Annotated in this window: 120 protein-coding genes, 2 tRNA genes and 1 other RNA gene (2 of these 123 running past the window's edge); 75 read left to right on the top strand and 48 right to left on the bottom strand. The window is 31.4% G+C overall.

Going from position 1 to position 115,343, the window contains the following annotated elements; all coding sequences use genetic code 11:
* The 7 genes from purL to AS157_RS03085 form a co-directional block, all read left to right on the top strand.
* A protein-coding gene (gene purL / locus AS157_RS03115; RefSeq protein ID WP_077289714.1) for a phosphoribosylformylglycinamidine synthase subunit PurL crosses the window boundary here: on the top strand, positions 1 to 490 show its 3' portion. The gene continues 1,289 nt to the left of window position 1, outside the view; only the last 490 of its 1,779 coding nucleotides appear in the window; the start codon falls outside the window, past its left edge; the stop codon is at positions 488 to 490.
* A gap of 524 nt (positions 491 to 1,014) precedes the next feature.
* The gene (locus AS157_RS03110; RefSeq protein WP_077289715.1) at positions 1,015 to 2,634 is read left to right on the top strand and encodes a phosphoenolpyruvate carboxykinase (ATP); all 1,620 of its coding nucleotides are present in this window, start codon (positions 1,015 to 1,017) and stop codon (positions 2,632 to 2,634) included.
* Positions 2,635 to 2,675: 41 nt separating this feature from the next.
* Positions 2,676 to 3,428, top strand: coding sequence for a protease complex subunit PrcB family protein (locus AS157_RS03105; protein ID WP_231450366.1), 753 nt, complete (start codon positions 2,676 to 2,678; stop codon positions 3,426 to 3,428).
* Between the two features lie 11 nt (positions 3,429 to 3,439).
* Entirely contained in the window at positions 3,440 to 4,318 is an 879-nt protein-coding gene (locus AS157_RS03100) for a pseudouridine-5'-phosphate glycosidase (protein WP_231450389.1), read from the top strand.
* Between the two features lie 99 nt (positions 4,319 to 4,417).
* Entirely contained in the window at positions 4,418 to 4,969 is a 552-nt protein-coding gene (yfcE, locus tag AS157_RS03095; protein ID WP_077289717.1) for a phosphodiesterase, read from the top strand.
* Entirely contained in the window at positions 4,966 to 5,559 is a 594-nt protein-coding gene (locus AS157_RS03090; protein WP_077289718.1) for an IMPACT family protein, read from the top strand. Before yfcE ends, AS157_RS03090 begins: the two co-directional genes overlap by 4 nt.
* A gap of 3 nt (positions 5,560 to 5,562) precedes the next feature.
* The gene (locus tag AS157_RS03085) at positions 5,563 to 6,756 is read left to right on the top strand and encodes a pyridoxal phosphate-dependent aminotransferase (RefSeq protein WP_077289719.1); all 1,194 of its coding nucleotides are present in this window, start codon (positions 5,563 to 5,565) and stop codon (positions 6,754 to 6,756) included.
* A 12-nt stretch (positions 6,757 to 6,768) separates the two neighbouring features.
* Here AS157_RS03085 and purB read toward each other — a convergent pair whose 3' ends face one another.
* Entirely contained in the window at positions 6,769 to 8,046 is a 1,278-nt protein-coding gene (gene purB / locus AS157_RS03080; protein WP_077289720.1) for an adenylosuccinate lyase, read from the bottom strand.
* Between the two features lie 143 nt (positions 8,047 to 8,189).
* Here purB and AS157_RS03075 point away from each other — a divergent pair, with 143 nt between their 5' ends.
* From AS157_RS03075 to AS157_RS03055, 5 genes are all read left to right on the top strand, one after another.
* On the top strand, positions 8,190 to 8,480 hold the full coding sequence (locus tag AS157_RS03075; RefSeq protein ID WP_231450368.1) for an ArsR/SmtB family transcription factor: 291 nt from the start codon (positions 8,190 to 8,192) through the stop codon (positions 8,478 to 8,480).
* Positions 8,473 to 9,348, top strand: coding sequence for a cation diffusion facilitator family transporter (locus AS157_RS03070; protein ID WP_077289721.1), 876 nt, complete (start codon positions 8,473 to 8,475; stop codon positions 9,346 to 9,348). Before AS157_RS03075 ends, AS157_RS03070 begins: the two co-directional genes overlap by 8 nt.
* A gap of 26 nt (positions 9,349 to 9,374) precedes the next feature.
* Positions 9,375 to 9,451: transfer RNA gene (locus AS157_RS03065), tRNA-Pro, on the top strand.
* 67 nt (positions 9,452 to 9,518) lie between these two features.
* A complete protein-coding gene (queD, locus tag AS157_RS03060) occupies positions 9,519 to 9,887 on the top strand; it encodes a 6-carboxytetrahydropterin synthase QueD (RefSeq protein WP_197023252.1) in 369 nt (122 codons plus the stop codon).
* The gene (locus tag AS157_RS03055; protein WP_077289723.1) at positions 9,880 to 10,998 is read left to right on the top strand and encodes a MalY/PatB family protein; all 1,119 of its coding nucleotides are present in this window, start codon (positions 9,880 to 9,882) and stop codon (positions 10,996 to 10,998) included. Before queD ends, AS157_RS03055 begins: the two co-directional genes overlap by 8 nt.
* On the opposite strand, the gene AS157_RS03050 is transcribed toward AS157_RS03055, so the two are convergent.
* The 14 genes from AS157_RS03050 to rnpB form a co-directional block, all read right to left on the bottom strand.
* Positions 10,988 to 12,469: a TrkH family potassium uptake protein gene (locus AS157_RS03050; RefSeq protein WP_077289724.1), complete on the bottom strand. Its 1,482-nt coding sequence runs from the start codon at positions 12,467 to 12,469 to the stop codon at positions 10,988 to 10,990. The two genes, AS157_RS03055 and AS157_RS03050, sit on opposite strands and share 11 nt — an antisense overlap.
* 1 nt (position 12,470) lies before the next feature.
* A complete protein-coding gene (locus AS157_RS03045; protein ID WP_077287760.1) occupies positions 12,471 to 13,130 on the bottom strand; it encodes a potassium channel family protein in 660 nt (219 codons plus the stop codon).
* A complete protein-coding gene (locus tag AS157_RS03040; protein WP_075666286.1) occupies positions 13,127 to 13,552 on the bottom strand; it encodes a potassium channel family protein in 426 nt (141 codons plus the stop codon). Before AS157_RS03040 ends, AS157_RS03045 begins: the two co-directional genes overlap by 4 nt.
* Complete coding sequence (locus AS157_RS03035) at positions 13,539 to 14,129, bottom strand: response regulator (RefSeq protein WP_077289725.1); 591 nt, start codon at positions 14,127 to 14,129, stop codon at positions 13,539 to 13,541. Before AS157_RS03035 ends, AS157_RS03040 begins: the two co-directional genes overlap by 14 nt.
* 49 nt (positions 14,130 to 14,178) lie before the next feature.
* Entirely contained in the window at positions 14,179 to 14,925 is a 747-nt protein-coding gene (gene tpiA, locus AS157_RS03030; protein ID WP_284730378.1) for a triose-phosphate isomerase, read from the bottom strand.
* Entirely contained in the window at positions 14,922 to 16,130 is a 1,209-nt protein-coding gene (locus tag AS157_RS03025; protein ID WP_077289727.1) for a phosphoglycerate kinase, read from the bottom strand. The genes tpiA and AS157_RS03025 overlap by 4 nt, the downstream gene beginning before the upstream one ends.
* A 66-nt stretch (positions 16,131 to 16,196) precedes the next feature.
* Positions 16,197 to 17,195, bottom strand: a complete 999-nt coding sequence (gene gap / locus AS157_RS03020) for a type I glyceraldehyde-3-phosphate dehydrogenase (protein WP_077289728.1) — start codon at positions 17,193 to 17,195, stop codon at positions 16,197 to 16,199.
* A 92-nt stretch (positions 17,196 to 17,287) separates the two neighbouring features.
* The gene (locus AS157_RS03015; RefSeq protein WP_077289729.1) at positions 17,288 to 18,004 is read right to left on the bottom strand and encodes a hypothetical protein; all 717 of its coding nucleotides are present in this window, start codon (positions 18,002 to 18,004) and stop codon (positions 17,288 to 17,290) included.
* Between the two features lie 12 nt (positions 18,005 to 18,016).
* Positions 18,017 to 19,336, bottom strand: a complete 1,320-nt coding sequence (locus AS157_RS03010) for a hypothetical protein (RefSeq protein WP_214494958.1) — start codon at positions 19,334 to 19,336, stop codon at positions 18,017 to 18,019.
* Positions 19,337 to 19,349: 13 nt separating this feature from the next.
* Positions 19,350 to 20,654, bottom strand: coding sequence for a flagellar protein export ATPase FliI (fliI, locus tag AS157_RS03005; protein ID WP_077289731.1), 1,305 nt, complete (start codon positions 20,652 to 20,654; stop codon positions 19,350 to 19,352).
* 122 nt (positions 20,655 to 20,776) lie between these two features.
* On the bottom strand, positions 20,777 to 21,124 hold the full coding sequence (locus AS157_RS03000; RefSeq protein WP_250880017.1) for a hypothetical protein: 348 nt from the start codon (positions 21,122 to 21,124) through the stop codon (positions 20,777 to 20,779).
* Between the two features lie 40 nt (positions 21,125 to 21,164).
* Positions 21,165 to 22,385: an acetate kinase gene (gene ackA, locus AS157_RS02995; protein WP_077289733.1), complete on the bottom strand. Its 1,221-nt coding sequence runs from the start codon at positions 22,383 to 22,385 to the stop codon at positions 21,165 to 21,167.
* 22 nt (positions 22,386 to 22,407) lie between these two features.
* Positions 22,408 to 23,343, bottom strand: a complete 936-nt coding sequence (gene fba, locus AS157_RS02990; protein WP_077289734.1) for a class II fructose-1,6-bisphosphate aldolase — start codon at positions 23,341 to 23,343, stop codon at positions 22,408 to 22,410.
* A gap of 43 nt (positions 23,344 to 23,386) precedes the next feature.
* Positions 23,387 to 23,708: RNase P RNA component class A (gene rnpB, locus AS157_RS02985), an RNA gene on the bottom strand.
* A gap of 39 nt (positions 23,709 to 23,747) precedes the next feature.
* Here rnpB and AS157_RS02980 point away from each other — a divergent pair.
* From AS157_RS02980 to fliY, 27 genes are all read left to right on the top strand, one after another.
* Entirely contained in the window at positions 23,748 to 24,230 is a 483-nt protein-coding gene (locus AS157_RS02980) for a DUF4894 domain-containing protein (RefSeq protein WP_231450370.1), read from the top strand.
* A gap of 5 nt (positions 24,231 to 24,235) precedes the next feature.
* Positions 24,236 to 25,501 (top strand): cell division protein FtsA, encoded by a 1,266-nt coding sequence (gene ftsA / locus AS157_RS02975; RefSeq protein ID WP_077289735.1) that lies wholly within the window; start codon positions 24,236 to 24,238, stop codon positions 25,499 to 25,501.
* Positions 25,502 to 25,503: 2 nt separating this feature from the next.
* Positions 25,504 to 26,559, top strand: coding sequence for a cell division protein FtsZ (ftsZ, locus tag AS157_RS02970; RefSeq protein ID WP_077289736.1), 1,056 nt, complete (start codon positions 25,504 to 25,506; stop codon positions 26,557 to 26,559).
* Positions 26,540 to 28,237, top strand: a complete 1,698-nt coding sequence (locus AS157_RS02965) for a GspE/PulE family protein (RefSeq protein WP_077289737.1) — start codon at positions 26,540 to 26,542, stop codon at positions 28,235 to 28,237. Before ftsZ ends, AS157_RS02965 begins: the two co-directional genes overlap by 20 nt.
* Entirely contained in the window at positions 28,227 to 29,369 is a 1,143-nt protein-coding gene (locus tag AS157_RS02960) for a hypothetical protein (protein WP_077289738.1), read from the top strand. Before AS157_RS02965 ends, AS157_RS02960 begins: the two co-directional genes overlap by 11 nt.
* Before the next feature lie 45 nt (positions 29,370 to 29,414).
* Complete coding sequence (frr, locus tag AS157_RS02955; protein WP_075666299.1) at positions 29,415 to 29,972, top strand: ribosome recycling factor; 558 nt, start codon at positions 29,415 to 29,417, stop codon at positions 29,970 to 29,972.
* Position 29,973: 1 nt separating this feature from the next.
* Complete coding sequence (gene uppS / locus AS157_RS02950) at positions 29,974 to 30,651, top strand: polyprenyl diphosphate synthase (RefSeq protein WP_077289739.1); 678 nt, start codon at positions 29,974 to 29,976, stop codon at positions 30,649 to 30,651.
* Entirely contained in the window at positions 30,648 to 31,469 is an 822-nt protein-coding gene (locus AS157_RS02945) for a phosphatidate cytidylyltransferase (protein WP_077289740.1), read from the top strand. Before uppS ends, AS157_RS02945 begins: the two co-directional genes overlap by 4 nt.
* A gap of 12 nt (positions 31,470 to 31,481) precedes the next feature.
* On the top strand, positions 31,482 to 34,061 hold the full coding sequence (gene alaS, locus AS157_RS02940) for an alanine--tRNA ligase (RefSeq protein ID WP_077289741.1): 2,580 nt from the start codon (positions 31,482 to 31,484) through the stop codon (positions 34,059 to 34,061).
* A gap of 1 nt (position 34,062) precedes the next feature.
* Entirely contained in the window at positions 34,063 to 35,076 is a 1,014-nt protein-coding gene (locus AS157_RS02935) for a rod shape-determining protein (RefSeq protein ID WP_075666303.1), read from the top strand.
* Positions 35,073 to 35,687 carry a hypothetical protein gene (locus tag AS157_RS02930; protein WP_077289742.1) on the top strand — a complete coding sequence of 205 codons (615 nt, stop codon included), beginning with the start codon at positions 35,073 to 35,075 and terminating at the stop codon, positions 35,685 to 35,687. The genes AS157_RS02935 and AS157_RS02930 overlap by 4 nt, the downstream gene beginning before the upstream one ends.
* Before the next feature lies 1 nt (position 35,688).
* Positions 35,689 to 36,282 carry a diguanylate cyclase domain-containing protein gene (locus AS157_RS02925; protein ID WP_075666305.1) on the top strand — a complete coding sequence of 198 codons (594 nt, stop codon included), beginning with the start codon at positions 35,689 to 35,691 and terminating at the stop codon, positions 36,280 to 36,282.
* Between the two features lie 9 nt (positions 36,283 to 36,291).
* Positions 36,292 to 37,542 carry a UDP-N-acetylglucosamine 1-carboxyvinyltransferase gene (murA, locus tag AS157_RS02920; RefSeq protein ID WP_077289743.1) on the top strand — a complete coding sequence of 417 codons (1,251 nt, stop codon included), beginning with the start codon at positions 36,292 to 36,294 and terminating at the stop codon, positions 37,540 to 37,542.
* A gap of 1 nt (position 37,543) precedes the next feature.
* Positions 37,544 to 39,337 carry a polysaccharide biosynthesis protein gene (locus AS157_RS02915; protein ID WP_231450373.1) on the top strand — a complete coding sequence of 598 codons (1,794 nt, stop codon included), beginning with the start codon at positions 37,544 to 37,546 and terminating at the stop codon, positions 39,335 to 39,337.
* On the top strand, positions 39,334 to 39,843 hold the full coding sequence (locus AS157_RS02910) for a hypothetical protein (protein WP_077289744.1): 510 nt from the start codon (positions 39,334 to 39,336) through the stop codon (positions 39,841 to 39,843). Before AS157_RS02915 ends, AS157_RS02910 begins: the two co-directional genes overlap by 4 nt.
* A 15-nt stretch (positions 39,844 to 39,858) precedes the next feature.
* Entirely contained in the window at positions 39,859 to 40,146 is a 288-nt protein-coding gene (locus tag AS157_RS02905) for a hypothetical protein (RefSeq protein ID WP_077289745.1), read from the top strand.
* Positions 40,147 to 40,197: 51 nt separating this feature from the next.
* The gene (gene fusA / locus AS157_RS02900) at positions 40,198 to 42,255 is read left to right on the top strand and encodes an elongation factor G (RefSeq protein WP_077289746.1); all 2,058 of its coding nucleotides are present in this window, start codon (positions 40,198 to 40,200) and stop codon (positions 42,253 to 42,255) included.
* A 103-nt stretch (positions 42,256 to 42,358) separates the two neighbouring features.
* Positions 42,359 to 43,306, top strand: coding sequence for a hypothetical protein (locus AS157_RS02895; protein WP_077289747.1), 948 nt, complete (start codon positions 42,359 to 42,361; stop codon positions 43,304 to 43,306).
* Positions 43,303 to 45,528, top strand: coding sequence for a flagellar hook-length control protein FliK (fliK, locus tag AS157_RS02890; protein ID WP_077289748.1), 2,226 nt, complete (start codon positions 43,303 to 43,305; stop codon positions 45,526 to 45,528). Before AS157_RS02895 ends, fliK begins: the two co-directional genes overlap by 4 nt.
* Entirely contained in the window at positions 45,506 to 46,168 is a 663-nt protein-coding gene (locus tag AS157_RS02885) for a flagellar hook assembly protein FlgD (protein ID WP_250880016.1), read from the top strand. Before fliK ends, AS157_RS02885 begins: the two co-directional genes overlap by 23 nt.
* A gap of 5 nt (positions 46,169 to 46,173) precedes the next feature.
* Positions 46,174 to 48,291, top strand: a complete 2,118-nt coding sequence (locus AS157_RS02880; RefSeq protein ID WP_077289750.1) for a flagellar hook-basal body complex protein — start codon at positions 46,174 to 46,176, stop codon at positions 48,289 to 48,291.
* A 17-nt stretch (positions 48,292 to 48,308) separates the two neighbouring features.
* On the top strand, positions 48,309 to 48,521 hold the full coding sequence (locus AS157_RS02875; RefSeq protein WP_077289898.1) for a flagellar FlbD family protein: 213 nt from the start codon (positions 48,309 to 48,311) through the stop codon (positions 48,519 to 48,521).
* Positions 48,521 to 49,309 carry a motility protein A gene (locus AS157_RS02870; RefSeq protein WP_075666314.1) on the top strand — a complete coding sequence of 263 codons (789 nt, stop codon included), beginning with the start codon at positions 48,521 to 48,523 and terminating at the stop codon, positions 49,307 to 49,309. The genes AS157_RS02875 and AS157_RS02870 overlap by 1 nt, the downstream gene beginning before the upstream one ends.
* Positions 49,309 to 50,175 (top strand): flagellar motor protein MotB, encoded by an 867-nt coding sequence (locus tag AS157_RS02865; protein ID WP_077289751.1) that lies wholly within the window; start codon positions 49,309 to 49,311, stop codon positions 50,173 to 50,175. Before AS157_RS02870 ends, AS157_RS02865 begins: the two co-directional genes overlap by 1 nt.
* An 11-nt stretch (positions 50,176 to 50,186) precedes the next feature.
* Positions 50,187 to 50,711, top strand: coding sequence for a flagellar basal body-associated FliL family protein (locus tag AS157_RS02860; RefSeq protein WP_077289752.1), 525 nt, complete (start codon positions 50,187 to 50,189; stop codon positions 50,709 to 50,711).
* A gap of 13 nt (positions 50,712 to 50,724) precedes the next feature.
* Positions 50,725 to 51,714, top strand: a complete 990-nt coding sequence (fliM, locus tag AS157_RS02855) for a flagellar motor switch protein FliM (RefSeq protein WP_077289753.1) — start codon at positions 50,725 to 50,727, stop codon at positions 51,712 to 51,714.
* The gene (gene fliY / locus AS157_RS02850; RefSeq protein ID WP_077289899.1) at positions 51,714 to 52,820 is read left to right on the top strand and encodes a flagellar motor switch phosphatase FliY; all 1,107 of its coding nucleotides are present in this window, start codon (positions 51,714 to 51,716) and stop codon (positions 52,818 to 52,820) included. Before fliM ends, fliY begins: the two co-directional genes overlap by 1 nt.
* Positions 52,821 to 52,849: 29 nt before the next feature.
* On the opposite strand, the gene AS157_RS02845 is transcribed toward fliY, so the two are convergent.
* The 10 genes from AS157_RS02845 to AS157_RS02800 all read right to left on the bottom strand — a co-directional run bounded on the left by AS157_RS02845 (position 52,850) and on the right by AS157_RS02800 (position 61,112).
* Complete coding sequence (locus tag AS157_RS02845; protein ID WP_143609009.1) at positions 52,850 to 52,951, bottom strand: MetS family NSS transporter small subunit; 102 nt, start codon at positions 52,949 to 52,951, stop codon at positions 52,850 to 52,852.
* A gap of 14 nt (positions 52,952 to 52,965) precedes the next feature.
* The gene (locus AS157_RS02840; RefSeq protein ID WP_077289754.1) at positions 52,966 to 54,459 is read right to left on the bottom strand and encodes a sodium-dependent transporter; all 1,494 of its coding nucleotides are present in this window, start codon (positions 54,457 to 54,459) and stop codon (positions 52,966 to 52,968) included.
* Positions 54,460 to 54,664: 205 nt separating this feature from the next.
* Positions 54,665 to 55,690 carry an AAA family ATPase gene (locus AS157_RS02835; RefSeq protein ID WP_077289755.1) on the bottom strand — a complete coding sequence of 342 codons (1,026 nt, stop codon included), beginning with the start codon at positions 55,688 to 55,690 and terminating at the stop codon, positions 54,665 to 54,667.
* Positions 55,641 to 56,183, bottom strand: coding sequence for an SMC-Scp complex subunit ScpB (gene scpB, locus AS157_RS02830; protein WP_077289756.1), 543 nt, complete (start codon positions 56,181 to 56,183; stop codon positions 55,641 to 55,643). The genes AS157_RS02835 and scpB overlap by 50 nt, the downstream gene beginning before the upstream one ends.
* A gap of 1 nt (position 56,184) precedes the next feature.
* Positions 56,185 to 56,835, bottom strand: coding sequence for a segregation and condensation protein A (locus AS157_RS02825; protein ID WP_077289757.1), 651 nt, complete (start codon positions 56,833 to 56,835; stop codon positions 56,185 to 56,187).
* The gene (locus AS157_RS02820) at positions 56,835 to 57,437 is read right to left on the bottom strand and encodes a CBS domain-containing protein (RefSeq protein ID WP_077289758.1); all 603 of its coding nucleotides are present in this window, start codon (positions 57,435 to 57,437) and stop codon (positions 56,835 to 56,837) included. The genes AS157_RS02825 and AS157_RS02820 overlap by 1 nt, the downstream gene beginning before the upstream one ends.
* Before the next feature lie 15 nt (positions 57,438 to 57,452).
* On the bottom strand, positions 57,453 to 58,394 hold the full coding sequence (locus AS157_RS02815) for a hypothetical protein (RefSeq protein WP_077289759.1): 942 nt from the start codon (positions 58,392 to 58,394) through the stop codon (positions 57,453 to 57,455).
* Entirely contained in the window at positions 58,354 to 59,526 is a 1,173-nt protein-coding gene (gene coaBC / locus AS157_RS02810) for a bifunctional phosphopantothenoylcysteine decarboxylase/phosphopantothenate--cysteine ligase CoaBC (protein ID WP_077289760.1), read from the bottom strand. Before coaBC ends, AS157_RS02815 begins: the two co-directional genes overlap by 41 nt.
* A gap of 1 nt (position 59,527) precedes the next feature.
* On the bottom strand, positions 59,528 to 60,322 hold the full coding sequence (gene panB / locus AS157_RS02805) for a 3-methyl-2-oxobutanoate hydroxymethyltransferase (RefSeq protein WP_077289761.1): 795 nt from the start codon (positions 60,320 to 60,322) through the stop codon (positions 59,528 to 59,530).
* A 49-nt stretch (positions 60,323 to 60,371) separates the two neighbouring features.
* Positions 60,372 to 61,112, bottom strand: coding sequence for an MBL fold metallo-hydrolase (locus AS157_RS02800; RefSeq protein WP_077287797.1), 741 nt, complete (start codon positions 61,110 to 61,112; stop codon positions 60,372 to 60,374).
* A gap of 62 nt (positions 61,113 to 61,174) precedes the next feature.
* On the opposite strand from AS157_RS02800, the gene AS157_RS02795 reads away from it, so the two are divergent.
* Positions 61,175 to 62,146, top strand: a complete 972-nt coding sequence (locus AS157_RS02795) for a polysaccharide pyruvyl transferase family protein (protein WP_231450375.1) — start codon at positions 61,175 to 61,177, stop codon at positions 62,144 to 62,146.
* Here the strand turns inward: AS157_RS02795 and AS157_RS02790 are convergent.
* The 7 genes from AS157_RS02790 to AS157_RS02760 are packed head-to-tail and all read right to left on the bottom strand — an operon-like array spanning position 62,136 to position 67,555.
* A complete protein-coding gene (locus AS157_RS02790; RefSeq protein ID WP_077289762.1) occupies positions 62,136 to 62,900 on the bottom strand; it encodes an ABC transporter ATP-binding protein in 765 nt (254 codons plus the stop codon). The two genes, AS157_RS02795 and AS157_RS02790, sit on opposite strands and share 11 nt — an antisense overlap.
* The gene (locus tag AS157_RS02785) at positions 62,884 to 63,420 is read right to left on the bottom strand and encodes a transglycosylase SLT domain-containing protein (protein WP_077289763.1); all 537 of its coding nucleotides are present in this window, start codon (positions 63,418 to 63,420) and stop codon (positions 62,884 to 62,886) included. The genes AS157_RS02790 and AS157_RS02785 overlap by 17 nt, the downstream gene beginning before the upstream one ends.
* A 10-nt stretch (positions 63,421 to 63,430) precedes the next feature.
* The gene (locus AS157_RS02780; protein ID WP_077287803.1) at positions 63,431 to 63,772 is read right to left on the bottom strand and encodes a divergent PAP2 family protein; all 342 of its coding nucleotides are present in this window, start codon (positions 63,770 to 63,772) and stop codon (positions 63,431 to 63,433) included.
* Positions 63,773 to 63,781: 9 nt separating this feature from the next.
* Positions 63,782 to 64,189, bottom strand: coding sequence for an ATP-binding protein (locus AS157_RS02775; protein ID WP_077287805.1), 408 nt, complete (start codon positions 64,187 to 64,189; stop codon positions 63,782 to 63,784).
* Complete coding sequence (locus AS157_RS02770) at positions 64,189 to 64,980, bottom strand: epoxyqueuosine reductase QueH (protein ID WP_077289764.1); 792 nt, start codon at positions 64,978 to 64,980, stop codon at positions 64,189 to 64,191. The genes AS157_RS02775 and AS157_RS02770 overlap by 1 nt, the downstream gene beginning before the upstream one ends.
* Complete coding sequence (gene dtd / locus AS157_RS02765; protein ID WP_077289765.1) at positions 64,980 to 65,429, bottom strand: D-aminoacyl-tRNA deacylase; 450 nt, start codon at positions 65,427 to 65,429, stop codon at positions 64,980 to 64,982. Before dtd ends, AS157_RS02770 begins: the two co-directional genes overlap by 1 nt.
* Positions 65,426 to 67,555, bottom strand: a complete 2,130-nt coding sequence (locus tag AS157_RS02760) for a RelA/SpoT family protein (protein WP_077289766.1) — start codon at positions 67,553 to 67,555, stop codon at positions 65,426 to 65,428. The genes dtd and AS157_RS02760 overlap by 4 nt, the downstream gene beginning before the upstream one ends.
* 114 nt (positions 67,556 to 67,669) lie before the next feature.
* Between AS157_RS02760 and AS157_RS02755 the strand changes: the two genes are divergently transcribed.
* Both AS157_RS02755 and AS157_RS02750 read left to right on the top strand, forming a co-directional pair.
* Positions 67,670 to 69,277, top strand: a complete 1,608-nt coding sequence (locus tag AS157_RS02755) for a hypothetical protein (RefSeq protein ID WP_077289767.1) — start codon at positions 67,670 to 67,672, stop codon at positions 69,275 to 69,277.
* Between the two features lie 17 nt (positions 69,278 to 69,294).
* Positions 69,295 to 71,316: a S8 family serine peptidase gene (locus AS157_RS02750; RefSeq protein ID WP_214494957.1), complete on the top strand. Its 2,022-nt coding sequence runs from the start codon at positions 69,295 to 69,297 to the stop codon at positions 71,314 to 71,316.
* A gap of 121 nt (positions 71,317 to 71,437) precedes the next feature.
* Here AS157_RS02750 and AS157_RS02745 read toward each other — a convergent pair whose 3' ends face one another.
* From AS157_RS02745 to thrC, 6 genes are read right to left on the bottom strand one after another with little or no spacing between them, the layout of a single operon-like run.
* Complete coding sequence (locus AS157_RS02745; protein ID WP_077289769.1) at positions 71,438 to 73,738, bottom strand: xanthine dehydrogenase family protein molybdopterin-binding subunit; 2,301 nt, start codon at positions 73,736 to 73,738, stop codon at positions 71,438 to 71,440.
* On the bottom strand, positions 73,735 to 74,181 hold the full coding sequence (locus AS157_RS02740; RefSeq protein WP_077289770.1) for a (2Fe-2S)-binding protein: 447 nt from the start codon (positions 74,179 to 74,181) through the stop codon (positions 73,735 to 73,737). Before AS157_RS02740 ends, AS157_RS02745 begins: the two co-directional genes overlap by 4 nt.
* Positions 74,178 to 74,945, bottom strand: coding sequence for an FAD binding domain-containing protein (locus AS157_RS02735; protein WP_077289771.1), 768 nt, complete (start codon positions 74,943 to 74,945; stop codon positions 74,178 to 74,180). Before AS157_RS02735 ends, AS157_RS02740 begins: the two co-directional genes overlap by 4 nt.
* Complete coding sequence (locus tag AS157_RS02730; protein ID WP_077289772.1) at positions 74,942 to 75,784, bottom strand: FAD binding domain-containing protein; 843 nt, start codon at positions 75,782 to 75,784, stop codon at positions 74,942 to 74,944. Before AS157_RS02730 ends, AS157_RS02735 begins: the two co-directional genes overlap by 4 nt.
* Positions 75,777 to 76,232, bottom strand: a complete 456-nt coding sequence (locus AS157_RS02725) for a (2Fe-2S)-binding protein (protein ID WP_077289773.1) — start codon at positions 76,230 to 76,232, stop codon at positions 75,777 to 75,779. The genes AS157_RS02730 and AS157_RS02725 overlap by 8 nt, the downstream gene beginning before the upstream one ends.
* Positions 76,229 to 77,446 carry a threonine synthase gene (thrC, locus tag AS157_RS02720; RefSeq protein ID WP_077289774.1) on the bottom strand — a complete coding sequence of 406 codons (1,218 nt, stop codon included), beginning with the start codon at positions 77,444 to 77,446 and terminating at the stop codon, positions 76,229 to 76,231. The genes AS157_RS02725 and thrC overlap by 4 nt, the downstream gene beginning before the upstream one ends.
* A gap of 147 nt (positions 77,447 to 77,593) precedes the next feature.
* On the opposite strand from thrC, the gene AS157_RS02715 reads away from it, so the two are divergent.
* From AS157_RS02715 to mnmE, 13 genes are all read left to right on the top strand, one after another.
* Positions 77,594 to 78,136 carry an HD domain-containing protein gene (locus AS157_RS02715; RefSeq protein WP_077287824.1) on the top strand — a complete coding sequence of 181 codons (543 nt, stop codon included), beginning with the start codon at positions 77,594 to 77,596 and terminating at the stop codon, positions 78,134 to 78,136.
* Entirely contained in the window at positions 78,133 to 78,537 is a 405-nt protein-coding gene (locus tag AS157_RS02710) for a hypothetical protein (RefSeq protein ID WP_077289775.1), read from the top strand. Before AS157_RS02715 ends, AS157_RS02710 begins: the two co-directional genes overlap by 4 nt.
* A gap of 12 nt (positions 78,538 to 78,549) precedes the next feature.
* A complete protein-coding gene (gene thrS / locus AS157_RS02705; protein WP_077289776.1) occupies positions 78,550 to 80,460 on the top strand; it encodes a threonine--tRNA ligase in 1,911 nt (636 codons plus the stop codon).
* Positions 80,461 to 80,464: 4 nt separating this feature from the next.
* Entirely contained in the window at positions 80,465 to 81,271 is an 807-nt protein-coding gene (locus AS157_RS02700) for an HD-GYP domain-containing protein (protein ID WP_077289777.1), read from the top strand.
* A gap of 41 nt (positions 81,272 to 81,312) precedes the next feature.
* Positions 81,313 to 81,717 (top strand): NfeD family protein, encoded by a 405-nt coding sequence (locus AS157_RS02695; protein WP_197023257.1) that lies wholly within the window; start codon positions 81,313 to 81,315, stop codon positions 81,715 to 81,717.
* Positions 81,717 to 82,631: an SPFH domain-containing protein gene (locus AS157_RS02690; RefSeq protein ID WP_077289779.1), complete on the top strand. Its 915-nt coding sequence runs from the start codon at positions 81,717 to 81,719 to the stop codon at positions 82,629 to 82,631. The genes AS157_RS02695 and AS157_RS02690 overlap by 1 nt, the downstream gene beginning before the upstream one ends.
* A complete protein-coding gene (locus AS157_RS02685; protein ID WP_077289780.1) occupies positions 82,624 to 83,103 on the top strand; it encodes a hypothetical protein in 480 nt (159 codons plus the stop codon). Before AS157_RS02690 ends, AS157_RS02685 begins: the two co-directional genes overlap by 8 nt.
* 14 nt (positions 83,104 to 83,117) lie before the next feature.
* Entirely contained in the window at positions 83,118 to 84,242 is a 1,125-nt protein-coding gene (locus AS157_RS02680) for a CD0519/CD1768 family membrane protein (RefSeq protein ID WP_077289781.1), read from the top strand.
* A gap of 114 nt (positions 84,243 to 84,356) precedes the next feature.
* Positions 84,357 to 85,517, top strand: coding sequence for a type III PLP-dependent enzyme (locus AS157_RS02675; RefSeq protein ID WP_077289782.1), 1,161 nt, complete (start codon positions 84,357 to 84,359; stop codon positions 85,515 to 85,517).
* Between the two features lie 19 nt (positions 85,518 to 85,536).
* Positions 85,537 to 85,621, top strand: a tRNA-Leu gene (locus AS157_RS02670).
* Positions 85,622 to 85,673: 52 nt separating this feature from the next.
* Positions 85,674 to 86,390: a WecB/TagA/CpsF family glycosyltransferase gene (locus AS157_RS02665; protein ID WP_077198578.1), complete on the top strand. Its 717-nt coding sequence runs from the start codon at positions 85,674 to 85,676 to the stop codon at positions 86,388 to 86,390.
* The gene (gene rsmG / locus AS157_RS02660; RefSeq protein WP_077289783.1) at positions 86,387 to 87,013 is read left to right on the top strand and encodes a 16S rRNA (guanine(527)-N(7))-methyltransferase RsmG; all 627 of its coding nucleotides are present in this window, start codon (positions 86,387 to 86,389) and stop codon (positions 87,011 to 87,013) included. Before AS157_RS02665 ends, rsmG begins: the two co-directional genes overlap by 4 nt.
* Positions 87,014 to 87,025: 12 nt before the next feature.
* Positions 87,026 to 88,351, top strand: coding sequence for a tRNA uridine-5-carboxymethylaminomethyl(34) synthesis GTPase MnmE (mnmE, locus tag AS157_RS02655; protein WP_077289784.1), 1,326 nt, complete (start codon positions 87,026 to 87,028; stop codon positions 88,349 to 88,351).
* 252 nt (positions 88,352 to 88,603) lie between these two features.
* On the opposite strand, the gene AS157_RS02650 is transcribed toward mnmE, so the two are convergent.
* Positions 88,604 to 89,278, bottom strand: a complete 675-nt coding sequence (locus tag AS157_RS02650; protein WP_077289785.1) for a TIGR00266 family protein — start codon at positions 89,276 to 89,278, stop codon at positions 88,604 to 88,606.
* Between the two features lie 62 nt (positions 89,279 to 89,340).
* Between AS157_RS02650 and AS157_RS02645 the strand changes: the two genes are divergently transcribed.
* Positions 89,341 to 90,117, top strand: coding sequence for a glucosaminidase domain-containing protein (locus AS157_RS02645; RefSeq protein ID WP_077289786.1), 777 nt, complete (start codon positions 89,341 to 89,343; stop codon positions 90,115 to 90,117).
* Here AS157_RS02645 and AS157_RS02640 read toward each other — a convergent pair.
* Positions 90,112 to 91,416 (bottom strand): nucleotide sugar dehydrogenase, encoded by a 1,305-nt coding sequence (locus AS157_RS02640; RefSeq protein ID WP_077289787.1) that lies wholly within the window; start codon positions 91,414 to 91,416, stop codon positions 90,112 to 90,114. The two genes, AS157_RS02645 and AS157_RS02640, sit on opposite strands and share 6 nt — an antisense overlap.
* Positions 91,417 to 91,659: 243 nt before the next feature.
* Between AS157_RS02640 and AS157_RS02635 the strand changes: the two genes are divergently transcribed.
* The 5 genes from AS157_RS02635 to AS157_RS02615 all read left to right on the top strand — a co-directional run bounded on the left by AS157_RS02635 (position 91,660) and on the right by AS157_RS02615 (position 96,110).
* Positions 91,660 to 92,274, top strand: coding sequence for a phosphatase PAP2 family protein (locus tag AS157_RS02635; protein WP_077289788.1), 615 nt, complete (start codon positions 91,660 to 91,662; stop codon positions 92,272 to 92,274).
* 66 nt (positions 92,275 to 92,340) lie between these two features.
* Positions 92,341 to 93,492 carry an MFS transporter gene (locus tag AS157_RS02630; RefSeq protein WP_077289789.1) on the top strand — a complete coding sequence of 384 codons (1,152 nt, stop codon included), beginning with the start codon at positions 92,341 to 92,343 and terminating at the stop codon, positions 93,490 to 93,492.
* Between the two features lie 20 nt (positions 93,493 to 93,512).
* Positions 93,513 to 94,412, top strand: a complete 900-nt coding sequence (locus AS157_RS02625; protein ID WP_077289790.1) for an alpha/beta hydrolase — start codon at positions 93,513 to 93,515, stop codon at positions 94,410 to 94,412.
* Positions 94,409 to 95,398, top strand: a complete 990-nt coding sequence (locus tag AS157_RS02620; RefSeq protein ID WP_077289791.1) for an alpha/beta fold hydrolase — start codon at positions 94,409 to 94,411, stop codon at positions 95,396 to 95,398. The genes AS157_RS02625 and AS157_RS02620 overlap by 4 nt, the downstream gene beginning before the upstream one ends.
* A 16-nt stretch (positions 95,399 to 95,414) precedes the next feature.
* Positions 95,415 to 96,110: a glycerophosphodiester phosphodiesterase family protein gene (locus tag AS157_RS02615; protein ID WP_077289901.1), complete on the top strand. Its 696-nt coding sequence runs from the start codon at positions 95,415 to 95,417 to the stop codon at positions 96,108 to 96,110.
* A 26-nt stretch (positions 96,111 to 96,136) separates the two neighbouring features.
* Here AS157_RS02615 and AS157_RS02610 read toward each other — a convergent pair whose 3' ends face one another.
* Positions 96,137 to 97,312 (bottom strand): glycine C-acetyltransferase, encoded by a 1,176-nt coding sequence (locus AS157_RS02610; protein WP_077289792.1) that lies wholly within the window; start codon positions 97,310 to 97,312, stop codon positions 96,137 to 96,139.
* A gap of 13 nt (positions 97,313 to 97,325) precedes the next feature.
* Positions 97,326 to 98,357: an L-threonine 3-dehydrogenase gene (tdh, locus tag AS157_RS02605; protein ID WP_077289793.1), complete on the bottom strand. Its 1,032-nt coding sequence runs from the start codon at positions 98,355 to 98,357 to the stop codon at positions 97,326 to 97,328.
* Between the two features lie 283 nt (positions 98,358 to 98,640).
* Here tdh and AS157_RS02600 point away from each other — a divergent pair, with 283 nt between their 5' ends.
* Entirely contained in the window at positions 98,641 to 99,999 is a 1,359-nt protein-coding gene (locus AS157_RS02600) for an MATE family efflux transporter (protein WP_231450379.1), read from the top strand.
* Between the two features lie 13 nt (positions 100,000 to 100,012).
* Entirely contained in the window at positions 100,013 to 100,861 is an 849-nt protein-coding gene (locus AS157_RS02595; protein ID WP_077289794.1) for a DUF4438 domain-containing protein, read from the top strand.
* Here the strand turns inward: AS157_RS02595 and AS157_RS02590 are convergent.
* The 6 genes from AS157_RS02590 to hydF form a co-directional block, all read right to left on the bottom strand.
* Positions 100,853 to 101,659 carry an ABC transporter ATP-binding protein gene (locus AS157_RS02590; protein WP_077289795.1) on the bottom strand — a complete coding sequence of 269 codons (807 nt, stop codon included), beginning with the start codon at positions 101,657 to 101,659 and terminating at the stop codon, positions 100,853 to 100,855. The two genes, AS157_RS02595 and AS157_RS02590, sit on opposite strands and share 9 nt — an antisense overlap.
* Entirely contained in the window at positions 101,646 to 102,191 is a 546-nt protein-coding gene (locus tag AS157_RS02585) for a hypothetical protein (protein WP_077289796.1), read from the bottom strand. The genes AS157_RS02590 and AS157_RS02585 overlap by 14 nt, the downstream gene beginning before the upstream one ends.
* A complete protein-coding gene (locus AS157_RS02580) occupies positions 102,178 to 102,540 on the bottom strand; it encodes a GntR family transcriptional regulator (protein ID WP_077289797.1) in 363 nt (120 codons plus the stop codon). The genes AS157_RS02585 and AS157_RS02580 overlap by 14 nt, the downstream gene beginning before the upstream one ends.
* A gap of 4 nt (positions 102,541 to 102,544) precedes the next feature.
* Entirely contained in the window at positions 102,545 to 103,531 is a 987-nt protein-coding gene (locus tag AS157_RS02575) for a DUF4097 family beta strand repeat-containing protein (RefSeq protein WP_077289798.1), read from the bottom strand.
* An 89-nt stretch (positions 103,532 to 103,620) separates the two neighbouring features.
* Positions 103,621 to 104,985, bottom strand: a complete 1,365-nt coding sequence (locus AS157_RS02570; protein ID WP_077289799.1) for an aspartate ammonia-lyase — start codon at positions 104,983 to 104,985, stop codon at positions 103,621 to 103,623.
* A gap of 4 nt (positions 104,986 to 104,989) precedes the next feature.
* Complete coding sequence (gene hydF, locus AS157_RS02565) at positions 104,990 to 106,180, bottom strand: [FeFe] hydrogenase H-cluster maturation GTPase HydF (protein WP_077289800.1); 1,191 nt, start codon at positions 106,178 to 106,180, stop codon at positions 104,990 to 104,992.
* Positions 106,181 to 106,315: 135 nt separating this feature from the next.
* Here hydF and AS157_RS02560 point away from each other — a divergent pair, with 135 nt between their 5' ends.
* The 12 genes in view from AS157_RS02560 to rapZ are tightly spaced (at most 14 nt apart) and all read left to right on the top strand, a layout consistent with a single transcriptional unit that may run on beyond the window.
* Positions 106,316 to 106,930 carry a hypothetical protein gene (locus tag AS157_RS02560; RefSeq protein WP_077289801.1) on the top strand — a complete coding sequence of 205 codons (615 nt, stop codon included), beginning with the start codon at positions 106,316 to 106,318 and terminating at the stop codon, positions 106,928 to 106,930.
* A gap of 1 nt (position 106,931) precedes the next feature.
* Positions 106,932 to 107,939: a polyprenyl synthetase family protein gene (locus AS157_RS02555; protein WP_077289802.1), complete on the top strand. Its 1,008-nt coding sequence runs from the start codon at positions 106,932 to 106,934 to the stop codon at positions 107,937 to 107,939.
* A 1-nt stretch (position 107,940) separates the two neighbouring features.
* Entirely contained in the window at positions 107,941 to 108,486 is a 546-nt protein-coding gene (locus AS157_RS02550; RefSeq protein WP_077289803.1) for a metal-dependent hydrolase, read from the top strand.
* Between the two features lie 4 nt (positions 108,487 to 108,490).
* Positions 108,491 to 109,105 (top strand): uridine kinase, encoded by a 615-nt coding sequence (gene udk, locus AS157_RS02545; RefSeq protein WP_077289804.1) that lies wholly within the window; start codon positions 108,491 to 108,493, stop codon positions 109,103 to 109,105.
* A 14-nt stretch (positions 109,106 to 109,119) separates the two neighbouring features.
* On the top strand, positions 109,120 to 110,625 hold the full coding sequence (locus tag AS157_RS02540) for an HD domain-containing protein (RefSeq protein ID WP_077289903.1): 1,506 nt from the start codon (positions 109,120 to 109,122) through the stop codon (positions 110,623 to 110,625).
* A 1-nt stretch (position 110,626) separates the two neighbouring features.
* Positions 110,627 to 111,367 carry a type III pantothenate kinase gene (locus tag AS157_RS02535; protein ID WP_077198598.1) on the top strand — a complete coding sequence of 247 codons (741 nt, stop codon included), beginning with the start codon at positions 110,627 to 110,629 and terminating at the stop codon, positions 111,365 to 111,367.
* Positions 111,348 to 112,697 carry a B12-binding domain-containing radical SAM protein gene (locus AS157_RS02530; protein WP_077289805.1) on the top strand — a complete coding sequence of 450 codons (1,350 nt, stop codon included), beginning with the start codon at positions 111,348 to 111,350 and terminating at the stop codon, positions 112,695 to 112,697. The genes AS157_RS02535 and AS157_RS02530 overlap by 20 nt, the downstream gene beginning before the upstream one ends.
* A complete protein-coding gene (locus tag AS157_RS02525) occupies positions 112,681 to 113,301 on the top strand; it encodes a site-2 protease family protein (protein WP_077289806.1) in 621 nt (206 codons plus the stop codon). The genes AS157_RS02530 and AS157_RS02525 overlap by 17 nt, the downstream gene beginning before the upstream one ends.
* Position 113,302: 1 nt before the next feature.
* Positions 113,303 to 113,548 carry a hypothetical protein gene (locus tag AS157_RS02520; protein WP_077198601.1) on the top strand — a complete coding sequence of 82 codons (246 nt, stop codon included), beginning with the start codon at positions 113,303 to 113,305 and terminating at the stop codon, positions 113,546 to 113,548.
* Positions 113,529 to 113,789, top strand: a complete 261-nt coding sequence (locus AS157_RS02515) for a cell division protein ZapA (protein WP_077198602.1) — start codon at positions 113,529 to 113,531, stop codon at positions 113,787 to 113,789. The genes AS157_RS02520 and AS157_RS02515 overlap by 20 nt, the downstream gene beginning before the upstream one ends.
* On the top strand, positions 113,770 to 114,561 hold the full coding sequence (gene murI, locus AS157_RS02510; protein ID WP_077287853.1) for a glutamate racemase: 792 nt from the start codon (positions 113,770 to 113,772) through the stop codon (positions 114,559 to 114,561). The genes AS157_RS02515 and murI overlap by 20 nt, the downstream gene beginning before the upstream one ends.
* Positions 114,518 to 115,343 carry the 5' portion of an RNase adapter RapZ gene (rapZ, locus tag AS157_RS02505; protein WP_077289807.1) on the top strand. 14 nt of this gene lie beyond the right edge of the window, so only the first 826 of its 840 coding nucleotides appear in the window; the start codon lies at positions 114,518 to 114,520; the stop codon falls past the right edge of the window. The genes murI and rapZ overlap by 44 nt, the downstream gene beginning before the upstream one ends.

Below are 115,343 nucleotides of genomic sequence, written 5' to 3'. Positions count from 1 at the left end.
TTTATCTGTAGGTGGAGAGCCACTTGGAATTACCGATTGTATAAATTACGGTGATCCAGATGTTGAGCCAGTCGGATTGGCGGCTATGATGAAAGGATTGAAAGATGCATGTGAGTTTTCAGGTGTAGGTGTGGCGAGTGGAAATGCTTCACTGTATAACACAAATAATGGAATTCCAATACCGGCTACTATGGTAATTGGAATGGTTGGAAAGGTAGAAAAAGTTATTAAGCCAAAAATGGGAGATTTATATCTAATTGGTTGGAAAGATTTTGAACTTGAAAGGGAGAAAATTCTTTGGAAAGAAATTAGAAATCAAGTTTTGAAAGGAAATTTTGTAATTTCATCTACAAAATTTGATAAAATTACATATTTAAAGGATTTAAAATTGAAGATCCCGCCACTAAATCACTCGCCTATCCATCAATTGATCTTGGTTATTGGGAAAGATGTAAAGAGTAACCTTCCTTTAAAGAAACTTACCCCCTAAATGTACTTATCCTAGGAAGTGGGACAAATAAAAAAATAATTTATTAATTTTTTCAAACAACATGGCTTTGGTACTCCACTGGAGCCATGTTGTTTAGCCTTTTTTATATCTTCCACTCTTTAACTATCTTTTGTCTTAATATGCGTTATATCACTTACAAATTTTTCCATAGTCTTTTACTTCTAAAGTTTCTTCAAATGTTGTTTTTTCAGATAATTTTTCTTTCGTATTTTTTCATAAAGTTTCATTTCTTTCATTCGGTAATATGTGCTTCTTAAATTCCTGCACTTTCTTTTCTAAAAAAACTCTTGTTGTTTTTATTTTACAACTTTGGGGATATTTTTTATTGTTTCATTTTTGGGTTCAAAGAAAAACTGGGGGTATTTTTTTAATTGGAGTGTTTATGTCCAAATATTAGAGTTTATTACATTTATCCTTTATTATATTAAACTATAATAGTTAAGTATTTAATTTTATATATATTTTTTTACTGTTATAATCTTTCCTGTGAAAGGGGAGATATGATGGCGACAAGAGAATATTTTAAGATTGATGAAATTTCAGTAAATAATCCTATTTTTTCACCAATGCGAATGACTATTGAGACTGCTTTTTACAGAAATAATGTAGAACTTGTTACTACTCCTAAAGAAGCATATAAACTTGCAAAAAATTCTCCAGGAACTATAGTGACTGGTTGGGAAGTTTACAATCCAGAAATGCTTGGACTTGAAAGAGGCACAAAAGTATTGTTATTTAATGATGGTGCGGTAACGGGTAGATATGCTGCAGGTCGAAGAATATTAGGTACAAGTGATGATAAAAAATATTTGGAAATTGTCCGTGAAGCGGTTTATAACACAAGATATAAAAAGATGTACCATGGGATATCATTTTCAGGACTTTCAGAGGAATTTATGGTAAAAAATCATATTTTAATACCTCAAGGTTATGAAATTTTACTTTATAATTGGTTGTTAAATTTTCAATATCCTTCTCAAGAATATGAGAGTATGTATAGGAAATCTTTTAGATATAACGAAGGAGATATATATGTTTTTGTGGATCCTGATTGGAAACACCCAGATTTCCCATTAGGGCTTGCAATTTTTGATTCAGAACACAATTGTTCTGCTATTCTTGGAATGAGATATTTTGGTGAGTTAAAAAAGGGAACCTTGACACTTGCATGGAGCATTGCAAATAGGAATGGATTTGTGTCTTGTCATGGTGGAATAAAAATATTAAAAAATGAAAAAACAGATTTTGTAGCCGCATTTTTTGGATTGTCTGGTTCTGGAAAGTCAACGCTTACTCATGCAAAACATTCAAAATACGATGTAACTGTTTTACACGATGATGCATTTATTATATCAACTAACTCTTTATCATCTATTGCACTTGAGCCATCTTATTTTGATAAGACAGCAGATTATCCGTCAAATTCAGAAGATAATAAATATTTATTATCTATACAGAATTGTGGCGTTACAAAAGATGAAAATGGTAATTTGATTCCCGTAATGGAAGATTTAAGAAATGGAAATGGAAGGGCAATAAAATCAAGGCTTTGGTCATCTAATAGGGTTGATAAGTTTGATAGCCCTATTAATGCAATCTTTTGGTTAATGAAGGATCCTACATTACCACCAATTGTAAAAATTGATTCTCCAAATATGGCATCGGCAATGGGTGCTTTGTTAACAACAAAAAGGACATCTGCAGAAAAGTTGGATAATGATGTTGATCCAAATGCATTGGTTTTTGAACCATATGCAAATCCATTTAGAACTTATCCGTTAAAAGAGGATTATGAAAAGTTTAAATTTGTATTTGAAAAAGGAGTTCAATGTTATATTTTGAATACCGGATACTTTATAAACAAAAAAGTGCCAAAACACATAACAATACAATTGATTGAAGATGTAGTGGAAAATAACATTGAATGGGTAAAATGGTTTGGGACTTTTTACTTTGCAAAGATTGATGGATTTCTTCCAAATATGGAGGATATGGAATATATTGAATCGTTGAAAAAATCGTTTTTAAAAAGAAAAGATTTCATTCTTTCAAAAAAAGGTACTAGGGATGAACTTCCAGAAGAGGTTTTAAGAGCAATTGAGCAAATTATAGGGCTGCTTTGAGCAGCCCTTTTTTGTGATATAATCAGTTTGGGGGTGAAAGTGTGAAAAAATATTTATTTTTTTTGTTTTTGTTATGTGTATCTACTTTCTTTTCTATCAATGTAATGGTGTACAAAGTTGATGCTGTTTTTCCAGACCAGATGTTTAATTTTGTTGGTACAAAGAGTAATATGATATATTATTTAAAATTATTTGATGATGGTGTACAAAAGGGGTATATAATAAAGGGTTGGTATTTTGTAGCAAAAAATTTTATTGAAAAAACCACTTTAAAGATCAAATTAAAAGATGAGACAATGTATATAGGAATAAAAAACAAAAAAGATGGAATTTATTCCGTAATTTCTTCATTCCTTTTAATTTGTCCTTCAAAGTCTAGAGTATATTTGGGAGATTATGAAATTGATAAAGTTGAAAAAAATACGGAGGTAGGAGCTGTTTTAATGCCAAGATTCGAAAAACAGGGAATTTATACTGGGATTGTTACTCAAAGATTTATACAGAAAGATTTGTTTGATAGTGATGATGAAATTTATGTTGTAATTTCAATGGGATTACAAAAAACAGGTGGTTATTCGCTCGTTCTTCAAGATTATGCTGTTAATGAAAATAAAGTATTGATTAATTTATATTTTAAAGAGCCAGAAAAGGGAAGTATTGTTACCCAAGCATTTTCGGTTCCATCATATAGCCTAAATCTTGGAGAGTTAAAAAGCGGAGAATATACGATAAAAGTAATTGTAAAGACTAAGAAAGGAGAAATTAATTTTTCAAAGAATATTAAAGTAAAATAGGAGGTGTGATTATTTTAGAAATTTCTCAAATAGTGAGTGAGGCGTTAAAAAACAACAAACCAGTGGTTGCGCTAGAAAGTACGGTTTTAGCCCATGGCCTTCCTTATCCTGAGAATTTGAAAGTTTTCAGAAGGTTGGAGGAATTGGTAAGGGATAATAACTGTGTTCCAGCAACTATCGGTGTATTAAAGGGAAAAGTAAAAATTGGAATGTCAGAAGAGGAAGTGGTTGAACTTATTGAGGATAATCCTATAAAGGTGGGTACTAGAGAGTTACCATATGCAGTTTCTTTGAAAAAATCTGCGGCAACTACTGTGAGTTCTACTGCAAAACTTGCAAGTTTAGCAAATATAAAGGTATTTGCCACAGGAGGCATTGGTGGTGTTCACAGGGGAGAATGGGATGTATCACAAGATATCATGGAACTTTCAAATACAAATATAATTGTTGTTTCAGCGGGATGTAAATCGATATTAGATATAAGGAGGACGTTGGAATTTTTAGAAACATTTCAAGTGTTAACTTTAGGGTATAAAACAGAATATTTTCCAATTTTTTATAATGGATTGTCTGATGAGAGGATTTACAAAGTTGAAAGCACAAAAGAAATTGCAAAAATTTTTGTAACGAAAGAAAGTCTTGGAATAAAAGGTGCAATTTTAGTAGCAAATCCTATACCTAAAGTATACGAAATAGACAACGATGAAATAGAAAGATATATAGAAATAATTGAAAAAGAAATGGAAAATGTAAAGGGGAAAGAAGTGACTCCTTATATTTTAAAACGATTGGTGGAATTATCCAATGGAAGAACTTTAGAATCAAATATAAAACTTTTAGAAAATAACGTTGAACTTGCTTGTAAAATTGCGCAAAGTTTAGAATGGTGAAGTATTTGGTTTTTAAATAATTTTAAAGACTTTTGAATAAAGTAATACAGGAGTGACCTTATTTTTTTGACCTGTTATATTTAAAGAAGGGGTGAAACTGTGAAAATTCTTGTAGTTTCTGATACACATGGTTCATTGGAAAATTGGAAAAAGATAAATATAGTACAAGAAGTGGATGAAATATTCCATTTGGGTGATATATTATATCATGGTCCTAGAAATCCTTTGCCCGAGGGATATGATCCAAAAAATCTAGCAGAGGAACTAAAAAATCACAAAATAAACTATATTAGAGGAAATTGTGATGCAGATGTAGATTTAAAAGTTTTGGGTGTCCAGGAAATGCCTAAGCAAAGTATAGAATATTTTGGAAAAGTACCTGTTTATTTATTTCATGGGGAAGTAATTGAAAATGATGGATTTGATTTAATTTCTTTTGCAAAGAAGCATAACGTAAAAGTAGTTTTGCATGGGCATACACATATTCCAAAAATAGAAGAAATTGATGGAATAATTGTTGCAAATCCTGGTAGTCTTTCATTACCAAAAGGTGGTTTTCCTCCTACGTATATGGTTATCGAAAAAAATAATGAAGTTGTAATAACCATATTTGATTTAAATGGTAAAGAGGTGCTAAAGAAAAAGTTATGAATAGTTATAGGACGATCTTTGGAAGGCATGAAAAAAAGATAAATATAAAAAGATCTATTTTTATTGCAACTATTTCCCATGCTGATGATTCAGAAGAAGCAAGAGAGTTTATAAGAGAAATTTCAAAATCATACAATGATGCAACTCATAATTGTCCTGCGTATAGAGTGATAGAGCATGAGCAGATAGTGGAGTTTTCTTCAGATAACGGGGAACCTTCAGGAACTGCAGGACGTCCTATTTTAGGAGTTTTGAGGAAATTTGATTTACTAAATGTGGTTGTAGTGGTTACTCGATATTTTGGTGGTGTAAAACTTGGAGTTAGGGGATTAATTGATGCATATTCAAGTGTTGTGGAGAAAGCTTTAACGGAAGTAAAGATAGTAAAAATGGTTCCAATAAAGGTTTATAGGATAAAAGTTGATTATAATAAATATGGAAAAGTAATGCAAGAGTTGCATTATTTAAATTTTGAAATAATAGGAACTGAATATTTTGGGAATTTTGCATATATCGATGTAAGAGGGAACGGAAATCTGAACGGGTATGAAATAGTAGAAGAGAAAACTATATTTGTTAAGGAGGAATGATTTATGTTGTCGAAAAGGGCAATTAGTGCTCCTGCAAGTCCGATTAGAAGGTTAGTACCATATGCAGATGATGCAAAAAAGAGAGGAATACATGTTTATCACTTAAACATTGGTCAACCGGATATTAAAACTCCAAAGCAATGGTATGAATATATTGAAAAGTACAAAAAAGATGTGGTTTCTTATACACATTCACAAGGTATAAGAGAGCTTAGAGAAAAATTTTCTGAATATTATAATTTATGGAACATAGCTGTGCAACCTGATGAGATAATGGTGACAAATGGTGGTAGTGAAGCAATAATGTTTGCACTCGGTGTTGTTTGTGATCCAGATGATGAAGTTATTGTTGTTGAACCTTTTTATGCAAATTATGCAGGTTTTGCCTCTTATTTAAATATAAGACTTGTGCCTGTAACTGCAAAGCCAGAGGAAGGCTATAGAATGCCTGATATAAAGGAATTTGAGAATGTAATTTCTCCGAAAACAAAGGCAATTTTATTTTCAAATCCATCAAACCCAACAGGTGTTGTTTATTCAAAAGAAGAATTAAAAACAATTGCAGAAGTTGCCAAAAAATACAATTTAGTGGTAATTTCAGATGAGGTTTATAGGGAATTTACCTTTGATGGTACACAGGCAATTTCAATGTTTAGTTTTGAAAATATAAAGAATAGACTAATTATTGTGGATAGTTTGTCGAAGAGATATAGTGCATGTGGTGCAAGAATTGGTACATTTCTTACCAAAAACAAAGAATTTTATAGAGCAGCTTTAAAATTTGCACAAGCAAGGTTATGTCCTGCTGAAACAACACAATATGGTGCATTAGGGCTTTTAGAAGCGGATGAAGAATATATGAAAGAGGTTATAAAAGAGTATAATATAAGAAGAGATATTGCATTTGAAGAAATGAGTAAGATACCTGATATAGTTGTTCACAAACCTCAAGGTGCGTTTTATCTTGCTGCTAAACTCCCAGTTGATGATTCGGAAGAATTTATAAAATGGATGCTCTCAAATTTTGAAGTAGATGGAAAAACTACTATGGTTGCACCTCTTTCAGGATTTTATGTAACACCAGGATTGGGAAAAAGTGAGATAAGAATAGCATATGTGTTGAGTGCAGAAAAGTTAAAAGATGCAATTAATATAATGGCAAAGGCGATAGAAGAATACAATAAAAGGTCCAAGTGATACTTGGACCTTTTATTGAAATCTTTTAAAAATTTTAGCAACATTTCTTAGGTAATATTTTGGATCAAATATTTCTTTAATTTCATCTTCAGTTAGGTTAAATTTTTTCTTGACGGCATCTTTAAAAGAAGTGTTATTTTCCCAACAATAAAGTGCTATTTCTTGAACTTTTTTGTACGCTTCTTCTCTAGTTAAGCCTTTTTCCACAAGTTTTAATAAAACCTTTTGCGAATAAACTAACCCATTTGTAATTTCTATGTTTTTTTGTATGTTTTCCGGATAAATTACTAGGTCTTCAATTAGTTTTTGTGTTTTTATAACCATATAGTATAATGTTGTTGTTAAATCTGGAAACATATATCTTTCAACAGATGAATGGGAAATATCTCTTTCATGCCACAAAACTATATTTTCAAGTGCCGCATTAACATAACTTCTTATTATTCTGGACATACCGGTGAGTCTTTCGCATAAAATTGGGTTTTTCTTATGCGGCATGGCAGAAGAGCCTCGTTGCCCTTTTTTAAACGGTTCTTGCACTTCTAATGTTTCTGTTTTTTGTAAATGTCTGATTTCAACTGCCATTCTTTCAATAGCGCTTGCTACTAATGCAAAAACTTCAATTAAAAATGCGTGAACATCTCTTGGAATTACTTGAGTTGCAACTTTTGTAGGTTTTAGAGAGAGGAAAGATAGGGCTAATTTTTCAATTTCCGGATCAATATTTGCATAATTTCCCACAGCACCTGAAAGTTTACCTATAGAAATTTCTTCCATGGCAAATTCCAATCTTTTTATATTTCTTTCGATTTCTGCATGCCAAGAGAGGAATTTTAATCCAAATGATGTAGGTTCGGCATGGACACCGTGCGTTCTACCAATAGTGACTAAATCTTTAAAGTTTAATGCCTTAGTTAGGAGTATTTCTGACAACTTTTTAAGTTCTTCTATAATTAACTTTGTTGCTCTAACAAGTGCAAGACTGTTTGCAGTATCTACTATGTCAGAGGAAGTGAGTCCAAAATGGAAAAATTTTGCTTCTTCTCCCATTTTTGACGTAGCTACTTTTATAAAGGCGATTACGTCGTGATCAACTACTTTCTCTACCTCTAAAATTTTCTCAACGTTTATGTAAGCATTTTTTTTGGCGTTTTCATACGTTCCTTTTGGTGCTATTTTCAATTCTTCATAGGCACGTATAACCGATAGTTCTACTTCCAACCATCTTTCATACTGACTTTTTAAAGACCAAAGAGATTTTAAAGGTTCAAGAGCATATCTTTCTACCATCTGTTACCCCCCCACATATCTTTTTACGTATAAAGTATATCATTAATTAGAACTTAATATGATAATTTTAAGTAAATCTTTACAGAAATCATCACTTGATGTATAATATATATGAACAATTATTCATATATAGAGGTGATGATATGATATATGAGTTGTCTGAATTCTTTAAAGTACTAAGTGATCAAACTAGGCTGAAAATTTTACTTGCACTTTCTGAAAAGGAATGTAATGTTACTGAACTTCAAAAAATAACTAATTCAACTCAATCAACTGTTTCGCATCAATTGAGAATTTTAAGGCAGACCAATCTTGTAAGGTACAAAAAGATTGGAAGGAATGTATACTATAGGTTATATGATGAACATATTGTTGTGATTATTAAGTATGCGATAGAGCATATACAAGAGTTTGGAGGGAGTAAAAATGCATAAACATAGTCACGATGTAGTAGAAAAAAAATTAGCTTTTTCTGTTGGGTTTAATTTAATTATCACAGTTTCGGAGGTAATTGGCGGTCTAATTTCAGGTAGTTTGGCACTTGTGTCAGATGCGTTGCATAATCTAAGTGACACAGGTGCGCTTTTAACGAGTTATTTTGCAAGGAAGATTTCCAAAAAACCAAGAGATAGAAAGTATACATATGGATATAAACGTTCAGAGTTAGTTGCATCGATTATTAATATAGTTGTTTTACTTTCCATTTCCTTTACAATTATATTAGAAGGTGTGAAAAAATTGGTATATCCCAGTGAAATAAATACATTAGTTATGTTAGTGATAGCATATATTGGATTATTTGGTAATCTTTTTACCGCAGCTTTGTTATTTGTACATAGAAAAGAAAATTTAAACTTAAAATCTGCGTTTTTGCATATTTTTAGTGATATGTTTTCTTCAATTGGTATTATTGTAACTGGCCATATAATGAAATATTATAACCTTTGGATACTTGATCCTATAATTACTTTTGTTATTGCAGGTTATATAATCTTTGAATCAATTCATATACTAAAAGAATCAATTCGCATAGTTATGCAGGGAATTCCTGAAGGAGTTGATTTAAATAGAGTAAAAAAATTATTGGAAGAATTCGATTTTGTCGAAAATGTACATCACTTACATATTTGGTCTTTGGATGGTCATACCCTTTATTTGGAAACTCATGTAAGGGTAAATGGAGAAGAATACGATAGATATCTAGGAGAAATGAAAGGGTTGTTAAAGAAGAATGGTTTTTTTCATTCTACAATTCAACTAGAATCTAAAGAGTGTAATGAAAATTGCATTGCAGATTTTTGATTGATATGTTAGAATAGTTACGGTGCCTGGGCGTAGTTCAGATGGCTAGAACGCCAGAATCGGGATCTGGAGGTCGTGGGTTCAAATCCCGCCGCCCAGACCAAATATGCCTCCTTTGTAAGGAGGCATTTTTTGTTAAAAATGATAAAATAAATGTTAGGGGTGATAGTTTGCTTCTTATTACAAAGGAATTTACATTTGATGCTGCACATAATTTGGTAAAGTATCATGGGAAATGTGAAAGATTGCATGGGCATACGTATAAATTGATAGTTACAGTAGCTGGCGAAAAAGACGAAGAAGGAATGGTGATTGATTTTATTGAATTGAAAAACATAGTAAAAGAAAATGTATTGAACATTTTGGATCATTCATATATTAATGATATTATTGAGCAACCAAGTGCGGAGAATATTGCAGAATGGATATGGGAAAGGTTGACAGAAAAGTTAAAGACAGATAGGTATTTTTTATATGAAGTAAAACTTTATGAGACACCTACATCTTATGTAACGTTAAGGAGGAATTTAGATGTTTAATAAGGTACCTGATAGAAGGGGAACTAATTCGTATAAATGGGATCTTAAAAGAGAAGATATAATACCTCTTTGGGTTGCTGATATGGATTTTGAAGTTTCAGAAGAAATAAAAGAGGCTATTTTGAAAAGGGTAAAGCATGGAGTTTTCGGATATACATTTAGACCTGATAGTTATTACAATGCTGTAATAACATGGTTTAAAGAATATCATGATTTTGAAATAAAAAAAGATTGGATTGTTGCTGTTCCAGGCGTTGTACCAGGTATTTCATTTGCAATACAGGCGTTTACGCTTCCGGGAGAAAAGGTTATTGTCCAGCCACCAGTATATAGACCATTCTATGAAGTGGTTGTAAATTCTGGTAGAAGAATTGTGTATAATAATTTAATTGAAAGAAATGGCTACTATGAAATGGATTTTGAGGATTTGGAGAGAAAAATAAATAAGGATGTTAGAATGTTAATATTATGCAGTCCACATAATCCCGTTGGAAGAGTTTGGAAGAAAGAAGAGTTAGAAATGTTAGGAGAAATCTGCTTGAAAAATGATATAATTGTAGTTTCTGATGAGATTCATGCAGATATTATTTTTAATAATAAACACAGGGTCTTTTTAAGTATAGATGAAAAATTCTATAATAATACAATTGTTCTTACTTCACCAAACAAAAGTTTTAATATTGCAGGGCTTCAGTCTGGAAATGCGATAATTCCAAATAAGCTTTTAAGGGATAGATTTGAAAGGATAATTGAATTACAGCATTTAGGACATTCCAATATTTTTTCCATTGTTGCGACGGAAGTTGCTTATACAAAGGGAAGACATTGGTTGGATAAATTATTAGATTATATTTATGAAAATGCTTTGTTTGTTAAAAAATTTTTTGAGAAAGAACTAAATATAGATGTTAATTTGCCTGAAGGAACATTTTTAATGTGGATTGATTTTAGAGGAATTCAAAATCCTCACCAAAAATTATTAAATGCAGGAGTATGGTTGAACGATGGGGCAGAATTTGGGCCAGGTGGTGAAGGATATCAACGTATGAATATTGCTACCTCCAGAGAAATTTTGAAAGAGGCGTTGAATAGGATCAAAACTATTTTTTAATGGTTTCTTTGAGATCCACGACAAGTTTTGCGATTGCGTATATGATTACTAAGAATTCTAGTCTTCCTGTAAACATTGCTATTGTTAATGTCCACATTGCACCAAGTGGCATTGTTGGTTTTGTTATGCCCACGGATAAACCTACACCATTCATTGCAGATGCAAATTCAAACATGGAACTTGTTAGGTCATAGCCATAAGTGGATAATATTATACTACCTATGAAAAATGTGAAAAAATACATAGAAAATACTAAAAATATTTCTTTTATATCGTCATTTGTAATGGTATTTTTATTTTGACCTTTCCATGCAAAAATTTTAGTAACACTTTTAGAAGGTAAAAGAAATTCTTTTATAGAATGTATTACCACTTTTATAGTTACCCAAATTCTGTACTGTTTTAGTCCACCGGCAGTTGAATCCATACCACCACCTGCCATCATTAGTGAGGTTAAAATAAACATTGCAAGCCCAAAGTTAACCCACATGGGATTAGTTAAATCGACAGTTGAAAAACCAGTACCAGTTATTGCAGATGCTGTTTGAAAGATTGATTCTCTAAATCCTTCTGAAAAACTGTTAAATATTTTTCCAAATCCATTTATGCTAATTAGAGTAGAGGTTAGGAAAACTGTTGAAAGCATAAGCCAGGGCTCTCCATTTTTGCTCAATGCTTTGAAATCTCCTTTCCATAGTACATAATGAACACCAAACCCCGTACCACCTAAAAACATTAAAATTATTATAATTATTTCTAAAGACAAATTATTATATTCACCTATACTGCCATTTCTAACAGAGAAACCACCCGTTGCAAGTGCTGTTAGGGAATGATTAAATGCGTCGAAAAGTGGCATTCCAAAGATATCTAATAGTATGGTACCTACTATAGCGTAAGAAACGTATATCAATGAAATTATTCTTGCTGATCTTTTTATATTGGGAGCAATATTATCGACTCTTCCTTCTGCGTGGTATAAACCAAACCCCTTAGGACCTATTACTGAGCCCATCATTATAAGCGCAAAGCCTGCTCCACCTATAAATTGCATAAAGCTTCTCCAAACTAAAATCATTTTTGAAACATTTGTGACATCTGTAAACATAGTCAATCCAGTTGTTGTAAAACCACTGGTAGATTCAAAAACAGCTTGTGAGAAGGTTAAATGTTCAATAATCATAAACGGAATGGAACCGATTAGTACAACTGAAAGCCATGTAAGTAGAACAATTACAGCACCTTCTCTAACAGTTACAGTTTGTGGAGAAGAAATATTTGATATTTTAAAAAGGGTATAACCCAAAATAAACGAGAAGAACGCAGGAAATGCAAATCCAAAGATATTTATCATTTCATTTGGATAGAAAAGTACCAAAAAAATGGGGAAAAGAATAATTATTGCATAGTACATTAATATTAAACCAACGTTGTATATAATGACCTTGTATTGTTCTGATTTTTTTGGCATTTTATTCCTCCGTTAATATATTTAATATTTCAGTTTGAGCAGTTGGAAGACCTACGATATAGAGCCTATCATTTGCTTTTATTTGAGTGTTACCATGTGGAATTATAACTTCTCCTTTTCTTAGAATTCCTCCCACTACACATTCGTGTGGAAGATTTAAATCTTTTAAGTATTTTCCAACAGCTTTAGAGGTTTCAGGGATATCTACTTTCAAAAATGATAGTTTTCCTTCTTCAATTGAAAGAAATTCTTCAAGTTCTTTTCCAAAAAGAAGATTTTCTACGGCCTTTTGCAGCATGGTAGTTGTACTTACAACTGCTGTGATTCCCAATTTTTCAAAAAGTTCTATATTGTCTGGATTGTTAACTAGAGTTACTATGTTTTTTACTCCGAATATTTTTCTGGCGTATTGAGTTATTATTAGGTTTTCTTTATCTTTGTTTGTTAAAACTACGATTATATCTTCTTCTTCTATATCAAGTTGTTCTAATAATTTCTTTTTTGTTGCATCTCCGTGTATTACCACTGCTTTTAAATCACGTGCAAAATCCTCACATACTTTTTGGTCTTTATTTACCAAATATGTTTTATATCCCTTACTTGAAAAGGATTTTGCCATAAAGTATGCTATTTTTTCGCCACCTATTATGACAACTTTCATAGCAAATCACCAACCAATATTCGCTTTAATTCACCAATTATAAGTAGAGTTGGAGAAATAATTTCAATATCGTATTCTTGAAATAAACTTACATTATCTGGATCATAGACCCTTGTAATTATTTTTTTTGCTCCAAAATAATATTTGCACATTAAAGAAATAAGAAAATTTGTATTGTCGTCGTGAGTAAGTACCAAGACATAGTCTGCTTTGTTTATTTTGGCATTTTCAAGTACGTCTTTTTCAGTGGCATCACCCACAATAGAAAATCCAGTGAAATCTGGTGATAAATTTTCAAATGAGCTTTCTTCCTTATCAATTACAACTACACTGTGTCCCATAGAAGATGCAATACTTGATACGTTACCGCCAACTTTACCACAGCCAATTATTACAAGATAAAGTTCGTCAATTTTTTTCATTGTTTTCCTCCTCATCAAGGGCTTTTGCGGCTTTTAGATGTTTTTCGGCAAGATTAATGTTTCCCCTTTTCTTTAGTAGTTCGTACATCAGATAATGTGGAATAGGCGAAGAAGGAAGTATGTAAAACATTTGTTTTATCATTTTTTCTGCTTTGTTTAATTCTCCTAATTCTAAATATTTATTTGCATTTCTTAATGCTTTATCAAATGAATCTTTTTGCTCCTCGATTAAACTTTTTACTTTTTTTGTTAATTCATCTTTTGTAAAAGGTTTTGAAAGAAAATCTACTTTGTCATATTTAAAAATTTCGGATAATATTTCTGGTTTTACATATGCAGATACAACTAAAATAGGACACTCGTATGCGTTGTTGCGTAATTCCCTAATTAATTCCAAGCCTGATTTTCCTGGAAGTTTTAAATCGGTGATAATAAGGTCGTACTTTACTTTATTTTCCACGATCTTTTTTAAAGCTTCCTCCACACTAATGAGTGAATCAATTTCATATTCATCTAAAAATTTCTCTATAAGCAATCTTACATTTCTTTCATCATCAATAATGAGTATTTTTCTCATTAGGTACCCTCCTAAAAAAAGAAACTAGGGGGAATCCCCCTAGCTTTTATTATATCACTATTTTCATTATTTTGCCAAGTTCTATGAAACTTTCCTTTAGACTTGCACCACCCACTAAACCACCATCAATATCTGGTTGTATTATTAATTTAAAGAAATTATTTGGTTTAATACTTCCACCGTACAATATTCTTATCTTTTCTGAGGCTTCATCACCGTACATTTCTTTAATCAAGTTTCTTATAAATTTGTGCACTTCTTGCGCTTGATGTGGAGTTGCAACTTTACCCGTACCAATTGCCCAAACTGGTTCATAGGCGATTATTACTTTTTCGATATCCTTAACTCCTTTTAGTCCTTTTTTTATTTGTGTTTCGATAACGGCAAATGTAAGATTATTTTCCCTTTCTTCTAATTTTTCGCCCACGCAGAAGATGGGATTTAAACCAACTTCTAGGGCTTTTAATATTTTTTTGTTGATTAATTCATCGGATTCTCTAAAGATATTTCTTCTTTCACTGTGACCTAAAATAACGTATTCTACACCAGCATCTTTAAGCATTTTCCAAGAAATTTCTCCTGTAAATGCACCTTCATCTTCAAAATACATATTCTGAGCTGCAAGTTTTATGTTTGAATCTTTTAATATTTCATATACAGCAGGAATTGATATAAATGTTGGTGCTATTATTACATCAAATTCTTTCATTTTTGCAAACCCATTTAGTAATATGGATGCAAAATGCATGGATTCAGAAGGAGTTTTATTCATTTTCCAATTACCTGCAAGAATCAATCTTCTATTTTTTTTTTATTAGCTATAGCTGCAATACCAGGTAGTTCTTTTCCTTCTAGGAATTCAAGAGATGCGCCACCTCCAGTTGAGACATGTGAGACTTTATCTTTTAATTTAAATTTAGCTATAGCTGCTGCACTATCACCACCACCAATAATTGTTGTTGCTCCTTTTTCAGTTTCATTTGCGATAGCAAGAGCTATTTCTTTTGTGCCGTTTTCAAAGTCTTCAATTTCAAACACTCCCATAGGTCCATTCCACACAATTGTTTTTGCATCTGCTATTTTTTCTTTAAAGAGGTTTATTGATTCTGGACCAATATCAAGGCCCATCCAACCTTCTGAAATGCCTTCATCAATCTTGAATATTTTCTTCTCAACACCACTTTCTATTTTTTGTGCGCATACGGCATCTACGGGTAATATAAATTCTACTCCTTTTTCTTTTGCAGAATCGAGAATTCTTTTTGCAAGATCTAATTTGTCTTCTTCAACCAATGAGGAACCAACATCTTTTCCAAGCGCCTTTAAGAAGGTAAACATCATTGCTCCACCGATTAAAATCTTGTCGGCTTTGTTTAATAGATTGGTGATAACACCTATTTTGTCTGAAACTTTTGCACCACCGAGAATTACTACGTATGGTTTTTCTGGATTTGATGTTGCTTTGGAAAGAAATTTTATTTCTTTTTCCATTAAAAATCCTGCTACACTTGGTATGTATTGAGCAATACCAACATTACTTGCATGTGCTCTATGTGCTGTTCCAAAGGCGTCATTTACGTGTATATCTGCAAGATCAGCCCATTTTTTGGCAAGTTCTGGATCATTTTTTGTTTCACCTTTATCAAAACGGGTATTTTCAAGAAGAATAATATCTCCAGGTTTTGCATTTTCAATCGCTTTATTTACAGGTTCACCGTATAATTCTGGAACAAACATTACTTCTTTATCTAGCAATTCACTGAGTCTTTGGGCAACAGGTTTAAGTGAAAATTCAGGTTTTCTTTCACCTTTTGGTCTTCCAAGATGTGACAAAAGAATAACTAATGCTCCATTTTCAATTGCATATTTTATTGTAGGTAGTGCTTCTACAATTCTTGTATCATCTGTTATGATTCCATCTTTTAAAGGGACATTAAAATCTACTCTCATAATTAATTTTTTTCCATTTAAATCTAAATCCTTGATTGTCATTTTTTCCATTGGTATTTCCCTCCTTTTTAACAATGGGGGCAGCTTTGCCCCCATTGGTATTAAAAATGGAATAGATTATAACATTTTTTCTACAAGTTCTAGTGTATCTACGACTCTACAAGTGTATCCGTACTCATTGTCGTACCAAGAGAAAATGTTTACCAATTTTCCATCCATTACTTTTGTAAGGGTAGAATCAAAGATTCCTGCATATCTTGTACCAACTATATCTCCACTTACTATTGGTTCAGTATTGTATCCTATAATACCTTTTAATTTGCCTTCTGTTGCTTTTCTTACAACTTCGTTTACTTCTTCTGCGGTAGTTTCTTTTTCAACTATTATACTTAAGTTTGTAAGTGAACCAACTGGTGTTGGTACCCTTATTGCCATACCATCGAGTTTTCCTTTCAATTCTGGAACAACCAAAGCAACGGCTTTTGCAGCGCCTGTTGTTGTAGGAATAATATTTATAGCAGCAGCTCTTGCCCTTCTTAAGTCTTTGTGTGGAAGATCAAGTATTCTCTGGTCATTTGTATATGAGTGAACTGTTATAAGATGACCTGTTACAATTTTAAATTCATCGTTAATTACTTTTGCAATAGCTGCTATAGAGTTTGTTGTACAAGATGCACATGAAATAATTGCATGCTCAGGTTTTAATTGTTCTTCATTACAGCCTAAAACTACTGTAATATCTTCACCTTTTGCAGGCGCGGTAATAACAACTTTTTTTGCACCTGCCTTGATGTGTTTTTCTGCTCCTTCTCTTTTTCTAAAGACACCTGTAGATTCGACTACAACGTCAATTCCTAAATCTTTCCATGGAAGATTTTCTGGATCTTTTTCAGCAAATATTTTAATTTCTTTACCATCAATAATAATGGAGTTTTCTGTTGCTTTTACTTCGTTAGGTAAAATCTTGTGTACCGAATCATATTTGAAAAGATGAGCTAATGTTTTTGCATCGGTTAAATCGTTAATGGCTACGACTTCAATGTCGCTATTGCGGCGTATGAGTTCCCTAAGTACTAACCTTCCAATTCTTCCAAATCCGTTAATGGCTATTTTCATGTTTTCCCCTCCTTTTTTCATGGTCCTCGTGAAAAATTTTACTATCTTTTTTTGACATCCAATCTACAAATTCAATAAAATTTTTGTTACAATTAGAATAAAAATTCTATTGTGTGGATATTTTCTGGGTTTACAAACATTACACCTACTGCCGTTTCAATTAAAAAACTATTAGATTCAAATTTAAGTATCTTTGCGTGTATTTTCGCGCCATCTCTTAATGTAAATACTATGTTGTATTTTGTATTTTCAGGGTAAATTATTAATTTAATTAAGCTGGTTGGAATGGATATAATACCTTTTTCTACGGTGAATGTGATTACATCACCAAGTCTTGAAGAAAAGTTTGCGCTAAATGTTCCTCCTGTTTTTAAAGTAATTTTTAATTTATCAGTTTTCCCTGGGATAATTGATGTATACTGTTTGTTTTCAGTATTTTTTTGTGTTTCTACAAAATTAGAGTATTTAATAGCATCTCTACTTGAAAACACAAATGTTCCGTTATTTGGTAGAAGTACAGTGCCTGAATTTCCATCAAACTTTGTGAGTTTTCCGGGAATATTGATCCATTCATTTTCGTTTGGTTCGATCCATGCGCCAGCTATTGGAGTAGCACTTTCATCGAAATATACTTCTTTTATTAAATCTGTGTACGATACAATTTGCCCTACAATGGATTTAATGCTTATAATATTTGAATTAATAGTTTGTATTTTTCCTTTTATTTGACTGCCATCTTTAAGAACTATAGTATCTGAAAGAGCTAATATTGTAATTAAGGTTAAAAGTGCAATAAAGTACTTTTTCATTGTTTTTCCTCCTCATATTTCAATTTTAAAAAGTACACTTAATTCTAAGATATTTTTTTGTTCATTTGAAGGAGCAAAATATGGTAAGCCATTTGCATCGTTTGCATCTACTTTTTTTAAAACGTTGAATATCTTTCCAATTTTGGAGTTAAATCCCAAACTAATTATATCAAATTTTTTGAGGACACTGAAATATAAAAATACACTTTTTTCCAGTTTGGGTTCATTAAGCAGATTAAAATTTGGATTAAATGTGTCTTTGTCTGTCCAAGGATTTATTGGTGATTTTGTTCCAGAGATTACCAGCTCAACTGCGGTGTTTAATTTTATTTTGTCTATGTATTCCGCTTCTACCATAAAAGCAAGATTATTTTCTCCATATTTGTATCCAATGTATATATCTTGATAATCTATAGGAAAGTTGTTAAGTTCCAACGTGTTGTAGTAAGTATAACCGTAGTAAAATGCATTACTTGATTCATCAACACTAGATGGTTGATATGTATATTTTGTTGCACCAGCATGAAAAAGCTTTAAGTTTATCTTTTTAAACATTAAAGTACTTCCAAAAGACCAAGCTATTTTGTCTACTGTATTGTGTTCTGGATTAAAAAACCTGTTTGCGTTAAAGTCATCTATTAAAATTTGTCCGTATAAGTTATAATACTTGCTTTTATATTTTGCAAACCCTCCCATTAAACTGTTATCGTTAAATGAATTACCATATATGCTATTTATTCTATAAATTTGTATGAAAAAGTTTGGTAAAGGATTGGAGAAATATTCAAAGTCAAATATTCTATGTACATATACTGCTGCTTCTTCAAACCCAAATGTAAAGTTATGGATTTTTATAGCGTAATATTTTAAATTAACGCCTTTGTCAATAAAACCATTTTTGTTGTATGTTACTAGTATATACCTTGACTCGTATAGAAAATTAGAATCTTCATATTTTATTGATACTTCAGGTTTTGAATGGCCGAGGGAGGATATGAATAGGGAATAAGGTGAATCTATCACATCGTAATTTTCGAAATTTCCGAATTTGATTTTTAGATTATTTTGAGTAATTACAATGCCAGCATTTTTTATTTTTATATAATAATCCCCATAAAATTGTGGATAAAATGGAAGAAATTTCCCGTCATTTGACAATTTCATAGATGCTATGAATGAAAAATTATTGTTCGTGTAGGAAAATTCAGGTATAAAGGTATTTGAAAAGTATTTTATTCCGTTGTATAGGGAATTTTCATATGTTAGAGAAAATTTTACGGCGAATAAAAAAGCGGGAAAAGAAATAATCAAAATAAACAAAAATTTTTTCATTAATTTTCCTCCCCTAAATTTTTTTGGCGATTGAAATCAAGTATTGTACCGTGTCTTCAAAGGACATACTCTCATCAATTGATTGTTTTAGAAATTTATTTATTTCCTCTATAAGTTCAATTGATTTGTCTATTTTAGGATTGGTACCTTTTTTATATGCACCAACATCTATTAAATCTTTTGCGTCGTAATATGTTGCAACTAAGTCCCTAAGTTTCATAGCGGCAATCTTGTGTTCTTTAGTAACAATGTCGTTCATTAATCTGCTTACACTCATTAATATGTCAATAGCTGGATAATGGGCTGATTCTGCAAGTTTTCTTGACAGTATTATATGACCATCTACAATTCCACGTACTGTATCGGAAATAGGTTCATTAAAATCATCTGCTTCTACAAGTACAGTGTAAATTCCTGTAATGCTTCCCTTATCGGAATTTCCCGCTCGTTCTAAAATTTTTGGAAGACCTGCAAAGACACTAGGTGGATAACCCCTAGTTGTTGGAGGTTCTCCAGTAGCAAGGCCCACTTCTCTTTGTGCCATTGCCCACCTTGTTAAAGAATCGACCATTAAAAGGACATTATATCCTTTATCTCTAAAGTATTCTGCAATAGCGGTTGCTGTTAGTAAAGCTTTAACTCTTAAAAGAGCAGGTTGATCTGAAGTTGAAACTATAACTATTGAGCGCTTTAATCCATCTTTTTTTAGATCTTTTTCTATGAATTCTCTTACTTCTCTTCCCCTTTCACCAATTAACGATATTACATTTATATCTGCTGAGGTGTTTCTGGCTATCATTCCAAGGAGTGTGCTTTTTCCCACACCACTCCCTGCGAATATTCCTATTCTTTGACCATATCCAAGGGTTAAAAAACCGTCAATTGCTCTTATTCCAACAGATATAGGTGTTGTTATTCTCTTTCTAATCAAAGGGTTTGGAGCTTCTCTTACAATGGGGATCTTTTCTTTTGAAAAGATCTTTTTACCATCCAGTGGTCTTCCAAGGGCATCTATAACTCTTCCAAGCAACTCTCCTGAAACTGGAACACTTACATGTTGTCCCGTTCTTAGTACTTGACACCCTTTTTTTAATCCAGAGATATCTTCAAGAGGCATCAGAATGACACCATTTTCATTGAATCCAACTACCTCCGCATATGCCTTTCTATATTCGGTAAGTATTTTGCATAGTTCCCCAAGAAAGGCATCAGGCCCTTTTGATTCAATTGTTAGTCCCACTATTTTGCTTACTGCACCTATTTTTTGATAGGGTTCAAATTCCAATAATTTCTTTTTTAAAAATTCAAATTTATCCATTTTTAAGAACCTCATCTATAATTTCGTTGATTAATTTCATTTGAAATTTTAGATCAGTATTGATATTTCCTATTTCGGTTTCTGCGATTACACCAAATTGTACTTTAGAATCTTCTATTATTTCAATCCCTAATTTTTAGTATGTTCTCGTCAAATTTTTGTATTAAAAAGTTTATTCTTTCGTTTAATTTGTTAATACTTTCATAAGTAGCCTTTTTTTGGGAGTTAATTAGATTTTCTTTTTCCTTTATCGATTCATCCAAAATTTTTTGTGCATCTTTTTTTGCTTTTTCAATTATTTCGTTTGCTTTTTTTTGCGCGTTTTCAATTATCTCATTTGCTTTTTTTTGTGCGTTTTTAATAATATCATCTTGTTGTTTTACTTCTTCTTTTTCTTTTTTTTCTTCTACATTTTTTTTGTTTATTACTTGAGGAGTGTCAATATACACGTATCTTTTTTTTATTATCATATTTAACACCTCTAATAAAGGGCTGGCGAATGCCAGCCAATTAATAATCAAGTTGTTTGAGACCTTTTTCAATTATTTCTTTTGTATCCCTTGCAATCATTAATTCTTCATTAGTGGGGACTACTAAAACTTTTGTTTTGGAATCAGGAGTTGAAATTATCGTTTCTTTACCTTTTACGTTGTTTTTCTCTTTATCAATTTTTATTCCTAGAAAACTTAGATAATTTTCGCAAATTTCTTCACGGGTAATTGGTGAATTTTCTCCTACCCCAGCAGTAAATGATATAGCATCTACGCCATTCATTGCCGCTGCGTATGCTCCAATGTATTTTGCGATTCTATATTCATATATGTCGAGTACTAATCTGCATAGTGGATCATTTTCAAGTGCTTTATCTTCTATGTCTCTCATATCAGAACTAAAGTTTTTGGACAATCCTAAAACTCCGCTTTTTTTATTTAATATTGTGTAGACTTCTTCGGCGGATAATCCTTCTTTCTCCATTAAGAATGTAACTATAGATGGATCAAGATCTCCAGAACGAGTTCCCATAACTAAACCTTCAAGAGGTGTGAATCCCATTGAAGTATCGATACTTTTTCCATTCTTAACTGCGGCAATAGAAGCACCGTTACCAAGGTGAACGGTTATGATTTTGGAATTGTTATAGTCGAGTCCCAACAATTCCGCAGTCCTTTTTGAAACATATCTATGACTTGTTCCGTGGAACCCATATCTTCTAACTTTGTATTTTTCATAATATCCATATGGTATTGCGTAGAGATAGGATTTTTTAGGCATTTTTGCATGGAATGCGGTATCGAAAACTCCTACATTTGGGATGCCAGGAAGCAATTTCATAATAGCTTTTATGCCCATAAGATTTGGTGGATTGTGTAAAGGTGCAAGGTATGAAAACTCCTCAATAGCATTTATAACTTCATCGGTTATTAATACAGAGCCAGAGAATTTTTCTCCTCCATGTACAACTCTGTGACCCACTGCATCGATTTCGTTAAAGTCTTTAATTGCCCCTATTTTTTCGTCTTTTAAAATTTCTAGTACGGCTTTGAGTGCTTCGTCGTGATTAACCATGGGTTTTTCTACAATAAATTTTTCTCCGTTTTTTTTGTGAACTATTCTACTTCCAGGAATACCAATTCTTTCGGCTATACCTTTGCAAAGTACATTTTCATCATCCATATCAAGAAGTTGGTATTTAATTGATGAACTGCCACTGTTTACAACGAGAACAACCATCTTGATTCCCCCTTTTAAAATTTTAAGCTTTCCCGGCTGCATTAAGGAATTCCAATCTTTCCATAACTACTTCTTTCACAAAGTCCATACCTTGTTTGAAATATTTTCGCGGATCAAATTCTTTTTCATTTTCAAGAAGGTGTTTTCTAAGACCGGCAAGAAATGCTATTCTAAGGTCTGTATCTGTATTTACTTTATTTATTCCTAGTTTAACACACTCTTTAATATCTTCTTGTGGAACACCTTTTGCACCACCCAGATTTGCCCCATATTTTTCTGCAAGTTCTACGAATTTTTTTGGTACACTGGATGCACCGTGTAACACCAATGGAATCTTAGTTAATTCTTTAACCTTTTTAAGTCTTTCAAAATCTAATTTTGCTTCCCCTTTAAATTTGAATGCACCGTGGCTTGTGCCAATGGCAGGAGCAAGAAAATCTACGCCTGTCTTTTCTACAAATATTTTCGCTTGTTCTGGATCTACTAGAACATTTTCTTCAGCCATAACATTGTCTTCAATTCCAGCTAATTGTCCTAATTCCGCTTCAACGGATACACCAGATGCGTGTGCCCATTTAACTACTTCTTTTGTAATTTCTAGATTTTTTTCGAAAACTTCGTGTGAAGCATCAATCATCACAGAAGAATACCCGGCTTTAATTGCAGCTGCAATATATTCTAAGTTTTTTCCGTGGTCAAGGTGAAGTGCAATTGGAATGTCTAGTGTTTCAGCGTAGTTTTTGACGGTTTCTACGAAAAACTTTGCTCCTCTTAAAGGATTACCATTTCCAGCGTATTTAATTGCCCCTTCACTTGTTTCTATTATTACGGGCGCCTTTTTTTCTGCAGCTCCTTGTAAAATAGCGATTAAAAACTCTAGGTTGTTAATATTAAAAGCGGGAACTGCGTAATAATTTTCACTTGCTTTTTCTAAAATTTCCTTTGTGTTTACATACATTTTTTCAACCTCCTTTTATATGAAAAATAAATTGTTTTTAGTATTTAGGAGTGGAGCGGTAAGCCGGATTCTGTTGCTGGAGGCATCTATCTTGGGAATTTGTTACCAAATTCCTCGAGCGGTCTACCCGGGCTAATGGGCGGGCCACCCAAGCCCTGCTTGACCTTGCTCCAGGTAGGGGTTGCCAAGCGTATGGATTACTCCATACCTGGTGAGCTCTTACCTCACCGTTCCACCCTTACCATATAGGTGGTCTTCTTCTCTATGGCCCTGTCCAGGGATTACTCCCTCCGGACGTTATCCGGTACCTTGCCCATGGAGTCCGGACTTTCCTCGGCAAGTGCCGCGCCTCCACGCTCCACTCCAGTTTGTCATATTTTCATAATTTTATGATAAAATAGTTTATGATGTTTGATAAAAAGATTATATTTTTGTGGAGCATATTATTTATCTTTCTTTTGCTTTTCTATTATCCAAAAGGTAATTTAAATTATGTTGAGGAGTCTAATAACGTCCCTAGGTTTATTTTACCATATGAAGATAATTTGTGGATAGTTTCCTCAAATGGTAAAATAATTGACATAGTAGATAATTATAAAGTATTTTCTTCTTTGCCTGTGATTGTGATTCCTATAGATGAAATAGATTATTTTAGAGGGAAGGTTAGTGAAAAATATTTGAAAAATATATCTTTTGGTATACCTAATTTTGTGTATGAAATAAATTTTGTTGAAAATTACATGGTATTAAACAATAATTCAAAAGTGTTTTTTAATGAGAATTTTGATTTTAAAGTTTATTTTGAAAAGTTGAAAATAGTGTATAAATATATTGAACCAAACGAGGTTTATTATTTTTCTAATGATAGGTTAATAAAGGCGAGGTGAAATATATGGGTAAATGGGATCCTGTAACTTCTATAGATATAGGTAATCATAGTATAAAAGGAGTTGTGGTTAATTATTCTAATGATGGAAAAGAAGTTATTGCATATTCAACCATTAAGTCCAAAGGAATTGAATCAGGAGAAATAAAGGATGTTGTTGCGCTTAATGAATCTATGAATGTTTTAATTGAAAATTTGGAGGAACAAATTGGAAAAAATTTAAAAGGAGATTTTTTGGTCTCTTCAAGTGTGGGGAATTTCAAGCTTCAAGAGATTAGGGAAGAGTTAATACTTACCGAAGCTGAAAGTTCTGTTGCCGTTAATGAGAAACATGTAGAAGAGTTGAAAAGTTTGATTTTAGAAACTATACTTGGGGATAATAATAATGTTTATCATTCATATATAAAGAAATATATTTTGGATGAAAAGAAAATAGTTTTTAATCCTGTTAACATGAATGCGAAAAAGTTAGAAGGTGTTTATTCATTTATAATTGGTGACAATATGCATAGAAGTATTGTAGATTATGCCACAAGGGATACAATAGGAGAGGCAGAATATTTCATATCTCCTATTTCAGCGGCAGAAGCTGTTTTGACTAGTTTTGAAAAGGATAGTGGAGTTGTACATGTGGATTTGGGACACTATTCAACTGTGGTTACCATATTCTTGAACAACGCACCTATAAAATTTGTGAGAATTCAAAAATCGATTAGACATGTTGTATTAGACATAGCGAGGGTTTTGAAGACATCTATAAGCGAAGCAGAGAGGCTTTTAAAGATTTATGGAATAGCTGTTTTTGAAAATATTGAACCAAGTGTTATAGAATACAAGGCGTTGGATAACAGAACGAATTTAGAGGTAAATAGAGAACTTCTTGCAAGAATAATTTATGCAAGATTAAGGGAAATTTTCTTGAATGTTAGAAAAATTTATAGAGATGCAATGTTAGATTATAAAGAATTTAAAGATTTGGGAATACCAGGTGGTGTGGTTTTAACTGGTGGAGGTGCTAAAATTTCTAGGATTACAGATGTGGCCTCCGATGTGTTGAAATGTTCTGTGAGAGTTGGAAGTTTTGTAAATACAGATGAATTTATCATTGAGGAGAATGAACAAATATTGTCTGATCCGCAATTTTCAGCGGTATTTGGAAATATTTTGCAATTTGAAAAAGAAGAGAGTTCAGAATTTATATCCGGTAAGAATAAAGCAAAAAGTTCTTTTGGATTTGGTGAATTTTTTAGAAAATTGTTTAAGGGGGAATAAATATGGCATTTAATGTAAAAAAAGAAGAGAGTTTTTCAAAAATAATGCCTGTTATAAAAGTTGTTGGTGTTGGAGGAGCAGGTTGTAATGCCGTGAATAGAATGGTTGAGTCTGGTATAGATGATGTGAAGTTTATTGCCGTTAATACAGATGCACAAGTTCTTGAAATAAGTAAAGCGGATGAAATTGTGCAAATTGGTGAAAAATTAACCAAGGGTTTGGGAGCTGGCGGTAATCCAAAAGTTGGTGAAGAGGCAGCACTTGAAGATAAAAAGAAGTTAGAAGAAATATTAAGGGGAACTGATATGCTTTTTATTACAGCAGGTTTTGGGGGCGGTACTGGTACTGGTGCAGCTCCAGTTATAGCAGAAATTGCTAAAAATTTGGGGATTTTAACCGTTGCAGTTGTTACTACACCGTTTTATTTTGAAGGTGACCCAAGGTGGAAAGCGGCAATGCAGGGAATTAGAAAAATACATCAACACGTAGATACATTAATAAAAATAAGTAATAATAAGTTATTGGAGGAGTTTTCTTCAGATATAACTTTTGTTGATGCTTTCAAAAAGGCAGATGAAACATTGTATCAAGGTATAAAAGGTATTTCCGAATTAATTACCAAAAGGGGCATTATAAATTTAGATTTTGCTGATATTGAATCTGTAATGAGGAATGCAGGAGCGGCAATGCTTGGAATAGGTGTTGGTAAAGGTGAAAATAGAGCTACAATTGCAGCGAGAAATGCGCTTGAAAGTAAATTAGTTGAACATCCTATTGAAAATGCAAATTCAATAATCTTAAATATAACAGCATCTAATAGTTTTAAATTACATGAGATGCAGGAAGCTGCTGTTATAATAAGACAAACATGCAGTGAGAATGCAGATCTCAAACTTGGTATAAATGTTGATCCTGAAATGCCTGAAGATGAAGTAAGAGTGACTTTGATTGCAACAGGTCTTGAGAGAGAAGAAGACTTTTTATACAGCCAAGAAGATATTCCTGCTTTGTTTAAATTTGGGTTGGAGGTAATGGGAAATGATGGAAAAAAAGTATAAACGATTGGGGGATATTTTAATTGATAGGGGGATAATTACAAAAGAAGATTTGGAGTATGCATTACAGATTCAAAAAAAGACAAGAAAACCAATTGGAGAGGTTTTAGTTGAATTGGGATTTTGTACTTGGAATCAGATAGTAAAGGCATTGTCTGAGCAGTATGAAGTACCTTATTTTGCTGAAAAGCCAAAAGTAGATCCAACATTGAATTTGAATATGAAGAGAGAATTAATGGAGGAATTGAGGGCAGTTCCAATAAAACTTGATGGAGATAAAATAATGGTTGTTACAGATAACGTTTATAACATTTCTTTGATAAAAAGAAGGTTGAAGTTTCTTTTTGGAAAAGAGATAGAAGTGTATCTTATGGCACCTGATATGTTTGAAGAAGTTTTAATGGAAGTTTCATCGGAAAAAAAGATGGAGTTTGAAGTTTCAGAATCATTATATGAAAATGAAGAAGTGGAAGAAGAGGAAGAAAATTTGGGTGAAATAGAAAATGAAGATACCCCCGTTGTTAGATTAGTAAACAATTTATTAACACATGCTATTGAATTAGATGCAAGCGATATTCATATAGAGCCTACTGGGAAGAGAAATGTTGTTGTTAGATATAGAATTGATGGAGTTTTAAAGAAAATAACGGAATATCCAAAAAGTAGTCATGGTTCTGTTGTGGCAAGGATAAAAATTCTATCAAAACTTGATATCACTGAAAGACGAATACCACAGGATGGTAAGTTTTTTATGAATTTAAATTCTGAACAGTATGACTTTAGGGTTTCCACAATGCCATCTGTTAATGGAGAAAAGGTTGTTATGAGAATTTTAAAAGTTTCTCAATCAAATAAAAAATTAGAAGAATTGGGTTATAGTGATTATAACTATGAAAGAATTAAGCAACTGATAACTCATCCATATGGAATTATATTGGTTACTGGTCCAACTGGTAGTGGAAAAAGTACTACATTGGTTGGAATAATTAATTCCCTTAACGATGAAGCTGTAAATATAGTTACAGCAGAAGATCCAGTAGAATATACTATTGAAGGTGTCACGCAATGTCAGGTAAATCCAGAAATAGGTCTTACATTTGCAAAGTATCTAAGGGCATTTTTAAGACAAGATCCAGATATCATAATGGTTGGTGAAATCAGGGATAAAGAAACTGCAAATTTGGCTGTTGAGGCATCACTAACTGGGCATTTAGTTTTATCAACGTTGCATACGAATACTGCAGCAGGTGCAATCGATAGGTTGTTGAATATGGGTATTGATCCAAGTCTTATCAGTTCTTCATTGATTGGAGTAATTGGTCAAAGATTGGTAAGAAGAGTTTGCAATAATTGTGCAAGAGAGGTATCCCTTGATGGAGAGTATGCAGAATTTGCTAGAAAGCTTTTTCCTGAGATACCTTTAAAACAAAAAGTAGCAGTGGGATGTGAAGCTTGTAATAATACTGGGTATAAAGGTAGAACCGCTATTAATGAAGTTTTAATAGTAAATGATGAATTAAAATATTTAATAAATAATAGGGTATCACTTTCAGAGATAACAAAGGCTGCCAAGCGTGGAGGGATGCGTACTTTATTTGAGGATGGTCTTTACAAAGTTTTGAATGGAGAAACAACTCTTGAGGAAATTATAAGGGTGACAGGTGGAATGTATGAGGAATGAGGAATATAAGAAAAAATTGGAGGAAAAGGAAAAGAAACTAAAGGAAGAAATTCAAGGTTATAGAAAAAGAAGTATTTATATACTTTTTATAAATATAATAGTTGTTCTCGTTATTTTTTTCTTATTCAAAAGTTTGAATGTGAAAAATCCAAATTTAGTGAATGGATTCCAGGTTATTATTAAACATAAAACTGAGTTTTTTTCCAACGAAGAGATTGATGCAAAAGTTTATCTTATAAATACAAGAAATACTTTGCAAAATTTTGTGATTAATAATTTCCGTTTTAAAATTTTAAAAGAAAATATCCCTATATATAATTTCTACTACGATTCAAGTGTAAATTCTAATGTTGATAAACTTTCAAGTGTCTTGGTTTTTGATCTAAAGCGAGAGGTCACTATTAAGAATTTGACTGCTGGAATTTATAAAATTGTAGTTAATTTAAACTTAAATGGAAAAGATATAGAAGTTGAAAATACCTTCAATGTCAAAGAAGAAATATTAAAAGAAATATATATGGATCCATTTTATATAGTTGGTGAAAAAATTTATCCACAGATTGTTATTGAAAATAAGACATCTACATCTGTGGAACTTAATGTAGAATCTTTAGAGTGGATTTTAGAAGGTAAATCATTTAAGGATGTAAATTTAGGAAAATACAAACTTTTTAGTGGTGAAAGACTTTTTTTGGAATCTTCAAAACCATTTTTAGCCGAAAAAACGGGAATATTTACTTTAAAGTGTAGCTTAGTTATTAACGGACAGCTAAATGAGATTTTAAATAAATTTTTAGTTGTAAATGAGGTAGAAAGAAATTTAGAAGATTTAAAATTAAGAATATATTCCGATGAATATTTGAAGAAAAACTCACCTGTGAAATTTTCTTTTGAGATAAATAATCTCAAAAATAAAGAAAGATATATTTTGATAAGAAAGGTAAATGTGTTGGTTCCAGAAGAAAATTATTCGTATGAAGTTAGTAATATGAAGGTTTTTTTAAACAAATATGGTGGGGTAACTTTATTTGAACTTCCTTTAATGTTTGAAAATAGTGGAAAGCACACGATAATTTTCAGATTAGTTTCCGACAATGAGATCTCGAAAGTTTTAACTTTAAATGTTCCGTGATATAATACATAAAGGAAAATAACAAATAATTTGGGAGGTGTTTTGATGAAAGAACCTATTATAAAGGAAACGGAAGAAAAGATGAAAAAAAGTGTGAATTCGATTGATGAAGAATTAAAAAAATTGAGAACAGGAAGACCATCTCCTGCACTTTTAGAAGAAATAAAAGTAGATTACTATGGAGTGCCTACTCCAATAAACCAGGTTGCAACGGTAAATGTAACAGAAGAACGTTCGTTGATTATTAAGCCTTGGGAGAAAAATTTACTTGGAGCTATAGAAAAGGCAATTCAAAGTAGTGATTTAGGATTAAATCCAATGAATGATGGTAATGTTGTTAGATTGGTATTTCCTACTCCAACCACAGAACAAAGACAGAAATGGGTAAAAAAAGCAAAAGACATAGTTGAACATGGGAAAATTGCCGTTAGGAATATAAGAAGAGATAGTATAAAGGTGTTAAAAGAAATGAAAAAAGATGGAGAAATTTCTGAGGATGATGAAAGAAGGTTAGAAAAGGAAATACAAAACTTAACTGACAAATATGTTGAAGAGTTGGATAAATTATTTGAGAAGAAAGAAAAGGAGATAATGGAGTTTTAATATGTTGCGGCATATAGCTTTTATAATGGATGGAAATGGAAGATGGGCGAAAAGACAAAATAAGCCTAGAATGTATGGTCATTACAAGGGAGCGTATAAAATCGAGGAAGTAGTAAGATGGTCTGCAAAACGTGGTGTAAAGTACACCACGTTTTATGCATTTTCAACGGAAAATTGGAAAAGACCGAAAAAAGAAGTAAATTTTATCTTTGGCCTTTTGCAGAGTAAAATTGCTGAATTTTACGAAAGAATGGATAAAGAAGGAGTAAAACTAGTCTTTTCAGGACGTCTAAAAGAATTGGGTGATAAGATATACAATGTTTGTAGAGAATACGAAGAAAAGACGAAGAATAATGAGAGAATAGTTGTAAATATGGCAATAAATTACGGAGGGAGAGCAGAGATAATAGATGCTGTTAATAGAATTTTAGAGAGTGGACTACAGAAAATAGATGAAAATATTTTTAATTCGTTTCTTTATAGACCTGAAATTCCTGATCCAGATTTGATAATTAGAACTTCTGGAGAAATGAGGTTAAGTAATTTTTTAACATGGGAAGCTGCGTACAGTGAACTTTATTTTACAAATGTTTTGTGGCCAGATTTTTCAGAAAAAGATTTGCAAGAGGCGATAGATGATTATTTCAAAAGGAATAGGAGATTTGGGGGGATAAAGTGAAAGAAGAAACCAAAGTTAGGCTTTTTTCCGCATTAGTTGTTGCGCCGGTTGTTGTTATATGCTTTGTTTCGTATCAAAGTTTGATAGGGCTAGTTTCCGCTATTGTTTTTTTGGCAAGTTCTGAGTTATATTTTTCAACATTGATGAAGTACAAAAAAACGGGAGTAATTGTATTGTATATTATCATTGTTTCCGCATTTCCCGTTTTGTTTGGTTTGTGGTTTATAAATTTTTCTATGGAATTGTTTAGTGTATTATTTATAATGGGTATTTTAGTAACATTAGTTTTGGTAAAGAATAAAGATATAGTTATGGAATATTTTGGTGTTTTTTCCATATCTATGATTTACATTTCATTTAATCTTTCTTTTTTTATTCCACTTTATAAATATTATGGTGCATCGCTGGCTTTACTAACATTAACTCTATCCTGGGCATATGATAGTTTTGCGTACTTTTTTGGTCTTGCTTTTGGGAAACACAAATTATCTAAAGTTTACAGTCCAAATAAAAGTTATGAAGGGCTTTTTGGAGGAATTTTTGGTACATTTATTTATGTTTTAATTTATTTTTATGTTATGAAAACCTTTTTTCAATGCAATACTAATATTAGTTATTTGTATTCTGTGCCTTTTGCTATAATTACAGGACTATTTGATACATTAGGAGATCTTTTTGAATCTGCTATAAAAAGGGCATATGGTTTAAAGCATATAGGAAAATTTATGCCTGGACATGGAGGAATGTTAGATAGAATAGATGGATTGTTATTTGTTGCTCCGATTATATTTATATTTTTGAAAATTTTTGTAGGTTAAGGAGGTAACTGTATGCAAAGCGAAGAGATAAGGCAGCTATTTTTAGAATTTTTTGAGAAAAAAGGTCATAAAATTTTACCTAGTGCTTCTTTGATTCCAGATGACCCACAATTAATGTTTACAGTTGCGGGTATGGTTCCTTTTAAACCTATTTTTTGGGGAAAGGTTGATCCTATTTATACACGTATAGCAACGTGTCAAAAATGTATAAGAACAACTGATATAGAGAATGTGGGAAGAACGCCAAGACATCATACTTTTTTTGAAATGCTTGGAAATTTTTCTTTTGGTGATTATTTTAAAAGAGAGGCAATTGAATGGGCTTGGGAATTTATAACACAAGTTTTAAAAATGCCAGAAGAGAAGTTGTGGATATCGGTGTATGAAAAAGATGATGAAGCATACGAAATTTGGAGAAATATAGGAATACCTTCGCAAAAAATTTTAAGGTTGGGAAAGGAAGATAATTTTTGGGGGCCTGCGGGACCTACAGGTCCTTGTGGACCGGACACTGAAATTTTTTACGATACAGGTATGGAAGTTGAAACTGTAGATGGCAAAGAACCAAATCCTGCAAATACAGAAGGGCGTTTTGTGGAGATATGGAATTTAGTTTTTACGGAATATTATCAAGATGAAAATGGAAATTTATTACCTTTGAAGAGGAGAAATATCGATACAGGTGCTGGGTTGGAAAGAATTGCTGCAATGATGCAAGGGGTATATTATAACTTTGATACTGATTTATTTTTACCTATTATAAATAGAATTTCTGATATTTTGAAAGTTGATTATGCAAAAGATCAGAAAAAGGACGTATCAATTCGTGTTATTGCTGATCATATTAGAGCTTTAATATTTTTAATTTCCGATGGTGTGTTTCCATCTAACGAAGGAAGAGGCTATGTTTTAAGAAGAATTTTACGGAGGGCTGCAAGGCATGGTAAGTTACTAGGAGCAGATAGGCCATTTTTGTACAATGTTGTAGATGCTGTGGTAGAAAAAATGGGAAAGATTTACCCGGAAATTGTGGAGAAATCTAATTTTGTTAAGAAAATTATTCATGGAGAAGAAGAGAGGTTTTTACAAAATTTGAATAAAGGACTTGAAATTGTAGAAAAAGTTGTCAGGGAATCTGGAGGAAAAATAGATGGAAAATCTGCTTTTAAATTATACGATACTTATGGATTTCCACTGGATATTTTAAAGGATCTCGCAAATGAAAATGGATATGTACTTGATGAAGAAGGTTTCAATAAATACATGGAGGAACAAAGAAAAAAGGCGAGAAATGCAGCAGGAGAAGTTGAATTTTCTGAAAGAACAGAATATGAGTCTTTGAATTTTCACACAGAATTTGTAGGATACGATACACTAGAGACAGATGTAAAAGTTTTAAAGATTAAGACAGATGATTTTGTCGATAGTGTTGAAAACGTAGAATGTGAGTTAGTTTTTGATGTTACTCCTTTTTATCCTGAAAAAGGTGGACAGGTTTCCGATAAAGGTGTAATTAGTTTTGAAAATGGTAATTTTGAGGTTAAACATGTATATTTACCCGTTGAAGGAATAATAGTTCATAAAGGAGTGTTAAAGGGAAGGGTAAAAGTTGGTGATAAAGGTGTTGCAAGGGTGGATATGGATAAAAGAAAAGCTACTGCAAGAAATCATACAGCAACGCATTTATTACACGCGGCGTTAAGAAAGATATTGGGGACTCATGTTAGACAAGCAGGTTCTTCGGTTGAACCTGAAAGATTGAGGTTTGATTTTACGCATTATGAAGCGTTAACAGAAAAGCAGATAAAAGAGGTTGAAAAACTTGTAAATGAAATAATTTTAGAAGCAATAGATGTGAAAACGGAAATTATGTCTTATGATGAGGCTGTTAGCAAAGGAGCGATGGCATTATTTGAAGAGAAGTATGGAGATAAAGTTAGAGTTGTAAAAGTAGCAGATTTTAGTGAAGAGTTGTGTGGAGGTACACATGTAAAAAATACAGGTGAAATAGGATTGTTTAAAATTATCAGTGAAGGTTCAGTTAGTGCTGGTGTGCGAAGAATTGAGGCAATAACTGGAATGGTTAGTTTGAGTTATTTAAAATCTCTGGAGAATAATTGGAAAAAGATTAAAAATTTACTTGAAGCAAATGACAGGGATGTATTTGTAAAAATTGAAAAATTAAAAACAGATATCAAGTCATTGGAATCAAAATTCAAAAAATTTCAGAAAAATATGGTTAATGTTGAGAAGTTGTTGGAAGAAGTTAATTTGGAAAGTAACATAAAGTATTTAGTTAAAGAATTTGAAGGATTGGAAGTTGAGACATTAAGGGAGATATCCGATAGGATAATTGATAAGGGTGTGGATCTTGTAGTATTTTTTAACAAACAAAAGGATAAGGTAGTGTTGATAGTAAAAAGAAGAAAAGACTTAAAAAAATTACATGCTGGTGAAATTGCAAAAACTTTATCTAAAGTTTTAGGTGGCGGTGGTGGTGGAAGACCAGATTTTGCCCAGGCAGGTGGCAAAGAAGTTTCAAAGATAAGTGATGCAAAGAAAAAATTAGTTGAAATTTTAAAGGAGTGTTAGTATGTTTAAAAGATATGATATGGGGATAGATTTGGGGACTGCTAATACATTAGTCTATGTAAGAGATAAAGGGATAGTAATAAATGAACCTTCGGTTGTTGCAATAAATGTAGAAAATGATGAAGTTTTAAAAGTTGGAAATGAAGCAAAAAATATGATTGGAAAAACTCCTTCATATATAAAAGCAATACGGCCATTGAAAGACGGAGTTATTGCTGATTACAATGTAGCACTTGCTATGCTTACTTATTTTATTAATAGAGCTCAAAATGGTTTTTCATTTTTCAGACCCATGGTTGTTGTTGGAGTACCTGTGGGAATTACTGAAGTTGAAAGTAGGGCAATACTTGAGGCAGGTAATGAAGCTGGTGCAAAACGAGTTTTTTTAATAGAAGAACCTATGGCTACAGCTATCGGTGCTAATTTGAATGTTGAGGAACCAACGGGCAATATGGTAGTGGACATAGGAGGAGGTACTACCGAAATTGCCGTTATTTCCTTGGGAAGTCTTGTTACTTGGACTTCAATTAGGGTTGCGGGAGATGAACTTGATGAGGCGATTATCCAATATGTAAGAGAAGTGTATAGAGTGATAATTGGTGAAAGAACAGCAGAAAGGGTTAAAATTGAGATTGGAAATGTATTTCCAGATAAGGAATATGATGAACTTGAAACGAGCATTACCGGAATAGATTTGTCAAGCGGACTTCCAAAAAGGCTTGTGTTAAGAGGTGGTGAAATAAGAGAAGCTTTGAAACCTATAATAATGCAAATTGTAGATTCTACAAAGGCAACTTTGGAAAAGACTCCTCCGGAATTAGTGGCGGATATTACAGAGAAAGGAATAGTAGTTGCAGGTGGAGGAGCACTACTTAGGGGTATTACTACGTTGATGAAGAAAGAGACGGGAATAGAGGCGTTTGTTGCAGATGAACCTATGACTTGCGTAGCACGTGGTGCAGGAATGGTACTTGATAAAGTTTCAATATTATCAAGATTGAGGAGAAATGAATGAAAAAAGTAGAAATTCTGATGTTATCTTTTTTATTACTTATCTTTATTTTTATTTTTAATTATATGTTTGAAGATAAAGTTTTGGAAAGTGTAAATGTATTTTTTGAAAAAACATCTTATCCGTTTTTTTTACTAAGAAAAGGTTTAAATACTTTATTTGATGATGATGTAAAATATAAAATGGTGTATTTTGGCATCGAAAAGGATGAATTAGTTCCCTTGAGTTTTTCTGAAAAGGGGATTTACTTTTTTGGGGTAGATGCTACTGGTGTGATATTAACAAATGATAAAAGGTTATTTGGGATAGTAAATACTACTGGTAATTTTGTTTTTGTAAAAAAATGGTGGTATGATAAATTTGAAGTTACGGTGGTAACGGATAAGTTTGAAATTGAAGCGTTGCTTGATAATGGAAATTTGGAATTTTTTGATAGTGTAGAAGTAAAAAATGGAGATATATATTATTCAAAGTATTTACCATATGGAGTTTATTTGCACAATTTAGGTGTTAGGTTGGGTTATATAAAAGATGGGAAGATATATTTAAATCTTACAAATTTCAATCTAAATACACACTTTTTTTTATTAGAAGATTATATTAGGAGGAGATAGAATGGGTGAATATGAAAAAATGACAAAAGAAGAATTGATAGTTAGAATTAGAGAGTTAGAAGATGAGTTATTATTACTCAAAACAAGACAAAACGAGCTTGAAAGCTTGCTTACTGAATATTCAGAGATTGTAAAGAAGCAATTTGAAGCCTTTGATGATTTTATAAAAGATTTGGGAACAAAGAGAATGATTGACCCGTTAACAAGGGTTTATTCGAAAGAACATATATTGAAATTAATAAGCTATTATCATCAAAAAGCATTTGAAGAAAACTTTGAATATGCTATTATTCTGATTAAGTTGAGAGGAATAAATGAAAAAGAAGATTTTGAAAAGGAACAAATTATTATTACCTTAGGTAAAGTTTTAAGAGAATCGGTTAGAGTTCCTTTAGATAGTATTGGAAGATATTCATATGATTCATTCTTGGTGCTATTGACCGAAATTTCAAAAGAAAATGCAAATGTTGTAAAGGATAGAATAGAAAGTTTGATGAATATTAAACTTCCAGAAGTGGAGTTTGACATAAAAATGGCTACATATCCTTACGATTCAACAAACCTTGAAGAACTATTAAATATTGTGAAAGAATGAGGGATTAAATTGGGATATTTTATGCTAGAAAAATCTGTATTAAATGGTGAAGTTGTTATTTCAGGTGCTAAGAATGCAGCGCTTCCTATTTTGGCGGCCACTATATTAATTGATGATGAAATAGAGTTACATAATGTGCCCGATTTGCTTGATATTAGAACGATGCTTGATATTCTAAAAGAGACGGGCAAAAATGTGTGTTTTGAAAATAACGTTGTTAGGATTTCGGGAGTTGCTAAGAATAAAGTGATCCCATATGATTTAGTAAGAAAAATGAGAGCTTCTTTTAACGTTTTAGGGCCTTTAGTGTTGAGATTAGGAGAGGGGCAGGTTTCATTACCAGGGGGGTGTGCAATAGGAGTTAGGCCAGTAGATTATCATATAATGGGGTTAAAAAAACTTGGTTTTAGTATAGAAATTGAACATGGAGAGGTTTTTGCAAAAAAAGGAAAAAGTGAAGGGGAAATTTTTATTACATTACCTTTTCCCAGTGTAGGTGCAACAGAACATTTAATGACAACTGCTGCATTATTAGATGGTGTAGAAGTTGTTATAGAAAACGCTGCAATGGAGCCAGAGATTGTTGATCTTCAGAAATTTTTGAACAAAATGGGAGCGAATGTAGTTGGTGCTGGAACGAGAAAAATTATAGTAAAAGGAGTTAAAAGACTTTCAGGTGGAACATATAGTGTAATGCCAGATAGAATAGAAGCGGGGACTTACGCTATATCTATAGCATCAACAGGTGGTGAAGGGGTTGTAAAAGGTATAATACCAGAACATTTAGAGATATTATGGGAAGTATTGGAAGAAACAGGTACAAATGTTGACATATTTGACTCATATGTTTATGTAAATGGTAAAAATAGGAAAAAGTCTATTAATATAAACATACAACCTTATCCAGGATTTCCCACTGATTTACAACCTCAAATTATGGTTTATTTATCTGTTGCAAATGGGACTAGTATGATAATGGAAAATGTATTTAAAAATAGGTTTCATCACGTAGATGAATTGGTTAGAATGGGGGCAAAGATAAGAATATTTGATGGAACGGCGATAGTAGAAGGCGTCAAAAAATTAAGTGGAGCCAAAGTCGAGGGAACCGATTTACGTGCAACTGCTGCACTTATCATTGCAGGATTCCTTGCCGAAGGAAAAACAGAAGTACATAATGATTTTCATGCGCTAAGAGGGTATGAAAATATAGCGTATAAATTTAAAAAATTGGGAGGAAATATTAAACACGTAATTTGAGGTGATCTTTTTGAATAGAAAAGTTTTGTTGTTTTTTGTAGACGTATTCTCTACTTTAATAGCTGGAATTTTAGCTCTTTTTATTAGATTTGGTTTTAATTTTTCTGAGATGAGAAAATACGATGAATCAATATACGTATACATTATAATTTCAGCGTTGGTATACATTTTTAATGGAAATTACAAAGTGGTGTGGAGATATGCAAACCAAAAGGATTTTTTGAAGCTTTTTAGAGCCTCTGTTATTTCTTATTTACTCGTTTTGTCATTTTTTCATTTTTATAAGGGAATAGTTTTACCAAGGTCAGTTGGGTTTGTAATGTTTTTATCTTCATTTATTTTATTAGTTGGTGTAAGACTTTTTTATCAATTTATAATAGAAATAAAAAAAAGTGTAGAAAACAAATACTTGATAATTGGAGCTGGAGATGTAGCTGTTTCAATTGCAGAAGAAATAATGAAATCTGGTATTGGTGATGTTGTTTGTTTTATAGATGACGATACAAATAAGATTGGCCGTACAATATTTGGAAGGAAGGTCTTTGGACCTCTTTCAAAAATTGATGAATATTTAAAGTTATTTTCGTACGATGAAATTATAATTGCTATACCAGAATTAAATAGTCAACGAATTAGTAGTATAATTGAAAAAATAGATCTAAAGAAAACAAAAGTAAAAGTTATTCCTTCTTTTGAAGAACTTTTTAAAGATAAAATCAGAATTGAAGATATTAGGGAAATTTCTTTGGAAGATATAATCGGTAGAAAACCTGTAAGGGTTGATTTGAGCAGAATAAGGGAGTATATAAAAGATAAAGTTGTTATGATAACAGGAGCTGGTGGAAGTATAGGCTCTGAGATTTGTAGACAAATAGCCTTTCAAGAACCAAATCGAATTATTCTTTTGGGTAGAGGAGAAAACAGTATTTATGAAATTAACGAGGAAATAAGAGAAAAATTTCCCAATTTGGAAGTTTCAAGGGTGATTGGGGATGTGGAAAATTCGAAGTGGATGAGGGAAGTATTTAAAAAGTATAGTCCCGATATTGTTTTTCATACGGCAGCTCATAAGCATGTTCCTTTAATGGAAGAAAATCCATATGAAGCTATTAGGGTAAATGTATTTGGTACCGTGAATTTGGTGGAACTTTCATGTGAATTTAATGTTGAAAGATTTGTATTTATTTCCACAGACAAAGCGGTTAATCCAACATCTTTTATGGGGTTGAGTAAAAGAATTTCAGAACTTTATGTTCTAGCAAAAAAATGCCCTGTAAAGTTTTCAATTGTCAGATTCGGTAATGTTATTGGGAGTCGTGGGAGTGTTTTATGGAAATTTAAAAAACAAATTGAAAATGGAAGAGCAGTTACGATAACTCATCCGGAAATGAAAAGGTATTTTATGAGTATTCCAGAAGCTGTTTCGCTAGTTTTACAATCAACTATTTTGAACGGAAATTTGTTTGTTTTGGATATGGGAAAGCAGATATATATTGAAAGCGTTGCAAAAAAATTGGCAAAGATTCTAGGGAGGGATGATATTGATATAATTTATACTGGAATTAGAGAAGGCGAAAAATTATACGAGGAATTATTTTATCCTTACGAGGTTCCGTTAAAAACAGGACATTCTAAGATATATTCTGTGAATTTTTCGGTTCCAATTTCAACTGAACAAATTAAAAATCTTTCTAAAGAGATAATGGAGAATTTGTTAGTAGGAAATATTGAGAAAGCTGTTGGCATTGCTAGAAGAATTGTTCCAGAATTTAAATTTAAAGGAGGATTAAAATGAAGTTTATAGATTCATTTGTATTTAAATATGTAAAAAAAGAAAAAAAGAATGATTTTTCCAAAATTTTAAACGAGATATCTAAATTTTCCGAACAGGGGATTGGTTTTTCTGTAGACTTAAACGAGAATATAGGACGTTTAAGATTAGAATTGTACGAAACAAATCAAGAAAAAGATTTGATTTTTTTCAAGGGTTTATTGTACACTAATATAGACAAAGTAGATTTTTCTAATTTGAGGGGATTTTCTGAAAAGATTGTATTACCATCTGGTTTAGTTTTAGATTATGCGATTTCCGAAGGTGCAAAGAGTGCCATTAAAGGGTTATTTTTAGACGGAGATGTAGCTTACGTAGTAGTTGACAGTAAAAAAACAGAAAAATTAACAAATAAAGCACTGGCAATTTTAGTGTTAGAATATTTGGTTAACAACGTTTTTGAAGTAAAATTTAACCAAGATGATTATGAAATAGAGATTGAAACTGAATTAACTGATTACTTTATATAAAAAAGAGGTTAAAACATGATAAGTGGTTTGATATTGTTATCAATAGGAGTGTTACTATTATTTTCTATATTTTTTTCTTTTTCATTTTCTCTAATATTTTATTTTGGTCTTTTTATTGGAGTATTTGGTTTTTATAGGATAATAAAGGAATTTCCAAAAGGAGTTGCAGCTATTATATTGGGGATTATAATTATACTGCATGGTTTAAGTTATATAAAATTGACATTTTTTGATTTCATTTTGGTACTAGTCAGTGCTGGGCTAATAGAAGTAGGCTTAGGATATATTGTAAAGAAAAGGTAACTAAAATGTGATATAATAAAGATTGCAATAAAAATAAATGGAGGTGGGCTAATGGGTGCTGTTAATAAAAAAAGAACTCTTACTTTGATAGGACATAATAGTTGTGGTAAAAGCATACTTTTATCCGCTATGTTGGTAAATGGGGGAAAGATTGATAAAGTTGGAAATAAAGAAGTAGATTTTGATCCCATTGAAGCGGAAAGAGGCTCAAGTATTTCCTCGCACGTAGCAAAATTTGATTTTAATGGATATCAATTTACAGTTATTGATACACCGGGGTTTAGTGATTTTGTTGGTGATGTTATAAATGCAGTATTTGTGACTGAAAATATAGTTTCAGTGGTTAATGCAACTGCGGGAGTTGAAATTCAAACTGAAAGAACATGGAGTATAGCAGAGGAATTAAAAAAACCTATATCTGTGTTCATTAATCAAATGGATAAAGAAAGGGCAAATTTTGAAGAAGCATTGGAGAGTTTAAAAGAAAGATTTGAAAGAAAGTTTGTTCCAGTTTTTTATCCTGTAGGTAAAGAAGATAGTTTTACAGGTATTGTAAATGTATTTTCTGGGGAAGCATTTGTTTACGAAAATGGTAAGGCAAAAAAAATAGATATTCCTGATGAACTAAAGGATAAAGTGGAAGAGTTAAGAGCATCAATGATTGAGGATATAGTTTCTCTGGATGAGGAATTAATGGAAAGGTATTTTGCAGATGAAGATATTAGTTCTGATGAGCTTTTAAAGACTTTGAAAATTGGTTACAAAAATGGTGAAATTGTTCCAGTATTTTGTGGTTCTGCCGAAAAAAATATAGGCGTTGATAAATTTCTGGAAGTAATGTCAATTTTAGGTGTAAATCCATTAGAGGGAAATGCATATAAAGCAGTTCTTGAATCTGGAGATGATGTTGAGATTCTCCCATCGGAAGATGAGCCGGTTGTTGCATATACCTTTAAAGCGATAGTTGATCAATTTGTTGGAAAGTTGAGCTTTTTGAAAGTAATTAGTGGAAAATTAGCAGCTGGTGATACACTTGTTAATGTTAATAGAGGAGTAAACGAAAAAATTGGGCATATTTACTATCCTGTATTAAAAAATACCGAGGAAACTTCGGAAGCAACGTGTGGGGATATTATTGTTATTCCAAAATTGAAAGAGAGTGCCATTGGAGACACAATGACTCATAAAGATAGAAGATTAAAGATTGTATTACCTGAATTTCCAGAGCCAATGATTTCAAGAAGTATCAATCCAAAATCCAAGTCAGATATTGATAAAATTAGTAATGGACTTGCAAGACTTGCAGATTCTGATCCAACGTTTAGTTGGGAGTTTGATCCTGAAACTTCGGAAACAGTTATTTCGGGTATTGGAAATATCCATTTGGATGTAATGGTTGAAAGATTAAAAAACATATTTGGTGTAGATGTTGAAGTTGGAAAGCCAAAGATTGCATATAGAGAAACAATTACTGGAAAGGCGATTGGCGAACATAAACATAAGAAGCAAACAGGTGGACATGGTCAATATGGACATGTGAAAATTGAAATAGAGCCAGTTGAAAGAGGAAAGGGGTTTGAATTTGTTGATAAAATAGTTGGTGGGGTAATTCCAAAAAACTTTATTCCATCTGTTGAAAAAGGAATCAAAGAGGCTATGAAAAAGGGATCACTTGCAGGATTTCCTGTAGTTGATATTAGGGTTACATTGTTTGATGGTTCGTATCATGAAGTTGATTCTTCTGATATTTCTTTCCAAATAGCTGCAATACAGGCATTTAGGAAGGCTTTTGAACAAGCAAGACCCGTATTACTTGAACCTATAATGGAAGTTTCTGTATTTGTACCAGATGAAAATGCAGGAGATGTAATGGGAGAAATTAGTTCAAGAAGAGGTAGACCACATGGAATGGAACCTGCAGGAAAAGGAGTTACAAAGGTAACAGCTGAAGTGCCACTTGCAGAGATGTTGGATTTCTCGGGTAGACTTTCTTCTATCACAAGTGGTAGAGGATATTTCACTATGAAATTTTCGAAATATGATATTGTTCCGCCAAACGTTCAAGAAAAAATTATTCAAGAAAGAAAAAGAGAAATGGAACAAGAATAATGAGTTTTAAATCTTGCGGGGCTAAAAGCCCCGCATTTTTTTAAGGAATGATTGTAGGTTGTGTAGAAAAATTTATTTGGAGAAGAATATTTGGAGGTTGAATATGGAGAAGAAAAACAAACTTCTAAAATTTCTAATAGCGTTTATTATAGCAGTTTTAGTTATTTCGGAAATTTTGTTGTTTTCTTATTTTAATTTTTTATTAAAAAATGTATATGGTGTGGATGAATCATTGTTTTCAAATTTCAAGAGTTATGCTGCGTATTTGTTGAATAAAGTACCTATTCTAAATAGGTATGTAAAGTATGAGTCATTAAGTGTAAATGAACCCAAAAAGTACTTTACAGAAATATTTGAAAGTTATAAAAAAAATATAGAGGAATTAATTAAGCAATCGGAAGAAAAATTGAAAGAGGCAGAAAAATTAAGAAAACAAAACGAAATTTTATACAATTCGCTTAAAAGGATAGAGGATGAATGGAAAGAGAAAAAAATAAGTGAGGAATTATCCAAAACAAAAGTTTTTGATACTGCTAAGAATTTAAATAAATTAGTTGAAATTTTTAAAAATGGAGATGCGAATGAATTAGTATCGTTGATGAATAGTAAAGATGTGAATGTAGAGACATTAGCTGTAGTTTTTCAGCAGTTAGCTCCAGACTTAAGAAGTGAAATGGTACAAGCACTTGCAAAAGTAAATCCAACAAAAGCAGCGGCGGTTGTTAATAAAATTTACAATGTAAATGAAATTCTTAGTAATTTAAATGAAAAATTGGAATTTTTGAAAAAAGAGATTGATAAATTGTACACATTACAAAGTCAGTTGATATCACTTGAAGGATTCAACAAAGCAGTAAAAGGATATTTATCTTCATTAAGTGAAAACGAGATTTACTCAATGATTAATTTATATAAAGATTCTCCTAGAATTGTATATTATCTGCTATCTAATGTGGATGTCTCAATTGCAAAAAGGATTTTAAAACGTTTAAAAGATGAAAACGAGAAACTTTTTGTTGAGTTGATAAAATTAGGTGGTGGGATAGAATGAATCTTTTAAAACAACTTATTGCTAATAACGTTGAAATGAATCATGGTAAAAATGTAAAATTAAAAAGCCAAAAAGAAAGTAATAGCGCTTTTAAGCAATTAGTAGAGGAAAAAAAGAAAATTTTTGGAAAAACAGTTTCAAAAGAAATATTAAGGCTACAAGATGAACCTTTTGTAGATGAAAAAAAATTACTAAAGCGTGTTATAGAAAGTTTGGAAACTTCTGTGAGTACTAAAAACTTAACAGAAGACGTTAAAGATAAGTTTTCAAATGTTGTTTTCGAAAGAAAAAATGGAGAGAATTCAAAAAAGAAAGAATATAAATTTAGTAATATGGATGGTAAAAAAGAAATTTTACCACGAGACGAAAAAAACATGCTGCAAGAAAAAAAGTTAGTTAATACTTTTGAGAAAAAGGAAATCTTAGAGTTAGACAGATTAAAGTTGGAAAGATCAGATGAAAAAAACGTAAAAAATAGTGTTTTAAGAAAGATGATTAGTGATATAAAGGAAAATGATGAAAAGTTACTCGTCTTAAAAAGTAAAAAAGACGGAAAAGTAAAAATTATAAATAAAGTTTTTGTTGAAAATGATATTGTTGAAAAGAAAGATTTTATAAAAGAAGATACATATACTTTAAAAAAAGAAATTACAAAATTAAAAAAGGAACCATTGGAAACAGGGAAAGATCAGAAGTTTTTTGATATCTCAAAGAAAGATGAGAAATTAAAAAATTTACAGAGAAATGTTATAGAGAATAAAATAGTTGAAAAGAGTAAAGTAATTGAAAAAAAGGAGGATATATCTCCTTTCCATTCAATAGAAAAAACTTATTTGAATGTAAAAGAATATGTAAATGAACTCAATGAAGATAAAAATCTTCAAGGTGCTTCTATTAGTAATATTAAGAAAGATATTATATGTGAAAATACGAAAAGTACAAAAGGTTATGACAAAAAGAAGAATATAATTCTAAATTTTTCAAAGAAGATGGATGTTAGAAATATCAAAGCTGTTAAATATAGTAAAGCTAAAGAAGTGAAAAAACTGGATGTTCCTGCAAAGGTAAGCAAAGAGGTAGAAAAAACAGAAACTAAGATAAATTTAAAAGTGCAAGAAGTTATAACGAATTTTTTAGAAAAGTTAGAAGGGAAAGAATCTTATCTTTTAGAACACAATCAAGTGAGCTTAAATTTAAATGTGGATATTAAGGATTTAAGATTGTTGTGTGAAAATGTAAAACATTTAAAAAATATTAAAATAAAAGATGTGAAGTTACCAAAGGACATCCAACCCAAGATTAAAGTAATTTTCATAAATAAGAATAACCTAGAAAAAACGTTATTAAAAAAAGATGTAATATTGAATAGAAATATAATTTTAAATAAAAAAAAGGATGTAGTTTACTTTTTTAAAGACAAAATATTTAGAATTGGAAATAAGACTATAAATTCTTTAATATTAATACCTATTTCTATGACAAATGAGAAATTATCCCCCATAATTAGAGAAAAAAATCCTCCAAAGACAAATGAAATTAATAGAAGAGTTAAGATTTTAGAACGGTTTATTAGGGAAAACAATGTTTTTTTGAAGAATAATATAAAAGGGGATAGTGAACATAAGTTGAAAATAGAATTTATTTTTGAAAGCGAAAGAAATATAAAAAAACAAGTATCACATAAGGAAGTTAATCCAAAAATTTCCAATGAAATTTTCAAATATCAAGCAAGAAAATTATATAAGATGCCAAAATATGAAGAAGTGCATACGAAAATTGATCTTTTGAATAATACAGAGAAGACGGACAATTTACATGTAATTAGAACAGAACTAGAATCTCAAAATAGAAACATAGAGGAAATTTACAAAAAAATTACGGAGATGATAGAAAATAAAGGAAGTTATAAGGAAAAAGCAATAATTGATTTAAAACATCCAGCTTTTGGAAAACTTGAGATTAATTTGGAAAAAGTGGATGACGAAGTAGTTATAAGATTTGTTTTTGAAAATAAAGAATCAAGAGATATTGTAGAAAAAGGATTACACAATTTAAGGGAAAGATTTAATAATATAGGGCTTGAAATCAAAGAATATTCTTTTGAAGTTAAAGAAGAACAAGAATGGTATGAAGAAGAAAAACAAGACAAAGGAAATGAACAAAATAAAAAGCAAAAAAAGAGGTGGGTGAAAGATAATGATGAACTGGATACAAATGAATAATATTTATCCAATGGAAAATGCAAAAAATCACGGTGTAAAAAAAGAGTTAGATAAGGAAGCGTTTTTAGAACTATTAGTTACTCAATTAAAAAATCAGGATCCTTTAGAACCATTAAAAGATAGGGAGTTTATTGCTCAAATGACGCAGTTATCTACACTTGAACAAATTACCAATATGAGTGAGTCAGTTCAAAAATTTGTTGAAAGTTCAGCATCGTTGTATAGAGCACAAGTTTCATCTATGGTGGGAAAGTATGCTGTTGTAAAGTCGAATATTATTGAGTTAAAAAACGGTGTGACAAATACCCAAGTTTTTAAATTAGAAGAACCTTCGCATGTAATTTTAAAGATATACGATGAAAATGGGAAAATTGTTAAAGAGGAAGACCTTGGAAATTTGGAAGCAGGTATGCAGACCTTTTTATGGGACGGTAGGAACAATGACGGAGTTGCTTTATCAGATGGAATTTATAATTTTGAACTTTATACGGTACAACCAGATGGAAGCTTAAGTGAAATTTCAGCTATGGATGGTGGAAAGGTTGAAGCGGTGCAGTTTAAAGATAATGATGTATATGTACTTGTGAATGGGAATTTGTATCCGATAAATTCAATAATAGAAATTTCTGAAGAGGGGTGAAATAGATGATAAGATCAATTTACAGTGGAGTGACTGGTCTTCAAGGATTTCAACAAGCTATTGATGTCGTAGGAAATAATATTGCAAATGTCAGTACAATAGGTTTTAAAGCATCGCGTGTGACTTATGCAACAACTTTTTCTCAGGTTTTGGAGTTGTCAAAAAGGGCAACAGAGCTTACAGGTGGGACAAATCCAAAACAAATAGGCTATGGTGTAAAAGTTGCATCAATAGATAAGATAATGTCTCAAGGGAGCTTTCAAAATACGGGGAAAAAAACTGATCTTGCAATTCAAGGAGATGGTTTTTTTATTCTAAGAGATGGTACAGGAAAGACATACTATACTAGAGCGGGGAACTTTGATTTAGATGTGAATGGTACAATTATACAACCAACTTCTGGGTTAAAATTGCAGGGATGGATAGCCGAACCAGATCCAGAATCTGGCAAAAGATATGTAGATACAAATAAACCAATATCAGATATCCAAATTTCTGCGGGACTTTCTATGTCTGCAAAGAAGACTACTTCTATGACTGTGGCAAATAATTTAGATGCAAGAGTTGGCCCAGGTAAAACTGTTATGACATTGTCTGGTTATGGAGGAACTTCTGTAAATGTAAAGATAATTTTCGACAGAGATAAGGGAGGTTTACAGGATCCATTTGCGGATTATCAAATTTATAGAGCAAAAGTATACAGTGGAACAGATGATAATATCGATGGAGAGATATATATGAAATTTGACAAGTTTGGTAATGTTGTACAATCTGGTGCAATAAAGCAAAAGTTGAGTGTTACAGCAACAACTGATGGAAGTGTTAATTTAAGTGGAATAGGTCAGGAGGATGGAAATTACACATTCATTATCAGAGATTCTAGTGGCAAAATTTTGGATGTTCAAACTGCTAGTGTAAGTTCAGGAACTGCAATTGTTGCTTCTGATCAAATAAAGAATGGTAGTGATTATGTGATAGAAATTGCAAAAGATGTTGTTGATCTTGCAACTCCTGGATTCATCGCATCAACGGAAAATGGAACGGTGGTTTCAACTAATCAGTTGGATTTCACATATAACGGAGCAGATATTTCTTCCAATGCAAAAGTGTTTGTTAGAGATTCAAACGGTAATTTGGTTGCGCAATATGATTTTACTTCTGGTTTGATAAATGGTACAAACTATAGTTTGACGGGTGTTTTTGATCCAGCAGAGACTTATACAGTGGAAGTTTATAACGGTTCGACTGTAAATAGTCTAGTAGTTCCTGGAAGTGGTGAACCTAGATTTTACGAAGCGGATAATCCTACTAATTTTTCTGTTGCAGATTTTAATTCACCATTTTATACAACATCGGTACAGGTATATGATACGCTTGGTAACGCGTATACATTATATATAGATTTCGTAAAACTTTCTGCAAATTACAACGATGGTTCTGCAAATTATAAAAATGCTTGGGCATTTAGAGTAAGGAGTGCTTCGGGAGAGAATGTAAAATATTTAAGTAATTACGATACAGGACAAGAGATAACAAGTGGTACAACTGGTGTTATGACTTTTGATGAGAGCGGAAGGTATACAGGATTGTATGCTTTTGATCCAATAACTGGTCAGATAAATCGTGGAGAATCTATTGATGCAATTAAATTTAATGCTGCAGAAAACGGAGATGGGGAAGTAAAAATTAAGTTGAATCTGACTGGTATAACGCAGTTTGCTGCAACTTCTGATGCTTATGTTGTTGAACAAAACGGAAATGCTCAAGGTACTTTGGAGTCTTTCTCAATTGCAGAAAATGGAGATATAATTGGTACATTTAGTAATGGACTTACTGATAAACTTGGGAAGGTAGCACTTGCTATTTTTAATAATCCTGCGGGTCTTTTGGAGGCAGGAAACTCTCTTTACACGGAAAGTGCGAATAGTGGAAGCGCAATAATCAGACAACCTGGATTTGGAGGTTCTGGTGCATTGATTTCTGGAGCACTTGAAATGTCAAATGTAGATTTGTCCGAAGAGTTTACAAAATTAATAATTGCTCAGAGAGGTTTTCAAGCAAATGCAAGAGTTGTAACTACTGCTGATCAAATTCTTCAAGAAGTAGTGAATTTAAGACGATAAAATAAGGGGTGAAATGTATTATCTTACTTACTTTTTTAAATAAGAAAAAATTTTATCTTAATGCAGAGTACATTGAAAAAGTAGAAGCTTTGCCTGATACAACTATTACACTCTACAATGGGAAAAAGTATATTGTATTGGAAAGTGTGGAGGAAGTAATTGAAAAAATAATAGAATATAGAAAAAAAATTTTGAGTATTCCCCCTTTATATAAGGATGGTGAGGAATAATGGATATAGCATTACTGGGTGGTATGGGTTTGGCCTTTATTATGGTTATTTATGGTATTATATCCGGTGGAGGTGACTTTGCGGCTTTTATCAATATCCCATCAATAGTTATAGTTATTGGTGGTTCGATAGGTGCTGCAGTTGCTGCAAATCCTAAAGATATAGCTTTTAAATTTGTCCAAGTTGCACTAGAATCTTTAAAAGAACCAAAGACTGACTATGTAAATCTTTTGAAAACTTTGGTTTCGTTATCCGAAAAAGCTAGAAGGGAAGGACTTTTATCCCTAGAGGAAAATATTGAGCAACTTGAAGATCCATTTATGAAAAAAGGGTTACAATTATTGGTTGATGGTACTGAACCAGAAGTTTTAAAGTCTATGATGGAAATTGAAATAGAGGTTGCTTCAAGTGAAATGAATTTGAAAAAAGGGTTATTTGATGCAATTGGTGCATATGCCCCTGCTTTTGGTATGATAGGTACTTTGATTGGTTTAATACAAATGCTTAAAAGTTTGAATGATCCAAATTCTCTAGGTCCATCGATGGCAGTTGCACTTATTACTACACTATACGGTTCAATAATGGCTAATGCCTTTGCGTTGCCAATTTCAGAGAAAATAGGAAAAAGAATATTAAATATGGAATTAGAAAAAAACATGATATTAGAAGGTATTTTATCAATTCAAGCTGGAGAAAATCCAAGAATATTAGAAGAAAAATTAAAGGCGTTCTTACCTCAAGCGGCTAAAGCACAATACGAGGCATCTACTCAGGAGGCAAGTGCATAATGGCTAAAAAGCAAGAATGTCCAAAAGGTGCCCCTTTGTGGATGACCACATATGGTGATATGGTTACGTTGTTGCTGACATTTTTTGTGTTGCTCTTTGCAATGTCTAGTATTAGTCCAGGTAAGTTTCAACAAGTTGCGGTGGGTTTAACATCGGCTTTAAATGGAAATCCCCCAAGTGTTTTAACTGGTGGAAAATCTTTACAAACAGAACCATTAATTTCACAAAATCCTGGGGTTTATCAGGAGATTTTAAGGATATCAGAGGAATACAAAGGAAAGGTAACTGTACAGGAAAAGGATGAAGGTACATTAATTACAATTAGTGATTTGGATATATTTGAACCAGGTAGTGCAAGGTTAACTGCTGAAGCAAAAAAACTTTTGGAAAAATTGGGGACTGTGATAATTGAACATACTACTAATGTTCTCGAAGTATATGGTTTTGCAAATGAAATACCTTTGCCGGAGAATTCTATATATTTTTCCAATTGGCATCTCAGTGCTGCACGGGCTTCTAGCGTTGTTCTTTTCTTTACAACAGAATTAAAACAGAAACGCTCATTAGAAAGAATAGCGGATATTCAGTTAGGAAGGTTTGACCCAGATTACTATTATGCACCTGAGAGGTTTGTGCCAATAGGGAAGGGTGATGTTGAAATACAAAAAGAAATAAAGGCATTGAGAAATTTATATGAATTTAAACTTGAAGAGATGAGAAAAAAATTAGTTGCAGGTGAAATTACGAGAAACGAGTGGAATAATTTTGTTGCAAAACTCACTCAAGAAACCGATCAGAAAATCGTGGATTTAAGGCAAAAATATAGAAGAATTGATATTTTGATAAAGAGAGAATTAGCAAAATAGGAGGGGTTCAAATGCCAGAGGAAGAAATTCAAGAAGCTCAGCCAAAGAAAAAAAAGGGAATAATGGGATTGCTAATGCCAATTTTGATACCTTTAGTTATATCGTTAGTGGTAAGTGTTGCAGTGGTTATGTTTTTGGGCAATAACACTCAACCACAAGCTGCAAAGGAAACTACTCAATCTGAAACTACTTCTGCAGTTCCTATAAAAGCAGTTGTTATTCAGCCAGGAACTTATCAGACGTTTATGTTAAAAGGTGGAAAGGAAGTTGCTGTTATTGACTCGCTTTCGTTTAAGGTGGGAAGTGATCAATGTAGAAGTCTAATTGCAGAAAAGAATGATGAAATCATGGATGCTTTAATGCTTATTTTTCTTAGTAAAGAGAGAACAGAAATAAATACACCTGCAGGGATAGAACTTTTGAAAAAACAAATAAAAAATGCCGTGAATGAAATAACAGGATTTGTTGGTGAAAAAGAAAAACAAGGAGTGATAGATGTATATCTTTATATAAAAGCTGTTAGCTCTGTACAGTAATTGAGGTGATAATATGTCTGATGTTTTAAGTCAGGAAGAAATAGATAGGTTATTACAGGCTGTAAATCAAGGAGAAGTATCGATTGAAGAGGTAAAAAAAGAGGAAGAAGAGAAAAAAGTTAGAACTTACGATTTTCTAAGACCTAGGAAATTTTCCAAAGAACAAGAAAGAACATTGCAGATGCTCCATGAGAATTTTGCAAGAAGTTTATCGACGTATTTTTCTGGTAGGTTGAGAAGTTTTGTTGCGGTTGATCTTGTAAGTATTGACCAAATGACATATGATGAGTTTATAAAGTCGATAAAAAATCCTTCCTTTATTACTGTGTTTTCTGCAAAGGAATTTGTTGGAAGTGCTGTACTGGATATAGATTTAGAGATTTTTTACGGTATTTTGGAAATTTTACTAGGAGGTCCAGGAACTTCTGTTGAGTTAAATAGACCTCCAACAGGAACTGAAATAGAAGTTATGAGAAAAGAAGTTGTAAATATATTGACAAATTTATCACAGGCGTGGAATAGTGTTTATTCTTTTGTTCCTGTTATTGAAGCTATTGAAACAAACCCACAATTTGTTCAAGTGGTGGCGTTAAATGAAATGGTTTTGGTGATAACATTTTTTGTAAATATTGGTAAACTTGAGGGGTATATAAATGTCTGTTGGCCTTCTTCATTGGTAGAGCCAATTGGAGAAAAACTAACTACCCAGAGTTGGTTTAAAACAAAACAAAAAATTGTTTCCGAAGAGGATATGAAAGCTTTAAGAGAGAATCTTGCAAGAACAATTGTGGAGTTATCTGCAACTATTGGAGAAACTAACTTGACACTTTGGGATATTTTAAATCTTGAGGTTGGTGATGTAATACGTTTAAATACTTTTAAAGAGGATCCTCTAAAGATAAAACTAAATGGGAAGGATAAATTTCTTGGGGTTCCAGGCGTTTTTAAAGGAAGGTATGCAGTTAGAATTGCAAAGGTGTTAGATGAGGAGGAGATAAAATGATGGGAGATGAACAATTTCTTTCGCAAGAAGAGTTGGACTCTCTTTTGAATCAAATAGATGATTCGCAAAATGAACTAACTGATCTTGAAAAAGATATGTTTGGTGAAATTGGGAATATAATAATGGGTAGTGGGACTACTGCCTTATCAACACTCCTTGGAAGGAAAGTTGATATAACTGTTCCTACAGTTGAAATGAAGAAACTCAAAGAAATAAGAAAAGAGGTTAAAGGTAAAAATGCGGTAGTTTCGATAAATTTTGTAGGAGAAATAGAAGGATTAAATGCCTTGGTTTTACCACAGATTGCAGTGGCAAGGATTGCAAATATTATGATGGGGGGTACTGGAGAAGTAGAATCAGAAGAAGTGGATGAAATATCATTGAGTGCAGTCTCTGAAGCAATGAATCAAATGATGGGAGCAGCAGCAACTTCTCTTTCAGATATGTTAAAAAAACCAGTGGATATAACACCTCCGGTTGTTGAATTGTTAGATTTTGATGATGAAAATGTTAAATTTCCACCTGTAGTTACTAACGAGGATGATGTTGTTGCAAAGGTTAATTTTAATCTTATAATCGAGGGGTTAGAACCTGCTGCCTTCTTTTTAACAATGTCACCACCTTTTGTAAAGAAATTGTATAAGATGTTATTTGGTAGTACTGAAACGGTACAAGAGGAAAAACAGTCTCCACCGCAGCCACAACCGCAAGTTAATAATCAATCTGGAAAGCCATCGATGGGAATGGTTACTTCTGAAAATGTTCAGAAAAATCCAGTTGCGGTTTCACCAGCTCAATTTCAATCTTTTGAAAGTGGAGAAACTGTAAAAAGTGGTACACAAATTCCGGACAGGATTCAAGCACTTTTAGATATTCCTTTAAATGTTGTTGTGGAATTAGGAAAAACGAAATTAACTTTAAAACAAGTTATGGAACTTTCTGTAGGTTCGTTGATTGAACTTGATAAATTGACAGGTGAACCTGTGGATATTATAGTTAATGGGAAACTTATTGCAAGGGGTGAAGTCGTAGTAATAGATGAAAATTTTGGTGTAAGAATTACGGAAATTGTGAGTCCACAAGAAAGATTTTACACTTTAGAATAAAAAAGGCTTCGGAAGATCCGAAGCCTTTTTTATTTTTTCTTTGATTTAGCTGCTATTGAAAGGGACCAAAATAGCCCTCCAAATAAAACTACACCTGCAAAAATCATAAATATTATAGCACTTATGCTCATTTTGTCTCCTCCCTTTAAATTTCCTTCTTATAGTATTCACTGTCCTTTGAAGGAATTTTTGAAAGAATAATAGCTATAATCGGAGTTGCAATTAGTATTGCAAAACCAGTTAATAATGCCCAAGTTGGGTAACCCCCATATGGTTCTTTAATCTCATCTATTAATGTTAAAACAAGAACAGCTATAAGTGCAGTTGGAATTATGAATTTTAACGATAAATTAAACCATTTTCCGATCTTTATTTCTGAAACTTTGTTGATATAATTTCTGAGTTTTTCCGCACCAAAAACCCAACCAATGATTATTGATTCCAAAATTCCAACAATTAATAATGCATATATACTAAGGAAGTGATCAATGATATCAAGCCAATACAGACCTCCTTGCGTGGAGAAAAGAAGTCCACATAGGAATCCAAATATTGAAAATCCTATTAGAAATGCCTTTTTGTTTGTTTTGAATTTATCAGATGCTGCTGCTTCTACCGATTCAACTAGCGAGAAAGCAGAATCAATACCAAGTGTTAATAACATTAAAAAGAAAGCAAGACCAATAATTGATTGGATAATCATACCACCTGGGAATAAAGAGATAGCTTTTGGATAAACTACAAATGCGAGTCCAATTCCACCTTTTACAACTTCATTGACAGGACTTCCAGTTTGTAAAGCCATGTAACCTAGCACTGAAAATACGGCAATTCCAGCAAGAAATGATGTAGCAGAGTTTCCCAATGCCGTAATTATAGCGTTGTTTGCAATGTCTTCATCTTTTTTGTTGTAACTTCCATATGCGATCATTATACCAAACGCCAAACTAAGCGTGAAGAATATTTGGCCAAATGCATTGGCCCAAACTCTTGGATCTGCAAGCTTTGCAAAATTTGGTTCAAATAGGTAATTTAATCCTTGTGCTGCACCATCTAAAGTAATACCTCTGATTCCAAGTAAAATTAATAAAACTACGGGTAATGGAACTGTCCATACAACTGTTTTTCCAACTGATGCTGTGCCTTTTCTTAAAATAAAGTAAATCCATAACCATGTAAGTATAAGTCCAATTAATATTGGCCATCTTATGGCACCTAATTCACCAGGACCATTGGATATTTTTAGAAAATTTCCAAAGAAAAAGTTGCTTGGATTGTCTTTCCATGCAACACCGAAAGAGTAATAAAGGTAGTTAAATATGTATGCCATTATAACATTGTAATAGAATGTTATTAATGCACCAGTTATAACAGCCCACCAACCGATAAATTCTGCACCTTTTTTTATTTTTGTCATGGATTTTGGGGCACTGCTTTGAAATTTTTGTCCAATAGCAAATTCAGCCATAAGTAGTGGAATTCCTGCTAAAAATAAAGCAATAAAGTACGGAACGTAAAAAGCACCTCCACCATTTGAATAGGCCATGTAAGGAAATCTCCAAGCATTCCCAAGTCCGGCAGCAGAACCAATTGCCGCAAGTACAAAAGCCCATCTTGAACCCCACTTTTGTCTAGCCATAAAATCCCTCCTTTGTTAAGGTTGTGAAAACATTTGTAACTTTTAAGAAATTTTCTTATAAATAATATAACATATTTAACATGGAAAAATCAAATAAAAAAATCCGTTCTAAAAAAACGGATTTTTAAAAATTTTTTGTTAATTTTGTATTTACATAATGATGTATTTTTTGAATTATTATAAAATAACCCCTCACTTTGAGGGGTTATATAGATATTTTTTCCAGGATTTTATCACATATTAAACCTTTAAAACCAGGTTCATTTGAAAGTTCGCTGAGTAATCGAACTAAACTAAAAAATACGTCTTTAGGTACAATTGAAGATACGGATAATAGATTTTTAGAAATAGTTTCCACGTTGTTGATTAAATTTTTGGCTTCATCTTCTGTCAAATTTGTCAAGAAATCAATTATTCTTAAAATTAAAGAGTTTGCATCATGTAATTCTAGATTCTTTGGTATTTTTCCATTAATAATGACTTCTCTTGCGGTAGGAATATTAGAAGTGATATTCTCTATAAAGATTTTTGCAGCTTCTGGGCCTAAAATTCCAGATGCGAGTTGGTATCCATATAGTTTTTTTTCATCCTCAGTTAGATTTTTTAAAACATTTCCTAATTTGTACCAACTTCTAGGGCTTGGTTTTAATGTAGTTTTTAAAGATATATAATTTGAAGTATGAAGAAATTCTGGATTTTTCTCTATAAATTCTATTATTTCGTCTGATAAATTATTATTTTTGGCCCAATTGATCCACTCAGTTGTATCTGGTGAAACTTCTAAGATAAAAAATCTTGATAAAAAGGCGGGATCAGTTATTAAATCTACTTGATCATATTCTTCATCTGGTGGATTCATAGAAGCTACTATCCATGTTCCTTTTGGAAGAATATGATTGTGAATACGCTTATCAATTAAGAGTTGCATTATTGCATTTCTTATGCTTCTGTGAGAGCGGTTTATTTCATCTAAAAAAATTATGGTATTTTCGTCTTCAGGCCACCAATCTGGTGCCAAAAAAACTGTTTTATTATTTTCTCTTGAAGGAAGCCCTATTAAATCTCCAGGTTCCATTTGGGATAGTACAAGTATGATTAGTTTTCTGTTCGTTTCTTTTGCAATTTCTTTTATTATGTCAGTTTTTCCTACACCGAAATGACCTATTAGAAGTGGAATTTCGTTACTTTCCATTATTTTTTTCGATAGTATTTTGGCTTCTTCCAGCGTCAAATTGTACACCTCCTAATTCGACTAAGAGATCTTCAATAAAAGTTTCTTCTTTAAAGGTTTCAGTAAGGCTGTAAATGTATTTCCTTCCCTTCTTTTTTCTTTTTATAACACCATTCATAAGTAATTGTTTTATAATGTTTGTTGAATCTTTTCCTCTGATTCCATCGATTTCCTTTTTGGTAGCGTTTTTTGTTGATGCAAGAAAAATAACAATTTCAAGTTGAGAAGTTGAGAGAGTACTCAAAGAACGCCTTTTAACCACTTTTTCAACATATGTTGAAAATTTTTTCTTTGTAAAAAATTTTATATATCCATCTATGTTTCTTAATTCTATACCTGATTCTTCGTTTAGATTGTATTTTTTTTCTAGCTTTTTAATTATTTCTTCTAATTTTTTTTCGTCTATTTGTGTTATTTCAATTATCTTTTCTTTTTGAATACCTTTTGAAGCAAAAATTAATGATTCGACTATTGCTATTTTTTCCACATCCATTTTAAATTCTCCTTATAAAGAAGTTTTCTTCTATTATTATTTTTTTGAGTTTTACAAGTTCCAAAATTGCCAAAAATTTTATTATAATTTCATATTTGTTTTTTGAGTTTTTTAGAATATTTATTAAATTTTCTTCTGTATCATTTAAAATTTGACACATTACTGTCTCAATAGAAATATCTTCTTTCTTTATTTTGTAAACTTTTTGTTTTAACTCAACTTCTTTTATGATAGAAGAGATTAGTTTCTGTAATTTTTTCTCATTGATTTTAGGAAATACCGTTTTTACAGATACGGGAATATTTTTAATACTAACATTTTCTGCTTTTTTTATCTTTTTTACCATTTCTTTTAATTTAGCATATTGTTCGACTTGAAAGTAAAGTTTTTCTTTCGATTTTATAAATTCTTTATCTTCTGAGCTTCTAGGAAGTAGACTTTTAGATTTTAGTTCCATAAGATATGCAGCAGTTGCAATAAACTCAGATGTTATTTTTAGATTAAATTCTTTCATTTTTTGTAGATATTGATAAAATTCATCAGCAAGCTGGGAAATTGGTATTTCCCTGATACTTAATTTCTTTTTTTGTATAAGAAAAAGAATTAAATCTAAAGGTCCTTCAAATTCTTCAAATTTGAAGATAAATTCCATTAAAATCCTTCTTCTTCAATGATTGAAAGGTATTTTATCTTGTATATTTCAAGTAAATTTGCAACTGTTTCTGGATCCTCGCATTGGATTTTTATAGATACTTGTCTCTTATTATTTTCCTTTAATGTTAATATGGAAAGTATATTCATTTTGTTATTTGCAAGGACATCAATAACCCTTTTTAATTCACCTGGTTTGTCTTCAAGTTCTAGTACAATCCTTGTGCCTTGTTCATCCATAGCAGAGAGTTCTGTAAATGCCTCAAGTACCTCCTGAACAGTTAATACACCAATTACTTCTGCGTTGTTATTGACGATTGGTAATATTTGGTCTTTGTTTTCAATTAACATTAATGCTGCTTCTTCAACGTTTGAGTCTTCTACCACATAAAAGTCTGGAAATGTTATATACATATCTAATGGTTCATCTAATTCTGAATCTCTAATGCTTGATTTGTATACTACTCCTTCAAATTTTTCATTTTCATCTAAAACTATACAATAATCACAAGAAAAATCCCTCATTTTCCTTAATGCATTACCGATTGTTTCATTTTTTTTCAATGATGGAAAATGTGTAAGTAACCATTTTTTTACATTCATAAATACAACCTCCTTTTAGAATATATTAATTACTCCATTTTCAGCACATATAACAAATACTTTATTTTTGTAAGAAAATATGTCGATAGGGTATTTGTTAGTTTTAAATTCTTTTGTGTTGCCATTAGAATTAAATACCATTAACTTATTATACGGTGCTGAAAGTATATACAATTTGTTATTTATCACTTTTGCATTTGTTGGCGTATACTGTAACTTTTTCCATAACTCTATTTTATCATTTTTAATGGTATAAATTTCATTACTAAACATTGAACCAAAGTAAATTTTTTTATTCCAATTTAATACAAATGAAATATAAGGAGATGTTTTGTAAATTTTGAAGTTAACCAAATGTAATATGTTGCCACCACGTGTGTCTACGACGTAATCTTCTACAAGAAAAGAAGGGGTAATTAAATTGAAATTATACAATTTTTTTTTGTATTCTAAATCCACTTCTTTTTTCCAGATGAAAAGTCCTAAAGGATAGTTCTTATACATGTAGAAATAATTTGGAGCTGACAGGAATTTGTAGTAATATTCCAAGTGTAACGTGAAACTATATCCATACAAATTTCCATCTGTATCCAAGATGTAAACTTTATCTTTATCTCTCTGATAGAAGATAGGTTTTTTTTCAAGGTGTTTTAAATTTTTTTCATGTGTTTTTAAGTTTATGGAAATTAATTTTGTCCCTACTGTATCAATAATCAACAGTAAGTTTTTATCAAGATAAGATATTGCAGGAAAAATTCCTACATTGGTGAAGTAATATTCTATTTTTTCTGTTTCCATGTTATACACAATAACTGTTCTTTGAGTTGAACTTGTTAATATTAAGTATTTGTTAAATTGTGTATTTCTAAAGATGTATTTTACTCCCAAGTGTTGAGAAATTGAAAAAATTAACACATTAAATATTAGAAGATATAGTATCAAGTATTTTTTTTGCAACGTATTCTTTACTCCCTTCAAATTTTAAAACTTGTGTTTTTGAAATTAGAAATACTTCAGAGTAATTGCTTCCCATTACTTTAGAAGCGTTATTTGCTATTATGTAATTAACTTGTTTTTTTTCTAACTTTTCTTTTCCGTATGCTATTATATTTTCCGTTTCCGCTGCAAATCCTACAATTACTTGGTTTTTAAGTCTTTGTATAGAAATCTCTTTTAAAATATCTTTTGTTCTTTTTAGTTCTAGTATTAATGATTCATTAGCCTTTTTAATTTTTTTAGCTTCTTTTCTAACAGGTGTGTAATCTGCAACTGCAGCAGTCATTATTACAATGTCAAAATTTTTAAAACGTTTAACAACTTCATTGTACATTTCATCTGCCGTTCTAATTTCTATGTATTCATCTATAAAGTATGGTTTTTCAATGTTTGTAGGTCCTGAGATTAGTGTTACATATGCCCCCATTCTTTTTGAAATTTTAGTGAGTGCATATCCCATTTTTCCGCTAGAATGGTTGGTTATGTATCTTATAGGATCTATACTTTCTTGGGTTGGGCCAGCAGTAATTAAAATTTTTTTGCCGTTTAATTTTTTTTCTTCTAATATGATTTTCAACATTTCAATTATTTTGGAATTTTCTGGGTATCTTCCCTTTCCCACATCTCCACAGGCAAGGTGACCTGTTTCTGGTTCTACTAAATACCAGCCAAGTTTTTTTAGTTTTTGTATGTTTTCTAGTGTGATTTTATTTTCATACATCCTAGTATTCATTGTTGGAACAAACACTTTAGGTGTATTATTTGGAAGTGCTATCGCCGTTGTTGTTAAAAGATTATCACCAAAACCGTTTGCAATTTTTGCAATTGTATTTGCAGTTGCAGGAGCAAGTAAAAAGATATCTGTTTTTTTGGAAAGTTCTGTGTGTATTATATATCCTCCATTTATTTGATATGTATCGGTGTATACGTTACAATTTCCAACTGCGGAGAAAACAGAAGGTGATATGAGTTTTGTTGCGTTTTCACTCATTATTACATCTATTTCAAAATTTTCTTTTCTTAATTTGCTGACTAAGTCGACAGTTTTGTATATTGCTATACCACTTGATACGCCTAAAAGTATATGTGGCATTTTATTTTCCTCCTTTGAAGATATGTTTTTCTTCTGGAAATTTATTTGTTTTCACATCTTCTTTGTATGCCTTTAGTGCATCTAACATTATATTAAATGTATCGGCATATTGTTTTGAAAATTTTGGTTTAAATTCTGGATTTAGTCCAACTATATCGTGAAATACCAAAACTTGTCCGTCACAAAATCTACCTGCACCTATGCCAATTGTGGGAATAGAGAGTTTTTCTGTTATTTGTTTTGAAACGTCTTCTGTTAGCATTTCAAGAACTATTGAAAATACCCCACATTTTTCTAATTGTACTGCGTTTTCAAGTATTGTTTTTTTGGAACTTTGTTTTTTTCCTTGAACTTTATATCCACCAAAAATATTTAACGATTGAGGTGTAAATCCTAAGTGTCCCATAACGGGGATGCCAATATTTATGCATTTTCTTATTAAATTGCAGTGGATTTTTCCACCTTCGATTTTAACTGCATTTGCTCCATTTTTAATCAGTAATCCTGCGTTTTTAATGGATTCTTCTAAGCTACAACCATATGAAAGGAATGGCATATCTGCGACTATAAAAGAATTTGGAGCTCCCCTTTTTACTGCTTTGAGATGTATAATTATTTCATCCATTGTTACAGGAATAGTTGAATTGTATCCAAGTACATTATTTCCAAGTGAATCTCCTACCAAAATTATATCTACACCTGCTTTTTCGGCAATTTTAGCAGATGGTGTATCATAAGCTGTTACCATTACTATTTTTTCTTTGCCTTTCATGTTTATTAATCTTTGAATATTCATATTTTTCACCCCTTCTTGTTACAATTTTAGCATAAAAAAACCCTCTTTTTTAAGAGGGAAGGAGATTTTCTAAACTCCATTTTAGTAATTCTGGGTGTTTCCGATTTTTGAAATTCGGATCATTTTCTAATTTGTAGGCGTTTATATTTCCAGATTTCATTTGTTTTATTTTCTCTAAATAGTCAATCATTTTATCGATATCTTCTTTATTTCCAATTTTTCCATGTCCTGGAATTATGTTTGAAACTTTTGGCATATTTTCAAGTGTATTTATCCAAAGTTCTAGATTGCTATCTGGAACTATTTCTGGATGAATGTCTGTAATTATTGTATCTCCTGCAATTATGATATTTTCTGATTCAATGTGTATATAAGATGAATCCAAGGTATGACCAGGACCACTATATATGACAAGTTTTATACCGTCTTCATATTCAAAGTAATTTTCAAATACTACATTTGGAAGTTTTATCTCAATATCTTCTAATTTAAGTTGTTTTAGATAGTTTTCATCCATTTGTTTCATAAATTCCCTTGTTAATTTATGTGAAACAATGGGACAATCAAATGCAGAGTTTCCAAAAGTATGGTCAGGATGATAGTGTGTGTTTATAACCAAAGAGATGTCCTTTCCAGAAATATCTTTTGAAAATTGCTTTATTTTCATTGCTTTTTTTGGGAAAAGTGAAGTATCTATTAGTATATTCCCTTTTTTCCCTATTATAAGTGTACTATTTGCGGCAAGTTCATTTTCGATAACATAAATTTTGTTGCTTATGTTTTTAATCATATTTATCCTCCTATATGATATACTTTTCATAGAAATATTTCTTTGTTAGGAGGGTGTATTCCTTGAATTTATCAAAAACTGTACTACTTGTAGGATACTATGGTTTTGGAAATTTTGGCGATGAGCTTATGAGAAAAAGTATAAAAACATTTCTTAAAGGTAAGAACTTTAATGTTTTGGAGTTATTACCAAAAGATAAATTATCACATGGAGGGTACAATAGATTTAATTTAGTTTCTGTCGTTTCCGCAATTTTAAAGTCAGACGTGGTTGTTTGCGGTGGTGGTGGCATTTTACAGGATAAGACAAGCTTAAGGAGTTTTATTTATTACTATACTATTTTTAAGTTATCGTTGTTCTTGAAAAAGCCTGTTGTGTTTTTTGGAAATAGTTTTGGCCCTTTAAATTATTATTTTTCGCGGATACTTTTAAAAGATTTGCTAAAAAATGATAATTTATACATTTTTGCAAGAGATCCTGTTTCATACAAATTTTCAAAGTGTTTTAATGAAAACACATATCTTTGCACTGATCCGGGAATAATAGGTTTGAATGATAAAGAACTTTCATTTGAGAAGAAGGCAGTAATAATTCCCAGAAAGATTAAAAGTTATATACCTATTTTATTCGATTTGAAAAGAAAAGGTATAAAAGAGGTAGTTTTTCTCCCGTTCTCTCCTGAGGATGTTAATCTTGCAAAAAAACTTTCAAATTTTTCAATTAATGGTTTAAAAATGTACTTTTCTAGTAATATTAGTGAGATTTTTAGTTCAAGTATTGTGATCTCTGAAAGGTTTCACGGTTCTTTGATTGCGGCTTTCTATGGAAAACCATTTATTTCAATTAAAGATGAAAAATTTAGAAGATTTTTTTCAAAATATGAAAATAACGATACATACTTTGCAAACAACTTATTTGAAGTTGCCTTAAAATTAAAAGATATTCAACCCCCAAATATTAGTAAAGAAATGAAAGAAGAATGTGTTCAAATGTATGGAATGCTTGAAAAACTTCTTTTGAATATTATACGGTAACTACAGGATAATTATATACTGGATGATTTAGTATGTAAAATTCCTTGTTGTATAGCTTTTTAATATTTTCTTTGTTAATAACGTCTTTGGGTGTGCCTTGAAATAGTAATTCCCCATCTTTTAATGCATAGAGGTAATTACAATATTTTGAGGCAATATTAATGTTATGGAATGCGGCTAAAATACTCTTTCCTGATTCTGTAAGTTTCTTTAAAATTTCTACAATTTGAATTGCATGCGAAATATCCAAATGAGCAGTAAGTTCATCTACAATTATTATAGGGGTTTCTTGAAACAAACTTCTTGCTATTAAAACTCTACGTTGCTCTCCACCGCTTAATGTGGAGAAGTATCTGTTTTCATATCCTGTTAATTCTACCATAGCTAAACATTTTTTTATTTTTGATGATTCATTAACGGTGTTAAAAAAACTTTTTTTTATATGGATAGCTCCAAGCTCGATAATATCCTTGACTTTGAATTCAAAAGTAGGGTTAAATTCTTGCCTTACAAAAGATACTTTTGAAGCTATAAAAGAGCGTGAGGACCTTTCCAAGTCTTTTCCAAAAATAAATACTTTCCCAGATTTTGGCTTTATTAATTTTGTAATTAATTTTAAGGTAGTAGATTTTCCGCTACCATTTGGCCCTATTATTCCCACAAAATCTCCATGTTTTAAAGAGATATTTATGTTTTTTAATTTGAAATTTTCATATTCAAAACAAATATTTTCTGTCTCAAGAATTGTTTTCATATACACTTGCCACCTTTAACATTTGTTGGTATTTTTCTAATATTCTTTCAGCATATTGTTCTTTGTAAATACCACCGTTGTAGTGTTTTACAGCTTCTTGAATGTTCCCAAATTTATCGTAAAGGTACTTTAAATAATAACTTCCTATTTTTATATTTAATTTAAAATCCCACAATATTCTTGTCCAACCTTCTTTAGGTTTTTTTAGGTTATAATAATTTGCAACAAAATCCGCCGTTTCAGGTTTTATCTGCATCATTCCAAGTTCACCGTAAAGTCCTATCACATTTCTGAATTCACTTTCAACTATTATGACAGAAGTTATTAAAAGTGGATCAAGCCCTGTTTCCTTTGAAGCATCTAATATTGCATCTTCTATTTTTGTTAACAACTCATCGTCTGTTGGTAAACCATATGCTCTTCTGTATTCTTTTACAAAATTTCTAAACCATTCACCGGGAAGAGCATATACGATTGAAAATAATATCAAAAACACAAAAACAAAAATCCATTTTTTCATTGTTGCCCTCCTATTTTGGAATAATAAATGCCAAAAAAGTACCTAGTAGAAAACCTGCAAGTGCTTCAATAAATGTATGACCACTATTTGGGTCAACTTTTCTTCTTAACCCTACCGCATCAGATGCAATTATAGCAAGAAAAATAGCAGCTATTGCAGTATTAGGTGAGTCATATCCAGTAATACGTGCCACCTTCCAGGCTAGTGCAGAGACAGTTGCAACATGCGCGCTTGGCATTCCTCCATATCTTCCAAAACTTTTAATATCTTTATAAATTAGAACTTTTAAAAATTGAGCGATTAAAAATGCGAAGAAGGCTGTTAACAATGCATTGTTTGTTAGTAATTGCATTTTTCCCTCCTAAATTTCATACTCTTTTAATAGGTATAACAAATTTCCATTTTCTACATCTTTAAATTCCATTTTGTTGAATATCTTTTTTATTATGTATACCCCCAATCCCCCAGGTCTAATTTCTTCTAGTTTTCTTGGTTTTACTTTTGCAGGATCAACTTTTTCACCAAAATCTCTAAGATATACTTCCAATATATTGGGTTCAAGCCATTTTAAGGTCATTATTATTGTTTTATCTCTTTGAAATTTGTAAGTGTGCTCTATTACATTGGCGATTGCTTCGTTTACAGCAAGTTCTGTATCAAAAATATCTTGCTCTTTTATTCCTTTTTGAGCTAAGAAGTTTTGAATTACACTTCTTGCAATTTTTATATTTTCACTTCTTGAGAAAAAGGTCAAAGAAATAAAATCCATCATAGATTCTCCTTTATAATCTTTACTTTTTGGTTGTAATTTCCAAATTTATTCCAGCCTTCTTTTAGATTGAACTTGTTCTTTATATAGCTATCTACAATCAATATTTTGGGCCTTATTGATTTTACTACCTCAAAGAAGTTTTCTGTAATTTTTCTTTTGGATTCCTTTGTGATTTTAAAAGATTCTGGTAATATTTCCAAATTGCTCAAACCAAGTTTCTCAAGATTATTTTTTGACTTTTCCATAATCTTTTCAAATCTTTTTTTGCTTTCTATTTTTGAGAAAACACAACCGCAATAGTTTTGCCTGTATATTTGGTTTTCTTTTACAAATTTTGCGGCAAGATGAGATTCATTACCTTTTCTAAAAAAGCTTTCAATGTATTTAATTTTTTCTTCTTCCTCAACTATTTTACCAATATTGTTGATTTTTTCCAAAACTTTTTTTCTAGAAGCTGTTAAAGTCGTTGCAAAGGAACTTAAGTTAAGTTCTTTTGCTTTTTTTGCGGTGTTTAATAGCCTAAAATAGATACATTTGTCGCATCTTTTTGAATTTTCACCAAGATTCTCTAACCCTTTTATTACTTTGAAGAATTCTTCTATATTGTAATCACTTTCAATGAATGTCAAATTCCAGAGCTCTGCCAATTTTTTAACTTCATTTAGCCTTTTTTTATATTCTTTTTTAGGATGAATATTGGGATTAAAAAAGTAAATGTATTTTATTTTATCTTTCCAATGAAAGTATGCTGCTGCAAGATCAGGAGCGCAACATACATGTAGTAGCATTAAAACACCTTCTTTGAGTCCAATAGTAAAGTTACAGGGCCATCATTTTCTAATTTTACACTCATGTGTGCTTTAAATTTCCCCGTTTCAACTTTAATATTATATTTTTTTACCTTTTCAACAAAATAATTGTATAAAATTTCTGCATCTTGTGGAGGAGCAGAATTGGAATATGAAGGTCTTCTTCCACGTCTACAATCTCCATACAAAGTAAATTGTGAAACAATCAGTATTTCACCTTTAATATCTAAAAGTGAGAGGTTCATTTTTCCTTCTTTATCGTCAAATATTCTCAAATTTAATATTTTTTCGACTAAATAATCTGCATCCTTTTTTGTATCTTCTTTTCCAATACCTACAAATACCAATATTCCCTTTTTTATTTTTCCAATTATCTTACTTTCTACTTCTACACTTGCATTATTTACTCTTTGTATTACCGCTCTCATCTTCTTCTCACCTTCAATATCCCTGCTTTTTTTTCTAAATCATTTATCACTGAGTAGAGCTCACTTAAAGATTTTACCACAATTGTTATATTTGCAAAGATCGTGTTCCAATTTTTTGATTCATTTAGTTTGAAGCTTGTAACATTAATTTTGTTTGAAATTAAGAGGTTCATAATTTCTGGGAGTCTTTCTGTTTTATCAAATTCAATCTCGAGGATTGTTGTAAATCCATTTTCATTTGTTGTCCCCCATTTAGCTTCAAAGATTCTATCTTCATCAATGTGGCGTATGTTCTTACAATTAGTTCTATGTACAGTTATGCCTCTTCTACTTGCAACACCAACTATATTATCACCTGGTACAGGCATACAACATTTTGCAATGTGGACATCTAGATTTGATATTCCATCAATTATTACTATATTTTGTGAATTTGAATTTTTTTTATTTGTTTTTTTCTTTTGTTGTTTTTCTTTTTTTTTCTCGATAATAGTCAGGATATCATTGAATGTAATACTTCCTTCACCAATTCTAGAGTAGAATTCTTCTACACTTAAATTATGGCTTTTTAAAAAATTTTTGATTTTTTCAAGTTCGAAGAATTTTTCAATTGAAATGTTTAATCTCTTTGAAATTTTTCTGATTACGTCTTTCCCTGAATCAATTAGTTTTTCCTTTTCTTTTTCTCTAAAAAATCTTCTTATTTTTGCTTTTGTTCGAGGACTTTTTGCATATTTTATCCAGTTAAGACTTGGCCCTTTACTTGATTTATTAACGAGTATTTCAATAACATCTCCGTTTTTTAATTTGTAATCAATTGGAACGATTTTTCCGTTTACTTTTGCACCAGAAAAGTGGTGCCCGATTTCTGTGTGAATTGCGTATGCGAAATCTATTACAGTTGATCCAAACGGCATATGAATTATTTCACCTTTTGGGGTTAAAACAAAAACTTCTTCTAATTGTAGTTCATTTTTCAGTTCGGAAAGATTAGTATTTCCTTGTAATAACTCTTTCCTCCAGTCTAGTAATTGAATAAGCCACTTTTGCTTTAGGTTTACATCTTTTTCTTTATATATCCAATGTGCGATAAGTCCATATTCTGCTTCATTGTGCATTTGTATATCCCTTATTTGAATTTCAAGTGGTTCACCATACTGAGTTATAACTGTTGTGTGTATTGATTTATAACCGTTTGATTTAGGTGCTGCTATGTAATCTTTAAATCTCCCGGGCAAAGGAACCCATATTTGATGTACAACTCCTAATGCAGAATAACAAAATTTTATATTATCAACAATTGCTCTTATGCCGATTAAGTCGTAAATTTCTTCAAATTTTTTCTTTTTTTCCATCATTTTCTTCCAGATACTGTAATAGTGTTTATACCTTCCTTCCACTTTTGCATTGATGTTGTGTTCTTTTAGTGCCAATTTTAATTGGTTTACATATTCATTAGTTCTTTCTTCACGTTCTTTCTTTTTTTCAGAGACAAGTTCTTTTATTTTGTAGTATTCTTTAGGACGTAGTACTTTAAAAGACAGGTCTTCTAGTTCCCATTTTATAATATGGATTCCTAATTTGTGAGCAATTGGGGCATACACTTCAAGTGTTTCAAGAGCTTTATACTTTTTTTTGTCTTCATTTTTAACAAATTGTATAGTTCTCATATTGTGCAACCTATCTGCAAGTTTTACAAAAATAACCCTGACATCTTCTGCCATGGCAAATAACATTTTTTGTATTGTTTCACTTTTTTTCTTTTGCTCTATATTCCCAACAGGTGCATTTATTTTGCTTACTTTAGTAACACCATCAACTATTAAAGCCACTTTTTCACCAAATTCATTTTTTATGTCATCGAGTGTAACTTTTCCTTCACTATCTTCAACTACATCGTGTAATATACCTGAAATTATAGTTTCGACATCAAGTCCCAAAGAGGCTAGAATTTTTGAAACTTCTAAGGGATGTGTAATAAAAGGTTCACCTGATTTTCTAAAGAATCCTTCATGAGCATATTCTGCCATTTTTATGGCTTTTTTTATTTTTTCCTTTTCTAGATTGTTTAATTCTTTCTTTAGAAGCGTTTCCAAAGCTTTTATAAAATCTTCATATTTAAACAATTTAATCACTCCTCACTCTTTGGAAATAATTTTAACATATTTTTGTAAAAATATGTTATAATTCGTGTGATGATTATTTTCTTAAGCATATCTTAAAAAAAGGGAGGGGTCAAGGTGAAAAAGGTGTTCTTGTTTTCGGTTGTTTCAGTTTTACTTTTGTTATTACTAAGCGGTTGTTTTTTAGTTGATACTATGCCAGTTACTTTAAAAGTATATGTTACTGATTATAACAGTGGGGCGGCGGTTTCTAATGCTAAAATCAGTCTGCTACATAATGGAATTGAAAAGTTAGATGTTTATACCAATGAAAAGGGAGAAGCGTTAATTAATTTGTCAACAAATCGCGATATTATCTATGTTGACTTAATAGTTACTAAAGATGGACATTCTGTTACTAGAATAAACAACCTTAAATTGGAAAAGGGAAAAGAAAATATTTTTGAAACACAACTTAGGGTAAGTTCTTTTGGTAAAACAAATGTTTTAGAACCTCTAACTGTTAATTTAGAGCTGTATGGGGATAGTGCAATGAGTAAAAATTTATCGTTTGTAGATAATGTACTGGATGTTTCAACGGATACTTTATATTACAAAGTAACCGTTGAAAGCAATGAATATAAAGAAAAATACATCTATGTAAAATTAGGAAGTGTTCCAGGTTCAGGATTTTTTACAAATCCAAGGGATATTGATTATGGCTCACCAGCTGAAGGTAGTATTTCAACAGTTGGATTTGACGGATTGGTACCATTATATGTTGCTGCGTTTGATCAAAATGAAAATTTAGTTGTAAATGTATATTATCTAAATATCCATAGAAAGGGAAAAAGTGTAGATAACTATTATCAAGTCGAATATAAAGATGGTGCAAGGATTTTCGCGTATACCAGAAGAGGTGGAATAGCGTTTTATGGTGGTTCAGAAAAGATAAATAAAAAGGCAGATATTACATTGAGAAAGCCACAAGCAGCTCCTGAAAAAGATACAAATCTTTGGGTAGAAGTAAAATGGCTTTCTTGGGAGCAGTCAAGTGCATCTTCTACAACAGATCAACCTGATGCATATGTTGTATATAGAAGTTTTGATGGTGAAAGCTTTGAGGAAATAGCAACTGTTCCAGAGGGATACAATTACTATAGAGACAAATCTCCAAGACTTGAAGTTGGAAAAGAAGTTTGGTATAAAGTAGGCGCAAAATATGGAGATTATGTTGCGACTCCAACATTATTAGGTTCTGTTGTTCCTTTGGATATTTTTGGTATAAAATACATTTCTCCTGTTGATGGTGCAACAAACGTATCAATTAATCCAACATTTTCTTGGGAAATAGTAAATCCTGTAGAATCAAAAGAAGGGACGCCTGTTTATTACTTTGATATTTGGTTATACGATAACACCGTGAATGATTCTGGATATTATTCTTTAAGTAAATCTGGATATCCGAGCTATAATTTTTTGATTACTACAGCAACGTCTGTTGAAATTGAGTTTAGTAATCCTCCTTTAGGATTGTGGTGGGTGGATTATGCGGCAAAGACGTGGTATCCATATGTTACTTTACAAAAAAATAAAACATATGAGTGGGGAAATGAACTTGCAGTAGCAGTGGTAAGCGATGAAGATTCTGAAGCATATTCAATTTATGCTGATTTAGGCAAGATATTTGATCCATTTAAGATTGAAGCAGAAATATATAATACATTTACAACGGGTGAAAATTAAGAAAGGGGGTAGAAAAAATGAGAAAAAGTTTAAAATTTATTTTTCCACTTATTTTGATAGTATTTTTGATATTTTCTTCCTGTGGATTAAATAGTAGTATAGTAAGTAATCCGGAGAATAATAATGTAAACAATGTAAAATTTGGCAGTTTAGAGGAAGAACACGAACAAGGAAAAGTATTGGTTGGATATGAAAATAGAGAAGATGTAGAAAAAGTAGTAGAGGCGTTGAATGGTAAAATTTCTGTTGATTTGCCACAAATTAAAGTTGTTTCAATTAAATTTGATGGTACGGTAAAAGATGCATATGAAAAGATTATGAAATTAAATTTAAAGGGATTGAAATTTGTTGAGCCAAGCTACAAAAGATGGATAATTGATCCTAAACCTGTTTCTGATGAACATTTAATGATAAAATCAAATGGAGATTCCCTGTTTTCAGAAAGAGGAGAAGAGGAATTTTCAAAGTACCTTTGGGGTCTTGAAGCAATAAATGTAAAAGCAGCATGGGATGCGGGATATAAAGGAAATGGTATAGTTGTTGCAGTTATAGATAGTGGTGTTGATGGTACACATCCAGACCTTCAAGGACAGGTTATTGAAGGTTATAGACCACTTACTAATGAAGTGCTTCCCGCTGGAACAGATTCATCATTTGGTGGAGCTCATGGTACTCACGTTGCTGGAACGATTGCGGCATCGGAAAACTCTCTTGGAATTGTTGGAGTAGCCCCAGAGGCAAAGATAATGCCAATAGTAATTTTTGATGGTGCGGATGGTAAGTATATTGGTGATGACGAAGCTGCAGAAGGAATTATTTGGGCAGTTGATCATGGTGCGGATATTTTACAAAATTCTTGGGGAGGTTGGGGATACAGTTATACACTTAAGGCTGCATATGATTATGCTTTGGATAACGATGTAGTTGTAACTGTATCCGCTGGTAATGATCATACGGATCAACATGTGCATTATCCAAGTGGATATCCAGGAATTATACAAGTTGCAGCAGTAGAGTATAATGGTGGGAACTATAGGACAACGTGGTTCTCAAATAGAAGTGATGCAATAACAGTTGGAGCACCGGGTGTCTCAATTTTGTCGACAGTTCCATTGAGTACATCTAAAGGTTATGAAAGTCACAGTTTTGAAGATTCAGAGGGCGGATTGTACGATGTTTATCAGGGAACGTCAATGGCCTGTCCACATGTATCTGGTGTTGTTGCATTATTAAAACAAAAATATCCAAATGCAAAAGTATGGCAGATAAGAAAGCTTATAGAAGAAGGTGCTGTTGATATAGATGAAGCAGGTTTTGATCATTCATCAGGTTATGGACTTATTAATACAAAAAATTCAATTGGTATGGAATTACCAACAAGTGGAGGAATTGAATCATTTGATGTGAAAGTGGTTAATTCTCAAAATAATGGAATTTCCGGAGTTTTTGTTACATTAAAGAGACTTGAAGGTTTTGGTGGAGATTATTTTGCAAAGACAGATTCATATGGAATTGCTCACTTTTCAAATATTGATGCAGGAAAGTATGAAATAATAGCAGGTGGTCCCGATTCAAACGATAGAAGCTATAATGGTGGATATTTTGGAAGTTATGCAACACGTAGAGAAGAAGAAAGGCAAGTTTCTAAAATATTGAATTTATCAACAAACACAACTCAAGAATTTACTTTTACTTCAACTTTCAAGTTTAAATTTGATGCACCATCGGTAAGTTTGGGACAGGCAACGGTGACAGTTGATTCTGCATTGCATGAGATTGTTTTGGGAAAAAGAGTTTCTTATAGTGAAGAAGAGTTTATTCCTGGAAATGAATATAATTATTCAAACATTGCTGGTTTAGCGCTGATAAGGATTGAAAGATCAAATGTTGGTGCAACTTGCACAGTCAATGGAACGGTAACTTTGAATGGTTATGAAATCCCAGTATACGGTACATTTGAATCAACAGATGCTACGCTTGCCACGGTAGATGAATTAGGTGGAGCAAAGCCTTGGTGGTTATTATTTGGTAGCAACTAATAAGTTAATGGTAAAAATTCCCTCCCGTTTTTAGTCGGGAGGGTTTTTTTATAAATATTTAAGTTATAGATAGATGAAACGAATGGAACAGCTTATTGTTAGAGATTTTACACAGACGTGGTTATTTTATAGCATTTAGTATCTTTTCTGGGGTTATTGGGAGTTGTGTAATTCTTACACCGACAGCGTTATAAATGGCGTTAGCTATTGCTGCAGGTGGAGTGTCAATACCTATTTCACCTACCGATTTTGCACCGAAGGGACCACTTGGTTCATAACTTTCGACAAATTTTACAATTATATTTCCAATGTCCATTCTTGATGGTATCTTATAATTCATTAAATTATTTGTTAATAATTTTCCATTTTGAGTGTATTTTACATCTTCAAATAATGCCATACCTATACCTTGCACAATTCCACCTTCTATTTGTACTTTTGCAAGATTTGGATTTATTGTTACTCCACAATCTACGACACCTACGTAGTTTATAAGTTTCACCTTCCCTGTTTCAATATCTACTTCTACTTCTGCAAAACCTGCCATATAAGGTGGTGGAGATTCTTTGCCTACATAAGAAGCGTCTGCTACAAGTTGTTTTTGGTTTTCTGTGTAATATAGCACTGTGGCAAGTTCTTTTAGTGATACCCTTTTATTACCATCTTTTTCGTATATAAACTCACCATCAAAATCTGCCTTTTCTTCCGGAATTTCAAGTTTTTTAGCGCCTTCTTTAATTATTAATTTTTTCATTTTTTCTGCGGCAAGTTGTACAGCATGACCAGATACATATGTTGTACTTGATGCGTATGCTCCCGTGTCAAATGGTGTTAAATCAGTGTCAGATGAATACACAATTATATTTTCAGTTGAAACATTTAAGATTTCTGCAGCCATCTGTGCAAGAATTGTATCACTTCCTGTTCCAAGGTCTGTTGCACCAATAAGCAAATTAAAAGAGCCATCATCATTGAGTTTTAATATAGCAGATGCCATATCAATATTCGCAATTCCAGAACCTTGCATTGCTATAGCCATTCCTACACCACGAACTTTTGTTTCAGAAACTTTTATTCTTGGATATTTTTCTTTCCAACCTATTAATTTCATTCCTTCTTCGATACATTCATTAAGTTTACAACTTTTTATTATCATTTCAGCACCTTCACGACCTTCTCCCATAATTTTGAATATAGGAGATGTTTCACCTTCATTCATCATGTTCTTTTTTCGAAGTTCTACTGGATCCATTCCAAGTTTTTGAGAAAGTATATCCATAGCAGATTCTAATGCAAAATTTGCCTGAATAGCGCCATATCCTCTATAAGCACCTGCTGGTACTGTATTTGTATACACAACTTTTCCTTTAAAACGTACAGCATTTACTTTGTTGTATAGAGGAAGAGTTTTTGAACCAGCAACCATGAAAGTTGTAAGTGCGTGTTCGCCATAAGCTCCTGTATCAGAAAGCCCCTGCATATCAATAACTTTTAACTTACCATTTTTGGTAGCACCTAAGGTTACATCGAATCTCATACAATGTCTACGATAAGTGGATTCAAAAACTTCTTGGCGTGTGTATATTAATTTTGCTGGTTTTCCAGTTTTAAGTGTTACAGCTGCTACGAATGGTTCACCATGGACTGCTTGTTTTCCTCCAAAACCGCCACCAATTCTTGGTTTAATTACTCTTATATTTCTTATTGGTATATCAAAAGCTTCAGATATTATTCTTCTAACGTGAAATGGGACCTGTGTGGAGCTGATTATTACAAGTCTTCCATGCATATCAATGTAAGAAGTTGCTGAATGTGGTTCAAATGCAACATGGGCTTGGGCTTGCGTATAAAATCGTTCTTTTACAACTACTTCACATTTTTTTAGTTCTTCTTCTATATCTCCAATTTGCATTTCATACGATGCTGCAATATTTTTCGGTGCATTAAATCCTATTTCAAACATAGAATGTGCTTCTTTTTCTGGATGTATTATGGATTGATGTTCTTCAGCGTCTTCAAAGTCAAGGACTGGTTCAAAAATTTCGTATTCAACTTTTATCTTTTTAAGTGCTTTTGTTACGGCATTTTCATTTTTTCCAGCGACAATAGCAACTTCGTCACCTACGTATCTTACATATTCATCTAATATGTACCAGTCATGAGGTGATGGTTCAGGATAACCTTGTCCAGCTCGTGTTATTGGATTTTTTGGAACATCTTTATATGTTAATATACATTCAATTCCCTCAATTTTTTCTGCTTCAGATATATCAATGTGTTTTATTTTTGCAAATGCATGGGGGCTTCGCAAAATTTTTACTATTAAAGCATCTTTTGGAGCTAAATCGTCCGTATAGACGGGTTTCCCAAGCATCAATCCAAAAGCATCTTTTTTTATTATGTTTTTTGTAACTTCTTTCATTTTGTCACCCCCAAAAATTTCGTAATAGCTCTATGTTGACTTTCATATCCTGTACACCTACAAAGATTACCTATGAGTTTGATTTTCGCTTTGTTTATGTCTTTAACACCAATTTTTTTGAGATACACAGTATTTAAAATCAGGCCAGGACTACAATAACCGCATTGATCTGCTCCTTCTTCCGATAACAATTTTGCAAAATCTTTTGCATCTTCAAGCCCTTCAACTGTAGTTATTTCGTGACCATCAGCCCTTGCTGCAAAAACTGAACACGATGGAATAGGTTTACCATCAAAGAGAACAGTGCAAATACCACACATTCCTGTGTCACATCCTCTTCTTACACTGTAATATCCCAATTTCCTTAAAACATCGAGTAATATTTCGTGTGGTTCAATATCTATTTCTTCAGTTTTATTATTTACTTTTAACTTTATTCTCATTGTATAACCTCCCTTAGAGCTCTTTTTAATAACACTTTACAAACTTTTTGTCTGTATATTTTTGATGCTCTTAAGTCATCGGAAAAATTGATTTTATTTGATAAGGATTCTACGGCTTTGTCAATATCTTCAAAGAAATTAAGATCTTTTGTTATCAAAACTGCCATTGCTGGTCTTGCGCCTACAGCAATTTTTACTTCATTTTCCGATTTTGAAACGGCTATGTTTATTATTGAAAAATCATATTCGGAATTTTTGATATTTTTAAATGAGACAGCCAGCATTTTTTTCTTAATTGTTATTTTTTCAAGTATATCTTTTTGAATTTTTGTATTTAGAAAGTCTTCTAGTCTTATTTTTCCATTTTTGTATAAATGTACTTCTGTTTCTAAAACTAATAGTCCGGTTATAAGATCTGAGAAGCCAAATTTAGGGAAAATAGTACCACCAACTGTTATGAGATTACGCATTTGAAAGCTCAAGATATTTTCGGTTATGTTTTTGAGAAATCCGTTATACAGATTCGAAATAATGGGATTATCTTCAAATTCGGATAAAGATACCATTGCGCCTATTTCAATTTCATTTTCGGTTTCCCGTATAAAATCAAGTTTTGCATCTATTAAATCTATTGCTGTTTCAAAACTTTGGTTTGAAAGTTTTAGAAAAGTAGCACCACCTATAATTTTTGCATTTTTTGATGTTAATACTTCGTAAGCTTCTTGCAAATTTTTTGGTTTTAAATATTCTTTAAAATAAATCATATACTCACCACCTCATTTTTAAGGTTATAAAAAGCTTTTATTGTAAGGTTGTGTACAAGTTTCTTTCTTTCACTTTTACTTGCTCTAACATCATCAATTGGTTTGGATAATTTTTCAAACTCATTTGCAAGGTATTTAAATAATTCAATTGAAAACTCTTCACCAATTATTTTGCTTTCGATATTTTTATCTCTTAATATAGTTGGAGATACAGAACCAAAACAAATGGAAATATCTTCTATTTTCCCATTATTTTCTTTAAGTAATACAGCTATACTTGCTATTGAAATTATCATAGCATTTCTTTTTCCCACCTTTTCAAAGAAGAATTTGTAATTATTTTTTACATCTATTTCTATTGCGTATATGATTTCATTTTGTGCAAGATCGATTTTTGAAGGGCCTAAGATAAAATTTTCGATTGGTATTATTCTATTTGTTGGTTTTATTATTATATTTCCATTTAATAGGTAAGTTGCAAGAATAAAGTCACCAGCGGGAGAAGCATTTGCGATATTACCAATAGGCGTGCCTCTATTTCTTATCATTGGAGAACCAATAAGTTTAATTATCTTTTCCAAAAATAAATTTATTTTGTTTTTCTTTAAGAATTCCAAAAGATCTGTGTATGTTGTGTTGAGTGGAATTATTAATTTTTGATCTTCAAGTTTTATAGGTGATTTAATTTTTTTCGTGTCTATAACCGTTTGAGGTGTAATAATACCGTATCTCATTTTTACAAAAAGATCTGTTCCACCTGAAAATACCGCTCCGTTTGTGTTATTTTTAATTTTTAAAAGCTCATCTAAAGTTGAGGGGGAGTAATAATCTTTAATCATTATTCTCACATCCTTTTGCAGCTATCTTTACTGCTTCAATAATTTTTACATATCCTGTGCATCTACAGAGATTCCCTTCAAGTGCATCTCTTATCTCTTCTTCGCTAGGAGTGGGATTGTTATCTAGAAGGTATTTTGTGGAAATGATAAATCCAGGTGTACAAAATCCACATTGAATTGCACCAGCTTTTACAAAAGCCATTTTAATGGAATCTTCTACTCCTTCAAGGGTTATTATCTCTTTCCCATCTAATTCTACTGCGAGCATAAGGCAAGAATGAACTGTTTTTCCATTAACAATTATCGTACAAGCACCACATTCACCTTCACCACATCCTTCCTTAATTGATGTTATTTTTAAATCATCACGTAAAAAATCAATGGCACGTTTATGTACTTCAACTTCTTTTGTTACTTCTTTCCCGTTGAGTTTGAAATTTATCTTCATTTTATCACCTCTATGTACTTCAGTACTTCTTCTAATTTTGGAGGAATTTTTTTAATTTTTATATTATTTTTTATAGGATTTACATCTTTTAATCCGTTTCCAGTTATAAAGATGGCAATAGACTCATTTTTTGATAGAAGTTTTTGACTTAAGGCTTTTTTGAATCCTGCAAAAGCAGTTGCACCAGCAGGTTCTGCAAAAATCCCCGTTTTTTGTGCAAGATCAAATATTGCTTTTTGTATTTCTGTGTCCGATACTCTAATGAATTTTCCTTTACTTTTTTCAACATATTTACATGCTTTTATAACGTCTCTTGGCTTTCCAACTGAGATACTATCTGCAATTGTATTTGGTTGAATGTCAAACGGAGTGTATGGCCTACCTTTTTCAAACGTTTTTGTTACAGCGTCTGCACCTTCTGCTTGAACACCAATTATCTTTGGTATTTTATTTGTTAGGTTTAATTTGTAAAAATCGTAAAATCCTTTGAAAATCCCACTAATCACAGTTCCGTCTCCTACACTTACAAAGACAACATCTGGTACATTGAAATCTAATTGAACTATAAGTTCAAGTGCTCCTGTTTTTTTGCCTTCTAAAAGGTAAGGATTAATTGCTGAATTTCTCGAATACCAGTTTAATTTACTTCCAATTTTCGTTGAAATATCAAAAGCTGTATCGTAATTTCCATCAATTTTTAATATATTTGCACCGTATACTACTAGTTGTGCAAGTTTTGCAATCGGTATATTTGATGGAACAAAAATGAAAGTTTTAAGTTTAGTGGTAGTTGTTAACCCAGCAAGTGAACTTGCGGCATTTCCAGTTGACGCACAATAAATTGTGTCAAAATTGTATTCGTATGCTTTTGAAATTGCAATAGCTGTTGCTCGATCTTTATATGAGCCAGTTGGGTTGGTTCCATCATATTTAAAGATTACATTTTTAACTCCATAAAAGTTCTTGAAAGAGAGAAGAGGGGTATTTCCGACTTTTTGTTTAATGGGATATTCTTTTATGGGAAGGATGGCTTTAAATTGTGAAATATCACCACATTTGTCAAATTGACTTTTTTTTAATTTTATTTTTTCGTAGTTGTATACTATTTCAAGTGTGCCATATCTTGGGCCACATTCATCACATGTATACAGAGTTGGTGATGGTTCAAATAACTTACCACATGTTATACATCTTAACTTATACGTAGTGTACATAAAATTCCTCCTTATTTTTTTTAGATTATACTTTTATATGGTTAAAAAATAAAAAAAGTAAAAATTAAAGAAAAATTAATTTGTTAGGTTCTTTTCGAGTATAATAGAGTGTAGTTTGTGATATACTATAAATATGGAGGTGTGAGAATGAATAGAAACGAGGCGTTTGAATTATTAAAAGAACACATAAAAACAAAAAATCTTATAAAACATTGTATTGCCACAGAGGCGTTAATGCGAAAATTTGCAAAGCATTTTAACGAAGATGAAGAGGAGTGGGGAATTGCGGGACTTCTTCACGATTTAGATTATGAGTATACAAAAGATGATCCCGCACTTCACGGATTGAAAACAGTAGAAATATTGGGAGATAGTGTAAGTGATAATATAAAAAATGCAATTTTAGCACATTGTGGTAAAAAAAGAAGGGAAACACTTATGGAAAAGGTAATTTATGCGGCTGATCCAACCACTGGCTTTATCGTTGCATCAGCTCTTATTAGACCAGAAAAGAAGTTAGAGCCTGTGGATGTTAAATTTTTATTAAAAAGGTTTAAAGAAAAATCATTTGCAAAAGGAGCAAATAGGGAACAAATGAAAAGTTGTGAGGAATTTGGAATGGAACTTGAAGAATTTTTTGAAAAGTCTTTGGAAGCTATGAAAGAAATTTCCAAGGAGCTTGGTCTATGATTTTAAGAATAGTCTTGTGGACGCTTCCAGTTTTATTTATAAGTTTCGATTTAACTTTTAGCGATCTTTTTGTATTATTCCCTTTGTTTTTCTTTTTGGAATCTGCAGTTGATTTTAGTTTTGAGAAAGCTTTGAGATATGTTGTTTTTTTGAGTTTATATTCCTTTGTTGTATTTAAGGAGTTTGGAATAATTAGCATACTTATAATCTTTTTTATTTTGTTTTTGGAATCATTTAGGGATAATTTTTTGAAATTATGGGTGCTTTCGTTATTGGAGAGTGTTGTTTATTTTGGTATTAGAATTTTTGTTGAAAGGAATATAGTTTTTATTATTTCCATATTAATTGCTTTTGGTTTTAATTTTTATTTGTTAAAAAAGAAAATAATAGAGTATAGATAGGAGGTATTATTTATGAGGGTTACTTTCCCAGATGGCAGTATAAAAGAGTTTAATAGAGGTATTACACCAGGGGAGATAGCAAAGAATATTAGTGAGGGATTATTTAGAAACGCAGTGGGTGCGTTGGTTGATGGGAATTTGTGGGATTTGAATAGACCTATTGAATTTGATTGTGAATTGAAAATAATTACAAAAAAAGATAAAGAAGCACCTGAAATATACAGACATACAATGTCACATATTTTGGCACAAGCGGTTATGAGGATATACGGTGCCGAAAATGTGAGGTTGGGTATTGGTCCAACCATTGAAAATGGATTTTATTATGATTTTGATATTGTAAACGCTACTATTAAAGAAGAAGATTTGGAAAAAATTGAAAAAGAAATGAAGAAAATAATAAAAGAAGATTTGCTAATTGAAAGGTTTGAACTTCCAAAAGATGAGGCAATTAAATTAATGAAAAGTAAGGGACAAATCTACAAAGTAGAATTAATAAAGGAAATTGAGGATAAAAAGGTTAGTTTTTATAAGCAGGGGGAATTTGTTGATTTGTGTAGAGGGCCTCATTTGCCAAGGACGGGAATGATAAAGCATTTTAAATTGCTTTCAGTATCTGGTGCATATTGGAGAGGTAGTGAAAAAAATCCAATGCTCCAAAGGATATATGGAACATCTTTTGCTTCAAAAGAAGAACTTGATAATTACTTAAGAATGATTGAAGAAGCTAAAAAGAGAGATCACAGAAAACTGGGACCTAAATTGGGATTGTTTTTTATAAATAGTGAAGTTGCGGCTGGAATGCCCATCTTTTTGCCAAAAGGTGCAACTATTTTAAATGAGTTAATGAATTTTTCGCGAGAATTACATAAAAAATATGGTTATACTGAAGTGATAACTCCATTAGTTATGAATGTTAAGCTCTGGCATCAAAGTGGTCATTGGGATCACTATAAGGAAAATATGTATTTTACAGAAAAAGAAGAAATAGAATATGCAATAAAACCTATGAATTGTCCTGGACATATTTTGATTTACAAAAACAATGTAGTTTCTTATAGAGATTTACCTATTAGGTTATTTGAGTTTGGGAAGGTTCATAGATATGAAAGAAGTGGAGTATTGCACGGACTTTTAAGGGTAAGAGCATTTACTCAGGATGATGCACATATATTCTGTAGACAAGATCAAATAGAAGAAGAAGTTAGCAAAGTAGTTAAATTAATAGATGAATTGTACAAACCATTTGGATTTTCATATAGAGCAACTTTAAGTACAATGCCAGAAGATCACATGGGAGATGAGGAAACTTGGAATAAAGCAACTGATGCTTTGAAAAAAGTTTTAGAGGATATAAATCTTAACTTTGATATAGCAGAAGGTGAAGGTGCTTTTTACGGTCCAAAAGTTGATTTTCACGTAAAAGATTCCTTAGGAAGAGAGTGGCAATGTGCAACTATACAATTGGACTTTCAAATGCCTGAAAGGTTTGAAATTAGTTATGTTGATAAAGATGGCAGCGAGAAAAGACCTGTTATGATACATACTGCTAAATACGGTTCTTTGGAAAGATTTTTTGGAATATTAATTGAGCACTTTGCAGGTGCGTTTCCTTTGTGGCTCTCACCAATTCAAGTGATTATATTGCCGGTTTCCGATAAGTTTGTTGATTATGCAGAAGAAATTTATAAGATACTTGAAGATAATAATATTAGAGTATCATTAGATGATAGAAATGAGACTTTAGGTTACAAAATACGGGATGCTCAAATAAATAAAATACCATACATGATTATTGTAGGAGAAAAAGAGGTAGAAAGTGGTAAAATTAGTATTAGAAAAAGAGATGGAAGTGAGCAAAAAGATATATTAATAGGAGAATTTATTGAAGATTTAAAGAATATAATAAAAGATAGAAGGTGAGAATTTGATTAATGAGAAATTGTTAAAATATGTAGAGAAATATAAAAGTGAAATAGGTTTTAAAAAGGGAGAAAAAAGGGTAAATATATTTAAAGAAGAAGAATTTTTGAAAGTAGAAAAAGATAACAAAATGTTATTTGAAATTGTAGATGATGAAAATTATTATGAGTTAATTCCTATTGTTATGGAAAAGGTGTTGAAGGGACATTTAAATATATTAACAAAAGAAAAGGCAGAAGAGATTATTGTCAATTTATTGGTAAATATTATAGTTTTAAGTGAAGTAGAAGATGAAGAAGGTTTTAGCCATACGCAAAGAGTTTCAAAACTTGCGGGAAAATTTGGAAAATTTTTAGGAATGGATGAAAAAGAATTAAGAAAATTTGTAAGGCATGCTTATTTACATGATGTTGGGAAAATAAGCTTGGAACAGGTGATGCTGTATTCACCAACAAGAATAAGTCTTTTTGAAGAAAATTATCAAGATCACACTATAATGGGAAGTATTTTTCTTTCAATGTTTGACGTTTTGTGGGAATATATACCTACTGTTAGATATCATCACGAGCGATGGGACGGAAAAGGATTCCCTGATGGATTATCTGGTAAGCAGATACCATTTTACGCACGTGTTATTGCAATAATTGATTTTTTTGATGAGACAACTCATTTTATTTCGTCTGAATGGGAGGCTTCATTAAAGACACCAAAAGAAGCTTTGGAATTAATTAAAAAATTGTCTGGAAAATATTTTGATCCTGCTTTAGTTGAAAAATTTGAAGATTTTTTGAAAAGTGAGGGGGTGGTATAATTAGTCCAGTTGTATTTTGGATTGTATTGGGTCTGATTTTAATGGTAATGGAGATTTTAATACCAACATTTTTTATATTTTGGTTTGGAGTAGGGGCTTTAGCATCGTCTTTAGTTGCTTATTTTATTGGGAATACGATTTGGGAGCTTGTCGTGTTTATAGTAGTTTCTGGAGTATTGGTTGTTTTTACAAGGCCTCTTGTGGATAAGATAACGGGAGAACAAACAAGGAAAATAAATATTGATGATATTATTGGAAAGAAGGCTTTAGTTTTAGAAGATATTGATAATAAATCTGGTAAAGGGATTATTAAGGTTAATGGAGATACTTGGAGGGCTTTTTCAAAAGAAGATGAAATAATCGAAAAGGGAAAATATGTGAAAATTTTAAAGGTAGAAGGAACTCATTTGGTTGTGACAAAACTGGAAAATGAGGGGGGAGATTGATGTACTTGTTATTTTTGATTTTTATATTTTTCTTGTTTATAGTAGCTTTATCTGGTATAAAGATTGTTAGGCCATATGAAAGAGGATTAGTGGAAAGATTGGGAAAATTTAAAAAAGAATTAAGAGCGGGTATACATTTTATAATTCCATTTTTTGATAGGATGATAAAGGTAGATTTAAGGGAACACGTAATTGATGTACCACCCCAAGAGGTTATTACAAAGGATAATGTGGTTGTAACGGTAGATGCGGTTATATATTACGAAATCACCGATGCATACAAGGCAGTTTATAACGTAAGTAATTTTGAATTTGCGACTATAAAACTTGCGCAAACTAATTTAAGAAACGTTATTGGTGAGTTAGAATTGGATCAGACTTTAACTTCAAGAGAACGAATTAACACAAAACTTCGTACAGTACTTGATGAGGCAACGGATAAATGGGGAATTCGTATTACAAGAGTAGAAATAAAGAAAATAGATCCACCAAAAGATATTATGGAAGCAATGAGCAAACAAATGAAAGCTGAAAGGACTAAGAGGGCTGCAATTCTTGAAGCAGAAGGAATAAGACAGTCTGAAATTTTAAAAGCAGAAGGTCAAAAACAAGCGGCAATTTTAAAGTCAGAAGGTGAGGCAGAAGCTATTAAGAAAGTAGCAGAAGCAAATAAATATAAATTAATTGCTGAAGCACAAGGGCAAGGAGAAGCTATAATGTACATTTTTAAATCTATACATGAAGGGAAACCAACAAATGATGTTATAGCAATTAGATATCTTGAAACGTTAAAAGAAGTTGCAAATGGTAATGCTACTAAAATATTCTTACCAGTAGAAGTTTCGGGAATTTTGGGAAGTATAGGTGCTATTTCTGAAATGTTTAAAAATGGCGGTGAAGGCAGTAATGGTTGATGCATTCTTGATTTCTTTGATCTCAGGAGCCTTGGGGCTCCTGATTTCTGTTTTGACTGTGTTTTTTATAGTTATTTCGAATTCGTTTTTTAAATATAGCACGTTTAGATTATTTAATGAGATAATGGTTCTTGGATTTGGAATCCTTGGATGGTATTTTATACCATCTGGAATATTGTGCTTTTTGTTTTTTTTACTTATTTCCACTTTATATCAAATATATAGAATTATACGTGAAATTTACTCTATTGATGTTAGGTTTAGAATATTAGTACTTGCACTTGGAAAAGACAGATTTGAATATTCGCTTTTTTCCATTAAAAGAGTCCGTAAAAGGATTATAGGGAGCTTTTTTAAGCTTTTGGTGATTTTAATAGCTTCATATGCCATTTCTCAGTCCTTGCATGCTATGTTGGTAGGTGTTATATCTTTATTAGTTGGAGTGATTTTGATTTTTCTAAAATTGGACTGAGAAAGGGGATAATTGTGAAAAAAATTAGGGCAGAAGCTTTAGTTTTTTTAGGAATTTTAATATTACTCTTTATATTTGTAAACTCCTACATGGGAGTTTCTAATTTTTTTAAAACGTTAATGCTTACTGCACATGATTTGTTAATAAATACTGTCTTTTTTATAATGTCAATTGCTGTAATAACGGGCGCTTTTTCCGGGCTTTTGTTTGAATTTGGAGTTGCAGATTTAATTGATGTACTTTTAAAGCCTTTTATAAAACCTCTTTACAATCTTCCTGGAGTTGCTGCAATGGGTATTTTAACAACTTACTTTTCAGATAACCCTGCTATTATAGCTCTTGCTAAAGATAAAAGATTTATGAAAAATTTTGAGAAATGGCAACAGCCTCTTTTGTGTAACCTTGGCACATCGTTTGGGATGGGATTAATTGTTTCAACTTTTATGGTAGCTCAGGGTGTACGTATGGGGATTAATCTTTTTCCTGCAGTCTTAATTGGGAATATAGGTGCTTTAGTTGGTAGTGTTACAAGTGTAAGGATATTTTCTTTTTATACAAAGAGGGAATTGGGTAATTCCTCAAATGAAAAATTTGTTTCTGAAAAATACTATAGTAGCTCAAGACATGGTAGTATTATGGAAAGATTTTTGGAAGCACTCCTTGATGGGGGAAAAAGTGGTGTGGATATAGGAATTGGAATTATACCTGGAGTGCTTGTGATAAGTACTTTTGTTATGATCATAACCTTTGGCCCAAAAGATCCAAGCATAGGGTACCAAGGTCTTGCATATGAAGGAATACCCATTTTACCTTATATTGGTAAGAAGATATTTGTTATCTTGAAATGGCTTTTTGGTTTTTCAAGTCCAGAATTAATTGCCTTTCCATTAACATCTCTTGGTTCTACAGGAGCAGCGTTGGCACTTATACCTAAGTTTATTGATATGAATATTGTAACGCCAAATGATATTGCCGTTTTTACCGCTATGGGGATGACTTGGAGTGGATATCTAAGTACACATATTGCTATGATGGATGAATTAGGATACAGGCACCTTACTGGAAAAGCTATTCTTTCGCATACTGTTGGGGGATTAGTTGCTGGGATAGTAGCACATTTAATATATTTGTTCATGTAACCTCACTCCTGAATTGTAACCTTTTGTAGTGAAATGTTAAAATAATAAACGTTTTAATGTAGCATTAATTGTTTTATTATTTATTTAGATTTTAACAGGAAGGGAGTGGGGTAAGTGACTAAAGAATTGATTAATAAAAAGTTAAAAAAACTTGCAGAAAACTTTGGAACACCTGTTTTAGTAATGGATCTAGATGTGATTAAGGAAAATTACGAAAAATTAGTTAAAAATGTTAAAAACTCTAGAATTTACTATGCTGTTAAAGCCAACTCCCATGTAGAAATTCTAAAGCTTTTAAGAGATTTAGGTAGCTATTTTGATGTGGCGTCTAAACCTGAGATAGAAAAATTACTGTCTTTAGGTGTGGAACCATATAGAATGAGTTTTGGAAATACTATTAAAAAAGCATCAGATATTGTTTTTGCATATGAAAATGGAATAAGAATGTTTGCGGTAGATAGTGAAATGGAACTTGAAAAAATAGCAAGTAATGCGCCAAGTTCAGATATATACGTTAGAATAAGTACTAATGGTATGGAAGATGATGCAGATTGGCCACTTACAAGAAAGTTTGGAACAAGCGTTGATCATGCAATAAAGTTAGTAAAATATGCAAGTAAGTTAGGGTTAAATCCCATTGGAGTTAGTTTTCACGTGGGTTCCCAAAACTATAGACCTGATAATTGGCAAGTGGCTATTAGAGAAGTATCCGTAATATTTGAAGAGGCAAAAAGAATGGGAATAGATATGTATATGGTAAACACCGGTGGGGGAATGCCGGTGAAGTATTCAAAAGAGATACCGCTAATTGAAGAAATTTGTGACGTTATAAATAAATCAATTGTTGAATATATAGGGGAAGACACTTTAGTAGTTTTAGAACCGGGACGTTCTATGGTCGGGAATGCTGGAGCAATGGTAACCAGTGTGATACTTAGGAGTAAAAAAGGAGACGAAAATTGGGTTTATACAGACGCAGGGGTTTTTCATGGTTTAACTGAAACAATTCAAAATATAAAGTATGAAGTTGAAGTTATAGGAAAGGAAAGAGAGAGTAAGTGTTCTTTTGTCCTTGCAGGACCTACTTGCGACAGTGTAGATGTAATGTACTATGATATAGAACTTCCTGAAAGTACTACTATGGATGATTTGTTAGTATTGTACAATACAGGGGCATATACAACAGAATACAGCACAAATTTCAATGGAATACAATCGCCGAAAATAGTTTTTGAAAAGTTGTTTGTTAAAGAAGAAATGGTAGAAGAAGTGTGATATAATAATATGTGGTTGAGCCGAGGTGGCGGAATTGGCAGACGCGCATGACTCAGGATCATGTGGGTTCTCCCGTGCGGGTTCAAATCCCGCCCTCGGCACCAGTCCCGGGTTTCCGGGATTTTTTGTATTTGAAAAAATAGAAAGGTGGAAGATGTGGAAGTAGTGAATTTTTCACAATTGAAATTAACTATTGGAAAGGAAGAAGAAGTAAGAAAAAAAATAGTAAAAAGTATAAATGACGGTCAGAAGACTTTTGTTGTTACTTTGAATGCCTCTATACTTTTGCGTACATTAAAGGATAGTTATTATAGAAAAATAGTCGAAAAAGCAAATTATATTATACCAGACGGTTCTGGAATAGTATGGGCATTAAAGAGAAATAGAAATATCTTAACGGATAGAATTACCGGTATAGATACAATGTTGTATTTGTGTAGAAAAGCAAAAGAGTACAATTGGAAAGTATATTTGCTTGGTTCGAGAACAAAGGTTGTGGAAGAAGCGGCAAAAAGACTAAGAGAGGAAGGAGTAAATATCGTTGGGTATTATCATGGATATTTTTCCGAAAATGATTTTACACCGCTAGAAGAGATAGAAGCTTTAAAGCCAGAACTTTTGTTTGTAGGAATGGGTGTGCCAAAGCAGGAGGAGTGGATATATAATAATTTTTTTCTTCCTTTCAAGTTGGCCATGGGTGTTGGTGGAAGTTTTGATGTTATTTCTGGAACAAAAAAGAGAGCCCCCAGTTTTTTTCAAAAGATGAAATTGGAATGGTTTTATAGATGGTTACAATCACCTATAAAAAAACGACATATTCCTATTGAGATTATAAAATACACATTTTTAGTATTAAGAGGAAAGATAAGATGAAAGAAAATGTTATAAGAGAATACATTAAAAGAATTGTTAATGCGCCGTTTAATCTTACTGCGATAAAGGATGAAAATCTTGCCTATTACCTGCTTGCGCTAGATAGTTTAATTCCTTTAGAGAAAATTAAATTAGAAGGGAATTTTTTAGATGTTGGAACTGGTGGGGGAGTTCCAGGAGTTTTTATCGGTATTGCATTTAAACACATGAAAGGACTATTAGTTGATGCTTCTAGGAAAAAGGTTGATTATATCAGAAATACCTGTAGAATGCTTGGGATAAATAATTTGGAATTTTTACATGGAAGAATTGAAGAACAAAAAAATTTGAAAGGAACTTTTGATAACGTTTTTTCAAGAGCAGTTGCGGAGTTGAGGATTATTTTAGAACTTACCGTACCATTTGCGAAAGTTGGTGGAAGAGTTTTTTTGTATAAAGGTAGAGAATATCTTAAAGAATTAGAGAATGCAAAGAATGCAATTGAGGTTTTAAAGGTAGAATTGACTGAAATTGTTGAATATAAAATTTTGAATAGGAATAGGGTTTTACTTATTTTTGAAAAGAAGGAAAGTGTGAACAAGTTTCCAAGAAGGTATAATAAAATTTTAAAGAATCCTTTGTAGGGAGGATTGAATATGTACGATACAATTTCGGCAATTTCGTCACCTTATGGAACAGGGGCTATATCTATTATAAGGATAGATGGTCCAAAAAGTTATGAAATTGTGAAGAAACTTACGGATTTAGATGAAATAAAACATAGAAGGGTTTATAGTACCTACATATATCTTGAAAATGAAGTTATTGATCAAGTTAATGTTGTATTTTTTAAATCACCAAAAAGTTATACGGGAAATGATTTAGTTGAAATATATGCCCACGGTGGAATTATTGTTACTCGTAAAATATTGGAAACTATTTTGTCGAGTGGAGCACGCCTTGCAGAACGTGGAGAGTTCACAAAGAGGGCATTTTTGAATGGAAAAATTTCGCTTGTTCAAGCAGAAGCCATATATCAAATAATAGAAGCAAAAAGCGAGATTTCATTAAAAATGTCTTTGCAAAATTTAAAGGGAGGGCTTAATGAAGAGATAGAATACTATCGTAGGGAGATTTTGAATATTTTATCTGAAATAGAAGTGACAGTTGATTATCCAGATGACATAGAAATTGATACGAAAAACATAGTAAAAGAGATTTTTAGAATAAAAAATGAAATAGATAACAAGGTAACAAATAGCAAAAAAGCTCTAATGTTAAACGATGGAATTGTTATGACGATTGTTGGAAAACCAAATTCTGGAAAGTCCACTTTATTAAATAGGTTGCTCTTAGAGGATAGGGCGATTGTTACCGATATCCCAGGAACTACACGAGATGTGATAAAAGGTGAAATCGATATTAATGGTGTGAGATTTATCATTGTAGATACAGCTGGTATTAGAGAGACAGAAGATATCGTGGAAAAAATTGGAATTGATAGAAGTTTAAGGGAAATGAAAAAAGCTGATATAGTACTTTTCGTATTAGATGCTAGTACCGGATTTACGAAAGAAGATGAGTTCATATTAAAAGAGATAGAAAATAATAATTTTATTCCTATTTGGAATAAATGTGATAGTAGTTTGAAAATTAACAAGAAATTTGAAGACGAAGTGAAAATAAGTGCTCTTACTGGAGAAGGATTAAGAAATCTTGAAAATAAAATAATGTCAAAAGTAAAAGATATAGTGGAAAGTGGTACTTCATCGCATATAACAACTCAAAGACAAGTAGAAATATTGGAAAGAGTTAATTTATATCTGGAACGTGCGGTTAAAAGTTTAGAAGAAGGTTTTGAATTGGATATTATATCTTTTGATTTAAGAAAGGCTTTAGAAGAACTTGATACATTACTAGGAAAAAGGTTTACGGATGATTTGTTGGATAATATTTTTTCAAATTTCTGTGTTGGAAAATAAAAAAACACGGGCCTTTTTTTGGCCCGCTCAAAGCTGTGGGGGGTGTATCTCAAGGGGGATAGGGGGTTTCTCTAATTAAAATAATACACGAGTTATGTTACAAAGTTAGTCAGACCAAAGTTTCTATTATGAACCATTTGTGTTAATAATTAATTAAAACTTTTGCTTTTAATAATATTTAAATGTTTTTTCCCGCTTTTGCATATATTTTGACTTAGTTTGTGTAATTTTGGTTCGTAATTAATTATGAATTTATCTACTTCCCGTATCTTTTGGTGCAATACTTTTTATCCATTTTACGTAATCTGGATAATTCCTGGTTTGTATATATACATTACCAGGGCCTTCAAAATCGACTACTAGTCCTTCTCCACCAAAGATTGTGGATTTGATTCCACCAAAAGTTCTAACAGAGTATTTTACAGTTTCATCAAATGCAACAACATGTCCAGTATCAACGGTTAGTTTTTCTCCTGGTTGAAGTGTGATTTTAAATATAGCACCAAAAGAAGAAATTGCCACTTTACCAATGCCAGATAATTTTAATAAAAAGAACCCTTCACCTGAAAAAAATGTTTTAAATCCTCCAAATTTTGTATCTAAATCGATATTTTCTTCTGATGCTAAATATGAAGTTGATTGTAAAAACACTGTTCCATTTAGATCAATTACATCAATATCTCCAGGGAGTCTAGGAGCAAATGATATAGTACTTTTATTTTTTGCAGTATATTTGTTCAAAAATATATGTTCTCCTCCTAGGAAAGCCCTTTTTAAGGCTTTGAAAACTCCACCTGTTGTCGTTTTTATGTCCACATTTCCGGAAATAGAAACCATTGCACCTGATTCCCCTATAACTGTTTCTCCTGGATCTAAATGCGCAAAAAGTATAGCATAGGATCCTTTAAATTCAACCTTAAATTCCATTTTAACCCTCCTTTAATTTAAAATCAAATATTTTATGTTAATATTTATTACGAGGTGGGAGTATGAAAAAACTATTTTTTTCGATTATAATTATATCATTTTTGGTATTTGATTTTTTTGTTATTTATTCAGAATTTAATTATTTCCCGTTATTTGAGAAGGAAATAGAGGTAAGTTTTGAAAGTTGGAAAGATTTAAAAAATTTTTTTGATGAAATAGGATACACTTCTTTGAAAAATCCTCCAAGAGTTTATTTGAAATCATTCCCAAAAGATTTAAAAGATGCACCGGTAGATGTACGAAAAGAGCTTTTTGTAAAAATAATGTTGCCGATAATAAGAAAGGTAAATAGTGAAATTCTAGCTGAAAGAGAGAAAATCATTATTTTGAAAAAAAAAGAGGACTTGGGTAAATTGAGAAAATTTATGAAAAAGTACTATGCAAAATCATATGATGAATTATTGATAAAGGTGGATAAAATTCCCGAGGATTTGGCAATTGCTCAGGCAGCTATTGAATCTGCGTGGGGAACGAGTAAATTTGCCGTTTACGCAAATAATATTTTTGGCGAATGGACATACGAACCTGGTACTGGAATAGTGCCAGACGAAAGGCCAGATGGTGAAATATACGAGATAGAATATTTTAGAACTTTAGAAGATTCTGTGAGAAGTTATGCTTTAAATTTGAACAGATTACCGTATTATAAAAAATTCAGACTAATACGTGCGGGAATAGAAAAAGGCCATCCTGCAGATGGCCTAGTGTATTATTCTCAAATGAGGGAAAAATACGTAGAAATAGTAAAAACTGTGATAAAGCATCTTCCAAAATTATAAAACAAATATATTTTCACTTCTAAAGTTTTTGAGTATATTCTTTGTGTCGAATACAAATGGAACATTCTCAATAATTAGGTTATAGTCTACTCCTAAAGTATGTCCGGTAGTAACTATAGCACCATCAAAGTTTTTTAAATTATCTTTGCTGAGTTTAATTGATTTATATTTTTTACCATTTAATTCAAATTCAGGTATAAATGGGTCGAAATAATAGATATTTGTCTTTTTTCTTTCAAGTATTTCAATTACTTTTAGGGCAGGACTTTCTCTCATGTCGTCTATATTTCCTTTGTAAGCAACTCCAAGTACTAAAATATTACTACCGTTAAATGGTTTTTTGAATTCATTTAAAATATCTCCAAGCCTTTGTACAACGTAATATGGCATTTCATCTGCGATTTGTCCTGCTTGTTCAACCAGCATTAGGTGTAGATCATATTCTCTTGCTTTATAGGATAAATAAAATGGATCAATTGGAATACAGTGACCACCTATTCCGGGGCCGGGGTAAAATGGCATATATCCAAAAGGTTTTGTGGCAGCTGCATTTATTACTTCCCAAATATTTACATTCATTTTTTCGGCAACTTTTGTCATTTCTTGTACAAGTGCAATATTTACCAATCTAAATGTATTTTCTAAAATTTTTGCCATTTCAGCTGCCTTGGGCGAACTTACCGGAAATACAGGAGCATCTAAGACGTTTTCATACAATGCTTTTGCATGTTTTGTACATTCTTTTGTGATGCCTCCGACTACTTTTGGAGTATTTCTTGTTTTATACCTAATATTTCCTGGATCTACCCTTTCAGGACTAAATGCTAGATAAAAATCACTTCCAATTTTTAAGCCTGTTTCTAGTAAAATAGGTAGAACTACTTCTTCCGTTGTTCCAGGATAAGTGGTGCTTTCAAGTATTATAAGCTGTTCTTTGTGAAGCCTTTTTGCGATATCTTTAGAAGTTTGAATAATGTATGAAAGATCAGGTTGCTTAAATTTATCTAAAGGAGTAGGCACACAAATACTCACAACGTCACATTTTGAAAGTTCATCAAAATTTGTTGTTGCACTGAGTATCTTTTTTGAAACTAATTCTTTTAGTTCTTCATCTTGAACATCACCTATATAATTTTGTCCTGAATTTACCATGTCTACCCTTTTTTGTTGTATGTCAAAACCGATAACTTTGTAACCCGCTCTTGCTTTTTCAACTGCAAGTGGTAGTCCAACGTATCCTAAGCCCATTACACCAATTAATGCTTTTTTTTCTATTATCTTGCTATATAATTTACTCATAGTTACACCTCCGTATATTCATTCATTGAGTGAATACATATACATTATATTATCTTATTTTGAGAATGTCAAGTGAATAGATGGTCATGATAGAAAGCGATACAATACTTGAAGAATTTTAGAACTTAGGATAGTTTTATTAATAACTTACTAAAACTACAGATTATGATTATGTGTGTAATTTTTTGAAAATTAAAAGTAAAAAGGTATGTTGTGTAATTTGATTTTTGGTATAATATAGATATGAAAAAAATTATATTGATAATAATTATTATTTCTACATTCATTTTTTCATTTTCTTTGGATGAAGTTCTAGTAGATGTTGAATCTGTAAATTATCGACTAGAGAATATTTTTTTATTTTCTGGAACTTTTTTATTAGATGATTATGTAAATAGTTTAGATTTATCAATGTTTAACAATGTTATTATTGAGAAAATAAACAGTATGGACGAATTGGATTTTTTGACGTTTTTGGGAATTACATCTTTTTTAGTTTGTTTTGATGATCCATATACTTCGTTTACAATGGTTGAAAGTGTTGGATTTACAAGTGTGATAACATATTCCTTAAAAATAATTATTGGTAGAGGAAGACCTAATAGTTATGAAGAACCATTTGTTTTTAATTTTTTTTCCTTTGAAGGTAAAAATCATTCGTTTCCTTCGGGACATAGCGCATTTGCATGGGCACTTTTTACGCCAATTGCTGAAAGATATGGTGACTTTTTTTATTTAGTACCCTTTTTGTTTTCTTTTTCACGGTTAGTTGGAAATTATCATTGGTTAAGTGATGTTGTTTTTGGGGCTTTAATAGGATATTCGATTGGTAAATCATTTTATATAACTTCCAGGTGAGAACCTGGAAGTTTTTTTATTTTAAGGTATAATTAGTTTGTAAAGCTAAATATAAGGAGAGATTATATGGCTATTGCGAATAGAATTATATTTTTTACTTTGATTAATGGGATTTCAAGAAATATTTATCAGGTGTTGTTTAATTTGTACTTAAAAAATTTAGGATATCAAAACGACATTATAGGAACCATAATGTCGGTTAATCTTTGGGGTAGTGCCATTTTGGGTTTAATAATAGGAATTTTATCGGATAGATACGGTAGAAAAAAGATGTTATTTGTTGTTCAACCATTGGTTTCTCTTTTTGCTATATTACGTTTGAATCCTTCAAATTTAATGTTGCTTTATATTTTTTCATTTTTATTTGGAGGTTTTAACGCTTCTATTAGACTTTTAACTGATGTGTTTTTGGTTGAAAATACGCATCATAAGAACAGAGCAAAGTATTTTGGATTGAATTTTGGGGTTAATATGTTTACGGGGGTTTTAGGAAATGGAATAGGCGGATTTTTGGGTGATTTGTTAGGGTTTAGATTTACAATGGTACTTGCTATGGTTTTAAGGGTTTTTTCGATTTTGCCGGTGATGAATATAATTGAAAATAAGGTGAAAGTTGAAAATGTTAAATTAAATGAGTTTCAAAAGAACATATTTGCATTTTATATCTTTTCAACTGCAAGCGTGGGATTTGGTGCAGGATTATTCATACATTTTGGAAATGTAATTTTTTACGATTTATTTTCTTTGACTGCTACTTTTATAGGTTTTATACTTGCATTGGCACAGCTAGGTACAAGTATTGGCTCAACTTTTTCGCATAAACTGGGTAAAAAATTTGGAGCTGCAAAGGTTTTAATGTTATCAAATATGGTTGTTCCTATTTTAATTTTATTATTGGCTTTTATAAGGGAACCAATAACGTTTACAACAATTTATATAAGTAGATTTACTATTATGAATATGGTTAATCCTATTTTCAACACACTCGTATTATCTTATCTTCCATCCAATATTTTAGCATCTAGTACTGGTATAAGGAATTTTGCAAATAACGTTAGTCGTGCATTTGCAGCAATATTGTTCTCTGTTTTAGCATTGTCAAGTAAAGGGTATATGATTATATTTTTAATAAGTTCAGTGTTTTATTTTATTAATGGTTTTTTGATGATTATTTTTTATAAAAATATGGTGGGAAAGGATAAAAGATTTTACGATTGAATTTTGGTATAATATAGTAAATGACTAATATAAAAGCTTGGTTTAAATTTTTGGTATATTTGTCTTTGTTTATAACTTCATTTTTTAACTTTACAATTGCAATATTTATATTTTTTATATTACAAATACCAATTGTAAAAAGATCTGTGTTGGGGAAACTACCTTTTAATTTAGATAGAAAAAGCTGGTTAAAAAAAGAAACTTATAAATATAAAGAAAATTTATGGTTAGATTTATATTATCCGAAAATTGAAACAAATAATGTGGTTTTATTTGCTCATGGTGGAGGATGGATAAGTGGCTATAGAAGACAACCTAACAACGTTTCATGGTATAGATATTTAGTATCAAAAGGTTTTATCGTTGCAACAATTGATTATAGATATGGTTATTTAAATGAAATAGACGTATTGGTTGAGGATATTTTTGATGCTTATAGATTTATAAAGAAAATGTTTCCGTTATCAAAAGTGAGTTTAATGGGGTTATCTGCAGGTGGCCATCTTGCACTGTATTTTGGATTAAAGTATAAACCTAGTGTGGAAAATATTGTTGCTTATTATACTCCATGTGATCTTTTAGATATTTGGAAAAGTTCGTCTTTGTTTGCAAGATTTGCTGTATCAACTACGTTAAAAAGATTACCAGTAAAATCTAAAGATGTGTATATAAAGTATTCCCCTATTACATATGTTAATAAAGATGCTCCTCCTGTTTTACTTGTCCACGGTTTAAAAGATTCCGTTGTTCCATATTTTTCTTCGGTGAAAATGTATAAAAAGTTGAGAGAAAAATGTAATAGTGCCAAGCTATTATTACATCCATTTGGCGATCATGGTTTTGAATTTGTGCTTAGAGATGAAAAAACTAAGAATATATTGGAAGAAACGACAAAATTTTTGAGGGGAGATTTGAAATGATAAATTTTGATTTTGGCTTTAAAATGCCTAAATATACATCCGGTTATATATTAAAGTCAAAAAGATTTAGAGTTTCATATATTAAATTTCCGTCATTTTATAAAAATAGTGAAAAGGGGACTGAAATAGTTGAGATGTATCTTTTTGAACCAAAAAAAGATATAGGCGGAAGTTTAATGATTTTACATGGACTTGGAACTAGTAATATTCCATTTTTGTTGTGGATGGGGACACATCTTGCAAATGCGGGACTTAGAACTATTATTCCAATTTTACCTGGAAATTTCACAAGGGTTCCACATAACTCGGTTAGTGGGAAAGGGTATTTTTCAACTGATGTGGAAAAAGCGACAAAATTTTGGGAGCATGCTGTAATTGATATATTAAGTGTTTTGAAATTTTTTAAAACTTTGAATATGTGGCATGAAAATAACTGTTTATTGGGGTTTTGTCTTGGAGGAATGATAAGTGTAATTTTAAATTCAATTACAGATGATTTTAAAAAAACAATATTAATGACCACTGGTGGAGATGTTGGAACTTTAATATGGTATTCTCCAACACTAGCCTTTATGAGAAGGGATATAAAAAAGGGATTAGGTGGAGATATTAGAGAAAAGGAAAGGTTTTTAAATAGATTTAAAAATGATATTGAAAAATTGAGTAAGTTTAAAACTGTAAAGGAAATGCAAAACAGTGATATTCATCCGTTTTTAAAAGTTGATCCAATTGCATATGCTAAATTTGTGAAAAAAGAAAGAATTATATTTATTGAAGCATTATTTGATAAAGCGCTTCCAAAAAAAAGTAGAAGAATACTTTGGGAAATGCTTGGGAAACCAAGGAGACATGTTATTTTATCTGGACATGTAACTTGGCTTCCTTTTCAATATTTTCTTGCAAGATTTATATTAAAAGAGATGGATGTAAATGAATTTAGAAGGCAAGCGATGTTAATGGAGAAGATAAAATATGAGGAAAAATAACAAAGGAGGTACAGCAATGAAGGTATTAGGACATAGAGGATATGCGGAGAAATTCATTGAAAATACGCTAGAATCTTTTGATGAAGCTATTAAATATGGTGCTGATGGAGTAGAACTGGATGTTTATTGTACAAAAGATGGAGAAGTTATTGTTACACATGATGAAGATTTAAAAAGAGTTTTTAATGTAAATTTAAATGTAAAAAAGTGCGACATAAAATCAATTAAAGAAAAAGCAGATGTTCCAACTTTAAATGAAGTTTTTGAAATTATACCTAAAGATAAGGTAATAAATGTAGAGATAAAGGATTTTGAAAATGCAGAAAATATAGTTAAATATGTCATAGAAGAAAATAGAAAACAACAAATAATTTTTAGTTCGTTTGAACATGAAATTATAAAAGAACTTTCAGGCATATATAAATCTGAAAAATTTGGACTTTTATTTGATGAAAGACATAAGGATTTAACATTTGAAGATATAAAAAAGTTATTTACAGAAGCCAATATATACAGTGCACATATTCCCATAGATCTCTATTACATAGACAAGGAAAAATTTCTTTATTTAACTAATTTTTTAAGAAGTATTGAAAAAAAATTAGTTATTTGGACGGTTAATAAAATTGAGGAAATTGAGTTTTTACGTAAATTGGCGGATTATGTTATAACTGATTGTGTGGAAACAATTGTGAACTATTTAAAAAAGTAAAAACTGGCCTATACAGGCCAGTTTGTTTATATTACATTGAGTTTTTTACCAACTTTTTCAAATTTTTCAAGTGCAAAATCTAAATCTTCTTTTGTGTGTACTGCGCTTATCATAACCCTTATTCGTGCTTTACCTTTTGGAACTGTGGGGTAACCGATTGATTGTGCAAAAATTCCCTCTTCAAAAAGTTCCTTACTAAATTGTGTAGAAAGTTTTGCATCGTACAACATGACAGGAGTTATTGGAGTCTCACTTTCTCCGGTATCAAAACCCAATTTTTTCATTTCTTCTTTAAAATATTTTGCATTATCCCACAATCTTTTAACTCTTTCGTCTGATTCTTGGAGTATTTTAGTTGCTTCTAGTGCTGCTGCGGTATCTGCTGGGGAAAGTGGACTGCTAAATAGGAAAGGCCTAGCTTTTTGCTTTAAATATTCGATTAATTCTTTTTTTCCGGCAACATAGCCGCCTAATACACCAAATGCTTTAGATAGTGTCCCAATTTCAATGTCAACTCTTCCATGTAATCCAAAGTGATCAACAATTCCCCTTCCATGACTGCCTAATACGCCCTCTCCATGTGCGTCATCTACCATAACCATTGCATTGTATTTTTCTGCAAGTTCAACTATTTCCGGTAGTGGTGCCAAGTCACCATCCATACTGAATACACCATCCGTTATAATTAGTCTTCTTCTTGCATCTTTGGCTTCTTTTAATTTTTCTTCTAAATCTTTTATATCACGATGTTTCCATACGAATCTTTTTGCTTTTGAAAGTCTTACACCATCAATTATACTAGCGTGATTTAATTCATCAGAAAGGATTGCATCTTCTTCACTGGTGATTGCAGGTATCACAGCTTGGTTTGCAACAAATCCAGATTGTAAGAAAATGGTTGCATCAACCTTTTTAAATCTTGCTAATGTATCCTCAAGTTCGTTGTGTAGTGAAAATGTACCAGCTATAGTTCTTACCGCACCTGGACCTACTCCCCATTTTTCTATCGCATTTATTGCCGCTTTTTTCAATCTTTCTTCATTTGCGAAACCAAGATAATTATTTGAACAAAGATTTAAAACTTTTTTTCCGTTTATGGTTAACCAAGCACCTTGTGGAGACTCAAGAGTTCTAATGTATGTATATAATCCTTGTTCTTTTAGATTCTCGAGTTCTTTTGCAAAAATACTGTAATCAAACATAATCTTACACCCCCTAATCAAGATTTAAAACTACTTTTCCGCATTTTTTATTCAACATAAGTTCAAATCCTTTTTCCCATTCATCAAAAGGAATAACATGTGTAACAACTTTCGAAAGATCAACTTTTTTGCTTTTAAGCAATTCATCGGCAACTTTCCACGTATTAAACATACCTCTTCCCGTAATTCCATATACGGTAATTCCTCTCATAATTACGAGAGAATCAAGATTGATATCTATGCTACCACCGAATATACCTAATAATGATGCTTCGCCGCCCATAGTAACACATTTTAGACCATCTTCTAATGCTTTTTTATTTCCACTCATTTCAAGTAGAATATCTACGCCATCTTCTGTTATTGTGTATACACTTTTTACTAAATCCTGTTTTGTTGGATCTATAACTATATCTGCACCATTTTCCTTTGCCATTTTAATTCTTAGAGGATCAACTTCAGAGGTAATTACCAAACTTGCACCAGCAGCTTTAGCAACTTGAATAGCCATTAATCCTATAGGACCTGCTCCTGTAATAAGCACTTTTTTTCCCGTCAAATCCGTTACCAAAGCGGTATGTATTGCGTTTCCAAATGGTTCCATAACAGATGCAAAGTCTAATGGAATTTCCTTTGAAAATTTCCACAGTACAGTTTCTGGAATAACGGCGTATTCTGTAAAGACACCATTCCTATCCACACCTAATATTTCTAAATTTTTACAGACATGCATTCTTCCAGTTTTACATTGATAACAATGTTCACATGGAATGTGCGTTTCAGCTGAAACTAAATCCCCCACTTTTACCTGTGTTACCGCTTCTCCTACTTCCACAACTTCTCCTGCCATTTCATGACCTACAATTAATGGTGGTTTGATCCTAGATTGAGACCATTCATCCCATTTGTAAATGTGGACATCTGTTCCGCAAATAGAGGCACGTCGTATCTTGACTAAAACGTCTCTTGGCCCTAATTTTTGAGGTTTATCAACTTCTTTCATTATAAATCCTGGACCTGCATTCTCTTTTAATATAGCTTTCATATTTATCCTCCTTCCATCTTAATCCATATTAAATTATATTACTTTACCAAAGATAAGTAAAAGAAAATAAGAGATTATTATGTGAAAATATTCTTTTTAAAATAGCTTAAAGTTGTAATTACTTAATATTTTTTATATATTCCAAAAAGAGTAGGAAAAACGTATAAAACCAATTTGTTAGCATATAAAATTATATCACGGTTTAAGTTTAATTAGATAAAGTTTGATAACATTTGATTAAAGTGTTATTATTAAATTTGAAGTACGAAAAATGGAGGTTAATATGTCTGCAAAAGATTTATTTTATGGAAATATTTTAAAGCAGATTATAGTAATGGGTCTCCCAACGGCTATTGGTTTTTCATTTCAAATGTTTTACGATTTAGTTGATCTTTACTGGATTGGTAAAATTTCGACGAGTGCAATTGCTGGTGTTGGAATTTTTTCCACTATTTTTTGGGTTGTGGAAGCTTTAAATGAAATAATAGGTGTTAGTTCTATTTCGTTAATTTCCCAAAGTTATGGTAAAAGAAATGTTGATAGAACAAATTCAGTTATTGAACAAACTATTGCTTTTAAATTTTTAGTTGCAATTGTAGGTAGTGTTGTTTTACTTTTGTTTTTAAAACCTATCTTTTATTTGTTTACTAATGAAAGAAATGTTTTGGAATTAGGATTAAAGTATGGATATCTAAGGATATTTTTCCTACCAATAATGTTTTCGTCATTTTCAATAAATACGGCATTTCGAAGTATTGGAGATTCAAAAACTCCAATGATTATAATGATAATATCCAGTATCTTAAACATTATTTTAGATCCAATTTTAATGTTTGATAAAATATTTATCTTTAGAGGATTTAATTTAGGCGTATCAGGTGCTGCTATTGCTACTATTATCTCACAAGTCTTTTCTTTCGTTGTTGGTTTTTATATATTGTTTAGTGGAGTTGAGGGAGTAAGGCCTAGGATTAGTGGGTTGTTTAGATTAGATTTTGAGATTGACAAGAAATTAATTACTATAGGTCTTCCCAATGGTTTTGAAGTACTTATGAGAAATTTATCTGGAGTTATGATTTTGTATTTTGTTTCAAAATATGGCAAAGAAGTTATATCTGCTTATACTATTGGAAATAGGATCTTCGGATTTGCGTTTATGCCGTTATTTGGTATTTTAATGGGAAGTTCTGCAATAGTTGGGCAAAGTTTAGGTGCAGAGAAGGTTGAAAGAGCAGAAAGAGTGTCAAAAATAGCGGGATGGTTAACTACAATTGTATCGTTGATTTTCGTTTGTATCATAGTTATCTTTTCAAAGGAATTTATTGATTTATTTTCGAATGATTATGAAGTGATTAAAAACGGTGTTTTATTTTTAAGGTATAGTGTATGGGGATTGTTATTTCTTGCATATGGTTTGGGAATTAGTATTGCTTTTACAGGTTCTGGTTATAATATTCCATTTCTGTTTATGAGTTTAATTTCTAGATGGATAGTTCAGATTCCTTTGATGTATTTTGTGGTAATGGTATTTAAATTACCGGTGATTTGGCTTTGGATTAGTTTTGCATTTGGAGATTTTATGGAATACATAGTTTCCATTTACTTTTTCAAGAAGGGAAAATGGAAAGTAGTGAGAGTATAAGGAGGTGTAATTTATGATTTTAAACGACAGTAAAGTTGTGAAGTTATCACTTTTAGTTGAAATAGTACACCCCATTGCGCGAATTCCTGTTTTAAACAATGAGGGAAAGCCATATTATTTTCCCGGAGTTGGCGGTATTTCATATAACTTTGGGCTTGGTGATAATGTTTTTGAAATTTTTGGAGATCATGTTGAACCAGATGTTTCGACTAAAAATAAAGATAAAGTATTTAATGATACGTGTATGAATCTTGCGTGTATAGGGAATAAGGCTGTAGTAGTATCAGGTGAAGCAAAAGGGATGGAAGGGTACGTGATTGGAAAACATGGTGGAGTGGATAATATTTTGATATATTTTCCACAAAAAGATAAATTAGTCATTGGAGATAAGATTCAGATATATGGATTTGGTCAAGGATTAGAGATAATAGATTATCCAGACTTGAAAGTTTTTAATATTGATCCTAATTTATTGAAAAAAATATCAATTATTGAAAAAAATGGGAAATTAATTTTTCCAGTTAAAGCTATTGTTCCTTCTTATCTTATGGGATCAGGTGTGGGGGCATCAAATCCAACTGGAACGGATTATGATATAAATACACATGATATGGACGAGATAAAGCGTCTTGGATTGGACAAACTAGAAATAGGGGATTTTGTTGCGATAAAAGATCATTATAATGGTTATGGTGTAGGTGGTTTTAGAAAGGGAGCAATTTCAATAGGTGTAGTTGTACATTCCAATTGCATAAAAACAGGCCATGGGCCTGGAATTGTAGTAGTAATGACTGCAAATGATAACAATAAACTTGATATTGAATTAAAAGATGAAGTGAACTTAAAAATGTTTTTAGAATAATCTTATTTTTTCTGTTCCGTTTAAATATCCAACTACTATTTCGTTTAATTTTGGATATCTACCGATGTTTTCATCTGTTTTTACTAGTAAGTTTTTTCCTACAAGACCGATTATCGTGCCGGTTTTTGTTTCGTATTGTGCTTCTATTATTCTGTGTTTTTCTTTTGATGCGTCGATATAGTCGTGAAAAATTACTTCACCATCTTTTATTATTGCAATTTTATCTGCGTATTCTTCTATCTCATATATTTCATGTGATGAAACGATAATGTATTTTCCAAGATCGGCATATTCTCTCATAATTTCCATTATTTCAACCCTTATTGTGGGATCTAAATGTTGTGTTGGCTCATCTAACAATAATATTTCTGCATTTGTGGATACGGCTAAGGCAACTAAAAATAGTGTTTTTAATCCTTGTGAGTATTTTGAAACATTTTGGGAAAGATCCAAATGGTATTTTATGGTCATTTTTTCAAATAAGTTATTATTCCACAATGGATAAATAGAACTCCATACTTTTTGATAATCATACCCAGTAAAGTTTTGAAAAACACATCTGTCTTCTGGAACATAGGATAATTTGTATTTCATTTTTTCCGTTAATTCTTCATCTTCGAAGGTTATAGTTCCATAATCTTTTCTTAGTACATGTGATATACAATTCAGAGTTGTTGTCTTGCCAACACCATTTGGACCAATTAGTGCCAAAACTTCTCCTTTCTCTAATTCAAAAGATATATTAGTCAAAACTGGTTTATTTTTGAAAGCCTTTTTTAATTGTTTAATTTTTAACATAACTTTCACCTCCAACGTAAACTCTGTAGGCTAAAAATAAAAGTAAAGCGGAAAAAAGTGCAGAATATAGTACATTTCCTTGATAAGTAGGACTAATTAAAAGATATGGATTGAAATTTATACCTAGTTGAAGACTGCCGATTTTTGTGAGTATAGAGTCTACAATTAAAAATATTATGGTAATTGCAAGATTGTCTATACCAAATGATGCGGCAATGGTTGCTAGTGAAAAGATAAATGTTGAAAGTATTAAAAAGTAAATTGCTTGGGAGTGTTCGATAAGTATTGTGACAGAACCAATGAGTAACATTAAAAATGTGTATAGATAAAGGAATACTTCTTTTTTTGTAAATGGAAGATAATAAAAAAGTTTGTCTTTTTTTGATTTTATTTTTGAACCTAAAACGAGGTTTGAGAGGAAAAATACTGAAAAAATATTCGTGTAAGGTATAAATAGAAGCAAAAACCAAAAGAACCAACTTCCACTCTTTTCTTTTATTATTATTTCAAATAGAGCTTCAATCTTTTTCATTTTTCCACACCTCCTCAAATATTATGAAAATAGTTTGTAGATCTATGTTTAACTTTTTAAGTTTTTTGACCACTCTTTTAATTTCCTCTATGGTATCATTGCTAATTTTAATATCTTTATTTATGAAGTATCCAATTCCTTGTTCTAAGGAAATAATTCCTTCAATTTTTAACTTTTCCAAAGCTTTAAGTACGGTATTTATATTAACTTGGAATATTTCTTTAAGCTCTCTAACAGGTGGCAGTTGATCTCCTGGTGTGAATTTTCCAAGAATAATTTCAGATTTTATCATGTTTATTATCTGGATATATGCGGGGATACCACTATGTTTGTCTACTTGTTTTAACATATCATCACTCCTGTTCAAAAGTGAGCCTTGGGCCTTTGACATCTAAAACCGCTTTTTTGTAATTTTTAATTTTTATGTTTCCCGATGTACAGAGTATTTTAATTTGTGCTGGATTGTTTGAAATATCAATGCTTCCTATAATGGTAGTTGCATTAATTTTTGTGTAAGTATTTTTTCTGCCTAATTTTATATCTATATTCATTCCCGTTCCATCAATTCTTATTTCTTCATAGTTTATCTTTGAGTCTATATTTATACCTGTACCATTTAAATTAAAATTTTTTCCACTAATGTACCCATCGATGTTTATACCCGTTCCATCTATCTCAAAAAATTTTGAATTTATTTTTCCATCTATATTGATACCAGTTCCATTTAGTTTTAGATTTTCACATTCTATGTCCAAAGAATTAAAACTTATGGCAGTGGCATTTATTTTTAGTTCATTTAACGTGGCTTTTCCCGATAATTTAACATTATTTGCGTTTATTTTCAGATATTTTAGGCTTTCAGTACCTATTTTAAGATAAAAAGAGTAGTTATTTCTTTTATTAGTACTTATTTTGATAGTTTTTCCTTGTTCTATCTTTAATTTACTGGAGTAACTTATATTATTTCCATCTGTAAATTCCAATATTAAATTTGAATTTCCCATATCTATTAATACTTCATCGGTAAAAAGTTCAGTATTGGTATCTGGATATATTATATTTTTTTGATAGTTTTGTAAACGTCTTTGTGAGAAATTTTCAATAAAATTGTTTAAAGAAAAAGGTCTAAGTTTTATGGTAAGTGTGGTTGGCAAGGAAAAAATTAAAACTAGAATAATAAATGCTATAGCTCCCCTTTTTATGATTGTTGAAAACACGAATACTCCTGCAAGAAAAATTATTATTTTAATACTCCATAGTGGGATTATAACACTTAAAATTCCCAGTAATAGCATTATCAATAGTTTAGAAAATATAGGGTATTTTTTGAGAAAATTCATAATGTCACCTCCATATTTATCTAGTGTTCTATATTAGTATAACACATATGTTCAAAAAAACAAAAATAAATTAAAAAATATTTAAAAATTTAAAATCCCAATTTTGTTAAGTTTTTGGGGTCTATTTTTTCTAGAATGTTTTTTTTAGGTATATTGAATTTTTCTGAAAGTATTTCAATAGCTTTAAAGAAGTTATAATTTGCTTTTTTTATTGCATCTGCTACTTCTTCATAGCCAAATAAATTTATTAAAGGTGTTAAATTTGAAATGGATTTTTCCAAATTTTCTTTACATTTTTTCTCATTTGCCTCTATTTTAGAAATATATTTTGAAAGAGATATACATGCATTTTTCAAAAGTTTTAAGGATTTTAATGTATAGTGAATAATTATTGGTGAAAATTGATTTAATTCTAGATTTCCTAATGAGGCAGCGTGGTTGATTAAACTATCATGTGAAAAGACAATTAGAGATATTTGCATAACGTATTCTGGAATAACGGGGTTTATCTTTCCAGGCATTATAGAGCTTCCAATTTGTACCTTTGGAAGTATTAACTCACCAATAGCGGTATTTGGTCCAGAACCAAGTAGTCTTATATCGTTGGATATTTTATACAAATTTACCGCAAGTGCTTTTAATAGTCCGTGTGTTTCAGAAAAGACATCCATGTTTTGGGTAGTATCTATTAGATTTTCTGCTTTCGCAATTTTAACACAGCACGTTTCTCTCAAAGTATTTACTATTTTTAATATATATTCCTTTGGAGCACCAATACCAGTGCCAATAGCTGTTCCGCCTATATTTACATTTCTAATTCTTTCTTCTACTTTGTTTAGTCTCCATCTATCCCTTGCAAGTGCATCGGCAAAGGCGCCAAATTCTTGCCCTAACATTATTGGTGGGCCATCCATTAATTGTGTTCTTCCGACTTTTCTAATACTATAATACTCTTTTTCTTTTTGCTGTATGATGTTTTGAAGGTTTATTATCTTATCTATTAATTCTCTTAAACGTACTATTATTGCTATTTTTCCTGCGGTTACGAATGTATCATTGGTTGATTGATGCATATTTACATGTTCTAGGGGTTTTACAAATCCAAATTCTTTTCCCAAGATAATAGAAGCTTTATTTGCAATTACTTCATTAATATTCATATTAACTGATGTGCCTGCTCCGCCTGATAATGGATCTACAATTATATGTGGTAATAATTCTTCCCACTTGTCACATGCTTTTTCAATGGCATTTCCTATTTCTTTTTCAAGGTAACCAAGTTCTGTATTTAATTTTGCAGCGGCCTTTTTTATCATAAAATAGGCCCAGAGAAATTTTTTGTCAAATTTCTCATTTGTATTTGGAAATATTTGGTTTGCTCTTTTTGATGAGATGCCGTATAGTGTATTGTCTTCGATTTCGATCTCACCCAAGTAATCTTTTTCTTTCCTCATTTTTTCACCTCATTAATGGCTTAATAGCTCTATCAAGCACACCGTGTAAATAAGATATTATAACTCCGTAATTTGTCATGGGAATGTCCAAACGCTTGAACATACGAACCCTTCTCATCATGTTATTCCTGTTCATTACACAACCACCACAGTGAATAACCAATTTTGCGTCTTCAATTTCAGAAAGTTCTGGAAGGTCCACACCTGCCCATACTTTAAAGTTTAATGCTGCTCCTGTGTGATTGGTTAACCACCTTGGAATTTTAACTCGTCCTATGTCTTCAGTAAGTGGCCTGTGGGTACAACCTTCCATTATGATAACGGTATCTCCGTCTGATAGATTTTCAATTGCTTTTACACTTTCAACAAAATATTCTAAATCACCTCTATACCTTGATTCAAGTATGGAAAAAGTAGTTAGATCTACATCATCTGGTACATCTGAAACGACTTTCATTACACTTTGAGAGTCTGTAACAACTAGTCTAGGTTTTATCCCTATATTTTCAATTGCATATCTTAATTCTCTTTCTTTTACCACTAATACTAACGATTCTCTGTCTAATCCCTCTCTTATTGCATGTACTTGTGGCATTATTAACCTACCTTTTGGTGCACCTAAATCAATTGGAACAACTAATATTACTAGATCTCCACCGTCTATTAAATCTGAAAGATAAGGTATTTCATCATCTTTTGGTAATAGTGAATTTATTTTTTCTCCAATGTCCTCAAAGCCACTTTTTTTTAAAGCGGAAACCTTTATAATTGGGACATTATACTTTTTGTATGCTTTTTCTATTTTTTCTGGATCTATTTTGTCGATTTTATTTATTACTATTAAATAGGGAATTTCAAGTTCTTTAAAGAGGTTTATAATCTGTTCTTCGAAATCACCAGGTTTATTATCTACTATTAAAATTCCGCAATCTGCTCTATACAAAGTTTTTCTTGCCTTTTTTATACGTTTTATTCCTAATTCTCCAATGTCATCAAGACCAGGAGTATCAATTAGTGTAACAGGTCCAACAGGTGAAAGCTCCATACTTTTGAATACGGGATCTGTAGTAGTGCCTGCGACATTACTTACTATTGATACTTCTTGGCCAATTAGTGCGTTCATAAACGAAGATTTTCCAACATTTCTCTTTCCGGTAATTGCAATATATTTTCTGAATCCTCCACTTGTTATCATGCTTACACCTCTTTTGTAAAATATTTCACTAATATTATATCAAAAAAATGTTGTTAAGTAAATTAGATTATACTAAGTTATAGTATATATGATATAATTATAAATAGTAGAGTTCATCAGTTTAGGAGGTTTATCATGGAACGTGAAGAGTTAATAAAAAGAATAATAGATGAAAAGGGGAAGGAAGCTGTCAATGATTTAATTAAGCTATTAGATGATGAGGATAGTCAAGTAAGAGAGATAGCTTCAGAGGCGTTGTTTAAATTGCAAGAATATTCAAGAGAAAAGTTATTAGAGGAGTTTAAAAGGAGAGTTTTAGAAGCTAAAAAGAATGATATAACACTACTTTATGTAATAGATATTTTAGCTGATATTGGAGAAAAAAGTATCAAAAAGGACTTGTATAATGTTTTGTCACTTTATAGCTTTGAAGAAGCAGAGTTGATAATTTATGAAGCGATAGCCAAACTAGGTTACGGTGATGAGGTTTACGATATACTTAAGTATTTTTTGTTAGAAGATGCAGAGAGGAAAAAATTTGGTGTACAAGCTGCAATGGCCCTTTCATATGTGGATAGACCACAAGTTGTGAAGGATTTAGTAAGTGCAATTAACAGTGGAGATTTTGACGGAGAAGATTTGGAAATAATTAAAAAGGCTTTATCAAATATTGTGATGAAAAATTCTATGTACTATGATATATTAAAAAAACTAGTTGGTGAAGATGTTGAAAAGTATATGGGGGAATAATATGGATTTTGAAGAGTTTAGAAACGTTCATATTAAATATATAGAAAAAAATATAGAAGAAGTTATAGACGAAAACAAATTAACAAATTCACAAGATTACCTTGTTGGCGAGTTAAAATCATTTTGTTTAAGGCCTGGAAAGAGAATAAGGCCATTGTTATTTTTGTTGGGTGCAGAGAGTTTTGGAGCAAAAATTGATGAAAAGATTTATAAAGTTTCGGCGGTAATTGAAGTAATGCATTCTTTTTTATTAATACACGATGATATTATGGATCAATCTGATAAAAGAAGAGGACTACCTTCTATGCATAGTCTTTTATATGAAAAGTTTAAGGATTTGAATTTTAATCCAAGAATTGGAGAAAATTTAGCGCTAGTGTTGGGAGATGTGTTGTTTTTTATAGCTTTAAGGGCTTTGAGTAAATTGGAATTGCCAAACGGTTTTTTAAAAAATTTTTCCGAGTGTTACATAAATACGGGATATGGCCAAATATTGGACGTTATTTATTCTATGAACAGAAAATATGAAGAGTTTTTTGAAGAGAAGAAAATTTCTTTGGAAATTTCCAAATTAAAAACGGCTTATTATACCTTTTTTTATCCTTTTTATCTTGGAGCACTTTTTGGGAAAAGAAAGGTCCCAAGGAGGGATTTGGAAAGTATATTAATTCCTGCGGGGATAGCTTTTCAGATAAGAGATGATATAATAAGTACATTTGATGAAAATTCTGGAAAATCTAATCTTTCCGATATTTTAGAAGGAAAAGTAACGGCATTAATAGATTTTGGAAAATATGATGATAATTTTTTTGAGATGTATTTTAAACCTCGAAAAACGGACAAAGAAATAAGGTTTATAATTGATGCGATAAGAAAAAGTGGAGCTATGGAAAGTGCTAAAATCGTAATGAACGAGTTGTTTGAGCTTTCGCTAAAGAATTTAGAAAAAATAGATATAATGAACAAAGAGGTGCTAATGGATTTAATATTGAGATTAAGGAGAGATTAAGATGCCAAATTTTGATTCTCATATAAGGGTTGGAATGTTTTTTTACCCAATTGTTTTGGGTGCTTATCTTTTTATCTTACGTTTTTTAAATATGGGATATCCAGACGAGAAAGTTATAGCTTTTGGTTTTTTCCTTTTTGTTTTGTCATCTGATATGCCTGATATTGATCACAACCATTCTTTTTTACATAAATTTATAAGGTTACTTGTTATATCCTTTGTTATTTATTTCGAGTTTACAAAAAAAATTATTATATCTTTTTTTGATTTAAATGTTGGATTGTATTTGAGATTTTTGATAGCGTTTTTGACGGGATTATTTTTTGGGATTTTGTTTGAGATTATTATTCCTAAACATAGAGGGCCATTACATACTTTTTGGGCTGCATTAATTTATGGTGGAATAATGTTTTCAGGTGCGTATTATTTGGGATTTAAGACTGAAAATTCATCTTTTCTTGGTATAATATCTACGATAGGATATCTTGTTCATATAATAATGGATATTTCTTTTGTTGAAAAAAATGGAAAATTAATTAAAAGGTGATAGTATGTTTGTTATTGGAATTGGTGGTGGCACAGGTTCTGGAAAAACTACGGTTGCGCAAAAAATCCATGAAATAATAGGCAAAGAAAATAGCGTAATTTTGCCTATGGATAATTATTATAAAGATATGAGTCATATACCACTTGAGGAAAGAAAAAAGTATAACTATGACCATCCTAATATGATAGAGTCATCTTTGTTGGTGATGCATTTAAATAAGTTGTTATCTTCAAAGAGTATAAAGTTACCGAAATATGATTTTAAGATTTATTCTAGGACAGGAAAGTTTACTATTTTAGAACCGAAACCTGTTATTATAGTAGAAGGAATTTTTGCACTTTATTATGAGGATTTGAGAAAGTCGTACGATTTATCAATTTTTGTCGATGCTGAAAGTGATGTGAGGTTTATAAGGAGGCTTGAAAGGGATATTAAAGAGAGAGGGCGGACTCTTGAAAGCGTTGTAGAGCAGTATTTGAATATGGTGAAACCTATGCATGATGCGTATGTAGAGCCTTCAAAAAAATATGCTGATTTGATTATACCCAAAGGTGGTTTTAATGAGAAAGCAATAGATGTTGTTGTGGAATTTATTTTTAAAAGGATGACTAATTTATGAAAAGAGGTGTCTTTATGTACCATAAAGTTTCAAGAGATCCTATTCATGCAGAAATTTTTATGTATCCTTTGGAAATCTTGGCATCTGATACTAAGGCAATGCAAAGATTAAGATATTTGTCACAATTAGTGGGTTCAGAATATGTATATCCTTGTGCAACTCATACTAGATTTGCACATTCGTTGGGAGTGATGCATATATCTGGTATGTATGCAAAGCATCTTTTTGAAGATAAAGCTAAAGTAAGAATTTTAAGATTAGCTGGATTATTACATGATATAGGTCATGGGCCATTTAGTCATCAATTCGATGAAGTGGTTTACAAGAATATGGGGTTAGATGATGGCCATGATGAATATAGAAATAAAATTTTAACAGAGTATATGCCAAATGCCATGTTAAAGGTTTACGAAAGGGCTCCTGAAAAGTTACAAAAGGCAGTTTTAGAAGATGTTGAATTTGTTTTAGGAGGTATTTCAGATCTTTTAGATGATTTTAGGAAGATAATGCAAATGGTGATAGATGTTTATGAGGGAGAAGAGTATGGAACAATAGAATTTGCAGTTATTCAAGGTCCCTTAGGAGCAGATAGAATGGACTTTGTCCTTAGAGATTCATACTTTGCAGGTACTAGAGGATTTGGAACTGGGTCTTTGGATAGACTTGTGAGAAATTCCATGATAATTGAAAAAGATGGAAAAAAACATTTGGCTTATAACATTAAGGTTATAGATGAGATTTATACTACGTTATTTGGCAGATTTATGATGTACAAAAATGTTTATTTCCATAAGACTTCACGTGCCGCAGATTTAATGATCCAAGAGCTTTTAGAGTTAAGTTATAAACCTTTGAAGTTAAAAGAACGTGTTGAAAATTTAGAAACTTTCATGGAATTAACTGATCAAAGAATTATAAATGAAATAGAAATTTACTTTAAGCAAATAGTTGAAGAGTACAATATTAGTTCATTTAAAGAGACAAAAGAAAAGATTTTAAACTATGAAATTGACCTACAACCTTTGGAATTGGATATTGTAATGGCATATGAGATAGTGGAGAGATTAAAAAATAGAGATTTTTGGAAGACTATATTGGAAACGCCATTTTCCGTTGAAGGTATAGATCCTTCTGTTGCAAGTCAAGGATTTGCAATGGATGTTTTGAAAAAAATTAAGCTAAGATTGAAAAAGGCTATTGAAGGTGCGGATGAAGAGGATAAAAATGAACTTGCAGAGATACTTTCAAATTTTGATAATATATTTAAAGTAGATACGCCTTATAAACTTTCCTTAGTGCATCCGGAAGAATTTTTAAAAAGTAATATATATATTTACGATTTTTGGAAAAAACAAGTTTTGTCCTTTGATGAGTATGTAAAAGAATATCCTGCGTATAGACTCATGAGCAGTAATTTAATACAAATAGTGAGGTTTTATGTTACAAAAGATATAAGGAGTTTATTGGAAAAGTATAATGTAATACCAAAAGTGGACATGCAACTTACTACGAGGTGGTAAAATGAAACTTCTTTTTGACGTAGGAAATACTCATACGACTATTGCACTTACGGATAATGGGAAGAAATTTAATATAAAGCGCATATCGACGTATTCATTGCAAACAGAAGATGAATTATACGTTTATCTTAAAATGTTATTTAGTGAAAACTATGATCAAATAATAGTTTCTTCAGTTGTTCCTAATATTAACCATATTTTTGAGTTTTTTTCTAAAAAATATATAGGTAAAGATGCTGTGTTTTTAAATGCAAAATTATACAAGAATATAAAGTGGGATGTTAGAGTTCCTTCTGATATTGGTGCAGATAGAGTGGCAAATGTGATTGCAGCTGAAAAGGATTACGGTAATAACGCAATAATAGTAGATTTTGGTACGGCGATAACTATTGATGTTTTGAAAAATGGAATATATGAAGGAGGAGTTATAATTCCTGGATTTGGGATGATGGTTAATGCCTTGTTTAAAGGAACTGCAAAACTTCCAAAGGTGGAGTTAAAGCCATCAGATGTTTTTATTGGAAAAGATACAGAATCTAATATAAGAATAGGTGTGATTAATACAGTGCTTGAAGGGATAATAAAAGTTGTTGAGAAAATAAAAAGTGAAACAGAAATTACCTCTGTTATATTCACAGGAGGACAATCAAAGATAATAATGGATTATAAAAAAGATGTTATTTACGATTTAGAATTAGGTCTTAGGGGGATTTATTACTTTTATGAAAGCACTATTAGTTAATCCTTGGATTGAAGATTTTGCAGCATATGATTTTTGGCTTAAACCGTTAGGCCTGTTATATGTGGCATCTTATTTAGATAAATTAGGGTTTGAACTCTATCTTGTTGATTTAATGAATAGACATGATATTGATTTAAAGAGGTTCGTAAATGTTCCTAGGGATAAGTTTTATGGCACAGGAAAATTTCCATTTGTTGAAGTAAAAAAACCAGATGTGTTAAAATTTATTCCGAGAAAATACAAAAGATACGGAGCACCCGAAGAGTTTTTTTATTACAAATTAAAAGATATAGGAAAAGTTGATATAATTTTTGTTACTTCTACGTTGACTTATTGGTATCCAGGTTATTGGGATACTATTTCTTTTTTAAAGAGTTATTATGGAAATAACGTACCTATTGTATTTGGTGGCTTTTATGTTAGAAATATACCGTCTCATGCAAGAAAGACTGGAGTACATATCTTTCCGAGTAATGATTTAAATAGATTGCCAAAGTTTTTAGAACAAGTAACAGGAAAAGAAATTAAATCTAAAAATATAGATTGGTTTATGCTTCCACCCATGTATGAGCTTTACAATAATTTGGGATATTTAGTTTTTTTAACTACTTTAGGATGTCCTTATAAGTGTTCGTATTGTATTGCTCATAGGATATGGGATGGAATAAAATTTAAACCTCCGGAAGTTGTGGTTTTTGAAATTGAAAAATACGTTGAAACATTTAATGTAAAAGATATAGTATTTTTTGATGATGCAATTTTGGTAAATTCCAAAAAGCATTTTAAAGTAATTTTAAAGAAGTTGCTGGAAAAAGGGTATTCAAAGTACAGGTTTCACCTTCCAAATGGAATACATGCTAGACTGATAGACGAGGAAATAGCGGAATTGATGAAGGAATTAAATTTTAAAACTATAAAACTTGGGTATGAAACTTCTGGAGAACTCCAGTTAAAAACGGGAGGTAAGGTTGTAGATAAAGATTTGGTAAGAGCTGCGCGTATTCTTAGAAAAAAAGGTTTTACCGAAAGAGAAGTTTCAGCGTATATTATGGTAAATATCCCTGGGCAAAGTGTTGAAGATGTAAAAAATGCTATTAATTTTTGTAAAACTGAAGGTATAGGATTTTCTATTAATGAATTTACTCCAATAATAGGTACAGATGATTGGATAAATTTGATAAATGAAGGAAAATTAACTGGATTAGAGGATCCTTTGTTGCTCAATAATACCGTTTTACCTTTTTGGTGGAAGTTTGGAATGAGTGAAAATGTGGTACAATATTTAAAGATGTATGCAAGAAAGGTAAAAGAAGGTGAAAATTACGATTAATCTGATACAATATTTAGTAACTGGATTTTTTGCTGTAATTTTAGTTATTTTTCCGCGTGAGGTTATAAAAGCTTATTTGATAGTTTTATCAGGGGATAATACGCCCAAAAAATTGAAGAGAACATCATTAAATCCATTTGTTCATTTGGATCCCATTGGGACGGTTGCGTTTATTTTGTTTGATTTTGGTTGGGCAAGACCTGTTCCAGTTTTTCCAATGAAAAATAAAAATGTTAGAAAAATTCTGATTTTTTCATCGATGATTGGTCCAATTTTGGGAGGGTTTTTTTTTATTCTATACGGTTTGTTGGCAAAAAGTTTTTTTGAATATAAAATAATGTATGAAGTTTTTTATAAGGCGTGCAAATGGAGTCTTACATATGCAATATTTTCACTCTTACCAGTTCCACCACTTGATGGTTCAAGGCTTCTTGGTGCCTTTTTGCCAGATGATTATTGGGATTGGTATATAAAATATGAAATATATGGTATACTATTTTTGTTAGGAATTTTACTGCTTTGGATATTACCGCTTATAATGGAACCTTTTGTTATATTGATAAATAATCTGACAAATTTTATAATACTAGGAAAAGGGGGATAACATGGAAGAAAAAATAAGAGAACTTGAACAACTTTTTGATGATTTGATTAAGAAATACGAAGAACTTAAGAAAGAAAATAAAGAACTTTGGAAGGAATTAAATGCTGCTATTGAAAGGGCTAATCAGCTTGAGCAAGAAAACAATGCATTAAAAGAGCAAATTTATGGAACATTTGAAAAATTATTGGGAAAAATAAAAAATGTTGTGGAGACATCAGCGGAGATAAATGGTGAAGAAAACGCTTGAGTTTAATGGTAAAAAATTTATTGTTGAATCTGATGTTGAAGAAGAGATATTAAATTATATCGAACAAAGATTAGTTAAATTAAACAAAAAGTATGATAATCTTTCATCGTTAGATGAAAGATTTCTTGCAATGTTGTGTGATGTGATTGAAAATGAATTTAAGTGTTTGGATGAAATTTCAAAATTAAGTGAAAAGTTAAAAAATATGGAGGAACCTAACGTTGAAAATAGGTCTATTTGATTCAGGGATTGGGGGAATTTCTGTTTTAAAAAAGCTTGCATATGTAAATGGAGCACATTATATTTATATTGCTGATACCGAAAGGGCTCCATATGGATTAAGGACTCCAGAAGTCCTTGAGTCTTTTGTTTGGGAATTTGTAGAGTTTTTTCATAAGAAGAGAGTTAATGAGATTTTTGCAGCTTGTAATACTACAGATTCAATTATATTGGGAAGAAATTTGGATTTGGGGATAAAATATAATAGTATAATTAAAGCCGGTATAAATGCGATAAAAGCCGATAGGATTGGGGTTATAGGCACAAATGTTACTATAAAAAATGGTAGTTATAAGCGTTATTTAGAAATGATGGGTAAAGAGGTTTATCAAAAATCCACACAATTATTTGTTTCTATAGTTGAAGAAGGGGTTTTTTACGGCAGAATGGTTGAAGCTATAGCAAATTATTATTTGCTTTCTTTAAGAAAGGAGAATATTAGAGAATTGATATTGGGTTGTACACATTTTCCTTTCTTAAAGGGAATAATTTCAAGGGTTTTACCTAAGGTTAGAATAATTGACCCAGCCGAAGAGCTGTCAAAATTAGTACTAAAAGATAATTCGAAAAAACCGTTCGTTGAGTTTTATGTAACAGGAGATCCGGTAATTTTTGAAAGAAAATTAAAAAGAATAAATTTTAGAGTTCCGTATACTGTTAATAAGTTTAGAATTAGAAAGGTGATATCCATTGAAAAATTTAGTGATTTTAACGGGATTATCGGGAGCAGGTAAATCTACAGCACTTGGATTATTAGAAGATATGGGATTTTATTGTATAGATAATTTGCCTGTAAATTTAATTGAACAGATAATACCCGTAATATCTATTAATGTAGAAAATTTGGCCTTGGTTATAGATTCAAGAAGCGGGAATCTGGAAGATATGTATTTAGTTATTGAAAATTTAAAGAAGAAGTATTTAAAGGAAATTAAAATAATATTTTTGAATGCAAAGGATAGTGTGTTAATAAATAGATTTGCACACACTCGAAGAAATCACCCTTTGCTTAAGGTTTCTAATTCGTTGGAAAAAGCAATTGAAAATGAAAGAAATTCGTTTACAAAAATTTTGGAGATATCAGATATAGTTATTGATACTTCTAATCTAAATCCACATCAATTGAGGGAAAGATTAGTAGAAATATTGACAAGTGTAGAGAAGAAATTTTTATTGCGTGTTCTAAGTTTTGGATTTAAATATGGAGTACCATTAGATGTTGATTTTGTGTTTGATGTTCGTTTTTTTCCTAACCCATTTTATGTAGTGGGTTTAAGAAATAAAACTGGAAAAGACAAAGAGGTTAAAGAATTTTTATACAATACACAGGGTGTAAGTGATTTTATTGATATGTTGAAACAAGTTATTGATTTTGCGATTTCAAGATATGAAAATGAGGGAAGAATGGAGTTAAGTGTTGGAATTGGGTGTACTGGTGGTCAACACCGCTCTGTATTCTTTGCTGAAGAGCTTGCAAAATTTTATCTGGAAGATTGCAAAGTTTTATTGGAGCATA

The organism is Thermosipho sp. 1244 (assembly GCF_018588215.1).
Lineage (GTDB): Bacteria > Thermotogota > Thermotogae > Thermotogales > Fervidobacteriaceae > Thermosipho > Thermosipho affectus.
This window is presented reverse-complemented; position numbering and strand designations above follow the sequence as displayed.

Bases quoted from the DNA above. Each gene is read 5' to 3' on its own strand.
- AS157_RS03110 (WP_077289715.1), top strand. From the start codon at position 1,015: ATGGCGACAAGAGAATATTTTAAGATTGATGAAATTTCAGTAAATAAT.
- AS157_RS03090 (WP_077289718.1), top strand. From the start codon at position 4,966: ATGAATAGTTATAGGACGATCTTTGGAAGGCATGAAAAAAAGATAAAT.
- AS157_RS03085 (WP_077289719.1), top strand. From the start codon at position 5,563: ATGTTGTCGAAAAGGGCAATTAGTGCTCCTGCAAGTCCGATTAGAAGG.
- purB (WP_077289720.1), bottom strand. From the start codon at position 8,046: ATGGTAGAAAGATATGCTCTTGAACCTTTAAAATCTCTTTGGTCTTTA.
- AS157_RS03075 (WP_231450368.1), top strand. From the start codon at position 8,190: ATGATATATGAGTTGTCTGAATTCTTTAAAGTACTAAGTGATCAAACT.
- AS157_RS03070 (WP_077289721.1), top strand. From the start codon at position 8,473: ATGCATAAACATAGTCACGATGTAGTAGAAAAAAAATTAGCTTTTTCT.
- AS157_RS03055 (WP_077289723.1), top strand. From the start codon at position 9,880: ATGTTTAATAAGGTACCTGATAGAAGGGGAACTAATTCGTATAAATGG.
- AS157_RS03050 (WP_077289724.1), bottom strand. From the start codon at position 12,469: ATGCCAAAAAAATCAGAACAATACAAGGTCATTATATACAACGTTGGT.
- AS157_RS03045 (WP_077287760.1), bottom strand. From the start codon at position 13,130: ATGAAAGTTGTCATAATAGGTGGCGAAAAAATAGCATACTTTATGGCA.
- AS157_RS03040 (WP_075666286.1), bottom strand. From the start codon at position 13,552: ATGAAAAAAATTGACGAACTTTATCTTGTAATAATTGGCTGTGGTAAA.
- AS157_RS03035 (WP_077289725.1), bottom strand. From the start codon at position 14,129: ATGAGAAAAATACTCATTATTGATGATGAAAGAAATGTAAGATTGCTT.
- AS157_RS03025 (WP_077289727.1), bottom strand. From the start codon at position 16,130: ATGGAAAAAATGACAATCAAGGATTTAGATTTAAATGGAAAAAAATTA.
- gap (WP_077289728.1), bottom strand. From the start codon at position 17,195: ATGAAAATAGCCATTAACGGATTTGGAAGAATTGGAAGGTTAGTACTT.
- AS157_RS03015 (WP_077289729.1), bottom strand. From the start codon at position 18,004: ATGAAAAAGTACTTTATTGCACTTTTAACCTTAATTACAATATTAGCT.
- AS157_RS03010 (WP_214494958.1), bottom strand. From the start codon at position 19,336: ATGAAAAAATTTTTGTTTATTTTGATTATTTCTTTTCCCGCTTTTTTA.
- fliI (WP_077289731.1), bottom strand. From the start codon at position 20,654: ATGGATAAATTTGAATTTTTAAAAAAGAAATTATTGGAATTTGAACCC.
- AS157_RS03000 (WP_250880017.1), bottom strand. From the start codon at position 21,124: ATGATAATAAAAAAAAGATACGTGTATATTGACACTCCTCAAGTAATA.
- ackA (WP_077289733.1), bottom strand. From the start codon at position 22,385: ATGGTTGTTCTCGTTGTAAACAGTGGCAGTTCATCAATTAAATACCAA.
- fba (WP_077289734.1), bottom strand. From the start codon at position 23,343: ATGTATGTAAACACAAAGGAAATTTTAGAAAAAGCAAGTGAAAATTAT.
- AS157_RS02980 (WP_231450370.1), top strand. From the start codon at position 23,748: ATGATGTTTGATAAAAAGATTATATTTTTGTGGAGCATATTATTTATC.
- ftsA (WP_077289735.1), top strand. From the start codon at position 24,236: ATGGGTAAATGGGATCCTGTAACTTCTATAGATATAGGTAATCATAGT.
- ftsZ (WP_077289736.1), top strand. From the start codon at position 25,504: ATGGCATTTAATGTAAAAAAAGAAGAGAGTTTTTCAAAAATAATGCCT.
- AS157_RS02965 (WP_077289737.1), top strand. From the start codon at position 26,540: ATGATGGAAAAAAAGTATAAACGATTGGGGGATATTTTAATTGATAGG.
- AS157_RS02960 (WP_077289738.1), top strand. From the start codon at position 28,227: ATGAGGAATGAGGAATATAAGAAAAAATTGGAGGAAAAGGAAAAGAAA.
- frr (WP_075666299.1), top strand. From the start codon at position 29,415: ATGAAAGAACCTATTATAAAGGAAACGGAAGAAAAGATGAAAAAAAGT.
- uppS (WP_077289739.1), top strand. From the start codon at position 29,974: ATGTTGCGGCATATAGCTTTTATAATGGATGGAAATGGAAGATGGGCG.
- alaS (WP_077289741.1), top strand. From the start codon at position 31,482: ATGCAAAGCGAAGAGATAAGGCAGCTATTTTTAGAATTTTTTGAGAAA.
- AS157_RS02935 (WP_075666303.1), top strand. From the start codon at position 34,063: ATGTTTAAAAGATATGATATGGGGATAGATTTGGGGACTGCTAATACA.
- AS157_RS02930 (WP_077289742.1), top strand. From the start codon at position 35,073: ATGAAAAAAGTAGAAATTCTGATGTTATCTTTTTTATTACTTATCTTT.
- AS157_RS02925 (WP_075666305.1), top strand. From the start codon at position 35,689: ATGGGTGAATATGAAAAAATGACAAAAGAAGAATTGATAGTTAGAATT.
- AS157_RS02910 (WP_077289744.1), top strand. From the start codon at position 39,334: ATGAAGTTTATAGATTCATTTGTATTTAAATATGTAAAAAAAGAAAAA.
- AS157_RS02905 (WP_077289745.1), top strand. From the start codon at position 39,859: ATGATAAGTGGTTTGATATTGTTATCAATAGGAGTGTTACTATTATTT.
- fusA (WP_077289746.1), top strand. From the start codon at position 40,198: ATGGGTGCTGTTAATAAAAAAAGAACTCTTACTTTGATAGGACATAAT.
- AS157_RS02895 (WP_077289747.1), top strand. From the start codon at position 42,359: ATGGAGAAGAAAAACAAACTTCTAAAATTTCTAATAGCGTTTATTATA.
- fliK (WP_077289748.1), top strand. From the start codon at position 43,303: ATGAATCTTTTAAAACAACTTATTGCTAATAACGTTGAAATGAATCAT.
- AS157_RS02885 (WP_250880016.1), top strand. From the start codon at position 45,506: ATGAACTGGATACAAATGAATAATATTTATCCAATGGAAAATGCAAAA.
- AS157_RS02880 (WP_077289750.1), top strand. From the start codon at position 46,174: ATGATAAGATCAATTTACAGTGGAGTGACTGGTCTTCAAGGATTTCAA.
- AS157_RS02870 (WP_075666314.1), top strand. From the start codon at position 48,521: ATGGATATAGCATTACTGGGTGGTATGGGTTTGGCCTTTATTATGGTT.
- AS157_RS02865 (WP_077289751.1), top strand. From the start codon at position 49,309: ATGGCTAAAAAGCAAGAATGTCCAAAAGGTGCCCCTTTGTGGATGACC.
- AS157_RS02860 (WP_077289752.1), top strand. From the start codon at position 50,187: ATGCCAGAGGAAGAAATTCAAGAAGCTCAGCCAAAGAAAAAAAAGGGA.
- fliM (WP_077289753.1), top strand. From the start codon at position 50,725: ATGTCTGATGTTTTAAGTCAGGAAGAAATAGATAGGTTATTACAGGCT.
- fliY (WP_077289899.1), top strand. From the start codon at position 51,714: ATGGGAGATGAACAATTTCTTTCGCAAGAAGAGTTGGACTCTCTTTTG.
- AS157_RS02845 (WP_143609009.1), bottom strand. From the start codon at position 52,951: ATGAGCATAAGTGCTATAATATTTATGATTTTTGCAGGTGTAGTTTTA.
- AS157_RS02840 (WP_077289754.1), bottom strand. From the start codon at position 54,459: ATGGCTAGACAAAAGTGGGGTTCAAGATGGGCTTTTGTACTTGCGGCA.
- scpB (WP_077289756.1), bottom strand. From the start codon at position 56,183: ATGGATGTGGAAAAAATAGCAATAGTCGAATCATTAATTTTTGCTTCA.
- AS157_RS02825 (WP_077289757.1), bottom strand. From the start codon at position 56,835: ATGGAATTTATCTTCAAATTTGAAGAATTTGAAGGACCTTTAGATTTA.
- AS157_RS02820 (WP_077289758.1), bottom strand. From the start codon at position 57,437: ATGAATGTAAAAAAATGGTTACTTACACATTTTCCATCATTGAAAAAA.
- coaBC (WP_077289760.1), bottom strand. From the start codon at position 59,526: ATGCCACATATACTTTTAGGCGTATCAAGTGGTATAGCAATATACAAA.
- panB (WP_077289761.1), bottom strand. From the start codon at position 60,322: ATGAATATTCAAAGATTAATAAACATGAAAGGCAAAGAAAAAATAGTA.
- AS157_RS02800 (WP_077287797.1), bottom strand. From the start codon at position 61,112: ATGATTAAAAACATAAGCAACAAAATTTATGTTATCGAAAATGAACTT.
- AS157_RS02790 (WP_077289762.1), bottom strand. From the start codon at position 62,900: ATGAAAACAATTCTTGAGACAGAAAATATTTGTTTTGAATATGAAAAT.
- AS157_RS02785 (WP_077289763.1), bottom strand. From the start codon at position 63,420: ATGAAAAAATGGATTTTTGTTTTTGTGTTTTTGATATTATTTTCAATC.
- AS157_RS02780 (WP_077287803.1), bottom strand. From the start codon at position 63,772: ATGCAATTACTAACAAACAATGCATTGTTAACAGCCTTCTTCGCATTT.
- AS157_RS02775 (WP_077287805.1), bottom strand. From the start codon at position 64,189: ATGGATTTTATTTCTTTGACCTTTTTCTCAAGAAGTGAAAATATAAAA.
- AS157_RS02770 (WP_077289764.1), bottom strand. From the start codon at position 64,980: ATGCTACTACATGTATGTTGCGCTCCTGATCTTGCAGCAGCATACTTT.
- dtd (WP_077289765.1), bottom strand. From the start codon at position 65,429: ATGAGAGCGGTAATACAAAGAGTAAATAATGCAAGTGTAGAAGTAGAA.
- AS157_RS02750 (WP_214494957.1), top strand. From the start codon at position 69,295: ATGAGAAAAAGTTTAAAATTTATTTTTCCACTTATTTTGATAGTATTT.
- AS157_RS02745 (WP_077289769.1), bottom strand. From the start codon at position 73,738: ATGAAAGAAGTTACAAAAAACATAATAAAAAAAGATGCTTTTGGATTG.
- AS157_RS02740 (WP_077289770.1), bottom strand. From the start codon at position 74,181: ATGAGAATAAAGTTAAAAGTAAATAATAAAACTGAAGAAATAGATATT.
- AS157_RS02735 (WP_077289771.1), bottom strand. From the start codon at position 74,945: ATGATTTATTTTAAAGAATATTTAAAACCAAAAAATTTGCAAGAAGCT.
- AS157_RS02730 (WP_077289772.1), bottom strand. From the start codon at position 75,784: ATGATTAAAGATTATTACTCCCCCTCAACTTTAGATGAGCTTTTAAAA.
- AS157_RS02725 (WP_077289773.1), bottom strand. From the start codon at position 76,232: ATGAAGATAAATTTCAAACTCAACGGGAAAGAAGTAACAAAAGAAGTT.
- thrC (WP_077289774.1), bottom strand. From the start codon at position 77,446: ATGTACACTACGTATAAGTTAAGATGTATAACATGTGGTAAGTTATTT.
- AS157_RS02715 (WP_077287824.1), top strand. From the start codon at position 77,594: ATGAATAGAAACGAGGCGTTTGAATTATTAAAAGAACACATAAAAACA.
- AS157_RS02710 (WP_077289775.1), top strand. From the start codon at position 78,133: ATGATTTTAAGAATAGTCTTGTGGACGCTTCCAGTTTTATTTATAAGT.
- thrS (WP_077289776.1), top strand. From the start codon at position 78,550: ATGAGGGTTACTTTCCCAGATGGCAGTATAAAAGAGTTTAATAGAGGT.
- AS157_RS02695 (WP_197023257.1), top strand. From the start codon at position 81,313: ATGGTAATGGAGATTTTAATACCAACATTTTTTATATTTTGGTTTGGA.
- AS157_RS02690 (WP_077289779.1), top strand. From the start codon at position 81,717: ATGTACTTGTTATTTTTGATTTTTATATTTTTCTTGTTTATAGTAGCT.
- AS157_RS02685 (WP_077289780.1), top strand. From the start codon at position 82,624: ATGGTTGATGCATTCTTGATTTCTTTGATCTCAGGAGCCTTGGGGCTC.
- rsmG (WP_077289783.1), top strand. From the start codon at position 86,387: ATGAAAGAAAATGTTATAAGAGAATACATTAAAAGAATTGTTAATGCG.
- mnmE (WP_077289784.1), top strand. From the start codon at position 87,026: ATGTACGATACAATTTCGGCAATTTCGTCACCTTATGGAACAGGGGCT.
- AS157_RS02650 (WP_077289785.1), bottom strand. From the start codon at position 89,278: ATGGAATTTAAGGTTGAATTTAAAGGATCCTATGCTATACTTTTTGCG.
- AS157_RS02645 (WP_077289786.1), top strand. From the start codon at position 89,341: ATGAAAAAACTATTTTTTTCGATTATAATTATATCATTTTTGGTATTT.
- AS157_RS02640 (WP_077289787.1), bottom strand. From the start codon at position 91,416: ATGAGTAAATTATATAGCAAGATAATAGAAAAAAAAGCATTAATTGGT.
- AS157_RS02635 (WP_077289788.1), top strand. From the start codon at position 91,660: ATGAAAAAAATTATATTGATAATAATTATTATTTCTACATTCATTTTT.
- AS157_RS02630 (WP_077289789.1), top strand. From the start codon at position 92,341: ATGGCTATTGCGAATAGAATTATATTTTTTACTTTGATTAATGGGATT.
- AS157_RS02625 (WP_077289790.1), top strand. From the start codon at position 93,513: ATGACTAATATAAAAGCTTGGTTTAAATTTTTGGTATATTTGTCTTTG.
- AS157_RS02620 (WP_077289791.1), top strand. From the start codon at position 94,409: ATGATAAATTTTGATTTTGGCTTTAAAATGCCTAAATATACATCCGGT.
- AS157_RS02615 (WP_077289901.1), top strand. From the start codon at position 95,415: ATGAAGGTATTAGGACATAGAGGATATGCGGAGAAATTCATTGAAAAT.
- AS157_RS02610 (WP_077289792.1), bottom strand. From the start codon at position 97,312: ATGTTTGATTACAGTATTTTTGCAAAAGAACTCGAGAATCTAAAAGAA.
- tdh (WP_077289793.1), bottom strand. From the start codon at position 98,357: ATGAAAGCTATATTAAAAGAGAATGCAGGTCCAGGATTTATAATGAAA.
- AS157_RS02600 (WP_231450379.1), top strand. From the start codon at position 98,641: ATGTCTGCAAAAGATTTATTTTATGGAAATATTTTAAAGCAGATTATA.
- AS157_RS02595 (WP_077289794.1), top strand. From the start codon at position 100,013: ATGATTTTAAACGACAGTAAAGTTGTGAAGTTATCACTTTTAGTTGAA.
- AS157_RS02590 (WP_077289795.1), bottom strand. From the start codon at position 101,659: ATGTTAAAAATTAAACAATTAAAAAAGGCTTTCAAAAATAAACCAGTT.
- AS157_RS02585 (WP_077289796.1), bottom strand. From the start codon at position 102,191: ATGAAAAAGATTGAAGCTCTATTTGAAATAATAATAAAAGAAAAGAGT.
- AS157_RS02580 (WP_077289797.1), bottom strand. From the start codon at position 102,540: ATGTTAAAACAAGTAGACAAACATAGTGGTATCCCCGCATATATCCAG.
- AS157_RS02575 (WP_077289798.1), bottom strand. From the start codon at position 103,531: ATGAATTTTCTCAAAAAATACCCTATATTTTCTAAACTATTGATAATG.
- AS157_RS02570 (WP_077289799.1), bottom strand. From the start codon at position 104,985: ATGAGGAAAGAAAAAGATTACTTGGGTGAGATCGAAATCGAAGACAAT.
- hydF (WP_077289800.1), bottom strand. From the start codon at position 106,180: ATGATAACAAGTGGAGGATTCAGAAAATATATTGCAATTACCGGAAAG.
- AS157_RS02560 (WP_077289801.1), top strand. From the start codon at position 106,316: ATGGAACGTGAAGAGTTAATAAAAAGAATAATAGATGAAAAGGGGAAG.
- AS157_RS02555 (WP_077289802.1), top strand. From the start codon at position 106,932: ATGGATTTTGAAGAGTTTAGAAACGTTCATATTAAATATATAGAAAAA.
- AS157_RS02550 (WP_077289803.1), top strand. From the start codon at position 107,941: ATGCCAAATTTTGATTCTCATATAAGGGTTGGAATGTTTTTTTACCCA.
- udk (WP_077289804.1), top strand. From the start codon at position 108,491: ATGTTTGTTATTGGAATTGGTGGTGGCACAGGTTCTGGAAAAACTACG.
- AS157_RS02540 (WP_077289903.1), top strand. From the start codon at position 109,120: ATGTACCATAAAGTTTCAAGAGATCCTATTCATGCAGAAATTTTTATG.
- AS157_RS02535 (WP_077198598.1), top strand. From the start codon at position 110,627: ATGAAACTTCTTTTTGACGTAGGAAATACTCATACGACTATTGCACTT.
- AS157_RS02530 (WP_077289805.1), top strand. From the start codon at position 111,348: ATGAAAGCACTATTAGTTAATCCTTGGATTGAAGATTTTGCAGCATAT.
- AS157_RS02520 (WP_077198601.1), top strand. From the start codon at position 113,303: ATGGAAGAAAAAATAAGAGAACTTGAACAACTTTTTGATGATTTGATT.
- AS157_RS02515 (WP_077198602.1), top strand. From the start codon at position 113,529: ATGGTGAAGAAAACGCTTGAGTTTAATGGTAAAAAATTTATTGTTGAA.